We start from the raw sequence: 89,983 nt of genomic DNA on the forward strand, positions 1-89,983 counted from the left end.
CCACCGCGAGCGCGCCGCCCACCAGGCCACCATCCGGGCGCTCGTGCAGGCCGTCGACATCAAGGACCGGTACACCCGCGGACACAGTGAGCGGGTGGGGCACGCCTCCGTGCTGATCGCCCATGAGCTGGGCATGGAGCAGGAGCGGATCGAAGTACTCCGGTTCGCCGGGATCCTGCACGATGTCGGCAAACTCGGCGTCCCGACCCGGGTGCTGCGCAAGGACGGCCCGCTGACACCCGAGGAGCGCAGGGTGATCGAACTGCACCCCGAGTACGGGCACGAGATGGTGCGCGGCATCGGATTCCTGGGCGAGGCGCGGTCCGCGATCCTGCACCACCACGAACGGCTCGACGGCACGGGCTATCCGTACGGTCTCGCCGGGACGCGCATCCCCGAGTTCGCCCGGGTCGTGGCCGTGGCCGATGCCTTCGACGCGATGACCTCCACCCGTTCCTACCGGCGGGGGCGGCCGGTGCCCACCGCGCTGGCGGAGCTGGAGCGGTGCGCGGGGACGCAGTTCGATCCGCGGATGGTGCGGGCGCTGGCACGGGCGCTGGACCGGCACGGCTGGCAGACGACGGTCACGGCGGACGAGGTCCCGCCCCCTGTCCCCACCGCCCTTCCGGTCCCTGCCGTCGCCGGGCGCGGAAACGTCCCTCCTGCCCGGACCAGCGGTGTTGGCCGGACGCCCGCCGCCGGCCCGCCTGCCGGTCCCCCCGGCGGCCGTACCACCAGCACCGGCCGTACCACCAGCACCGGCCGGAGCGGTGGGACCGGCCGGAGCGGCGGGAGTGGCGGGAGATGACCTCGGCCGCGGTCGGGGCGCCGGCCGCCGGACGCCGCCCCGTCTCCCGCACCGTCGTCGTGGTGTACGGCGCGGCGGCGCTGCTGACCGCCGCCGGGCTCGGCTCCACGCTCTGGCACGGCCTCGCCGACCCCCGCATCGCGCTGGCCTTCGGCGTGCTCATCGCCGTCGGTGAGCTGGCGCGCTGGGGCGCGCTGCCCGGTGAGCGGGAGCCCGCGCCGATCGCCGCCGCCGGGGCCCTCGCGTACGCACTGCTCGGCGAGAACGCCGGACAGCCGGTCGGCCACGGTGTGCTCCAGACCGTCACCGTCGTCCTCATCGCCGCGCTCGCCGGGGCCGTACCGCATGTCGCCCGGGGGCGCGGGCCCGCGCTCGACCACATCGTGAGACGCGTTCTCACCGTCGGCTTCGCCGCCTTCTGCTTCCAGCCGCTCTACGACTCGGCCGAACTGCGGGAACGCCTCGGCGTCGGCCCCGGCTACGCCCTGCTCCTGCTCCTGCTGCTGGGGCTCACCGCGCTCTGCGACGCCGTACTGGCCGCGCTCGTCCTGTGGGCCCGCACCCGCCACCCCTTCGGGCCCCTGCTCCGCGACGAGTTGCGCGCGCTGCTGCACATCGGCTCCGCCGTCTGTGCCACCGGAGCGGTGATCGCGCTCGGGGTCGCCGTCGCCGGGCTGTGGGCGCTGCCCGTGTTCTGTGTGCCGCTGCTGCTGACCCAGCTGTCCATGCGGCGGTACGCGGCCGTGCGCACGACCTACCGGCAGACGATCGCCTCCCTCGCCCGCGCCACCGAGATCGCCGGGTACACCCCCCAGGGCCATGCCCGCAGGGTCGCGGAACTGAGCCTGGCCGTCGGCCGCGAGCTGGGGCTCTCCGGCCCCGAACTGACCGTCCTGGAGTACGCCGCCCTGATGCACGACATCGGCCAGCTGTCCCTCGTCGATCCGGTGCCCGACGGTGCCACCGCCCTGCTGCCCGTCGCGGAACAGCGGCGGATCGCCCTGCTCGGCGGCGCGGTCGTCCGCCAGACCGGGGTGCCCGCCGCCGTCGCGGTGGTGGTGGAACGGCAGGCGGACCCGTACCGGGAACAGCCGATGTCCGCCCGGATCGTCCGGGCCGTCAATGCGTACGACGATCTGGCCGGGGAATGTGCCACTGCGAGCGGACCGCTCGGCGCGCTGGAGCGGCTCCGGCTCGGGACGGCGCACGACTACCAGCCCGAGGTGGTGGAATCCCTGGCACGCGTGCTCTCCCGGGGGCGGCCGGGACCCTGGTCGAATGGGGTAACCCATGGGTAATGAGCGGGCGTCCGACCGAGCATGGTTGGATGCGAAGAAGAGCAAGTTGTGGTGTCCGGGGGCACTGACCCGAACGACCGGCAGGCGGGAATCGTGAGGATCTTCGGGAAGGTACGGCATCGGCCCTCCGCCTCGTGGCGGCAGGCCACCGACCGCGCGTTCACGCTGATCGGTGACGGCCGGTACGAGGACGCGGGAGCGCTGCTGACGCGCGCGGCGGATCTGGAACCCTGGCTCTCCGAGTCCTGGTTCAATCTGGCGCTGCTGCACAAGTTCCGGCACGACTGGGAGCAGGCGCGCGCCGCCGGGCTGCGCGCCGTGGCCCTGCTGGACAAGGAGACCGGCGCGCCGGACTGGTGGAACGTCGGGATCGCCGCCACCGCGCTCCAGGACTGGCCGCTGGCCCGCCGCGCCTGGCAGGCGTACGGACTGCGGGTGCCGGGCAATCCGCACACCGTCGAGGCGAACGGCGAGCCCGAGGGCATGGAGCTGGGCAGCGCGGCCGTCAGGCTCTCGCCGGAGGGCGAGGCCGAGGTCGTCTGGGGCCGCCGTCTCGATCCGGCCAGAATAGAAGTGCTCTCGATCCCGCTGCCGTCGTCGGGCAGGCGCTGGGGCGAGGTCGTCCTGCACGACGGTGTACCGAACGGTGAGCGCACGACCGCGTCGAGCCCGGACGGCACCACCCGTGCCTATCCGGTCTTCGACGAGATCGAGCTGTGGGCCCCTTCTCCCGTGCCCACGTGGGTGGTGCTGCTGGAAGCGGCGACCGAGGAGGACAGGGACGCCCTGGAGCGGCTGGCCGCCGACGCCGGATTCGCCGCCGAGGACTGGTCGTCGTCCGTACGGCTCCTCTGCCGGGCCTGCTCGGAGTCCACGATGCCGAGCGCCGAGGGCGACGGCGAACATCTCGACCCGCACGACCACAGCGAGCCGGGCCATCCGGGGCCGCTGGGCCACCGCACGGCCGGCGAGCTGTGGGCCCCCGAGCGCGAGTGCGGGATCGCCGCCCCGGCCGCGCTGGTACGGGGCCTGCTGGACGGCTGGGTCGCCGACAGCCCGGACACCCGCGAGTGGCGCGATCTCGAAGAGGTCTGCTGAGGGCCACGAGGTCCGCCGGTGCCGAGAACATGCTGAGACTCCCCGAGAGCTGCCCTTAGGCTGTATGGGCACATCGCACGGATCGTGCAGGCAGCATCGGGTACCGAGGAAGGCGTACTGCGGACATGGCGCAGCAGGAGACGGACCAGCGGATCGACAGTGGGACCTCGGTGGCGGAGCCGGGGGACGGGTTCGTCGTGGACACGGAGGACGCCGAGGCGCGCGAGCTGGCGCACCGCGAGCGCGGCACGTCCCGCCCGATCACCGTCGTCGGGAATCCGGTGCTCCACAAGGAGTGCCGGGACGTCACGGAGTTCGGTGACGAGCTCGCCGCGCTGATCGACGACATGTTCGCCAGCCAGCACACCGCCGAGGGCGTGGGCCTGGCCGCCAACCAGATCGGTGTGGACCTGAAGGTCTTCGTCTACGACTGCCCGGACGACGACGGCGTACGGCACGTCGGCGCCATCTGCAACCCGGTGCTGGAGGAGCTGCCGCCCGCCGAGCGCCATCTCGACGACTCCAACGAGGGCTGCCTCTCCGTACCGACGGCGTACGCGGCGCTCGCGCGCCCCGACTACGCGGTGGTGCGCGGCCAGGACGCTCAGGGCAACCCCGTCAAGGTGCGCGGCACGGGCTACTTCGCCCGCTGCCTCCAGCACGAGACGGACCACCTCTACGGGTATCTGTACATCGACCGTCTGTCGAAGCGCGACCGCAAGGACGCGCTCCGGCAGATGGCGGAGAACACCCCGCGCTACGAGACCGTCCCCAACCCCTGAGGGGACGTCGGCTCCGAGGGCGGCGACTTCGAGAGCGCCGACTCCGAGAGCGACGGCGGGGGTACCACCGCGTGGTGGTACTCGCTCCAGATCAGCGGCGGGAACGCGCTGCCCCGCTCGGAGTCGGGGCCGCCCACGCCCTGCATGGGAAGCAGGTTCGGGACATCCGGCTTCGTACGGAACATCGTGACCGAGGTGCTCAGTTCCTGGGTGGCACCGATGAACCAGGCTGATTTCATGCGGTCGTTGGGACCGGTCTTGCCGGCCAGGACCGGAAGATAGATCTTCCGGTCCTTCGGCGAACCGAGGGCGTTCCAGCCCACCTGCTGGAGCGCCGAGCCGACGGTGGCGGCCACGTGCTGCTCCATCGCGCGCCGTGCCACGGGCTTCTCGAAGCCGTCGACCGCGACGCCGTTCCGCTCGATCCTGGTCACCGAGTACGGCTCGGTCGCCCGGCCCCCGTTGAGGAAGGTCGTATAGGCGCTGGCCAGCCGGACGGCGCTGGGGGTCGAGGTGCCGATCGAGAACGTCGGCTCCAGCTTCGCCATGCTCTCCTCGCGCAGCCCCGACGCGACCGCCAGCTCCTTGACCTTCTTCAGTCCGATGGCCTTGCCGGTCTGCACGAACGGGGTGTTGTCCGAGTCCACCAGCGGCAGGGTGAGGTCCATCGACGGCATCGGCGCCGACGTCTCCATGGGTACGGGCCGCCTCTTCTCGCGGTCGGCGGCCCGCGCGGCCTGCCGCTTCCGGGAGAAGGAGTCCTCCAGCGCGGCGGCGTACACGAAGGGCTTGAACGCCGAGCCCGCGGGCACGCCCGAGGTGTCCGCGTTGTTGCTGAAGTGCTCGATGGCGTCGGAGCCGCCGTACACCGCGACGATCGCCCCGTCCTTGGGCCGTACGGAGGCCGCGCCGACCTGCACATGCCGGTCGGCCACGCGCTTCTTCGGGTCCAGCCGGTCCGCGCGCACCTTCTCGACGGCCTCGGCCAGCGCGCGCACCTTGTCCTTCTCGAAGGTGGTGTGGACGCGGTAGCCGCCACCGGCGAGGTCCTTGTCCGTGATCCCCGAGCGGCTCTTGATGTACTTGTTGGTGATGTCGACGAGATAGCCGATCTGCCCCGCCTGGCTGGTCGGCTTGACGGGCGGCTTCGGCTCGGGGAAGGACGTGTACTTCGCGCGTTCCGCGGCGCTCATCGAGCCGGTCTCGACCTGACGGTCCAGGATCCAGCTCCACCGGTCCACGGCCCGCTCGTGGTTCGCGCGGCTGAGGGCCGGGTCGAAACTGTCCGCGCCCTTGAGCAGCGTGGCGAGCAGCGCGGCCTGACCGGGGTTCAGATCCTTGGCGGGGACGCCGTAATACGCGTACGAGGCGGCCTGGACGCCGTACGAGTCGCGGCCGAACCACGAGGTGTTCAGATAGCCCTGGAGGATCTCGGACTTGGGCTTCCGGTTGCTGACCTTGAGGGAGAGGAAGAGTTCCTTGACCTTGCGCGTGAGGGTCTGGTCCTGGCTCAGGTAGGTGTTCTTCACATACTGCTGGGTGATCGTGGAACCGCCCTGGGTCTCCCCGCCCGTGACGATGTTCACGGCGGCGCGGGCGATGCCCGTCACCGAGACGCCCGAGTCGCTGTAGAAGTCCGCGTTCTCCGCCGCGATGACGGCGTTCCGGACGGACTCGGGCACCTGCGCGAGCGTGATGTCCTGCCGGTTCACATCGCCCACACTCACCATCCGGCTGCCGTCCGCCCAGTAGTAGACGGTGGCCTGCCGACGCGCGGAGTCGTGCTCGTCCGGGATCTCGACGTTCAGGTAGACGGCGACGAACAGTCCGGTGAGCGCGCCGGCGGGGAGCAGGAACAGACAGGAGACGAGCTTCCAGGAGGGCACCCAGCGCCGCCACCCGCGCCGGCCGCTCCGGGGGAAGTCGACGAGCCGACGGCGCCGTTTCCGGTGGCCGGCCGGGGTGTCGTCGCCGTCGGGCGGGGGTTCCGTGCGGTTCGCGCGACGTATGCGGGGCAGCCTCATGGGGGGTGCGGACCTCCTCGATCATGAGCCGCCAGCAGGGGGGATACGGCGAGCTCGACACGTACACCCGCTGGGCCGTGATCCCGGTTGGTTCGTTCGCGGAATCTCTACATCCGGATCGGGGTTCTTCCAGTTCTGTTCCGCCTTGTGGGGGACCGGTTGACGCGCGTCGACCCGTACGCCAATCTCTGCGTACAACTCGGCCCCGGCACAAGGAGATCCGATGCTCAGACGCACCGCCCGACTGTTCCTCAGTCTTGTCATGGCCATGTCCTTCGCCTGGGCGGGAGCGCTCGCCACGGCCGGTACGGCACACGCCGACGGCTGCTACACGTGGTCCCGCACCCTCTCCCAGGGCGCCTCGGGCGCCGATGTCACCCAGCTCCAGATCCGGGTGGCCGGCTATCCGGGGACCGGCGCCGTACTCGCCATCGACGGCGCGTACGGACCGGCCACCACCGCCGCGGTGAAGCGCTTCCAGTCCGCGTACGGGCTGGCGGCCGACGGGGTCGCGGGCCCCGCGACCTTCAGCAAGCTCTACGCGCTCCAGGACGACGACTGCACCCCGGTCCACTTCAGCTACGCCGAGCTGAACACCTGCAACAGCACGTGGGCGGGCGGCGCGGTGGACGCGGCCACCGCCAAGTCCAACGCCCTGCGCACGATGTGGAAGCTGGAGGCGCTGCGCCACGCGCTGGGCGACCAGCCCCTCCGGGTCACCAGCGGCTTCCGCTCACAGGCGTGCAACGCCGCGGTCGGCGGCGCGGCGGGCAGCCGCCATCTCTACGGGGACTCCGCCGACCTCGGCTCGGGACCGCACTCGCTCTGCACGCTGGCGCAGACGGCCCGTAACCACGGCTTCAACGGGATCCTCGGCCCCGGCTACCCGGACCACAACGACCACACCCATGTCGACCACCGGCCGAGCCGCTTCTGGTCGGCACCGAGCTGCGGCATCTGAGGTCGTACGGCGTCGGTACGTCGTCCGAAGACGTCCGTACGTACGGTACGGCGGTACGTACGGCACGGACCGGGGCCTCACGCGGCGTGCGAGGGGCCCCGGAACGTACGGCGGTACGTGTTCGGGGTCGTCCCCAGCGTCCGCAGGAAGTGATGGCGCAGCCCGGCCGCGGTCCCGAACCCGGCCCGGCCGGCGACGCTGTCCACCGTCTCGTCCGTCGCCTCTAGCAACTCCTGCGCCAGCAGCACCCGTTGGCGCAGCAGCCAGCGGTACGGGGTGGTCCCCGTCTCCTGCTGGAAGCGGCGGGCGAACGTGCGCGGCGACATATGGGCACGTTCGGCCAGCTGCTCGACGGTCATCTCGCGGTCCAGATGCCGCTCCATCCAGCCGAGGACGTCACCGACCGTGTCACAGCGGCTGCGGGGCAGCGGGCGCTCGATGAACTGGGCCTGGCCGCCGTCGCGGTGCGGCGGTACGACCATGCGGCGCGCGATCGCGTTGGCGATCTCGGGGCCGTGCTCCTTCCGTACGAGATGCAGGCAGGCGTCGATCCCGGCGGCGGTGCCGGCCGAGGTGATCACCGGCCCCTCGTCCACGTACAGCACATCCGGCTCGACGACGGCGCGCGGATAGGTGCGGGCCAGCTCCGCCGCGTGCCGCCAGTGCCCGGCGCACCGGCGCCCGTCCAGCAGTCCGGCGGCGCCGAGCACGAAGACCCCGGAACACACGCTCAGCACCCGCGAGCCCCGGTCCACGGCGCGGCGCAGCGCGGCGAGCAGCTCGGGCGGGTACGCGCGGCCGATGTACGAGTCACCGGCCGGTACGGCGATCAGATCGGCCTCTTCGAGCCGGTCCAGTCCGTGCAGCGAGCCGATCGTGAACCCCGCGTGGGTCCGCAGTTCGGGCCCCTCGGCCGACACCACCGCGAAATCGTGCACGGGGAGGCCCTCGTCGCTCCGGTCGAGGCCGAACACCTCGCAGAGGACGCCCAGCTCGAAGGGATGTACTCCGTCCAGCAGGACGGCGGCCACATTGTTCAGCATGGATCCAGTGTGGCAGTAATTCGATGGTTGATGACAGTCCTGCCACTGCTTTCCGTGCCGGGAACCGACGACAGTGGGGGCATGGACACTTTCCTGACAGTTCTCGCCCTTATCGCCCTGTTTGTTCTGCTGGGTCTGCCGCCGCTGATCTGGCACCTCAAGGACCGGGCGATCGACCGCCAGCTGCGCCGCGCCGAACACCCGGAACGCCCCCTGCGCCCGGAACGCCCCGCGGGGATCCCGGGCCGCGCCGCCACCGTGTCACCCCCGCGTGCCCGAGCCCCGCGACCACTGCACCGACCGCGTACCACAGCAGGTCAGGGGCGTTGAAGGTCGAACCGAGCACGAGCCGCGCGAGCACACTCCGCGCGGCCAGCTCGGCCGGGAGACCGGTGAGCTGAAGCAGCTCGACCGCCCAGCTGAACCCGAGCGCGGCACCCCCGGCGACGAGGGGCCGCACCCGGGGAGCGACCAGCACGACCAGCGTGTACACGAGCACGGTGTAGAGCGCGTCCCCGCCGTACTTGACGACGTCACCGCCCCCGACACCCCGGATCCCGAGCCCGGCCCCCACGGTCAGCAGCGCCGCACCACCCGCGACCAGGCGCGTACGCACGAGAGTTCCCATGAGGAGAGACCCTATGCGCTCGCACGCGCCCGATCAGGCGCGGTTCCCGAGGCGGGTGTCGTCGTCACACGCGTCGCACATCAAGCGCCGTTCGCGTGGAGTACGACCTTGGTCCAACCGTCCTCACGCGCGTCGAACTTCTCGTACGCGGTGGACGCCTCGCTGAGGTCGAGTTCGTGGGAGACCAGGAAGCTCGGCTCGGCCTTCCCTCCGGCGATGAGGTCGCGCAGGGCGCGGTTGTAACGCTTGACCGGCGCCTGCCCGGTCCCCATCTTCTGGCCCTTGAACCACATCAGTCCGTAGTCGAGGGCGACCTTGCCCTGCGCTTCGAGTTCTCCCTGGGCTTCGGCGCCGCCGGGGTCCTCGGGCAGGAACACACCGACCACTCCCAGCGATCCGGTGAACCGCACAGTGTCGATCAGGCCGTTGAGGGTGAGGGCCGCGTCCTCCTTGCCCCGGGGATCGTGCGCCTGGTAGCCGACGCACTCGCAGCCGTTGTCGGCACCCAGCCCGAGTGTCGCTTCCTTGACGACCTCGGCCGGATCCTCCCGGCTCGTGTCGATCGGGATGGCCCCGATCTCCTCGGCGATACGCAGCCGGTCGGGCTGGTAGTCGGCGACCCACACGCGCCCCGCGCCCTTGAGGAGCGCCGAGTAGGCGGCCATCAAGCCGACCGGTCCGGCCCCGTAGACGATGGTCTGGTCCCCGGGTTTGACGTCCGCCATCTCGGTGGCGTGATAGCCGGTGGGGAAGATATCGGCGAGCATCACGTAGTCCACCTGGCGCTCAGCCGCGTCCTCGCCCAGCCGCAGGGCATTGAAGTCGCCGTACGGGACGCGCAGCAGCTCGGCCTGACCGCCTTGATAGGGGCCCATCTCCGCGAACCCGTACGCGGCCCCCGCCAGGGCGGGCTCCGGCTGCATGGTCAGGCAGTAGTTCGTCAGCCCCTTCTCGCACTGCTTGCAGAAACCGCAGGCGATGTTGAACGGGAGGACGACATACTCGCCGACCTTGATCTTGCTGACCCCCGGCCCCACCTCCACGACCTGCCCCAGATTCTCGTGTCCCAGCGTGCGCCCTGTCTCGAAAGAGGTCCGCCCCTCATACATGTGCAGGTCGGAACCACAGATGTTGGTGCTGGTGATCTTCACGACAATGTCGCAGGGGTGCTCGATCTTCGGGTCCGGCACGTCCTTCACCGTGACCGTACGCGGTCCTTCGTACACTGCTGCCCGCATGTCGAGACCGTCCTTTCTCGTCTTCTGCTCACGGGCCCGCGCAGAAACCGCGACCTTCTGAAGCTCACTCGCGGCGCGCCCCCGGCGCCGGCCTGTTGACAACGCACGGCCCAGGACGCTCCGCGGGGGAGGCCGCGGAACCACACGTCTCTTCAACCCTCCCACTGCGGGTGGCGCTGTCAAATCCACTGCATATGCGATGAGTGACGCCGTATCGCTACGACTCGATCTGGTCGGCAATAGCTGATGTGCGCGTGAGCCGGCGCATCAGGCAGCTGGTAAATCACCGCACCAGAATGATGGCGGCTTCGATGTCGCAGGCCGCGTGTTGGCTTCAATGGGTCATACCGCGTGTGGTTATATCGCGACACCGAAGGTGATGACGATGGCAGCCAGCCCGCATCACGAGCAGAAATCGGGTGACGTTCCTCAACGACGGCGCCCTCACTGGTCTTCACCTTCTCTTTCAACCCCTGCCTCAATCGCGGTCATTCGCGCAGGCCAGCCCTTCGACGTCGAGTGATGGCGGACATCCACTCCACAGTGAAGGAATACGTTTCCATGACAGATGGCAACGAAAACGATCGTGCGGGACGGCCACGCGGGAACGTGAACAGGCGACGCCTTCTCCAAGGGACGGCGGGCACTCTCGGTGCCGCTCTGGCGTCAGCCGGCATCTACAAGGCGATCGACACCATGGTCGAACCACCGGACCGGCCCGCTGTCGCCGACAGTCGGCCCATCGAGGAGCAGTACATCCTCCAGAACGAGCAGGTGGTCATGGTCGATGGCTCGGGTGTGCAGAGCAGCAAGGGCAAGATCGCGGTCCGGGTGCCGGCCCTGCACGATCACGTCATTACCGCGAGGCTGAATGTTCCGGCGAATGCCAAGGCGTTGCAGGAGGCGCGGCATCACCTGGAGTCCGCACTCGTGGAGGTGGAACGCCGATTTCCGTCCACTCCCACAGGAGTGGGCACCACGGTGGCCTGGGGTCTTCCCTACTTCCACCACTACATCCCGACGCTGGGCAAGACGTCGGGCTACTTCAAAGCGGGAACACGCTACCCGGAGTATCTGCCGGTTGACGCGAAGACCTCCAAGAAGGAGGGGCAGACCGTATACGCGTTGCAGGAGGCCAGGACGTTTCCCAGCGACGAGCCCCCGCCTGGCTTCGGGCCGGTCCGCTTGGAACAGAATGATGTGGCCGTGCTACTCCGCAGTGACTCGCTCGCCAATATCGCGGCAGCCATGGACGTCCTCTTCGGGCACGGAGGCAACCGGGCGGGCGGCCTGTTCAAGGTGACGAGTATCCGCCGGGGCTTTTCCGGGGGCGGTTTCTACGGCCAACAGGGTCTGCCGAGCAAGCTGGCACTGGCAGCCGATATCCCCGGTGCGCAGTCGATTCCCCGACAGGCGCAGGGCTTCCTCGGCTTCGCCACCACCCTGGATTCGAATATGGGGCCCGGCGTCATCGCCAATCTGGAAACCCTGCCCGGCCTCACCGATCAGTGGCCCAATGGTTACTTCAAACAGGGGACCACCATGCATCTCTCGCACCTGTTTCAAGATCTGGTGACCTGGTACGAACGGAACTTCCCCCAGTACGAGGACCGCGTCGGGGCGATGCTCCACCCCGGCCTCTCGCCCGCGCCCGCGCCGGGCACGCTTGCCCTCCAACCGCCAGGCCAGAGCGAGGCCGAAGTGGCGCAAGGGGTCCGGCGGTACCACTCCTACGGCCACACGGGAAGCATGTCGGAGGTGGACAGCACCACAGCGCCGACGACCAGTCATTACGGGAAGGCATACCCCACGGGGACGACCATCCCCGTGCGCGGCGATTTCGACACGCTGGACAATCCCTTCCACTACACATCCGATCCGACGGCGGACCACTACAGCAAGACACCGGCGGCCGGGTTGCACTTCATTCAGTTCCAGCCGACGATTGCGATCTTCAATCTCGTTCGGCTCTCGATGGACGGCCACTACCCCGACAGGACACTGCCCGTCGCACCGCGCAGCCCCCACGCCGGCATCAACTCGGTCCTCCAGACGACCCACCGGCAGAACTACCTTGTTCCGCCGCGTCGCCATCGCTCCTTCCCGCTCGCCGAGTTCCTCGTCTGACTCAGGCGGGTACGGGGGGCTCGGTGGTCGCGAAGGAGAGGAAGGCGGTCCAGGGGGCGGCGGGGATGTGGAGTATGGGGCCCTGGGTGTTCTTCGAGTCGCGGATGTGGACGGTGGTGGGGGCGACGGCTACCTCTACGCAGTCCCCGCCGTCCGAACCGCTGTAGCTGCTCTTGAACCAGGCCACTTCTACGCAGTCCCCGCCAGCTGATCCGCTGTAGCTGCTCTTGAACCACGTCAGTTGGGTTGGTGAGGGCGCAACCTGCTCAGTACTCATGATCCTCCTGCCATGCGTTCGATCAGATGCGCAGACTCTTCTACGTTCAGGGCCTGCGTGCGCAGCTTGCCATGGCGCAGGCCGAAAGCGCTGACAGTTGTGGGGTTGGTGATCACCAACCCGACTTCCTGGGATTCGATGTAGCCGACCCGGCGATGCTCCAGGGTCTCCATAACGACCATAGATCCGTCCAGCCCTGGGTGGAAGCCACGGTCCAGAGGCATGATCTGGATCTCGACATTGCGCATCGTTCCCTGATGCAGCAGGTGTTGAAGCTGCGCCTGCATCACCTCTGCGTCGCCCACCATGCTCGTCAGGGCCAATTCGCCGATGACGAAGCACGTATCCACCATGGGGGTGCGTGTCAGGAGCTTCTGTCGACTGAGCCTGGCCTCGACACGCTGCTCAATGACCTCCTCGCTGAGCGGCGGGCTGTGCGCGGAGACCAACGCCCTTGCGTAATCCTCGGTCTGGAGCAGTCCGGGGATCAGCATGGGATCACAGGAGAACCGACTGACCGCCTCCGTCTCGATCAGCGCGAAGTCCTGGAAGAACGCCGGAAGTTTCGCCAGATCCACGTCGTCCTGCAACACCGCCAGCGTTCCGCCCGCCTTCAGGACCACCTCCGCCGCGTCCGTGAACGCGGACTTCGCCGGCCTCCGGCCCTGCTCGATCGAGGCGAGCTGGTCGCATGAGTAACCCACAGCCTCCGCGAGTTCCTGCTGTGTCAGGCCGGACTTGTTACGCCAGAGCTTGACCAGCTTTCCGTACGCCACCCAGACGCCCGGCCGGTCGTCGTCCTGTGCCCGCTGCTTCTTCTGACGGCTGGTTCCCATGCCTCACACCCCAATGCGCCGATGTGCGAATGTGGTTCACGTGTAAACACGCGCGGCGGGGCACCGGTCACTGCCCGTGACCCGTACAGAAACGCACCCTGGTCGTACATGCCGTACCGGTACGCCCGTCCGCCCTGGTCACGCTAGCCGCGTGACGGGACGGTTACCCTATGAAGTCGGAAATTGCCTCCCTTGTCGCCCCGACGGAGCCGACCGCCCCCGCCCAACTCGCCGCCCCTCCGCCGCTTTCGCCCCTGTATCCGCCGTCTCGGATCAGGCTCAGTTCCAGCCATCGCGGCGCGCGGCTCGCGCGGTTGCTCGCCGCGCAGCAGTTGGAGGAGTGGGGGATTCCGCGAGCGACGGTCACTGGCGCCGTGGTCGTCGCCGTCGTCGCGGAGCTGGCCGCGAACGCCGTCACCCATGGCCGTACCCCCGGGCGGGACTTCGAGGTGCGGCTGGCGCTCTCGGCGGTCGTCGTGCGGGTCGAGGTCCTCGATACCCGGCCCGACCGGCTTCCCCGGGTTCCGGGGCTGACGCCGCCGCCCCCACCGGACGTGACCAACGGGCGCGGGCTGCTGCTCGTCGCCGCGTACGCCGACCGGTGGGGGTGGAGCGTGCGTGATGCGTACACCACCAAGACCGTCTGGGCCGAGGTGGACTACCGCAGGATCTAGCCGACCAGGACTAGAAGTCGTCGTCGAAGCCGACCGTGCCCTCGACCGCGACCTGGTACGCCGACGGGCGGCGCTCGAAGAAGTTCGTCAGTTCCTGGACGCCCTGGAGCTCCATGAAGGAGAACGGATTCCGCGAGCCGTAGACCGTCGGGAAGCCCAGGCGCTGGAGGCGCTGGTCCGCGACGCACTCCAGGTACTCGCGCATCGACTCGGTGTTCATGCCCGGCAGACCGTCGCCGCACAGGTCCCGGCCGAATTGCAGCTCCGCGTCGACCGCCTCCTTCAGCATGTCCGTGACCTGCCGCTCCAGCGCGTCGTCGAAGAGGTCGGGCTCCTCCTTGCGGACCGTGTCCACGACCTCGAACGCGAAGTTCATGTGCATCGTCTCGTCACGGAACACCCAGTTGGTGCCGGTGGCCAGGCCGTGCAGCAGGCCGCGCGAGCGGAACCAGTAGACGTACGCGAACGCGCCGTAGAAGAACAGCCCCTCGATACAGGCCGCGAAGCAGATCAGGTTCAGCAGGAAGCGTCGGCGGTCCGCCTTCGACTCCAGGCGGTCGATCGTCTCGACCGAGTCCATCCACTTGAAGCAGAACCGCGCCTTCTCGCGGATCGACGGGATCTCCTCCACCGCGTCGAAGGCCGCCGCGCGGTCCGCCGGATCGGGCAGATACGTGTCCAGCAGCGTCAGATAGAACTGGACGTGCACGGCCTCCTCGAAGAGCTGGCGGGAGAGATAGAGCCGCGCCTCGGGGGAGTTGATGTGCTTGTAGAGCGTCAGCACCAGGTTGTTCGACACGATCGAGTCGCCCGTCGCGAAGAACGCGACCAGCCGCCCGATCATGTGCTGCTCGCCGGGGGAGAGTTTGGCGAGGTCGGCGACGTCGGAGTGCAGGTCGACCTCCTCCACCGTCCAGGTGTTCTTGATCGCGTCGCGGTAGCGCTCGTAGAAGTCCGGGTAGCGCATGGGCCGGAGCGTCAGCTCGAAGCCCGGGTCCAGGAGGTTCTTGTCCGAAGTGGTCATTACTGGCAGGCCTCGCAGGACTCGGGGTTTTCCAGGGAACAGGCGATGGCGTCCTGGTCGGGCGTCATCTGCGCGGGTACGGGTACGGGTACGGGCGCCGGCCGGGCCGCCGACGCCCCCCCTGCCGCCCGCGCGATACGCGTCGCCGGGCGCGAGCGCAGGTAGTACGTGGTCTTCAGGCCCTTCTTCCAGGCGTACGCGTACATCGAGCTGAGCTTCCCGATGGTCGGCGTCTCCAGGAACAGGTTCAGCGACTGGCTCTGGTCGAGGAACGGCGTACGGGCCGCCGCCATGTCGATCAGGCCGCGCTGCGGGATCTCCCAGGCCGTGCGGAACAGCTCGCGCACCTCCGCCGGGATCCAGGTGAAACCCGCCACCGAGCCGCTCGACTCGCGCAGCGCCTCGCGCGTCTGCGCGTCCCAGACGCCGAGCCGTTTCAGTTCGTCCACCAGGTACGAGTTGACCTGGAGGAACTCCCCGGAGAGCGTCTCGCGCTTGAAGAGGTTGGAGACCTGCGGCTCGATGCACTCGTACACGCCCGCGATCGAGGCGATCGTCGCCGTCGGGGCGATGGCGAGGAGCAGCGAGTTCCGCATGCCGGTCGTGGCGATCCGGGCGCGCAGCGCGTCCCAGCGCTCCGGCCAGTTCAGCTCCACGTCGTAGTGGTCGGGGTGCAGCACCCCGCGCGCCGTGCGCGTCTCGGACCAGGCGGGGAGCGGGCCGTTGCGCTCGGCGAGCGCGCAGGACGCCTCGTACGCGGCGAGCATGATCCGTTCGGCGATCTTCGTGGAGAGGGCGGCGGCCTCGGCGGAGTCGAAGGGCAGCCGCTTCTTGAAGAAGACGTCCTGGAGGCCCATCGCGCCCAGGCCCACCGGGCGCCACTTCGCGTTGGAGTTGCCGGCCTGCTCGGTCGGGTAGAAGTTGATGTCCACGACCCGGTCGAGGAAGGTCACGGCCGTACGGACGGTCTCGTCCAGCCGCTCCCAGTCGATGTCCCCCGACGCCAGCACGAACGCACCGAGGTTGATGGAGCCGAGGTTGCAGACGGCGGTCTCGCCGTCGTCCGTCACCTCCAGGATCTCCGTGCAGAGATTGGACGAGTGGACGACGCGGCCGGGCTCGGCGGTCTGGTTGGCCGTACGGTTCGAGGCGTCCTTGAAGGTCATCCAGCCGTTGCCGGTCTGGGCGAGGGTGCGCATCATCCGGCCGTACAGCTCCCGGGCCGGGATGGTCCTGCGCGCCAGTCCCGCGGCCTCCGCCTCGCGGTAGCGCGTGTCGAACGCGTCGCCCCACAGGTCGACCAGTTCCGGCACGTCGGCGGGGGAGAAGAGGGACCAGTCGCCGTCGGACTCGACCCGGCGCATGAACTCGTCCGGGATCCAGTGCGCGAGGTTCAGGTTGTGTGTACGGCGGGCGTCCTCGCCGGTGTTGTCGCGCAGCTCCAGGAACTCCTCCAGGTCCGCGTGCCAGGTCTCCAGGTAGACGCAGGCGGCGCCCTTGCGCCGGCCGCCCTGGTTGACGGCCGCGACCGAGGAGTCGAGGGTGCGCAGGAACGGGACGATGCCGTTGGAGTGCCCGTTGGTGCCCCGGATCAGCGAACCGCGCGAGCGGATACGGGAGTACGAGAGCCCGATGCCGCCCGCGTGCTTCGAAAGCCGCGCCACCTGGTGGTACCGGTCGTAGATCGAGTCCAGCTCGTCCAGCGGGGAGTCCAGCAGGTAGCAGGAGGACATCTGCGGGTGGCGCGTACCGGAGTTGAAGAGGGTGGGGGAGGAGGGGAGGTAGTCCAGCCGGCTCATCAGCCGGTAGAGCGCGGCGACCTCGTCGAGCGCGCGGGCGTTCTCGTCCTCGGCCAGTCCTGCGGCCACGCGCAGCATGAAGTGCTGCGGGGTCTCGATGACCTGGCGGGTGATCGGGTGGCGGAGCAGATAGCGGCTGTAGAGGGTCCGCAGCCCGAAGTAGCCGAAGCGGTCGTCGGCATCCTGGTCGATGAGCGCGTCGAGGACGTCGGCGTGGAGCGTGACGAAGGCGGCCGTACGGTCCGCGATCAGGCCCTCGCGGTGGCCGACGGCGACGGACGCGGAGAACGCCACGGCGCCCTGGTCCGCGGCCTCGTCGGCGATGGTGCGGGTCAGCAGCCTCGCCGCGAGCCGGGAGTAGGCGGGGTCCTCCGAGATGAGCCCCGCGGCGGCCTCGGTGGCGAGCGCGCGCAGCTCGGCCTCGTCCGACCGGGCGTTGCGGCCGCGCAGCGCGGCGGCGGCGACTCTTCCGGGGTCGGTGTCGGGCAGATCGGCGGTCAGGTCCGTCAGGGTCCGCAGCAGTGCGGTCCCGGGTCCGTCGGCCGCCCGCGCGGCGGCCTCGGAGATGCCTGAAGCCGGATCGGCTGGCGCGATGGTCACGTGGTGCTCTCCCTCGCTCGGCTCTGGGCCGTCGGGAAGGGGAGCGGGCTTGTTCTCGCGGTACGGAGCGCACGGCCCGGATGCGGGCAGCACGGCGTACGGCGCCCACCGGCCCATCCACGAGGCCCGGACGTCTCGGCGTCCGATTCGGTCGAATCGGACGCACTGTCGGCAGGTGTTCGGACTCGTGGGTACGGCAAAGCACACCACATCACACCGTTGCGGGACAGTTCCGGATTCGCACCGGATTCCCCTGCGTGACAGCGAGGTCGAGCATACATGTGGGGGCTGGCTCGGGTGCCACCCCCCAGATGTTGTGTCGTGCGTCATTCCGTTCGGGCCCGCGCGGACAAGCGAAAGGCCGCCGGATCCCCCTCGTAGCAAGGGATCCGGCGGCCCGTCGAGCCGTACGACAACCCGTCAGTGGCCTCCGGGGCCGCCCGCGGTCGCGGCCGGCAGTTCGGCCTTCACGCCCGGATCGCCCGCGTCCGCGGTGTAGTCGGCGGGGCTCGTCTCGTCCGTGCCCTCCGGCGCCTTGGCCGCGCGCAGGGCGAAGGTGAGCACCACCGTCACCACCAGGTTGAGGACGAACGCGGTGAGGCCGATGTAGCCGATCTCGCCCAGGCCGGGGATCTCCTTGGAGGAGCCGCCGAAGTGCGCCTGGGTCGGGCTGGCCACGCCGTACGCCGCCGCCGTGCCGTAGATCATGCCGACCGCCCAGCCCGCGAGCAGCGCCCAGCGGTGGAACCAGCGGGTGAACAGGCCGCCGACCAGCGCCGGCATCGTCTGGAGGATCCAGATCCCGCCCAGCAGCTGGAAGTTGATCGCGACCGTCTTGTCCATGGTCAGGACGAAGGCCAGCGCGCCCACCTTCACCAGCAGGGAGACCAGCTTCGAGACCTTGGTCTCCTGCTCGGGCGTGGCGTCCGGCTTGAGGAAGTCCTTGTAGATGTTGCGGGTGAAGAGGTTCGCCGCGGCGATCGACATGATGGCGGCAGGCACCAGCGCGCCGATGCCGATGGCCGCGAAGGCCACCCCCGCGAACCAGTCGGGGAACATCGTCTCGAAGAGCTGCGGGATCGCCAGCTGTCCGTTGTCCACCTTGATCCCGGCGGCGATCGCCATGAAGCCGAGCAGCGCCAGCAGACCCAGCATCAGGGAGTACAGCGGCAGGATCGTGGTGTTGCGCCGGATCACCTCACGGCTGCGGCTGGAGAGCGTCGCCGTGATGGAGTGCGGATACATGAAGAGCGCGAGCGCGGAACCGAGCGCCAGCGTGGCGTAGCCCCACTGCCCGGCCTCGCCCGGCGCGAGCGAGCCGCGTGGCTGGCCGGTCGCCGGGTTGGTCTGCGCGAAGGCGTCGCCCGCCTTGGCGAAGATGTCGTCGAACCCGCCCAGTTTGATGGGGATGTAGATGATCGCCACGACGATCACGATGTAGATCAGCGTGTCCTTGACGAAGGCGATCAGCGCGGGCGCCCGCAGCCCCGACGAGTAGGTGTACGCGGCGAGCACACCGAAGGCGATCAGCAGCGGCAGGTCCTTGATGAACCAGTGGGTGTTCTCGCCGCCGCCGACGCCCATCACGTCCAGTACCGCCTGGATGCCGACGAGCTGGAGCGCGATGTACGGCATCGTGGCGAGGATGCCGGTGAGGGCGACCGCCAGCGACAGGCCCTTCGAGCCGAACCGGCCCCGTACGAAGTCCGAGGTGGTGACGTAGCCGTGCTTGTGCGACACCGACCAGAGCCGGGGCAGGAAGGTGAAGATCAGCGGGTAGACCAGGATCGTGTACGGCACGGCGAAGAAGCCGGCCGCGCCCGCCGCGTAGATCGCCGCCGGTACGGCCACGAAGGTGTACGCCGTGTAGAGGTCGCCGCCGAGCAGGAACCAGGTGACCCAGGTGCCGAATGACCGGCCGCCCAGGCCCCATTCGTCGAGGCTGTTCTCGTTGGCGGCCTTGCGCCAGCGGGCCGCCAGGAACCCCATGACCGTGACGGCCACGAAGAAGAAGATGAAAACGGCGAGTGCCACGCCGTTCACGCCGTCCTTCATGCCGACGCACCTCCCTTGCGGGAGCGCTGGTCACGCTTCCACAGCTGGTAGGCGGTCATCGTGAGCACCGCCGAGACCGGGACCCAGAGCATCTGGTACCAGTAGAAGAAGGGGATGCCGATGAAGGTCGGCTCGATCTTCGCGTAGGACCCGACCCACAGCATCGCCACGAAGGGCGCCAGGAGACAGAGGGCGATGATCACCCGCGCAGGGGTGACCGTGGGGGGTCGTTTCTCCTCCGGAACTTCTGACACCGTGGCTCCGTTCCCTCGATGATCGCCTGTGGTAATGAGCAGGAAATCTAAGCGAAGGCGCTGGTCAGCGTCACCCCTTGACCGCATCTCGTTACGGCAACGGTATGCGGGCAGGGGTGTGTGCCGGGGGCCGCGCCGCCTTGGCGCGCCGGGGCGGCGCGCGCTGTCAGTGGGCCGGGCGCTTCAGCCTGGCCACGAACTTGTAGCGGTCGCCCCGGTAGACGGACCGCACCCACTCCACCGGCTCGCCGGCCGCGTCCAGGGAGTGCCGCGAGAGCATCAGCATCGGCAGCCCGACATCCGTACCGAGCAGCCCGGCCTCGCGGGGGGTGGCCAGCGAGGTCTCGATGGTCTCCTCGGCCTCGGCCAGATGGACGTCGTACACCTCCGCCAACGCCGTATAGAGGGAGGTGTACTTGACGAGCGAGCGGCGCAGCGCGGGGAAGCGCTTGGCCGAAAGGTGGGTGGTCTCGATGGCCATCGGCTCGCCGCTGGCCAGCCGCAGCCGCTCGATCCGCAGCACGCGCCCGCCGGTGGTGATGTCCAACAGCCCGGCCAGGGTGTCGTCGGCGGTGACATAGCCGATGTCCAGCAACTGCGAGGTCGGCTCCAGGCCCTGGGCCCGCATGTCCTCGGTGTACGAGGTGAGCTGGAGCGCCTGCGAGACCTTGGGCTTGGCGACGAACGTGCCCTTGCCCTGGATGCGTTCGAGCCGGCCTTCGACCACCAGCTCCTGGAGCGCCTGGCGCACGGTGGTGCGCGAGGTGTCGAACTCGGCGGCGAGCGTACGCTCCGGAGGCACCGGCGTACCCGGCGGCAGCGTCTCCGTCATGTCGAGCAAGTGCCGCTTCAACCGGTAGTACTTGGGCACGCGTGCCGTGCGGGTGGCGGGTCCGCCCTCGGTCTCCGTACCGCCCCCGTCCGTGGCCATGGCCTGCCTTCCCGACTCCTGTGCTGCTGCCGTCACCGGCTCCTCCGTCTGTCGCGGCTCACATGGTGGCACGGTCCGGCCACGGGTAGTCGCCCTGCCTCAGGTGTCGGTCCGATAACGGACACGACTGCCCTTCTTATACACCCTTGACACCCCTAAAGGTCTAGGCCAAGCTCCCCGTACTGGTCTAAACCATTAAAGACCAGGTCCCAGCCCCAGCAGTACTCGTCGTAAGTCTTCGCGGTCTTCGCGGTGGGCAGGGGTTGCAGCATCCCTGAGGAGGGTGGCGTGAAGCGCAAGCTCATCGCGGCGGTCGGCGTCGCGGGCATGATGGTCGGACTTGCCGCGTGTGGTTCGGATGAGGGCACGGCGTCCAAGGATCCCAAGGACCGTAAGGAGACGCTGACCGTCTGGCTCATGTCGGACGCGCAGAGCACCTGGCCGGAGCTGGTCAAGGATGTCAACGCGCAGTTCAAGGCGAAGTATCCGAATGTGACGGTCAAGGTCCAGTACCAGCAGTGGGCGGACAAGGCCAAGAAGCTCGACGCGGCGCTGGCCGGTGACAAGTACCCCGACGTCGTCGAGCTCGGCAACACCGAAACCATGACGTACATCCTCAACGGTGCGCTCGGCGAGATCGACCCGAAGAAGTACGAGAACTCGGACACCTGGATCAAGGGTCTGAAGGACACCTGCGCCTTCGAGGGCAAGCAGTACTGCGTGCCCTACTACGCCGGTGCGCGCGTGGCCATTTACAACAAGGACATGTTCAAGGCCGGCACCGGCTCGGACCAGCTGCCCACCACCGAGGCCGAGCTGGCCACGGCGCTCGACAAGGTCGGCGCCAAGTACGGCAAGGACAAGGCGTTCTCGCCGCTCTACCTGCCGGGCCGTTACTGGTACGCCGCCATGTCCTACGTCGCGGCGTACGGCGGCCGGATAGCCGAGTACGACGAGGGCGCGAAGGAGTGGAAGGCCACCCTCTCCACCCCGGAGGCCCAGAAGGGCATCCAGCACTTCGTCGACCTGGTGAAGAAGTACAACCACGGCGACAAGACCAAGGACGAGCAGGACCACGCCAACGTCATGGCCAACGAGAAGACCGCGCTTCTCTACGGCAACGGCTGGGAGGCGGGCAGCGTCGTCGACTCCGCCACCAACGGCAACCCGAAGCTGAAGGACAAGATCGGCACGGCCGGTATGCCCGGCCCCGACGGCAAGGCCCTGCCGTCCTTCATCGGCGGCTCCGACCTCGCCACCATCTCCAAGTCCAAGGTCCAGGACCTCGGCGAGGAGTGGATCGCGGCCTTCACCAGCGGCAAGTCGCAGGAGGTCCTCGCCTCCAAGAACATCCTGCCGAACAACACCAAGCAGCTGGAGCCGCTGAAGGCGAAGCCGGAGACCGCGCCGATCGCCAACGCCGTCCCCGACGCCTGGTTCACGCCGATCGCCCCGGGCTGGACGGCCATCGAGAAGAAGGAAACCCTTGAGGTGATGCTGCTCGACATCATCAAGGGCAAGTCGGTGGCCGACGCCACGAAGGCGGCCGACGCGGAGATCAACCAGCTGATCAACGAAGAGTCCTGAGTCCGACGAGGCTCTGAGTCCCCGACTCCTTTGTCTCCGACTCTGTTGATCGCCTACGGGGGGTGGCAGGCCCGCGAGGGCTCCGCCGCCCCCCGTCCTCCGGTACCAGGTCCGAACGGAAGGCCAGCACAGTGAGTGCCGCCGACATGAAAGCAGCCGACCCTCCGGTAGCCGTCGCACGCGTCGCCGAGAGATCCGGCTCCCAGCCGCCCGCGGGCGGGCAGCGCAAGCGGCGCAAGGCCGGCGCGCTGCTGCCGTATCTCCTGATAGCTCCCGCGTTCGTCGCGATCGCCGCCGTCTTCGTCTGGCCGCTCATCAAGACGATCCTCATGTCCTTCCAGGACGTCGGCCGCCGTGAGCTGTGGACCGGGGAGGCCGCCCCCTGGGTGGGCTTCGAGCAGTTCACCAACATCCTCGGGGACGGCGAGTTCTGGGCCGTCGTCTGGCGGACCATCATCTTCATGGTCGCCTGTGTGGTGGCCACGATGGGTATCGGGCTCGGCATCTCCATGCTGATGCAGCGCATGGACACCTGGGTGCGACTGCTGCTCACCGCGGCGCTGGTGGCCGCCTGGTCGATGCCGCTGCTGGTGGCGACCTCCATCTTCCGCTGGTTCGCCGACTCCGACTACGGCGTCCTGAACATGGTGCTGACCAAGTACCTCGGGATCGACGCCCAGGGCCACAACTGGTTCCTCGACCCCAAGCAGGGCTTCCTCATCATCGGAGCTGTCGTCGTCTGGGGCGCCATCCCCTTCGTCGCCGTCACGCTCTACGCGGCGCTCACCCAGGTCCCCCGGGAGCTGGAGGAGGCCGCGGCCCTCGACGGCGCGGGCGTGGCCGGGGTCTTCCGCTATGTCACCTGGCCGGTCATCAAACCGGTGTTCCAGATGGTGGCCACGCTGTCCGTCCTCTGGGACTTCAATATCTTCGGCCAGATCTTCCTGATCCGCGGCAACAAGCCGGAGCCGGAGTACTCGGTCCTCGGGATCTACTCGTTCGAGAAGGCCTTCGAGTCCAACTCGTTCAGCCAGGGTGCGGCCATCTCCCTCATCACGGTCCTGCTGCTCTCCGGTGTCGCCGTGTACTACCTGCGTCAGCTGCTCAAGATCGGAGAGGTCGAATGAGCGCCTCCACCTCCCAGGCCCTCCGCCCGGACACCGAGCGGGGCACCGCGCCGGACGCCCGGCAGGTCCTGCGCCAGGACCGCAAGAAGAACCGGCTCGTCTACAACATCCTGGGCCTGGCCGTGTTCGTCCTCATGGCCTTCCCGGTGTACTGGCTGATCATCAGCGCCCTGCGGCCGAACCACGAGATCCGCAGCTACGACCAGACCCTCTGGCCCTCGTCGCTCACCCTCGACAACTTCCAGCGGGCCATCGACCAGCCGAACTTCGGCACGGCCATCCAGTCCAGCCTGATCGTCTGCGGCGTCGCGGTCATCGGCGGCATGCTGCTCGCCACCATCGCCGCCTTCGCCATCGGCCGCTTCCACTTCCGCGGCCGCAAGTTCTTCATGATCGTGCTGCTCGTCGTGCAGCTGCTGCCGCCGACCGCGATGCTGATCCCCATCTACATCCAGCTCAACGACCTGGGCGGGCTGAACGAGTACTGGGGCGTCATCGTCATCTACCTGGTCTCGACGCTGCCCTTCGCGACCTGGATGATCCGCGGCTTCATCGTCAACATCCCGCCGGAGCTGGAGGAGTCCGCGATGGTGGACGGGTGCAGCCGGATGGGCGCCTTCTGGCGGGTGACCTTCCCGCTGCTCGCCCCCGGTCTCGCCGCGGCGGCGATCTTCTCCCTGATCACGGCGTGGAACGAGTACCTCCTCGCCTATGTCGTCCTCCAGGACAACGACAAGTACACGCTGAACGTGTGGCTGATGAACTTCACCACCTCGCGCGGAATCGACTACGGAGCCCTGATGGCCGCCTCGACCCTGATCGCCATCCCGGTCGTGGCCTTCTTCCTCCTGGTGCAGAAGTACATGGCAACCGGTCTCACCTCCGGCGCAGTGAAGGGCTAGAACCGCCGATGACCACACTTGTGAGCAGTACGGACACCCTCACCCGCGACGCGCTCGCCGTGCTCCAGCCCGGCTTCCTCGGCACCACCGCCCCCGACTGGCTGCTGCGCCGTCTCGGCGAGGGCCTCTCCTCCGTCGGGCTCTTCGGCCGCAACATCGCCTCGCCCGAGCAGCTCGCCGCGCTCACCGAGCGGCTGCGGGCCGAGCGGGACGACGTCCTCGTCGCGATCGACGAGGAAGGCGGCGACGTCACCCGTCTGGAGGTCGGGCAGGGTTCCTCCTTCCCCGGCAACTACGCCCTGGGCACCGTCGACGACGTGGATCTCACCCGGGCCGTCGCCCGCGAGCTGGGCCGGCGCCTCGCCGCGTGCGGGGTCAACCTCAACTGGGCCCCCTCGGCCGATGTGAACTCCAACCAGGACAACCCCGTCATCGGCGTACGGTCCTTCGGCGCCGACACGCCGCTGGTGGCCCGGCACACCGCCGCGTACGTGGAGGGGCTCCAGAGCGCCGGGGTCGCCGCCTGCACCAAGCACTTCCCCGGACACGGCGACACCTCCGTCGACTCGCACCACGCGATGCCCCGGATCGACGTGGACCTCGACACGGTGAACGCCCGCGACCTGCTGCCTTTCCGCGCGGCCATCGCGGCGGGTTCCAAATCGGTCATGAGTGCGCATATCCTGCTTCCCGCGCTCGACCCGGACCGCCCGGCGACCCTCAGCCGACGGATCCTCACCGGTCTGCTCCGCGAGGAGCTGGGCTTCCAGGGCCCGATCATCACCGACGGCATGGAGATGCAGGCCATCGCCTCGGCGTACGGGATCGAGCGCGGCTCCGTCCTCGCGATCGCCGCGGGCGCCGACGCCATCTGCGTCGGCGGCGGCCTGGCGGACGAGGAGACCGTGCTGCGGCTGCGCGACGCGCTGGTGGCGGCGGTACGGAACGGCGAACTGCCCGAGGAGCGACTGGCCGACGCGGCCGCGCGGGTGCGCGGCCTCGCCGACTGGACGCGTCGGGTCAGGGGGGCTTCGGAGCCGGGCGCGGATTCGCAGGAGGGGACCGCGCCCGGCACCGCGTCCGCCCTCGCGACGGACACCGGGATCGGCCTCGTCGCGGCCCGCCGCGCCGTACGGGTGACGGGCGGCGCGGAGCCGCTCACGGAAGCGCCGTACGTCGCCGCGTTCACCCCCGTCGCGAACATCGCCGTCGGCGAGGAGACCCCGTGGGGCGTCGCGGCGGAGCTGGGGCGGCTGCTCCCCGGTACGGAGACGGGCTCGTACAGCGGCGCGGGAGCGGCCGGCGAGGACCCGGCCGCGCTGGCCGGCGAGGTGCTCGCCGCCGCCGGTGACCGTACGATCGTCGCCGTCGTCCGCGACGCGCACCGCCACCGCTGGATGTCCGACGCGCTGGACGCCGTGCTGGCCGCCCGCCCGGGGACGATCGTGGTCGAGATGGGCGTGAACGAGGCGGAGCCCAGGGGCGCGCTGCACATTGCGACCCATGGCGCCGCGCGGGTCTGCGGACAGGCCGCCGCGGAGGTCATCACGGGCCGCCGGGAGTGACCGTACGCGACCGGTCCCGCTGCTGAGACGACGGTGCCGGGCCGCCCCTTCGCGGGGTGGCCCGGCACCGTCATATGCCGAGAGGTCCCGGCGGTCTCGGAAGCCCCGGGGTCTCAGATGCCCTGCCAGTCCGGCTTGGACGCGAACGTGGCGCGGAAGTAGTCGGCGAGCTTCAGCCGGGACGCCGCCGCCTCGTCCACGACGACCGTGGCGTGCGGGTGGAGCTGGAGCGCGGAGGCCGGTACGAGCGCGGCGACCGGGCCCTCGACGGCCTGCGCGACCGCCTCCGCCTTGCCCTCGCCGGTGGCGAGCAGCACCAGATGGCGGGCCTCCAGGATGGTGCCGATGCCCTGCGTGATCACATGGTGCGGCACCTCCTCGGGGCTGTCGAAGAAGCGCGCGTTGTCCTCACGGGTCTGCCGCGTCAGCGTCTTGATGCGGGTACGCGAGGCGAGCGAGGAGCAGGGCTCGTTGAAGCCGATGTGCCCGTCCGTACCGATGCCGAGCAGCTGGAGATCCACACCGCCGGCCTCGCTCAGCGCGCGGTCGTACGCCTCGCACGCGGCCTGGACGTCCTCGGCGGCGCCGTCCGGGCCGAGGAAGGAACTCTCGCTCAGTCCCAGCGGCTCGACGACCTGGCGCAGGACCACGGAGCGGTACGACTCGGGGTGGCCCGCGGGCAGCCCCACGTACTCGTCCAGCTGGGCTATCCGCGCACGCGAGGCGTCCACCTCACCGGCGCGCACCTTGGCCGTCAGTGCCTGGTAGATGGGCAGGGGCGTCGAGCCGGTGGCCACGCCGAGCAGAGCGCCGGGCTTGCGGCGCAGCAGGCCGGCGATGCTGTCCGCGATCAGCTCGCCACCTGCCGCGGCGTTCGGGACGATGACAACTTCCACGCTGGACCCTGCCAATCTGGAATGAGACGTTTGTGGTATAGACCAATTCTAGCAGAGGGCGCCTGCCGCCGACCGGGTGCCGACCGGGTTGTCCGGCACGCTCGCCCAGGTGCTCCTATCGTGGATGAGCGGCCTGGTGGTCAAGGGCGCTGAAGGCGGGCACAGCATGACGGACGCGGTGATCGACTACGCGGCGGTGTTCCAGGCGCTGCCCGGCATGGTCGCGCTGCTGACGCCCGAGCTGGTCTACGCGGACGCGAACGAGGCGTACCTGCTCTCCGCCGGGCGCACCCGCGAGCAGGTGATGGGCCGGTATCTGTTCGACGTGTTCCCCGACAACCCGGACGACCCCGCCGCCAGCGGCGTGCGCAACCTGGGCGCCTCGCTGCGGCGCGTGGTGGCCACCGGCGAGCGCGACGCCATGGCCCTGCAACGCTACGACGTCCACTGCGAGGAGCGGCCCGGCGAGTGGGAAGAGCGCTACTGGAGCCCGGTCAACGTCCCGCTGTTCGGACCCGACGGCCGCGTCGTCCTGGTGGTGCACCGGGTCGAGGAGGTCACCCAGCTCATCAAGGCCCGCGACGCCTCCGACTCCTCGACCACCCGCGTGCTCGAAGCCGAGCTGTACACCCGCGCCCGCGAACTCCAGGAGGTCAACGAACGCCTGCGCCTGGCGCACGCCCGCGAACGCGAGGTCGCCCTCGCCCTCCAGAAGGCGATGCTGCCCGACCCCGCGGACGTGGGCCACCACCGGGCCGCCGTACGGTACCGGCCCGCCGTCGGCACCCTGAACGTCTGCGGCGACTGGTACGACCTCATCGACCTGCCCGGGGACCGCATGGGCGTCGCCGTGGGCGATGTCGTCGGCCACGGCCTGCACGCCGCCGGCGTCATGGGTCTGCTGCGCAGCGCGCTCAGTGCCGCCTCCCGTGTCGCCGACGGCCCGGCCGAGGCCCTGGACGTCCTCGGCCTGTACGCCCGCTCCGTCGACGGCGCCGAGTCCACCACCGCCGTGGAGATCTCCATCGACTGGGACAGCCACACCCTCGCCTACAGCAGCGCCGGCCACCCGCCGCCGGCCCTGCTGCACACCGACGGCGGCGTCGAGTTCCTGGACCGGGCCACCGACCCGCCGCTCGGTGCCCGCCCCGACCATGCCTCCCGCCCCCAGGCCGCCACCGCCTTCGACGAGGGCGACACCCTCGTCCTCTACACCGACGGACTGATCGAACGGCGCGACGAGGACATCGACACCGGCCTGGCCCGCCTCGCCGGCTCCCTCGCCCGCCACCGGGGCGCCGGCCCCGAAGACCTCGCCGATGTGCTCCTGCTCGACCTCCTCCCTCCCCGCGGGGCCACCGACGACACGGCCCTGGTCATCGTCCGGCTCTGAGCTGCTCCGAGCTGCTCCGAGCCGGCGAAGGGCCCAGGGGCGGGCGGACGACGGGCGCGCGCGCGGCCCGGTGGCGGGGGTCAGGCGGCCCATGGTCGACTGGGAGGACCGGGCACGACCGGCGGGGGCATGACCGCACTTGGAGGCGACCCAGCATGTCTGCCGACCTGTCGGGCGCGTCGTGCGAGGCGGCCGGCGGCCTCATGTCCGCCGAGATCGCGGAGCAGCCGGCCGTGCTGCGGCGGACCCTCAGGGACGGCGCTCCCGGCGTCCGCGAGGTGGCGGCGGCCATCGCGGCGCGCGCGCCGCGCTTCGTCCTGCTCACCGCACGCGGCACGTCCGACCACGCCGCGCTCTACGCGAAGTATCTGCTGGAGATCCGGTGCGGACTGCCCTGCGGACTCGCCTCCATGTCCACGACGACGGCGTACGGCGCGAAGCCGGACCTCGCCGGCGTCCTGGTCATCGGCGTCAGCCAGTGGGGCGGCTCGCCCGATCTGGTCGCGTCCACCTGGGCCGCGCGCGAGGCCGGCGCGATCACGCTCGCGGTGACCAACAACCCCGACTCGGCGCTGACCGCCGTCGCGGAGTTCCATATCGACGTCCTGGCGGGCCCGGAGAAGGCGCTGCCCGCCACCAAGTCGTACACCGCCTCGCTGCTCGCGCTGTACCTCTTCGCCGAGGCGCTCGGCGGCCGTGACGGCGCGGCGGCGGGCGCTCTGCCGGATCTCGCGGAACAGGTGCTGGCGCGCGCGGGGGAGGTACGGACGCTCGCCTCGCGCTACCGCTTCGCCGAGCGGGCGGTCGTCATCTCCCGGGGGTACGGCTATCCGACGGCGAAGGAAGCGGCGCTCAAGCTCATGGAGACCTGCTACATCCCCGCGCTCGCCTTCTCCGGCGCGGATCTGCTGCACGGCCCGCTCGCGATGGTCGACAACGTCTCGCCGGTGATCGCGGTCGTCCCCGAGGGCCGGGGCGGCGAAGCCCTTCAGCCGGTGCTCGCGCGGCTGCGGGCCCGGGGCGCCGACCTGTGCGCGGTGGGGTCCCGGAGGGAGACCGATGCCGCGTCGGCGGGGTTCGTCCTGCCGGCGGACGGGGTTCCCGAGGAGCTTCAGACGATCCTCCAGATCCTGCCGCTCCAGCTGCTGGCCCATGAGATCGCCCTCGCCAGGGGCCAGGATCCGGACGCGCCGCGCACGATGGCGAAGACCCCGGAGACCGACTGACCGCGCTCGGGGGAGGGGCGGGTTCCGTACCCGCGGACGTACTCCGCGATCCGCGGACGCGCTGCGTACCCGCGGGCCGCGGCGCCGCGACGGGACCCTCAACCCGTCCGGCACCGCAGCCCGGAGTTGCTACGGCCGGCGGGTGTGCGGTCCCGCACGGCCGTTGGGAGAGGTCCCGTCGCAGTCAGGGCAGAGAGCGCCGGCACCTCGGTCCACCCTCCTGTGCGGGGAGGGCGGAGGCTCTTACAGCATTGTGGACTAGACCATTCTGGCCTGTCCATGCGTGTACCGAGCCTATTTCCCTTCATACCCTCCAGTACAGACCACGGCCCGTGCGGGTTCCCGCCGCGGGTACGCTCGCCTGTGTGCCCTCCATGAACGACCTCGTACGCCAGCACTCGGCCCTCAGTGAGTCGGACCTCGAGTGGCTCCATCTGCTGGTCTCGGAGTGGCAGCTGCTCTCCGACCTCTCCTTCGCGGATCTCGTGCTCTGGGTCCCCACCCGCGACGGCACGCGCTATGTGTCCGTCGCCCAGATGCGCCCCAACACCGGACCCACCTCCTACCAGGACGACATGGTCGGCCATCTCGTCCCGCGAGGCCGCCGGCCGCTGCTCGACGCGGCGCTCGACGAGGGGCGGATCGTCCGGGAGGGCGACCCCGAGTGGCGTGAGGAGGTGCCCGTACGGGTCGAGTCCATCCCCGTACGGCGTGACGGCCGGGTCCTCGGGGTCATCGCGCGCAACACCAATCTGCTCACGGTCCGCACACCCAGCCGGCTGGAGCTGACCTACCTCCAGTCCGCCTCCGACCTGGCCCAGATGATCGCCGCCGGGTCCTTCCCCTTCCCCGGCCAGCAGGTCGACATGGACGCCTCCCCGCGCGTCGGTGACGGGCTGATCCGGCTGGACGCGGACGGAGTCGTCCAGTACGCGAGCCCCAACGCCCTGTCCGCGTATCACCGATTGGGACTCGCGTCCGACCTGGTGGGACACCACCTCGGCCGCACCACCGACGAACTGGCCCCCGCGCGCGGCCCGGTGGACGAGGCCATGGTCAAACTGGCCAGCGGCTACGCGCCCCGCGAGACCGAGGTGGAGGGCAGCGGCGGGGTCATCCAGCTGCGCGCCATCCCCCTCAAGCCCAAGGGCGTCCGGATCGGCTCGCTGGTGCTGCTCCGCGACGTGACGGAACTGCGGCGCCGCGAACGCGAGTTGATCACCAAGGACGCCACCATCCGGGAGATCCACCACCGGGTGAAGAACAACCTCCAGACGGTCGCCGCGCTCCTCAGGCTCCAGTCCAGGCGGATGGACTCCGCGCAGGGCAGGGAGGCGCTCAACGAGGCCGTACGGCGTGTCGGTTCGATCGCCATCGTGCACGAGACGCTGTCTCAGAATCTGGATGAGCGAGTCGAGTTCGACGAGATCGCCGACCGGGTGCTGGCGATGGTCGCCGAGATCTCACCCGGCAAGATCGTCTGCCGCCGTACCGGGAAGTTCGGCGTGCTCGACGCCGAAGTGGCCACGCCCCTCTCGATGGTGCTCACCGAAATTCTCCAGAACGCGCTGGAGCACGCCTTCGCGCCGGGGGAGGAGGGCCGGGTCGACGTCTCGGCCGTCCGCAGCGGAGAGACGCCCGGGTCCAAGCGCCGCGAGGGGGCCCGCTCGGACGCCCGGCTCATGATCACCGTGCAGGACGACGGGCGCGGGCTGCCCGAGGGGTTCGATCCGCGGCGGGCCGGAAACCTGGGGCTCCAGATCGTACGGACCCTGGTGGAAGGGGAGTTGGGCGGCGGCTTCGACATGGTGCCGGCGCCGGTGCGCGGTACGCGCGTGCTGCTGGACATTCCGGTGGAGCCCCAGAAGTAGCGTTCGCGGGGAGCCCGGAAGCGGGTTCCGTGGCGCCCGGCGAGGCGGCGTGCCCCGCACAGCAGCGAGCCCCGGACCGTGGTGACGGTCCGGGGCTCGGCTCGAAGCTCACTTTGCGATGCGCATCGGGGGGTACTGCGCGCTGCGTTTCGGGGGCGGGTCTATGCGTACACGCTGTACGCTCCGCCGGCCAGGGCTCGTGGCGGGGTGCTTCAGGCGGTCGCGTTACGCGCCCGGTTACGAGCGGCGCGACGCTTCATGGCGCGGCGCTCGTCCTCGCTGAGGCCACCCCAGACACCCGAGTCCTGACCGGACTCGAGCGCCCACTGCAGGCACTGCTCCATGACGGGGCAGCGACGGCAGACGGCCTTGGCTTCCTCGATCTGCAGCAGCGCAGGACCGGTGTTGCCGATGGGGAAGAACAGCTCGGGGTCTTCCTCGCGGCAAACGGCGTTGTGACGCCAGTCCATGGCTGCTACCTCTCTTGGTATTACATGCAGATTGCTTGTGAATGTGAACGCTTTCACGAATCCCCCGACAAGGGAAGGGCCGACCGCCAGCGGAAACTGGTGGGGTCCTTGGTTTGAGGAGGGGTTCTGGCTCTCAGGGAGGCCGATGTTGCGGGCCGTCCCGAGCGCCATGTAGAGATTCGCAAACCTCGGCGGCGGATACAACCCCTTCTGGAAAGTTTTTTTTGATTCCTCGGTGTCGACTAGGTCACAGCCGTACTTCCATGGGGTGGATGCCAGCCTAAACGTTCGAGTGAAAGGACTTTGGCCCCTTCCACTCACACAATCACACGCAGTGCACGGCGTACGCCTGTGAACGTCACGCTCGTGCGCAGTCCAAGGTGGTCGCCGTCCATCTGGAAGGGGAGGGGCGCCTTGGAATGCAAGGTGAAGTCGGTGAGGTCGTGAAGGGACACCGCATGGCGTCCGCGAGGGCCCCGATCGGGGGTCGAAGTGAGCAATTGGGCCGCATATCTGGCGACCGCGGGAGTCGACATTCTGCTCAGTCCGAGAACGTCGAGGGCCAGATCGAAAGAGGCCGAGGGCGACGCGTACACCGGACGATTGCCCAGGTAGGTCCAGGGAGCGGTGTTGCAGATTATGGAGAGGACAAGATCTTTCACCGGATCCTCACCGGGGCGTTCCAGTGTGATCAGCCCGCCCCGCCGGTGCGGCTCCTCGAAGAACTGGCGTACCACCTGGCGCACATAGAGCGCGTGCGTCGACCGTTTCCCGCGCTCCCGCTGCTGTTCGACCCGCCCGATCACCCCGGCGTCGAAACCGAACCCGGCGCAGAAGGTGAACCAGCGGGACGGCACGGACTCGTCCTCGGTGCCCGGCGTCCCGGCCGCCAGTCCCAGACCGACCGTACGTTCGCTCCGCAGGGCGAGCGCGTCCAGGATCGCGCCGGTCGCCTCGACCGCGTCGTTCGGCAGCCCGAGCGCGCGGGCGAAGACATTGGTCGAACCGCCGGGCACCACCGCGAGGCGCGGCAGCCGGTCGGGATCGGGGCCGTTGTGCAGCAGTCCGTTGACGACCTCGTTGACGGTGCCGTCACCGCCGAGGGCGACGACCAGCTCGATGTCATCCGAGTCGGCGGCCCGTCTGCCCAGGTCACGGGCGTGTCCGCGGTACTCCGTGGTCACCGCTTCCAGCTTCATCTCGCTGGCGAGCGCGTGGATCAGTACGTCACGTGTGCGGGCACTGGTGGTGGTTGCTGCCGGATTGACCACGAGAAGTGCGCGCATGCCGAGCAGATTACCGGCCGGGCACCGGAGGGTCGTCCCCGGGAGTCCGGGACGCCGGATTTGCCGGACCGGGAACGCCGGGCCCGCCGGGGGGCCCGCCGGGCGGGGGCACCGAGGCCCGGCGGACCGGAACGCCGGGGTCCGGCGGGGTCTGCCGAGCGGTGCGCGGCGGCCCTGTGGTTACCCTGCTGGGGTGAGCAGCAGCAGTGAGCAGACGGCCCCCGCATCCTCCCCGCGCCCCCCGCGCCTGACCGCGGCGGCCGGCGCCTGTGGGCTCGAAGCCCTGGCACTGGTCGCCGGCGGTGTGTATCTGCTGGTGATGGGGCTGCTCGGGAAGCCCGACAGCCCGCAGCAGGCGGAGACGGGCGGGATCACCCTGATCGTGCTCGGTGCCATCCCGCTGATCGCCGCGCGCGGGCTGCTGCTGCGGCGCGCCTGGAGCCGGGGGCCCGCGCTGATCACCCAGATCCTGGCGCTGCCCGTCGCCTATACGCTGCTCACCTCCACGGGCGGCATGATCCCGGCCGGGATCGCGCTCGCGGTGGTCGCGGTGACGGGGCTGGTCCTGCTGGTCAACCCGACCACCACGGAAGCCCTCGGCATCCGGGGCCCGGCCGACGAGTCCCGGAGCTAGCCCCGACGAGCCCCAGCGCCAACGCCGACGAGTCCCGGAGCTGACGCCGACGAGTCCCAGAGCTGACGCCGCGACGGGGCACGCTCCCGGGAGGGGCACCGGGTCCAGCGGCGGCTTCGGCGGCACGGCCCCCGGCGCCGGACTCCTACTCCTCCACCAGCAGCCGTTCGCGCAGCTGCGCGAGCGTGCGGGCCAGCAGCCGCGAGACATGCATCTGCGAGATGCCGACCTCCTGCGCGATCTGCGACTGCGTCATGTTGCCGAAGAACCGCAGCAGAAGAATCCGCTTCTCCCGCGGCGGCAGATCCTCCAGCAGCGGCTTGAGCGACTCGCGGTACTCGACGCCTTCCAGCGCCTCGTCCTCCGCGCCCAGTGTGTCCGCGACGGCGGGCGACTCGTCGTCCGTGTCCGGGACGTCCAGCGACAGTGTGGAGTACGCGTTGGCGGACTCCAGCCCCTCCAGGACCTCTTCCTCCGAGATGCCGAGCCGCTCCGCCAGCTCATGGACCGTGGGCGAACGGCCGTGCTGCTGGGAGAGTTCGGCGGTGGCCGTCGTCAGGGCGAGCCGCAGTTCCTGAAGGCGGCGCGGCACCCGGACCGCCCAGCCCTTGTCCCGGAAATGCCGCTTGATCTCCCCGACGACCGTCGGCGTCGCATAGGTCGAGAACTCGACACCACGCTCCGGATCGAAGCGGTCCACGGACTTGATCAGACCGATGGTGGCGACCTGCGTCAGATCGTCGAGCGGCTCGCCGCGGTTGCGGAACCGTCTCGCCAGATGCTCGACCAGCGGCAGATGCATCCGCACCAGCTGATTGCGGAGGTCCGCCTTCTCGGGCGAGCCGTCCGGCAGCTTGCGCAGCTCGATGAACATCGCCCGCGCCCCGCTGCGGTCGTGTGGATCGTGGTGTTTGTCGTTGTGCTGCTCGCTCATAGTGGCCGCCCGCTCTGCCTGCGCCTGCTCCGCCGCGGCCGTCTGGCCGTCAAGTCCGTCCTCCGGGTGGGGACGGGCCTGCTGCTCCGGGATGCCCGCGGGGGCGGGCGCCGGCTCCGACGGAGCTTCGTGCCCTTCCCGCGGCTCCCGTGGGATGCGCCCCTCGTCACGCACCGGACCGTCCCCGTTCCTCACGCCGGCCCGGGTCCCGCGCCGCGCTGTTTGTAGAGGCTGATGGTGACCGTACGGTCCTCCGCGACCGTCGAGTCGACCTTGCCGGCCAGCGCGGAGAGCACTGTCCAGGCGAAGGTGTCGCGCTCCGGCGCGCGCCCGTCGGTGGTGGGCGCCGACACGGTCACTTCGAGCGCGTCCTCGATGAGCCGGAAGACGCAGCTGAGTACGGAGCCCGGTACGGCCTGCTGGAGCAGGATCGCGCAGGCCTCGTCCACCGCGATGCGGAGGTCCTCGATCTCGTCGAGGGTGAAGTCCAAGCGCGCCGCGAGGCCGGCCGTGGCCGTACGCAGCACGGACAGGTAGGCACCCGCAGCGGGCAGCCGGACTTCCACGAAGTCCTGGGTCCCGGGCTCGCCTGCGATCTGGGACACCCTCACCTCCAAGGTGGCACAAGCTCTTCTGGGCTCAGGGACAGGGGATGTCCAGGAGCCTTGCGGTACGTAGTCGGTACGTAGCCGGTCTGGAGTGGCGACGCTATCGCGATCCATGGTGCTGTGTCGCCGGGACCCCCACCCAGCGACTGTCACTCATGGTAAGCATATGAACACAGAAAGTGGCTAGGGGTCTGTGGCGTCCAATTACGAAGAACCGGCGGAGGGTTGACGTACCCAGTCGTCAGACGATCGAACCGTCGACATAGCACCACCGCCAGCTCTCCCCGGGCTCGAAACTCCGCATCACGGCATGTCCCGTGTCCTTGAAGTGTTGTGTCGCGTGTTGGTACGGCGAGGAGTCACAGCAGCCGATCTCCCCGCAGACCAGACACATCCGCAGCTGCACGGGGTTGCTGCCGGACGTGAGGCACTCGCGGCAGGTGTCACTGTGCGGCGCGGGCTCGGGGCGCGGCAGTTCCACGATGTGGGGGCACTCACTCATGATGACCAGGTTACGACGGGTGCAGAGGACGTGGAATGGACGTATTGCCGCTGATCGCGCTGGTGGCGGGGAGCGCGGCTATCGCCGGCGCGGCCCGCAGGACGCCGGTGGCCGCGCCGTTGCTGCTGGTCGCCGTGGGGCTGGGCGCCTCATACGTGCCGGGGGTACCGGACTACACACTGGATCCGCACATCGTGCTGCCGCTGGTGCTGCCGCCGCTGTTGTACACGGCCGCGGCGGACAGTTCGTATCTCGATCTGCGCGCGAACTTCAGACCGGTCGCGCTGCTGTCGGTGGGCTATGTCCTCTTCGCGACGGTCGCGGTCGGCTGGCTGGTGTATCTGCTGGTGCCCGATCTGCCGCTGACCGCGGCGCTGGTGCTGGGCGCGGTGGTCGCACCCCCGGACGCCGTCGCGGCCACGGCCATCGCGCGGAAACTGGGGCTGCCGAACCGGATCACCACCATCCTCCAGGGCGAGTCCCTGGTGAACGACGCGACCGCGATCACCGCGTTCAAGGTGGCGCTGGCCGCGGCGGTCGGCGCGGGCGCGAGCTGGGCCGGCGGGATCGGGGAGTTCGCGCTCGCCTCGCTCGGCGGCATCGGGGTGGGGCTCGTACTGATGGTGCCGCTGCACTGGCTCCGTACCCATCTGACCGAGGCGCTCCTCCAGAACACCCTCTCGCTGCTCATCCCGTTCCTCGCCTACGCGCTGGCCGAACACGTGGGCGCGTCCGGGGTGCTGGCCGTCGTCGTGGTCGCGCTCTACCTCGGACACCGTTCCTGGCAGGTCGACTTCGAGACCCGGCTCCAGGAAGCGGCGGTGTGGAAGATGATCGCGTTCATCCTGGAGTCGGCGGTGTTCGCGCTGATCGGACTCCAACTGCCCCATGTGCTCAAGGGACTCGGGGAGTACGGGGTCGGGGAGGCCCTGCTGTACGCGGTGGGTGTCTTCGTGGTGGTCGTGGCGGTCAGATTCGTCTGGGTCTATCCGGCGACCTTCCTGCCCCGCGCGGTGTCCGCGCGGATCAGGGAGCGCGAACCGGACACCAACTGGACCGCGCCGCTGATCGTCGGCTGGGCCGGGATGCGCGGGGTGGTGTCGCTGGCGATCGCGTTCTCCATCCCGCTGGCACTGGCGGACGGCCGTCCGTTCCCGGGGCGCAATCTCGTGCTGTTCCTGACCTTCACGACCGTGATCGGCACGCTGGTGGTGCAGGGCCTCACGCTGCCTCCGCTGATCCGGCTGCTGAAGATCCCGGGCCGCGACCGGCAGGCCGAGACCCTCGCCGAGGCGCAGGCGCAGAGCGAGGCGTCGGGGGCGGCGGAACGGCGGCTGGACGCCCTGCTGGCCGATGAACGCAACGCGCTGCCGCCGCCGCTGGCCGAACGGCTCCGGCACGTCCTGGCGCGCCGCCGCAACGCGGTCTGGGAGCGGCTCGGGGCGGTCAACGAGGTGACGGGGGAGTCGGCGGACGAGACCTACCGGCGGCTGTCGCGGGAGATGATCGAGGCGGAGCGCAAGGTGTTCGTGGAACTGCGGGACCGGCGGCGGATCGACGACGAGATGATGCGGACGCTGCTGCGCAGACTGGACCTGGAGGAGGCGGCGGCCTACCGGGAGGAGACCTGAGACGGCTCCGGCAGCGGCGGGCCGGGCCCGGACGGCGGCGGGCGGGGCCCGGACGGCGGCGGGCCGGGCTCGGACGGGCGGGCCGGGCTCGGACGGCGGCGGGCGGGGCCCGGACGGCCCCCGCTCGGAGTCACCCGGTGGGAGACGGCCCCGGCTCGGACGGCTGCGGCTCGGACGGTTCCGGCCCGGACGGTTCCGGGCCGCCCGTGATGACGGCGGTGACGGTCGTGCCCGGCGGGAAGGCGCCCTCCTCGGCCAGCGTGGTCAGCCCGTACAGCATTTTGGCGACATAGAGACGTTCCACCCGCAGCCCGTGCCGCTCCCCGAACTCCTCGGCGAACGCGTCGAGCGCGGGGGTGGTGCGGGCGAAGCCGCCGAAGTGGAAGCGTCCGTCGAGCCGCCAGTCGCCCACCGGGCCGCCGAACGCCGCCTGTTGGAGCCGCCGTATCTCCCGCTCCAGGAAGTCGCCCTTGAGCACCGGGAATCCCACGGCCCGCCGGCCGCTCCCGAGCCCCGCGGCGAGCCCCGCGAGCGTCCCGCCGGTGCCGCAGGCCACGGCGACGGTCCCGGCCGTGCCGCGCGGGTCCCGGCGCAGCTCCCGGCCCAGCTCGGCGCATCCCCGGGCCGCGAGCGCGTTGCTGCCGCCTTCCGGTACGACGTACACGGCGTCGGGGTCCAGCCCCGCCCGGCCGAGGAACGCGGCCACCGCCCCGGCCTCCGACTTGCGCCGGTAGGCCGCGCGGTCCATGAAACACAGCCGCATCCCGTCGGCCGCGCACCGCGCGAGTGACGGATTGAGCGGCCGGTCCGCCAGCTCCTCGCCCCGTACGACACCGACGGTGGCGAAGCCGAGGAGCCGCCCGGCGGCGGCGGTCGCCCGCAGATGGTTGGAGTACGCGCCGCCGAAGGTCAGCAGCGTCCGCCGGCCGCTCGCGGCGGCGGCCCGCAGATTCGGGGCCAGTTTGCGCCACTTGTTGCCTGGCAGTTCGGGGTGGATCAGATCGTCGCGTTTGAGCAGCAGCCGTACGCCGTGGCGCGCGAAGCGCTCGTCGTCGGCGGGCTCCAGCGGCGAGGGCAGCCGGGGCCGCAGGGCGGCGAGGTCGGGCGTCTCGGGGCGGTGCACCCCTTCATTGTGGCGTCCCGTCCGGGGTGGTGTCCGGCGCGGGCGGCGCCGCCGGTCCCGGCGCGGAGGGGTCGTCGGCGGGGCGGGAGCCCCGTCACTTCAGACGGTCGTGGACACGGTCCCGCAGGGAGTCCATCGTGAAGCCGCGGGGATCGACCTTGCCCGGCTGCCACTCCAGATGCCCGAGCACCGACAGGGCGCCCCAGCCGTGGTGCCGGCAGACCGCCGCCGCCGCCTTCTCGATGGCGGCCAACTGGGCCTCGGGCCATGGGTCCTCACCGTCTCCCAGGTTCTCGCACTCGAAGCCGTAGAAGTGCCGGTTCCCGTCGGTGTCCGCCTCGTTGTCCCGCGGCGGGCGCTTCTCGGCGATCACGGCCTTCAGGACATCGCCGTCGCCCGCCCCGGCGTGATTGGCGCGCCCGTAGCCGACCAGATGGACCGTGCCGTCCTTCGCGATCACGCCGTGGCACAGCGGCCCCGGCAGCGCGTCGTGACCGTCCCGGCAGAGCCGCACCGTGGCGTCCGTGCCGCGGGTGACGGTGTGATGGATCAGTACGCCGTGAACGGGCCCCCAGGGGCCCTGCCGGTCGCGATTGTGGGTGCGCCAGTCGCCGACCTCGACGACGGTCAGCCCTTCACTCCTCAGGGCGTTGAGGAACTGGGCGGCGGACATGGGTGGGGCCATGGTCGACTCCTCGCGGTTCGGTCTGCGCGGCGATTCGGTGTGCGCGGCGGTTCGATGTGCGCGCGGCGGTTCGGTGTGTGGGCTCAGGAGTTCGATGTCCGGTGTCCGGGGTTCGGTGTCCGGACATGACGAGCTTGCGCGTGTAATTCCCCGTTCCGGGTGAACCAGTCCCACTCATATGTGTAATGGCGAATGCACGCCACGTGATGGAACCATTCTTCACGCAGGTCAGCACATGATCGAAGGGGAGACTTCATGTCGGTTGGTAACGAGGTTCTCGCAGGGCAGCAGCCGACCCAGCAGAGTCTGGGAACGGCAGCCGCCCGGAACCTGGCGACCACCACCAAATCGGTACCGCAGATGCAGGAGATCAGCTCGCGCTGGCTGCTGCGGATGCTGCCCTGGGTGCAGGTCCAGGGCGGTACGTACCGGGTGAACCGCAGGCTCAGCTACGCGGTCGGCGACGGACGCGTGACGTTCGTACAGACGGGGGACCGGGTGGCGGTCGTCCCCGGCGAGCTCGGCGAGCTGCCGGCGCTGCGCGCGTACGGCGACGAGGGCGTGCTCTCCGAGCTGGCGCGCCGCTGCGAGCAGCGGGAGTTCGCGGCGGGCCAGGTGATGGTGGCCTACGGCGACGCGGCGGACGAGGTCTTTCTGCTGGCGCACGGCCGGGTCGAGAAGGTGGGCTCGGGACCCTACGGGGACGACGCGGTGCTCGAAGTACTGGCGGACGGGGCGTACTTCGGCGAACAGGCCCTGGTGGACGGGGAGGCCACCTGGGAGTACACCGCACGCGCGGCGACCGCCTGCACCGTACTGGTGCTGAGCCGGCGGGACGTACGCAACCTCGCGGAGCGGGAGGAGTCGCTGCGCGCCCATCTGGCGGCCGTGGTGTCCGTACCGCACCAGCGCACCAACAAGTACGGTGAGGCCGCGATCGATCTCTCCGCCGGCCATGTCGGCGAGAGCGTCGTGCCCCATACGTTCGTGGACTACGACGCGGCGCCGCGCGAGTACGAACTGAGCGTCGCGCAGACCGTGCTGAAGGTGCACAGCCGGGTCGCCGACCTCTACAACCAGCCCATGAACCAGACCGAGCAGCAGTTGCGGCTGACGGTCGAGGCGCTGCGCGAGCGCCAGGAGCACGAGCTGATCAACAACCGCGAGTTCGGCCTCCTCACCAACTGCGACTACGGGCAGCGGCTCCAGCCGCACGACGGCGGACCGAGCCCGGACGACATGGACGAGCTGCTCTCCCGCCGCCGCGGCTCGAAGATGTTCCTCGCGCACCCGCGGGCCATCGCCGCGTTCGGGCGCGAGTGCAACAAGCGGGGGCTCGTTCCGGCCAGTGTGGAGGTGGCGGGTCATCATGTGCCCGCCTGGCGCGGGGTGCCGATCTTCCCGTCCAACAAGATCCCGATCTCGGACGCCCGGACGACCTCGATCATCTGTATGCGTACGGGCGAGGCCGAGCAGGGTGTCATCGGCCTTCAGCAGAGCGGGATCCCGGACGAGATCGAGCCGAGCCTGTCGGTCCGCTTCATGGGCATCGACGAGCAGGCGATCATCTCGTACCTGGTCACGGCCTACTACTCGGCCGCCATCCTGGTGCCGGACGCCGTCGGTGTGCTGGAGAACGTGGAAGTGGGCCGCTGGGGATGAGGTGACCGCCCCGGGCGGGCCCGGCCGTGCCGTCGCGTACGCACGGCCTGGCCCGCCCGGGGCACCCGGGGCATTCGGGCGCCGGCGCGCGACACCGGCGCGCGGTGTCCCGGCCCAGGTTCCCACCGCATCCCGCAGAGGAAGTGACCGTGACCATGACCAGCACGGATGCCGCCACCGAAGGCCACGAGGCCATGGCACTCCTGGAGCGCACCCGCACCGCTGTCCATCCCGAACTCCGCTCCACCGTCGAGTCGTTGCCCGCCTCCCTGCGCCGGGTCGCGATGTACCACTTCGGCTGGGAACACGCCGACGGCACCCCGGCCTCGGGCCGGGAGGGCAAGGCGATCAGACCCGCGCTCGTCCTCGCCGCGGCACGGTCGCTCGGCGGGGATCCGCACCACGCCGTACGGGCCGCCGTCGCCGTCGAGCTGGCCCACAACTTCACGCTGCTCCACGACGATGTGATCGACGAGGACCCGACCCGGCGGCATCGCGCCACCGCCTGGACGGTCTTCGGCACCGCCGACGCCATCATCGCGGGCGACGCCATGATGGCCCTCGCGCTGCGGCTGCTCGCCGAGGACCCGCATCCGGCGTCGGCCGCCGCCTCGGCCAGGCTCGCGGCCTGCGTCATCGAACTGTGCGCGGGCCAGCAGGCGGACTGCGCCTTCGAGCAGCGCGATCCGCACGAGGTCTCGCTGGACGAGTGCGTGGCCATGGCGACGGCCAAGACCGGTGCCCTGCTGGGTACGTCCTGTGCGCTCGGCGCGCTGTACGCGGGCGCGGGCGAGGAGCAGGTCGCCGCGCTCGACGCCTTCGGCAGGGAGGCGGGGCTCGCCTTCCAGCTGATCGACGACCTGATCGGGATCTGGGGCGACCCCGACCGTACGGGCAAACCGGCCGGAGCCGATCTGGCCGCCCACAAGAAGTCCCTGCCGGTGGTCGCGGCCCTGGCCTCGGGCACCCCGGCGGCCGGGGAACTGGCCGAGCTGTACCGGGGGCCGATGGACGCCGGAGCCGTGGCGCGCGCCGCCGCCGCCGTCGAACGGGCGGGCGGGCGCGACTGGGCGCAGTTCCAGGCGGCCGAGCGGATGTCCCGTGCCGTGCACGAACTGTCCCGGGCGGTCCCCGACCTCTCGGCCGCGGACGATCTGCTCGCCTTGGCGGAGTTCGTGACGCGCCGTACCCGCTGAGGCGGGCGGGGCGTACGGCCCGGATCGGCCCGACTCTAGGATCGCCTCGTCGTATGGACGTGACGGTCGGGTCGAGGAGGTCCAGAGGATGGGTGCGGGGATACGACGGGCGGGGGAGAGCGACCGGGCGACGCTGGTACGGCTCCTCGAAGAGGCCTTCGACGACGACCCGGTGAGCTGCTGGGTCTTCCCGGAGAAGGACCACCGCCGACGGGTGCACGGTCTTTTCCTCGGAGTGTTCGCCGATGTCGCGCTCGCCGAGGGGTGGGTGGACATCCTGGAGGACGGGACGGGGATGGCGCTGTGGCTCCCGGTGCCGGCGGGTCCGCCGGAGGGGGAGGACGACACCCCGGCCCGGATGCGGGCGACCGCCGACCCGGACAACGAGCGTACGGAACTGGTCGGCCGGCTGACGGGCGCGATCCATCCGCACGACCGCGCGCACGCGTATCTGCTGATGATCGCGGTGTCCCCGGTCCACCAGGGCCGGGGACTGGGCCGCGCGCTGATCGAACCCGTGCTGGCGCGCTGCGACCGCGAGGGTCTGCCGGCCTATCTGGAGGCGAGCAGCGAGCGGAGCCGGCGGCTCTACGAACGGCTCGGGTTCACCTTCACGGGCACCACGGTCGATCTGCCGGACGGGCCGCCCATGTGGCCCATGTGGCGGGAACCGCGCGGCGTCTGAGGAGGCGATGGGGAATTCCGCTTGCGTAACCACTGCATTCAAATCACTATGGGTGCAGTGGTCAAGCGGTCCTTCGGGACGCCGGCCCTTTCCTGTCGTCGAGTGATCCGGAGGATCCGGCTTGCGCAAGCTCACGTACTACATCGCGGTATCGATCGACGGCTTCATCGGTGACCCCTCGGGTGACGCGACGGCCTTCCTGCCCTTCGTGGACGAGGAGCTCTTCGCGTTCCTGAAGGCGGAGTACCCGGAGACCATGTCCACCCAGGGGCGCCGGCCCCTCGGTATCGACGATCTGGAGAACCGGCACTTCGACACCATCATCCAGGGGAGGGGCAGCTACGACGTCGCCCTGAAGTCCGGTGATACGAGCCCGTACGCGCACCTGCGCCAGTACGTGGTGTCGCGCAGCATCAAGGAGAGCCCGGACCCGGCGGTCGAGATCGTCTCCGGGGACGTCGTCGCGAAGGTCCGGGAACTGAAGGCGGAGGACGGCGAGTTCGGGATCTACCTCTGTGGCGGCGCCCATCTCGCCGGGCAGTTGGTCGGTGAGATCGACGAACTGGTCATCAAGACGTATCCGCTGGTCCTCGGCTCGGGGATGCCGATGTTCGCGGCGGATTTCGCCCTCGACGAGTTCACCCTGGAGTCGGTGAGGACGTTCGGGAACGGTGTGCTCGTGAGGAAGTATGACCGGAAGCCGTGACCCGTGCTGCGACGGAAGATCCGGTACCGCTACAGTCCGCGCCATGACAGCGGAGTCGACGGATTCATGGGCGGGTTGGTACCGGGACCGCCTGGGCGCGGAAGCGATCACCCTGAGCGCGGGTGGACAGCATGTACGTACTCACATCAGGGGAGTTGAGTACGAAGGGGCGGATTTCGCCGTCCTGGAAGCGGTGGGGGCGGGCGGGCTGCTGTCGTCCTGCGTCATGGAATGGGACATACCGATGCCCGTCAGCTCGGCCGGCACAGTCCAGCAGGCCACGCTCAGCTGTCTGCTGACGCTCGGTGAGCGAGCGGCCGAGGGCCCGGTCGGCCGGGCCGAGCTGAGCCTGACGCTGCACTGCGGCGGGGCGGCCTACGCGTCGGGGATCGCCGGGGGCGGTTTCGAGGAGGCGCTCGGCAGGATCCGGCGCCAGCTGCCGAGCGGTACGGAGCTGGGCGGCCGGCCGCTGGTGGGAGCGTCCTGACGGGCTGACGTGTCCGGACAGTGTCTAGTCCGGGGCGGGGGCGTCGTCGTGGAGGACGAACTCCTCGGTGAGGTCGGCCGGTTGGAATCCGGCCACCCTCAGACCGTCGAGCAGCGCGTCCAGCCGGGCGCGCGCCGTCGGTCTGCCGACCCCGCGGGCGCGCTGTGTCAGTAAGCGCTCCTGGACCCCGCGGGACAGCACCCGGCGCGCGGCGCGCGAGACATGCGCGCTGTGCCGTTCGGCGACCGCGGCCAGGCGCTGGGTGTCGTACGGGATCGGCAGCCGCAGCGTGACGTGGTGCTCGAAGTGGCAGTACGGGGGCAGCGTCGCGGCCTCGGCATCGGTCTGCGGCACGCCCTCGTTCCAGGGCGCCGCCACCAGCTTCGTCCGTACGACGGGGAACCCGGCCTCCGCGAGGCGCTCCGCGCACCGCTCGGCGGCCCGGTGCTGCTCGTCGAGTGTGCCCGTGCCGGGCAGGGTGAGCGTCGGCCGGGACGGGGTACGGCCGCGGTCCAGGACGACGAGGCTGACCGCGAGGCCATGGGCGGCGGCCCAGTCATGGAGACACGCGACCCGGTCCGGGCGGTCGGCCCGTACGGTCAGGAGTGTCTCGAAGTCGCCCTTGAGGGTCCGGCCGAGAGCGCGTACGGGATCGCGCTGAGGCTCTCGGTGGGGCGACGCACCGGTCTCCGTACTGAAGTCCACCGAGAGACGTTACCAAGGGGGACACGGGAAGGGGCGCCCCTTGGTGCTCGGGTTCGGGGCGCCCCTGTCATGCGAGGGAGGTCAGGTGTGGGTCTCCGTGGGGGAGGTCAGGAGACCTTGGCCAGCGCGGCGGCGAGGCCGTTCGCCCACAGGGCGTTGACCCGGGAGCGCTCGGCCGCGTTCGGCTGGGCGTTCTGGCAGGAAGTGCCGGGGCCGCCACCGGACATCAGCTCGCTGCACGGGCCGGAGTAGTGGTCGGGGAGGCCGAGGACGTGCCCGGTCTCGTGCGCGGTGACGCGGGTGGAGTTGTACTGCTGGTTCTGCCGGTAGTCCAGGAAGATGTAGCCGGAGCCGTGACCGTCGGTGCTCGCGTACGAGCCGCGCGAGTCGTTGCCCTCGTAGTACGTGAAGTCCGCGTTGCTGCCCGCCTGGAGCTTCACATTGGAGACGGCGCTGTTCCAGATCGAGGTGGAGCTGGCTATCTGGCTCGCGAAGGAGGGCGCGTTCGAGGCGTTGTAGACCACCGTGACGGCCTGGGCGCCGGGGTTCGCGGCCCGCTTCTCGGCGACCGACTTCAGGACGGCGTCGAAGAAGGCCTTGTTGCCCGCGGCCTCCGCCTTCGAGCCCTCGTAGGCGGCGTACGAGGAGGTGGCGGCGTCGGCGGCGGGGGCCGGGGCGGCGGTGGCGGTGGGGGCGACACCGAGCGTTGCGAAGGCCAGGCCGATACCGGCGATGGCGGAGATGGCAGTCTTGGGGTGTCTCATGTGGGGGGCTCCTACTGGTCCGTTGAACGAGTTGGGTACCGCAGAGTCTCGGGGAGTCCGCCCTTGTGCGGATGATGTCAAAGTCCGATAACACGAGCGCATCACCCTGGCCGCATATCTTCGAATGCGCGTCCAATTACAGGCATTTGGACATCTGGTGTGGTGCGGGAGGCCGCTCTACTCTCTGGGCATGGAGCTGGAGGTGAGACATCTGCGTGCCCTGTGTGCCATTGCCGATGCCGGCAGTCTGCACAAGGCGGCGCGACAGCTGGGGATGAGCCAGCCCTCCCTGACCACGCAATTGCGGCGTATCGAGAACGCGTTGGGCGCGGAGCTGTTCTCCCGGGAACGCACCGGCTGCCGGCCCACCCCGCTGGGCCGCTCGGTACTGAGCAGGGCCCGCCCGCTCGTCTCCGGGATGGCCTCGCTGGTCGCCGAGGCACGGGTGGCGGCCGGGCTGGCCGACGGACCGAGGCTCCGGATCGGCTCCACCGCGAGCCGCGCGCTGGTGGGATGGCTGCGCCGGCTCAGAAACCGGCTGCCCGGTACGGACATCTCGCTCCACATGGACGTCTCCGCCAACGCGTTGCTGCGGATGCTCGCCGCGGGCCAGCTCGACGTGGCCTTCGTCCATGAGGTGGAGGGCTGCCCGCTGCTCGTTCCCGAGGGGCTGGAGCGGCGCGTACTGGTCGAACGGGAACCGCAGTTCATCTCCATGGCCAGGGACCATCCGGCGGCGGGCAGCCCGGTGGTGGAACTGGCCGATCTCGCCGAGGACCGCTGGATGGTCGACCCGACGGTGGACGGTGAATGGGACGGGCTGCGCCGGGTATTGGGCGCGGCCGGGCTCAACCCGCCGGTGCTGCACGGGGATTACCTCACGGCGGCCTCACTGATCGCGGTCGGCGAGGCGGTCGCGCCCTGCCAGCCCACGTCGGGCCCGCGCGACGACATGGCGATCCGGCCGCTGCGGGACGATCCGCTGGCGGTGCGGCTGCTGCTGTTCTCGCGGCCGGGCGCGGAGGAGGCGGGTACGGAGGCGCCGGGCACGGAAGGCGCGGGTGCGGAAGGCGCGGGCGCGGATGGCGCGGGCGCGGCGGGGTTGGGCGTGGCGGGGGCGGGTGGCCGCGACGAGGTGTTCGCGGACCTGGAGGCGTCGTACCGGGAGGCGGCGCTGCGCGCGGTCGACTACCGCAGATGGCTGACCGCCCACAAGAGCCCGCTGCTGCACGCGCCGGCGGCCTGAGAGCCGGAGCGCCGCGCGGACGTCAGGTCAGCAGGGCGCGCGCCTGTTCCCGGGCCTCGCCGAGCGCGTCGGGGAAGATGCGGAGGCCGTGGGCGACGAGGGCGCCTTCGTGGAGCAGCATGAGCGTACGGCCGAGCTGCTCGGCCTTCCCGGTCCCGCCTTCGTCCTCGGCCTTGTCCTCGGCTTGGGCCTTGGCCTCGTCCTCGGCTTGGGCCTCGGTTTGGGCCTCGGCCTCGGTTTGGGCTTCGGCCTCGCGGGCGAGGCGGGTGAACAACTCCAGCATCCAGGTCTTCTGACCGGCGATGACGGAGTACGCGGGATGGCCCCGGTCGTCGATCTCGGCGTGGGCGTTGACCATGCTGCACCCCCGGGGGCTGTTCGCCTCCATCCAGGCCCGTGAGGCGTCGAACACCGCGAGCACGCGCTCGACCCCGGGAGGCCGCACGTCGTCCGGTCCCGGCGACACCGCTTCGAGGCGTTCGGCGAGGAAGGCGCGCCAGCGTTCGTCGCGGGCGGCGAGGTACTCCACGACGAGTTGGTCCTTGGAGCCGAACCGGTCGTAGAGCGTCTTCTTCGTCACCCCCGCCTCGGCGGCGATCAGATCCACCCCGACCGCGTGGATCCCGCGCTCGTAGAACAACCGTGAGGCGGCCTCCAGGGCGCGGCGGGCGCCGGGGGTCAGGGTGATCCGGCGGGGTTCACGCGTTGGGCTCATGAGGGCGAGTATACCGATCTGTATAGTGGGCCTGATGAGTAAACCGATCTGTATACCCAGCTGGCCCCTCCTCCCTCCGGGCGGTGCCCCGGGATGAACCTCCTCCTCTCGGCCGCGTTCGTGCTCTGTTGGAGCTCCGGCTTCATCGGGGCGAAGCTCGGGGCGGGCAGTGCCGACGCGGTGACGATCCTGATGTGGCGGTTCCTGCCGCTCGCCGCCGTCCTGGGGCTGGTCGCGGTCACCCTCACCCGTAACGCCTGGCGCGGACTGACCGCGCGCGCCGTGCTGCGGCAGGCGGCGATCGGCGCGCTGTCGCAGAGCGGCTATCTCCTCACCGTGTACTACGCGATCCAGCTCGGTGTCTCCAGCGGTACGACCGCGCTGATCGACGGCACCCAGCCCCTGGTCGCCGGGGCCCTGGCCGGCCCGTTGCTGGGCCAGTACGTCTCGCGACGGCAGTGGCTCGGACTCGGCCTCGGGGTGGCGGGCGTCGCCCTCGTCACCGTGGCCGATGCGACGGCCGCGGCCACCGGGACCGTGGAGTCCTGGGCGTACGCGGTGCCGTTCCTCGGGATGTTCTCACTGGTCGCGGCGACCTTTCTGGAGGGCCGCTCACCGACCCGTACCGCCCCCTCGGTCGCCATGACGATCCACTGCGCCACCAGCGCCGTCGTCTTCACCGTGCTCGCCGCGGCCTCCGGAGCGGCGGCCCCGCCCGCCGAGGCGTCCTTCTGGACGGCCATCGCGTGGCTGGTCGTCCTGGCGACCTTCGGCGGCTACGGCCTGTACTGGCTGGTCCTGCGGCGCTCCGGGGTGACCGAGGTCAACACGCTCATGTTCCTCATGGCGCCGGTCACGGCGGTGTGGGGCGCGGCGATGTTCGACGAACCCTTCGGCGTACAGACAGCCGCCGGCCTCGCGGCCGGCCTGGTCGCGGTGACGGTCGTACGGCGCGGGACGAGGGGCGCGGGGCGGCCGGAGGACAGGGTGGCGGAACCGGCCCCGGCTGAGCGGGCAGGAACCCGTGCCGGTGTCCCGCGGGCGGCTCCCGAGGAGTGACGACGGCTCACCGCGCGGCCGTGCCCGGCCTGTTCCCGCCGCAGGGCCACGCGCACACGGCGATCGCACGGGACAACCGGCGGAGAGCACGGCCGTGGCCGAGCCCCCCGACGCTCCACTTCCGCGCGGAGCGAACGCACCGTCATCCGGCGTCGGCCGGCGCGACAGTGAGGGCATGCCACCGACAGCCCCGCCCGGCCGCGTAGCCGTCCTCTCCGACATCCACGGGGTCCTTCCGGCACTGGAAGCGGTGCTCGCCGAACCGGAGGTCGCCGCCGCCGAACGCGTCGTGATCACCGGCGACATCGCCGCCGGCCCGCAGCCGGCCGAGGTACTGGACCTGCTGACGGGCCTGGGCGACCGGGCCGTACTGATCGGCGGCAACGCCGACCGCGAACTGGTCGAACTGCGTGGCGGAAAGCGCCCGGTGACCACCGACGCCATCACCGCGTGGGCGGCCGGCCGGCTGCGCGACGACCACCTCGCGCTGCTGGCAGGTCTGCCGCGTACCCGATGCCTGCCCGTGGCCGGCCTGGGCGATGTCCTGTTCTGCCACGCCACCCCGCGCGACGACGAAGAGGTCGTCCTCGTCGACTCCCGGCTCGCCCGCTGGACGGACGTCTTCGAAGGACTCGGCGAGCACATCCGTACGGTCGTGTGCGGCCACACCCACATGCCCTTCGTACGCCTCGCCCACGGCCGCCAGGTCATCAACCCGGGCAGTATCGGCATGCCCTACGGACGCCCCGGCGCGCATTGGGCCCTGCTCGGACCGGGCGTCGAACTACGCGTCACCCCCTTCGACATCGCCGCCGCGATCGCCCGGCTGACGGCGGAATCCGGCTACCCGGACATCGAGGAATGGGCGGACTACTACCTCCACGCCCGCGCGAGCGACGCCGACGCACTCACCGTCTTCGGCCCCCGCGACGGCCGTACGGCGGCCGATGTCAGTGCCCCCTGAGATGCTGCCCCCATCGGCGCGCGGAGACGCACGGAGACAGGAGGAGCCGATGGGCTTCACGGACGAGATCTGGCACGTCGTCTCACGCCACGACGAACAGCCGGTGGGCGACATCGCCATCGGGGAAGCGGACTTCCCCTGGCTCAGCGGCCACTTCACCCCGGGCCCCGCGTTCCCCGCCCTGAAGCCCCTGTTCGACCGCGAACTGGCCCTCCTGGACAGCGTGAACGAAGAGCCCGACGCCTGGGAGGCGGCGTACGACGACGTGGTACGCGCGGTCGCCCTGGTGTCCCCGGACGGCCCGGTGCCGGAGTTCCTCCTCCACATCCGGAACGACCAAGCCTGGTTCCGCTGGAGCGACACCCCGTTCCCCGACGCCTGAACGCGGTGCTCTTCCCGTCTCACGGTGCCCGAAAAAGCGACCGCACCCGGTCCGGCAGGGGCTCCGGTATGGAGTCCTGCGGGCCGGGTGCGGCCGGAAAGCGCTGCGTGTGGTGTAACCGCAGGTCAAGCGGCATGATCGGCGATCAGGCCTTCTTCGTCTCCCAGAAGATCTTGTCGATCTGGGCGATGTAGTCCAGGGCCTTCTGGCCCGTGGCCGGGTCCTTCGAGCCCTTCGCGGTCGACAGCGCCTTGAGGGTGTCGTTGACCAGCTGGTGCAGCTCCGGGTACTTCTCGAAGTGCGGGGGCTTGAAGTAGTCGCTCCAGAGCACCGAGACGTGGTGCTTCGCGAGCTCGGCGCGCTGCTCCTTGATGACCGTCGCGCGCGCCTGGAAGTGGGCGTCGTCGTTGCCCTGCATCTTCTCCTGGACGGCCTTGACCGACTCGGCCTCGATGCGGGCCTGGGCCGGGTCGTACACGCCGCAGGGGAGGTCGCAGTGGGCGCTGACCTTCACCTTGGGGGCAAACAGGCGGGAAAGCATGGAGCTGTCCTTCCTCGTGATCGTCTTCTCAGGTGGGACATTACTCCGTGAGAAGCGTGTTTTCGCGGGTGCCCCCTGGGGCTTAGGACAAAAGTCCGGGGTCAGGATGGGACCGGTGGCGGAACGTACCGTGGGACCGGGAGGTGCCGAATGGCGGAGCACGGGCGGGAGCCGAAGGTGTCGTTGGGGATCGCCGAGGTGATGGGGCCGTCCATGTATCCGACGCTCAGACACGGCGATCAGCTCCTCGTGCAGTATCGCGCCCCCCTCAAGCCGGGCGATGTGGCGGTGCTCAAACATCCGCTGCAACAGGACCTGCTCATCGTGAAGCGGCTGGTCGAGCGCCGCGACGGCGGCTGGTGGGTGCTCGGGGACAATCCGGGGGCCGAGGGGGACAGCCGGGTGTTCGGCGCGGTGCCCGAGGAGCTGCTGCTGGGGCGGGTCCGGGCGCGGTACCGGCCGCTGGGGGATCAGCGGTCGGCGCGCGCGGTGGTGTCCTGGCTGGTGTCGGCGCTGCGGCCGGTGCTGGCCGAGCGCTCGGTCTCCAGGCGTTTGCGGGCCCGGTAGGCGGCGACGTTGGCGCGGGTCGCGCAGCGGTCCGAGCAGTAGCGGCGCGACCGGTTGGTGGACGTGTCCAGATAGGCGTTGCGGCAGGGCGCCGCCTGGCACAGGCCGAGCCGGTCGACGCCGTATTCCGTCAGATGGAACGCGAGCCCCATCGCCGCCGTCGCCGCGAATCCGGCCGTCGCGTTGGAGGGGTGGTCCGCGAGGTGCATGTGCCAGCGCGGATGGCCCTCGTCGTCGAGGAAGTCATGGCCGGAGATCTGCGGGCTGACCGGGAATTCGAGCAGCAGTGAGTTGAGCAGGTCCACCGCCTGGGTGGCCTCGCCCGCGTCGGCGGCGGTGAAGACCGCGCGCAGCCGGGCCCGTACCGACCGGAAGCGGGTGACGTCCGCGTCGGTGGCGCGGCGGGCCGCCTGCGAGCTGGGGCCGAAGAGGGCGCGGACGGCCTCGACCGAGGTCAGGGTGTCCGTACCGCGGGCCGGTTCCTCGGTGTTGACCAGTCGTACGGCGGAGTCCGAGTAAGAGGCCAGTTCCACTTGTAGTCCTTACGGAAGCGGTCTAGGGTCTGGAGGAAAAGCGGTGTAATGGCTGGTTGTGCTTCTAGGGTATTACGGAGGAGGGTTTCCATGACGGAGACGGGAACCGCGAGTGCGGGAACCACGGCTGCGGGGACCACGGCTGCGGGGGCCGACTGGCGCGGCTGGCAGGAGAGCTGGGACCGCCAGCAGGAGTGGTACATGCCCGACCGCGAGGAGCGCTTCCGGGTCATGCTGGACATGGTCGAGGCCGCGGTGGGCCCCGAGCCGAGAGTGCTCGATCTCGCCTGCGGCACGGGAAGTATCACGGACAGGCTGCTCCGCCGGTTCCCCGGAGCGACCAGCACCGGCGTCGACCTCGACCCCGCGCTCCTCGCCATCGCCCGCGGCTACTTCGCCGGGGACGAGCGCGTGAGCTTCGTGACCGCCGACCTCAAGGACCCGGGCTGGACGGCGCTCCTGCCGGGCGGCACGTACGACGCCGTACTCACCGCGACCGCCCTCCACTGGCTGCGCGCCGAGCCGCTCGCGGTGCTGTACGGGCAGCTCGCGGGCCTGGTCAGGGACGGCGGCGTGGTCATGAACGCCGACCATATGACGGACGGCTCCACCCCCAGGATCAACGCGATCGAGCGCGCCCACCGGCATGCCGGAATGGACCGAGCCAAGGCCGCGGGCGCCCTCGACTGGGCGGACTGGTGGGAGCTGGCCGGCCGGGACCCGGTCCTCGCGGGACCGACCGCCGAGCGTTTCAGGATCTACGGCGAACACGCGGAAGGCGATACTCCATCCGTGGACTGGCACGCGCGGACGCTGCGCGACGCGGGCTTCGACGAGGTACGGACGGTCTGGTCCTCACCGTCCGACTCCCTCCTCCTCGCGCTCAAGTAGGCGGCGGACCGGGCGGGGCGGAGCTGAGCCGGACCGGGGCCGGTACACGCGTGAGGGGCGGTACGGACGGGTCCGTGCCGCCCCTCACGCGTGCCGCACCACCTTCTACAGCACCTTCGACAGGAACGACTTCGTCCGGTCGTGCTGAGGGTTCGTCAGCACCTCGCGCGGATGGCCCGATTCGACGACCACACCGTCGTCCATGAAGACCAGCGCGTCACCGACCTCCCGCGCGAAGCCCATCTCATGGGTGACCACGATCATCGTCATGCCGTCCTGCGCCAGATCGCGCATCACATCGAGCACATCGCCCACCAGCTCCGGGTCGAGCGCCGACGTGGGCTCGTCGAAGAGCATCAGCTTGGGCTCCATCGCCAGCGCGCGGGCGATCGCCACCCGCTGCTGCTGGCCGCCGGAGAGCTGCGACGGATAGCTGCCGGCCTTGTCGGAGAGCCCGACCCGGTCCAGCAGCCGCTCGGCACGGGCGCGGGCCACGGCCTTCGCCTCGCCGCGCACCTGGACCGGCGCCTCCATGATGTTCTCGACCGCCGTCATATGCGGAAAGAGATTGAAGCGCTGGAAGACCATGCCGATGTCCCGGCGCTTCCTGGCGACCTCGCTGTCCTTCAGCTCGTACAGCTTGTCGCCCTTCTGCCGGTAGCCGACCAGCTCGCCGTCGACCGACAGCCGGCCCGCGTTGATCTTCTCCAGGTGGTTGATGCACCGCAGGAAGGTCGACTTGCCGGAGCCGGACGGGCCGATCAGACAGAAGACCTCGCGCGGGGCGACCTCCAGATCGATGCCCTTGAGGATGTGGGCGGCGCCGAAGGACTTGTGTACGCCCTCGGCCTTCACCATCTGGGTCATGCCATGCCTCCCTTGGGCCGGCCGAGGGACAGCAGGTTGACGCGGACGCGCTGGAACGGGGTCATCGACAGGCTGCGGCTCGACCCGCGCGCGTAGTGCCGCTCCAGGTAGTACTGGCCGATGCTGAGCACCGACGTCAGGATCATGTACCAGGCCGCCGCCAGGAACAGCATCTCCACCGTGGCGCCCGAGGTCTGCGCCACGTTCTGGGTCGAGCGCAGCAGCTCGGTGTACTGCACCGCCACCGCCAGCGACGAGGTCTTCAGCATGTTGATGACCTCGTTGCCCGTGGGCGGCACGATCACGCGCATCGCCTGGGGCACGACGACCCGGCGCAGCGTCTTGGCGTGGCTCATGCCCAGCGCGTGCGCCGCCTCGGTCTGGCCCTCGTCGACCGCCTGGAGGCCGGCCCGGCAGATCTCCGCCATGTACGCCGCCTCATTGAGCCCGAGGCCCAGCAGCGCGCACAGGAACGGGGTCATGAACGAGGACCACTCGTCCTTGTAGACGGGCCCGAGGTTGATGTACTCGAAGACGATGCCCAGGTTGAACCAGACCAGCAGCTGGACGTAGACCGGCGTGCCGCGGAAGAACCAGATGTAGAACCAGGCGATGGCGGACGTCACCGGGTTCTTGGAGAGCCGCATCACCGCCAGCACGATGCCGAGCACCACCCCGAGGAGCATCGCGAGCACCGTGATGATCACGGTGTTCTTGACGCCGGTCAGGATCTGGCCGTCGAAGAAGTAGTCGGGGATGGCGCCCCAGTTCACATCCGCCTGGGCGAACGCGTACACGAGCGCGACCAGCACGCCGAGCGCGACGACCGCGGACACGTACCGCCCGTAGTGCCGCACCGGAATCGCCTTGATGGATTCCGGTGCGGTGGACGACACGTCCCGCGGGCCTTCCTTGGGGTCGTCCGACTTGTCGATGTCAACCGTCACGGATGTTGCCTCTGCCTTTCAGAGCCTTCGAGTGGGCGCGGAATCAGGAACCGCCGTTGAGCTTGGCTTCCTTGACCGCGCCGTCCGCGACGCCCCACTTGGCGATGACCTTGTCGTACTCGCCGTTCTTGATGATCGCGTCCAGCGCCGACTGGAGGGCCTTCGTCAGCGGGTTGTTCTTGGCGACGGCGATACCGTACGGAGCCGCCTCGACCTGCTCACCGACCAGCTGGAAGTCATTGCCGCCGCCCGAGGTCTTCACCGCGTACGCCGCGACCGGGAAGTCACTGGAACCGGCGTCCGCGCCGCCGCCGCGCAGCCGGGTCTGCGCCTCCAGGTCGTTGTCGAAGGCCTCCAGCGTGATCTTGCCCTTGCCGGCCTGCGTGCACTTCCCGCTCTCGGCCTTGGCCAGATCGTGGGAGACGGTGCCGCGCTGGACGACCATCTTCTTGCCGCAGAGGTCGGACCAGGTGGTGATGCCCTTGTCGTCGCCCTTCTTGGTGTAGATCGAGACACCGGCCGTGAAGTAGTCCACGAAGTCGACGCCCTCGCCGACCTTCTTGCCGGTGTCGCCGTCCACACCGTTCTGCCGGTCCTTCGTGTCCGTCATGGCCGACATGGCGATGTCGTACCGCTTGGACCGCAGACCGGTCAGCAGGGTGTCGAAGGTGCCGTTCTCGAACTCGAACTTCACGCCGAGCTGCTTGCCGAGCGCATCGGCGAGATCCGGGTCGATGCCGACGGTCTTGCCGGACTTGTCCTTGAATTCCACCGGCGGGTACGCGATGTCCGAGCCGACCTTGACGACGCCCTTGTCCTGGATCGCCTTCGGCAGCTGGTCGAAGAGCGGGGCCTTGGCCCCGGCGGAGGCACCGCTGTCCTTCTTCTTGGCGCCTTCGGTCTGGTCGCCGCAAGCGGTCAGCAGCAGGGTGCCCGCGACCGCGAGCGCGCCGACCGCGGCGATCCTGGACTTCGCGGCGGTCGTCCGGCGAGTGGTGCGTGCGGTCATGATCAGGATCCTCCGGCGGATGAGGGAGCTGCCAAATGGCCGAGCACGCGTCTTCGAGTGTCGCGACCGAGTGTGATTAGGGCATCTTGCCATTCGGACTGGCCCATTCAGGGGACCGGGCATGTCAAAATCGGGTAACGGGAGACCCCCTGCCCCCGGCGTGGCGGTACATCAAGACCGGACCATCTGCTGGAATACCTTCTTCCGGCCGGATAATCTCCGGCCCGTCTCTTTTCTGGGGCGTGGTTCATGCCGCTTATCGGAAGTGTCCGAATATTCGGCTATGAGTCATCTCACCGGGGAGATGCCGGGGAGATACGGACTCGTGGACGACGCGGTCCGTCCGGTAAGAAGGATGATTACACCCCTCATCCGGGGCTCAGGGCGCGTGTGCGGCGCGCCCGCGCGTAGTTGTCACCTTTCAGCGCCGAGCGGACCAACCCGGCGCGGATCGCGCACGCGGTGCCCACCCACCCCTCCTCAACCAGGAGCGGCAACCCTCAACTGATGAAGACTTAAGGGGTCATCCACATGGCAGCGGAGATTGTCAATCCTCGCAGCGACAGCGCCACCGACAACCAGGGCGGTACGGGGAGTGCTCCGGACGAGCCCTTCGATCCGGCCTTCGCGCTGCACCGCGGCGGCAAGATGGCCATCCAGGCCACCGTGCCGGTGCGTGACAAGGACGATCTGTCCCTCGCGTACACCCCCGGCGTCGCGAAGGTGTGCAGCGCGATCGCCGAGCGGCCCGAGCTGGTGCACGACTACACCTGGAAGTCGCAGGTCGTCGCCGTCGTGACGGACGGTACGGCGGTGCTCGGACTCGGCGACATCGGGCCGGAGGCCTCGCTCCCCGTGATGGAGGGCAAGGCGATCCTGTTCAAGCAGTTCGGCGGGGTCGACGCGGTGCCGCTGGCGCTCGCGACCACCGACACGGACGAGATCATCGACACCGTCGTGCGGCTCGCGCCGTCCTTCGGCGGCGTCAACCTCGAAGACATCTCGGCGCCGCGCTGCTTCGAGATCGAGCGCAGGCTCCAGGAACGGCTGGACATCCCCGTCTTCCACGACGACCAGCACGGCACGGCCGTCGTGACGCTCGCGGCCCTGCGCAACGCCGCGAAACTGACGAAGCGCGAGCTCGGCGAGTTGCGCGCCGTGATCTCGGGCGCGGGGGCGGCCGGGGTCGCCATCGCCAAGTTCCTGCTGGAGGCGGGCATCGGCGATGTCGCGGTCGCCGACCGCAGGGGCGTCGTCAGCCGCGACCGCGACGACCTCACCGACGTCAAGCGCGAACTGGCCGAGATCACCAACCGCGCCGGGCTCTCCGGCTCGCTGGAATCCGCGCTCTCCGGCGCGGACGTCTTCATCGGCGTCTCCGGCGGCACGGTCCCGGAGCCGGCGGTCGCGTCGATGGCGCCGGGCGCGTTCGTCTTCGCGATGGCCAACCCGAACCCGGAGGTCCACCCGGACATCGCGCACCAGTACGCGTCCGTCGTGGCCACCGGGCGTTCGGACTACCCGAACCAGATCAACAACGTGCTCGCCTTCCCGGGGATCTTCGCGGGCGCGCTCCAGGTCCGGGCGTCCCGGATCACGGAGGGCATGAAGATCGCGGCGGCGAACGCGTTGGCCGACGTGGTCGGCGAGGAGCTGGCGGCGGACTACGTCATTCCGTCGCCGTTCGACGAGCGGGTGGCCCCGGCGGTGACGGCGGCGGTGGCGGCGGCGGCGCGAGCGGAGGGCGTGGCGCGGCGGTAGCCGTCCGGCGGCGCGCCGTCCGGCGGGGGCCGGTTGTGGTCCGGGGCGCGTTTCGGCTGGGGCCGGTTTCCGCGTGCGGGCTGCTCGGTGTGGGTTGTGGTCCGGGGTGCGGTCGTCTTTGGCCGGGGCCGGTGGTGCGGTGCGGGTTGCCGCCGGGGTGCGCTCCGGGGCTCGCGTCCGGGACTGCATGCTGTGCTTTTCCGGGGGACACCCCCGGACCCCCGTACGGCGCGCAGCTGCCCTGACGATGGTTCGGGCGTTCGCGCGCCACACATCACGCTCTACGTCCCGGACACGACCCCTGCGCGCCCCCCTTCACCGCCCGCACAAGCGGCCCGGCCGTGCGCGAGGGCGGGCGGGGGAGGCGGCGGCACCAGGCCCGACACGGCCGTGCGCGGGGGCGAGTGGGCCTGTCGGCATCACGACGGACCCCCACCCGCCCCCGCCGGAGGCGCACTGCGCGCGCAACCCATACGCCGCCCCTGGTTCATGACCGCCTGTTGTGATGCCCTGTGACGACTGTCGACTCAGGAGGCGCTTGTGAACCTGCTCGTCAATGGTGACGCCGAGCGTGGGCCCGGAGGGAGCGCCGAGCCCGTGTCCGCCGTTCACGGATGGGTCGTACGGGAAGGCGCGCCCGCGCTCGTCGGGTACGACGTCGGGAACGGCTATCCCACCCTCGCCGACCCCGGCCCCGCACACCGTGGCAGCCGGTTCTTCTCCGGCGGGAACAGCCCGCGCACCGCGCTCGTCCAGGACGTCCCGCTGCCCGTCGGCGGGCCGGTCGGCCGCGCCGCCGTGGACGCCGGGCGGGTGCGGTACGCCGTTTCCGGGTGGCTCGGCGGGTACGCCACGCAGGAGGACGGCGCCAGGCTGTCGGTCGAGTTCCGCGACGGCAGGGGCACACCCGTCGCCCTGTCCGTGCTCGGCCCGGTCACCGCGGCCGAACGCGGCGGCCGCACCGCGCTGGTCGAGCGGAGCGCGCAGGCCGCCGTGCCGCCCGGCGCCCGGTCCGCGCGGGTGCTGCTCGTCTTCACCCGGTCCGGCTCCGGGGTCTCCAACGACGGTTACGCCGACGCGATAGCGCTGACTCTGACGGCCTCGGGGGGACGGGCATGAAACTGAACCGACGCGATCTGCTCAAGGCGGCCGGAGCCGCCGGAGCGCTCAATGTGGTCTGGCCGCTGAGCGCCGGGCTCTCGCCCGCGCGGGCCCGCGAGGCCGCCGAGGCGCTCGGCTCGACGTACGACGCCGCTCCTTTCACGCTCGGCGTCGCCTCGGGCGATCCGCAGCCCACGAGCGTGGTGCTGTGGACGCGCCTCGCGCCCGAGCCGTTCGCCGAGCCCGGTGAACAGCCGCTGCCGGAGGTCGTCGAGGTGCGCTGGGTCGTGGCCGAGGACCGGGCGCTGCGCCGGGTCGTCGCCCAGGGCACGGCCCCCGCGTCCGCGACGCTCGGGCACAGCGTGCACGTACCGGTCCACGGCCTGCGTCCGGGCCGCGCGTACTGGTACGCGTTCACCGCGCTGGGCCGTACCAGCAGGCTCGGCAGGACCAGGACCGCGCCCTCGGGACGCGTGGGGAGCGTCCGCTTCGCCACGGCCAACTGCCAGAACTACCCGCAGGGTTACTACGCGGCGCTGCGCGGGATCGCGCGTGAGCGGCTGGACTTCGTCGTCCATCTCGGCGACTACATCTACGAGTACGGGCCCGAGGGCGGCGATGTCGTCCGCGACAACAACGGCCCGATGATCTACACGCTCGCCGACTACCGCAAGCGCCACGCGCTCTACAAGGGCGATCCGTCGCTGCGCGAGGCGCACGCGGCCCATCCCTGGTTCCTGACCTGGGACGACCACGAAGTCGCCAACGACTACAGCGGCACGGGCGGCGGGGCGCCGTTCCTCCAGCGCAGGGCCGCCGCCTACCAGGCGTGGTACGAGCATCTGCCGCACCGCGACGCCGGTGACTCCGCCCTGCCCGACCCGGACATCCACCGGGTACGCCGCTGGGGCGATCTGCTGGAGCTGGCCGTGCTGGATCTGCGGCAGTACCGCTCCGCGCAGAACCTCCCCGACGGCACGATCCTCGGCGCCGACCAGAAGGCGTGGCTCAAGCGGACCGTCGACCGCGCCCCCGACTCCTGGCACATCTGGGCCAACTCGATCATGCTCAGCCAGCTGCGCGGCTCGCCCGGCGGCTCGTACATGTTCACCGACCAGTGGGACGGCTTCCTCGCCGAGCGCAAGGAGGTGCTCGGCCATGTCCGTACGAGCGGTCTGGAGGACCTCGTCGTCCTCACGGGGGACTGGCACTCGGCGTTCGTCGATGACATCAGGCCGGACTACGACGACACGGAATCGCCCGTCATCGGTACGGAGTTCACGGCGCACTCGGTGACGTCCAGCGCGTACGACCCGGAGTGGAACGCGACCAACGGCCCGCTCATGGGCCGGGCCAATCCGCACCTCCAGTACTTCGAGGGAAACCGCTACGGCTACGACGTGTACGAGGTGACACCGGAGCGCTTCACCACCCATATGCGGGTGATCGAGGACCGCCGGGATCCGGCCTCGCCCGTGTCCACGCTGACCACCTTCCACGTGGACCGGGGAACGGCGGGCGCGTACGAGGACCCGGCGACGAGGAACTCGCCCGCGCAGTACCGCAGGGACTGATCCGGGGCGCGGGACGCGTGTCACACCGCGCGTACGGTTCCACCGCGTCCCGCGTCCGCTCTATCGTCAAGGTCATGTTCGCCGCCTACGCAGCCCGTATTGACCGCGACCACCCCCTCAACGGCCTTGAGCTGGGCGAACGCCCCGCGCCCGAGGTACGCCCCGGCTGGACCACCGTCACGGTGAAGGCCGCCTCGCTCAACCACCACGATCTGTGGTCGCTGCGCGGGGTCGGCCTGCCCGAGGGCAAGCTGCCGATGATCCTCGGCTGTGACGCCGCCGGTCTCGACCCGGACGGCAACGAGGTCGTCGTGCACTCGGTGATCGGCGGAGGTGACCACGGCGCCGAGCCCCGTTCGATCCTCACCGAGCACTACCAGGGCACGTTCGCCGAGCAGGTCACCGTGCCCGCCGGGAACGTGCTGCCCAAGCCACCGGAGCTCACCTTCGAACAGGCCGCCTGTCTGCCGACCGCCTGGCTGACCGCGTACCGGATGCTGTTCACCAACGCCGGTGTGCGGCCCGGGGATTCGGTCCTCGTCCAGGGCGCCGGCGGCGGGGTCGCCACGGCGGCCATCGTCCTCGGCAGCGCCGCGGGGCTACGGGTGTACGCGACCAGCCGCGACGAGGCCAAACGGGCGCGCGCGGTCGAACTGGGCGCGCTGGAGGCGTACGAGCCGGGCGCGCGGCTGCCGCACCGGGTGGACGCCGTCATCGAGACGGTCGGCGCCGCGACGTGGTCACACTCCATCAAGTGCCTCCGGCGCGGCGGCACGCTGGTGATCTCGGGCGCCACGAGCGGTGACCGTCCGGCGCACGCCGAGCTGACCCGGATCTTCTTCCTGGAGCTGAGGGTCGTCGGCTCGACGATGGGGTCGAGGGACGAGCTGGAGGACCTGCTCGCCTTCTGCGCGGTGAAGGGCGTACGCCCGGTGATCGACGAGGTGCTGCCGCTGGAGCGGGCGCGGGAGGGCTTCGAGCGGATGGCGGCGGGCGATCTGTTCGGCAAGGTCGTACTGACCCCCTGAGATGTCAACGTGTGTTGACAACGCCTCCCTGTCAACGTACGTTGACGTCATGACCGAAGCAACGGATCTCGCCGAGCGGGCGGGTGACCGCGACCCCCGGGTCGGGCTGAGAGCGGTCGCCGCGCTGCGGCGGCTGCTGGAGCAGCTCGAAGCCGTACAGGTACGCAGCGCCCGCAACCAGGGCTGGTCGTGGCAGGAGATCGCGGACGAGCTGGGCGTCAGCCGGCAGGCCGCGCACAAGAAGCACGGGAGGCAGTGATGTTCGAACGGTTCACCGAGGGCGCCCGCGGTGTGGTCACCGGGGCTGTCGGACACGCCGAGCGCACGGGAGCGGACACCGTCACCGATGAACACCTCCTGCTGGCGCTGCTCGACCAGCGGGGCACCCGCGCGTCCTTCGCGCTGGCCGCGCTCGGCATCACCGACCGGCGTGACTCCCTGGAGGACGCGTTCGCCCAGGCGCGCAGGCGGGGCGGGCTGACGCAGGCGGACGCGGACGCGCTGGCCGGGATCGGGATCGACGTGGGGGAGATCGTCGCGAAGGTCGAGGAGGCCCACGGCGAGGGCGCGATGCGGGTCGGCAGGAAGCCGAGACGATGGTGGTCGGGGCACGGGGGGTTCACCCCGGCGGCGAAGGCCACGCTGGAGAAGTCACTCCGGATCGCGCTGGGCCGCGGCGACCGCCACATCGGCGACGAACACCTCCTGCTCGCGCTGACGGCGCGGCCGGGGGTGGTGTCGGAGGTCCTGGCGGACCACGGGGCGACGTACGCGGCGGTGGAACGCGCGATGTTCGGCGGCCTGTCGAAGGCGAGCTGAGTCCGGGCCGGGCCCGGAACGCCCGCCACGGCATCGACCGGGCGGGACCTGGTCGGTGGCGGGCGGTGAAGGGGGGCGCGCAGGGGTCGCGTCCGGGACGTAGAGCGTGATTTGTGGCGCGCGAACGCCCGAACCATCGTCGGGGCTGCTACGCGCCGTAAATCATGCAGTCCCGGACGCGAGCCCCGGAGCGCACCCCGGCGACAACCCGCACACAACCACCGGCCCCCGCCGAAACGCCCCCGCCGAAACGCACCGCGGACAACGCCCCCGCCGAAACGCCCCCGCCCCCCGTCACCCGTTGCGCATGCGCAACACCGCATCGATGCGCGTCGCCGCCGCCGACAAGTGCCCCCTCGCCTCCGTCAGTTGCGCCTCCGTCACCCCGTTGTCCCGCGCCGCGTCCCGGATGTCGTCGCGGAAGCGGTCCAGCAGCCGGTCCAGGTCGCGTGCCGGGTCGCCCGTCCGCGGGGTGTCCGCCGCCCAGCCCGGGTCGGGCTCCGCCTGCTGGGCGGGCTGCGGTTTACGGGTGGACCAGGCCGTGCCGGCCAGGCCGCTCAGCTGGTCGGCCAGTTCCGACATGCCCTCGCGTACGGCGCTCGGCCAGTCGCCCCGCACGAAGTGGTCCTGGACCTGGTCCTGGACCTGCTTCGCGATGCGCTCCACCGTCTCGCGGGTCTGCTGCGCGTCCTCGCGGGCCCGGCGGGACTCGTCCTTCGCGCGGCGGGCCTGCTCCTTCCACTCCTGCTTCGCGCGCTTGAGTTCCTCCTTGGCCGCGCGCCAGGAGTCGTTGTCCCCGAAGGCCGACTCCCAGTCCGTCCGCGTACCGCCCTTGCGGGTCTCGGAGGCCGCCGCGCGCATCTCGCTGCGCAGCTGGCCCGCCGCGCCCCGTACGTCGTCACGGATCTCCGCGGCCAGCTCGGCCACGGACTCGCGGATCTCCAGCTCCAGGTCGGCCAGCTCGCCCCCGCGGCCCGCCAGTTCGGCGCGGCCCGCGTCGGTGATCGAGTAGACCTTGCGGCCGCCTTCGGTGGCGTGCGTGACGAGGCCCTCGGCCTCCAGCTTGGCCAGCCGGGGGTAGACCGTGCCGGCGGACGGTGCGTACAGGCCCTGGAAGCGTTCCTCCAGGAGGCGGATCACCTCGTAGCCGTGGCGCGGCGCCTCGTCGAGGAGCTTGAGCAGGTAGAGGCGGAGTCGGCCGTGGGCGAAGACCGGAGGCATGGTCAGAGCTCCTTCGTGTCGGACGGCGCGGTGCCGGCCCGGGAGGGGGCGGGAGAGTCGTACGGGCCGTCCTCCGCCGGTGGCCTTCTCAGCAGCGCGATCGAGCCGGACACCGTGGTCGCCTTGAGCGTGCCGGTGCCCGCCCCCAGTGTGCCGGTGATCTTGTGCGCGCCCCACTGGCCGCTGACCCGCAGATCCTCGAACGCGTTGGAGACGGCGCCGCTCGCCGTGTTCACCTCGACCCGCGCGTCCGTGGGGTGCGGCAGCCGGATCGCGATCCCGCCCGAGACCGTCGTCAGCTTGATGTCGGTGGGCTCGCCCGTCGGGTCGACGTCCACGACCATGTCGCCGCTGACCGAGTCGGCCCGTACGGACGATCCCGCGCCCTCGACGACCGTCAGATCGCCCGAGACGGAGTGGAAGCGCAGCTCGCCGGTGACCGCCTGGGCCTCCACGTTGCCGGAGACCGTGTCGGCGCGCACCGCGCCGGACAGCCCCACGAGCGTGGTGTCGCCGCTGACGCCCCGGACGTCCGTACGCCCCCGTACCCCCGAGACCACGGCCCCCGCGCCGACCACCCCGACCTCGACCTCCGTGCCCGCGGGGACCGCGACGGAGACGACCGCGCTGCGGTGCCTGCCCTTGCGGTCCAGCCAGTTGAGGAAGCCCTTCCAGGGCAGGTCCTCGTAGGCGACCGTGAGCGTGGAACCGTCTCTGGTCACGATCAGCGGCGGGCCCTCGACCTGGGAGATCTCCAGATGGGCGCCGCCCTGTTCGTTCAGTACGGCCTCGTCCGTGCCGACGACGTTCACGGTCCCGTTGACCACCCGCACGTTGAGCGAGGTCACCGGGTCGTCGAAGGTGAGCTTTCTCGGCTCGGCGACTTCCCACGTCGACTCTGCCATGGTGCTGACCTCCTGAGGCCCGGCGGAACGCAACATATCGCGTCTCTTGGTGAACACGATATATCGCGGTTATCGGAAGTCAAGGCCGGGTGGCCGAACCCGTGGGGCGCGACGACGGCCGCCCGGCGGTCACAACGCCCATATCCCGGCAAAGTGCCCTAGCGTAAAGCTATGAACGCGACTTCCGTGGGGGCTCTCCTGCTCTGCCGGGCCGAGCCGGCGGTGGTACGGCCCGCCGCCCATCTGCTCCGCGAACGGCTGCTGCTCGCCCCGGCGGGCGAGGGCTGGACCGTGCTGGTGCCCGAGGGCAAGCCCTGGCTGCACGGCGGCGATCCGGTCGACCGGGTGGTCGTGAGCTGGGCCACCGCGCTCGCCGTCGGCTCCAACTGGCCGGTTCTCGCGCTGTGGTGGGACGCGGGCCGGGCCGGCTACACCCTGGCGGCCGGCTTCCGGCGCACCGTCGGCTATGTCTGGCTCGCGGACGGCACGCCCGCCGGGGAGGACGAGGCGATGCGTACGTTCGCGGCCCGCCTCGGCCTCGATCCCGTCCTGGATCTCCAGGCGCTGGAGCCGCTGACCCGTCAGGACCCGGCGGCGGACTCCCGGGCCAGGCTGCGCGCGCTGGCCGCGTTCCTCACCCGTACCGGCCTCATGCTTCCGGCGGGTCTCACCCCGGGCGAACCGGCCGACCGGCTGCGTGAGGTCGCACGGATCCAGCCGGACGCCGAGCCTCTCGAATGGGCCGGCTGGCGCGACACCGTACGGGCCGAGCTGGACGTGGTGGAGGACGGGCCGCTGGGCCCCTGGCTCCGCGGCCCCAAGGCGCGGCTGCTCGCCGCCGCCCAGCTCGCGACGGGCGTACCGCTGGTCCTCTGGGCGGCCCGCCGCCGGAGCGCCGGATGGGCCTTCGCGGGCGCACTGCTCGTCACGCACGGCGTGCTGGGACTCGCGTACGACCGGTTCCGCGCCCAGGAATGAGCGACGGGACGGCATACCGACGGCGTACCGGACGGCCGACCGGACGGCCGACCGGATGAGCGGCTATTCGTCCTCGTCCTCGTCGTCCAGCCGCGCCAGCCAGGTCGCGAGACGTTCGACCGGGACCTCGAAATCGGGATTGAGGTCGACGAACGTACGCAGCTGTTCGGCCAGCCACTCGAAAGTGACCTCCTCCTCGCCGCGCCGTTTCTCCAGTTCCTCGATCCCACGGTCGGTGAAGTACATGGAATCAGCCTAATGCCTGGTGAGCGGGGTGCGAGGACAGGGAACGAGGTCCCCGCCGCCGCGCAGAACCGTTCGGGTGCCCGCCGCCGTCCTTTCCCATGACCCTCGCGCCGGCCCTCTACTGCCGTTAATCTGCGGGGAATTGGGGGAAACGGGGGAAGTCATGGGTGATGACGAGGCCAATGTCACGCGTATCGAAATGCCGGACGGCACGCCCGTATGGGCCCGGATCTCGGGGGCCGCGGAACTGCGCCGACCTTCCGGGGGCCTGAGCTACGCGGACACCGGGTTCGCCGACCAGGTGCAGGCCCGGGTCGAGAGTCTGCAATCCGTCGTGACCAGCGTCGCGCGGTCTCTGGCCGGGCCTCTACGCGCGGTGCGTCCCGACGAGGTGAGTGTCGAGTTCGGCATCGAACTCACCGCCAAGTCCGGCAAGATCGTCGGACTGCTCGCGGACGGTGAGGCCAAGGGGGGCATCAAAGTCACCCTGACGTGGAACGACGGCGGTCCGCCCGCCGATCTCGCCGGGCCACGGCCGCTGGTGCCGTCCCAGACCGCGCCACCGCCACCGCCCGCCGCGCCACCGGCGGTGCCGTCGACGCCGCCGGCCGTCCCGCCCGCTGTCCCGTCCGCCGCGCCACCGGCCGTCCCGCCCGTCGCGCCGACCGCCGGTGGCACGCCCGGCGCACAACCCGGCGCACCGGCGCATCCCGACGGGCCCACGCCCCCGGCCGGGAGCGGAGCATGATCGACGGGCTCGGCCGGGGTGTGCCCGGGGCCTTCGGCGACGGCGGACTCGCCCTCCGCGACCTCGTCATGGCCGCCACCGTGCGCATCCATGGCCCGGACGGCGGGTATGACCCTGATGGGCCAAGCGGAAGCTTCCTGGGGAGCGGCTTCTTCATCGCCCCGAGCTGGGTTCTCACATGTGCGCATGTGGCGTTGCAGGGGGAGGGGCGGGACGTGACCGTGGTCTTCGAAACCGGTCCCCGAAGCGGCGAGACGGCGGTCGCGGGGGCCGTCGTGGCGGCGCTTCCCGAGGCGTCCCCCGGAGGTGCCGGTCCCGGCGCGGGCTGGCCGGCGCCCGATCTCGCGCTCGTCCGGCTCAGCAGGCCCGTCGACCACGCCTGTGTGTACGTGAGCGAGCGTCCCGCGAAGTTCTTCGGCGGCGAGCAGGTGCTCTACTCGGGCTGGACCGAGGTGGGCGGCCGGCTGAAGCGGCTCAGCGGGCAGTGCGCCGTCCAGGGCACGGTCGGCGGCTGGGCCGACTCCGACGAGCAGATGCGGCTCGGCGGGGATGTGCTGCCGCCGGGGGTCTCCGGCGGGCCCGCCGTCGATCTGCACCGCGGCGAAGTGGTCGGGGTGCTGAAGTCACAGCTCCTCGGCGCCATGGGCGGGACCTCCATCGCCATCGACCGGCTGCGTTCGCTGCCGGTCCCCGCCGCCATGGCCGGGGCGGAGTCGGACGACGACTACCAGGCGGTGTTCCACGCCCATGACCGCTACCACGCCGACCGGCACATCAGCCGGGTGGGCACCGACCGTACGTGGACCGATGTACAGAGCGCCCTCACCACCGGCGCCGACCGCGCGCTGACCCCGCAGCAGCGCGTCATGCTGCTCGGCAGGCTCGCCGAGCTGCCGCCGCCGGTCTCCACCCACAGCCTGCTCGATCTGCTCTTCCGGCTGCCCAATGTGCACTCCGTGGACCGCTATCCGGCGCCGCGCAGCTGGCGGGACGGGCTCGGGGCGCTCTACGAGACCCGCGGCGGGGAGGCCGCGCTCGAACTCGTCCTGCGCTACTGCATGAGCGTCATCTCCGCCGAGCGCCCCTATGTCACACACACCACCACGGCGGCCGAGGAGGCGCTGTGGGGCTGGGTGAAGCTGATCGCCGACGAGCGGCTCTCGCGGGAGTTCCGCAACGAGATCACCCGGCTGTGGTCGGCCGGACGCCACCGTACGGACCGCGAGCAGCGGCGGGCGGCCCCGGCCTACGGGGAGCGGCCACGGGAAGGGGAGCGCCCCTTCGTCCTGCTGGAGCTGGAGCCGCGCGGCTGGGAGCGGGACAGCTACGACTGGCGGGTGGGCGTCGCCCGGCACAGCGGAGAGGTGGTGCCGGTCGCCGAGGACAGCCGCGGCACCCCCGGCCACTCGCTGCGCACGCGTCTCACCGCCGCGCTGACCGAGGCGTTCCGCCGCTGCGACGAGCCGGACAGCCCCGCCATGCTCCAGGTGGCCGTCGTCCAGGCGCTGCTCGGTCTTGAGGTGGACGGCTGGCAGCTGTCGCCCGACGAGCCACCGCTCGGGGTCACGCGTCCGGTGGTCGTGCGCTGTTCGGACCAGGAGCCACCGCTCTCGGAGGACGAGGCGCGGGAGCGCAGGGCGCGCTGGAGCCGTACGTGGAGTGCGGCGATGCAGGCCGAGGTCATCGACTGCGAGGACGGATTGCGGGTACCCGTTCCTACGGAGGAGGGCCTGCGCTCTCTGGCGTACGAGACCGTGCCCGTGCTCTGCCGCTACGGCGACCGGCCCGACGGGGAGACCTCCGCCGGTCTGGCGCGGGTGGTACGCGGCGGCTTCCATGTCGCCCTGCTGCGACGCGGCATGGACCGTCCCGACGTGGTCTGCGCGGACTTCCACCGGGGCGCGGTGGCCACCGTCGCGGAGGCGGGCACCGCCGATCAGCTGCCGTGGAAGATCCAGGAACTGAGACAGGGAGTGCGCGCGGGCCGTACGGAGATGTTCTGGTCGGACGGAGTCGCGCTCTTCTACGACGATCCGCACCACCCGCTTCCCGGTTCCGGCCAGTTGCTGGAAGCGCCGTGAACCGCCCCGGCCATCGGCCTCTTACGGGGTCGGCGGCGGATCGCTACCGTGTGGCACGTTCGGCGGTTGCTGCCCCTGGCGGACGAGTGATGACGAGGAACACGCAATGAGTGAACCCAGCGAGTGGCTCATCTACCGAGGGGCCGGCGAGCCGCACGGAGGCATCACGCAGCTGCCTCCGCCGCCTCCCTGGCGGGACTTCGCGGGCCGCGGCGACAACTCCCCGCACGGCGAGGGCGGTACGGACGACGGCAGGGACGGCGGCGACGGCTCCGCCGACCGGCGGCTCGGCGGCTACCGGCACGAGGCGGAGCTGCACCGGCCGGGCGCCGAGGAGCTCGAAATGATCAACGCGGCCCTCTACTTGAGGCGCCCGCTGCTGGTCACCGGAAGCCCCGGCGCGGGCAAGAGCACGCTGGCCCACTCCGTCGCGCACGAACTGGGGCTCGGCAGAGTGCTGCGCTGGCCCATCGTCAGCAGGTCGGCCCTCCAGGACGGGCTGTACCACTACGACGCGATCGCCCGGCTCCAGGACGTGCAACTGGCCGCGCACAGCGCCGCGGGCACGAACGGCGCGGACGGTGCGGGCACGGACCGCCATGACCCGTCGGCGGACATCGGCAGCTATATCCGGCTCGGCCCGCTGGGCACCGCGCTGCTGCCCTCGGAGCAGCCCCGCGTGCTGCTCATCGACGAGCTGGACAAGAGCGACATCGATCTGCCGAACGACCTCCTCAATGTGCTGGAGGAAGGGGAGTTCGGCATTCCGGAGCTGGAGCGGATCGCCGACCGGCTGCCCGGCGGCGAGGCGGAGGTCCTCACCGACGACGGCAAGAAGGTGAAGATCAAGGGCGGCCGGGTGCAGTGCCGTGCCTTCCCGTTCGTCGTCCTCACCAGCAACGGCGAGCGCGACTTCCCGGCGCCCCTGATGCGCCGCTGTATCCACCTGGAGCTGGGCCGCCCCGACCACCAGCGGCTCGCCACGTTCGTACGGGCCCACCTCGGCGACGAGGCCGCGCGCGCCGGCGACGATCTGATCATCCACTTCCTGGAGCGCTCGCGCAGCGAACTGATCTCCACCGACCAGCTGCTGAACGCCATCTATCTCACCGACGCCGCCGCCCCGGCGGGTCGCGACCGTCTCGCCGACCTGCTCATCCAGCGACTCGACCGGCCGAGGTGATGCGCTGATGGCGGGCGGTGCGGCGGACCGTACGACGGACGACGGCCCGGCGGGCGGGCGGGCGCCGTACGGCGGCGCTCTGCTGACCGCGCTCGTCGCCCGGCTGCGCGAGGCCGGTCTCGACCCCGACGCCGAACAGATCTGCGACGCCCTCTGGCTGGCCGAGCAGACCGGACGCGGCCGGACGGGGCAGGGCCCCGGCGCGGACGGTACGGACGGTACGGACAGCGCCGAGTGGGCGCCCCCGGCCGGCGCGACGGCCGTGGCACCGGCGATCCTCACCGACCCCGCCCAGGCGGCCGAGCCGGAGGACGAGCCCGCGCCGGGGCCGGACCCCGGCGAGGAGGACGACCGCCGGATCTCGCTCTACCCCGTGCCGAGCCACGGCGTGCGGCGCACGCGGTACGGGCGCGGCGCCACCGCGCTCACCCTCGGGGTGCCCGCCGCCCCCGCGCTGCCCGCCCCCCTCGAACTCCAGCGCGCGTTACGGCCACTTCAGCGCTACCGGCCCGCCGCGCCGCCGTTGCGCCGTACCCTTGACGAGGTGGCGACAGTGGAACTCAGCGCTCGGGCCGGCGGGCTGATCATCCCGGTATTCCGCGGGGTGTCGCGGGCGGACGCGCTGCTCCAGTTCGTCATGGACGCCTCGTCGTCGATGCGCGTCTGGGAGCGCCTCTTCGCGGAACTCCAGCAGATATTCGGCCAGTTGGGCGCCTTCCGCGATGTACAGGTGCGCTATCTGCACCAAGGGCCCGACGGCGCGCCCGCCGTCAGCAGAAGCCCCGACCCGGCCGCCGCGCCGCTCAGCTCCGCCGACCGGCTCAGCGACCCGACCGGCCGCCGCGTCACCGTCGTCGTCAGCGACTGCGCGGGCCCGCTCTGGCACAGCGGACGCGCCCAGCGGCTGCTGCACCAGCTCGGCCGCCAGGCGCCCACCGCCGTACTGCAACCGCTGCCGCAGCGCATGTGGAACCGCACCCGGCTGCCCGTCTCCTACGGCGTGCTGTCCCGGGGCGAGGGGCCGGGCGGCGCGGCCGTGCTGAAGGTCGGCGGCGACGCCGCCACGGCGCCCGCCGCGCGGCCGGGCGCCCTCGCGATCCCCGTACTGCCCCCGGTCGCCGGCGCGCTCGACGCCTGGGCGCGACTGCTGTCGGGCACCGGCGCGGGCCAGATCTCCGGCGCGGTCGCCTGGGTGCGCGCCGACCAGCCCGCGGCGCCCGTGCCGCGCCGCGGCGACCGGATGTCCTCGCTCCAGCTGGTCAGCCGGTTCCGCTCGGCCGCCTCGCCGGCCGCCGGGCAGCTGGCCGTCTATCTCGCCGCCGCCCCGCTCTATCTGCCCGTGATGCAGCTGGTGCAGCGCACGATGCTGCCCGACTCGGGCCCGTCGGAACTGGCCGAGGTGCTGCTCAGCGGGCTGCTCTCGCGCAGCAAGGGCGACGGCGCGGACGACGGCCAGTGGTACGAGTTCGCGCCGGGCGTCCAGGACGCGCTGCTCGGACCGCTGGGACGGGACGAGGCGCTGCTCGTGCTCAAGCACTGCTCGGAGTACATCGAGCAGAGATTCGGCAGGGGCGGTCCCAACTTCCCGGCCCTGGCCCTGGCCCAGCTGGGCGACGGCGGTCGCGGCCCGTACCTCCCGCGCGGCGGTCCCGACGACGACGGCGCGTTTCGCGGCGAGGGCGAGACGGACATCGAGCCGGACGGCGAGAACGGCGACGCCGCGGAGAACGGCGGGCCGGAGGGCGGCGCGCGGCGCGCCCCCGACCCCTTCGCCGAGGTCGCGGCCCGGGTGCTCGAACGGTTCATGCCGCTGCCCCCGCCGTTCGCGCCGTACGGCGGCCAGGTCCTCGCCCCGCCCACCAACGACGCGGTGGAGAGCGCCCGCGGGCTGCTGCGCCAGTTCGACTCGGACAGCATGGTGCAGTATCTGATCGACGCCGTACAACTGCTGCGCGGCGCCACCGAGCGCGAGGAACCGGCGTCCGGCTCCGACCCCGAGCTGTGGGCTGAGTTCGCCCGCTGTCTGCTGCGGCTGTGGGAGGTCCAGGGCGGCGGCGGACTGCTGCGCGAGGCCGAACGCGCCGCCCAGAAGGCCGCCGCGCACCCCCGGGCCGTACGGGAACGGGCCGTGCTCGCCAAGGTGCTGCACGCCGCGGCCGACGACCGGCGGCGGCGCGGCGACCGGCGCGCCGCGCTGGAGCTGCTGCGCCGCGCCGACCGTGAGTACACCGTCGCCTGCGCGGCGCCGGGCCTGGAGCCCGGCGAGGCGCTGCGGCTGACCCTGGAGCGGGTGCGCGCCCTGGAGGAGCAGTGGCGGCTGGGCGGCGACAGCGCGCTGCTGCACGGCGCGATCGGCATGCTGGAGGCGTTCGCCGACGTCTGGCCCGACCAGGAGAACCGGCCGCCCGGCCTGCCGCTGGCCCATGGACGTACGCTGCTGCGGCTGTCCGGCGCGACCGGCGACCCCGAGCAGTCCCAGGTGTACGCGGGCCAGGCGGCGCGCTCGCTGCGCAGGGCGCTCGCCCCCGGCGGCCACACCGTCGGCACACAGGCCCGGATCCTGCTCGATCTGGTGGACGCGCTGCTGCGGTCGGGCGACGGGCTGGACGAGGCGGGGACGCTCGTCGAGCAGTCGCTGGTGACCGTACGGGACGAACGGCTGCTCGCCTCGCTCAGGACGAGGGCGGGCCGGGTGCGGGTCGCCCGGTACGAACGCTCCGGCGATCCGGGCGATCTGGAGGAGGCCGCCGAGTACTTCGCCCGTGCCTCGCGCGGAGTGCCCCGTGACTCCCGGGCCCACGCGGATCTGCTCGCCGAGTGGGGCAGCACCCTGCTGAGGCGCGCGGAACGGCCGGACGGCAGCCGGTACATCGGCGCGGCGGTACGGGTGCTGCGCGACTGCCGTACGGAAACGGTGCCCGGCGCCCGGCAGGCCGACCGGCTGCTGATGCTGGGGAAGGCCCTCATGCTGCGCCACCGGCTGGGCGGCGACCGGGTGGATCTGCGGGAGGCCGAGCATCTCTTCGGACTCGCGGCCCAGGAGGCGCGCGATCCGCTGACCGCCGCCCGTTGCTGGCTGGAACTGGGCCGCTCCCACTTCGACGCGCACCGGATCCTGCACCGGCCGACCCGGCTCGACGAGGCGGCCGAGGCGTTCAGGGACGCGGCGGACTCGGCCAGGACCGCGGAGACGGAGCAGGACAGTCCGCGACGGCGGCTGGAGGCCGTGGGGCTGCGCGCCGAGGCCAACCACTGGCGGGGCATGACCTACGAGGAGGCCGGAAGGCCCCGGGCCGCGCGCGAGGCGTACCGCGCGGCGCGTACGGAGTGGGGCAAGCTGCCGGACGGCGGCGGCGAGCGGGGGCGTTCGACGATGGAACGGCTGGCCGAGCTGGAGCGGTGAGGACCGGGCGCGTACGGGGTACGGAAGGGGTACGACCGGTACGACGGCACGGGCACGGCAACGGGGAGGCGTGATGGACGAGTTGGCACGGACGGCGCACACGACGGACGCCGCGCACACGGCGCACACGACGGACGCCCACGCGGACGCCGGCATGGCGGACGCGACGCGTACGACGGGCGTGGGCGCACCGGACGGCCCCGGCGGGCTGCCGGATCTGCTGGCGCTGGACCTGGAGGCACTGCGCACCCTCGACCACCCGGTCCTCGCCGAGGTGGTGGCGGATCTGCGGGACCGGGCCGAACAGCCCCGCGAGATGCTGTGGGGTTTCACCAACGCGTTCTGACCGGACGGATCCCGGCTCCGTCCGCGCCCCCCTTTCCCGTTCCCGCCCCCGTTTCCCGTTCCCGTCCCCGGGCCCGGACGCGCGGGTGTTTTCGGCCCGGGCCCCTTTTGAACAGGACAACCTGTCGCGCCACGCGTTTGCCCGCCCCGTCGTCCAGGGAACCAGGCCCGGTGTCCCTGGGACCTGTCCGGGCGATCCCCGGGCGTCCCGGACGCCGTTCAGCATCGGGGGTGTGGAGTGTCTCGACAGGCGATGCCGCGCGGGCCGACACCCGTGGCGGCACCGGTGGTCCGAGGGGCGTCCGCCGCCGCCCCCGTACGCGCCGCCGCCCCCGTTCCAGCCCCCGTATCCGCCCCCGTATCCGCCCCCGTATCCGCCCCCGTTCCGGCCCCCGTCCCCCCTCAACCGCCCGTTCCCTTCGGGCAGTTCATCGTCAAGGTGCACGGCCGCTGCAACCTCGCCTGCCGCTACTGCTATCTGTACGAGGGCCCCGACCGCACCTGGCGCGAGCGCCCCGCCGCCGCGACGCCCGCCGTCCTGGACCGCGCGGCGTCCCGGATCGCCGAGCACGCCGCCACCCACGCGCTACGGGACCTCTCGCTCGTCCTGCACGGCGGTGAGCCGCTGCTCGCGGGCGCGGACCGGCTGGGCGCCTTCGCCGCACTCGTACGGGAACGGGTACCACCCGGCTGCACCGTCCACGCCACCGTGCAGACCAACGCCACCCTGCTCACCGAGGACCGGATCGCCACCCTCGCCCGGCACGGGATACGCGTCGGCATCAGCCTCGACGGCGGTCGGGCCGCCCACAACACCCTGCGTGTCGACCACGCGGGCCGCCCCTCCTGGCCCGCGGCCTCGCGCGGCGCCCGGCTGCTCGCCGCGCACCACCCCGGGGCGTACGCGGGCATCCTCACCGTCGTCGACCCGCGCACCGACCCCGCCGAGGTGTACGCGTCACTGCTCGCGCTGCGCCCGCCCGCGCTCGATCTCCTGCTCCCGCACGGCAACTGGTCCGCACCGCCGCCGGGCCTGCCCGCCGCCGGACCCGGCGACCGCGACCACCCCGGCGACCGTGACCGCCCCGGTGGCCCTGACGGTCCCGGCGGCCCTGACGGCCCCGGCGGCCCTGACCGTCCCGGTGGTCCCGGCCGTCCCACCCCGTACGGCGACTGGCTGAGCGCGGTCTTCGACCGCTGGTGGTCGGCCGGGCGCAGGGAGACCCGGATCCGGCTCTTCGAGGAGTGTCTCGCCCTGCTGCTCGGCCTGCCCGGCGCCACCGAGTCCCTGGGACTCGACCCCGTCAACGCGATCGTGATCGAGACGGACGGCGCCATCGAGCAGGTCGACTCCCTGAAGTCCGCCTACGACACGGCCGCCGCCACCGGCCTCGACATCTTCCGGCACACCCTCGACGACGCCACCCGCCATCCCGCCGTCGCCGCCCGCCAGGCGGGCGCCGCGTCGCTCGCGGCCGGCTGCCGCGCCTGTCCGCTGCTCACCGTCTGCGGCGGCGGCCACTACGCCCACCGCTACCGCGCGGGGCACGGCTTCACCAACCCCTCCGTCTACTGCGCGGACCTCCAGCGGCTGATCCGCCATGTGGCCGCCGCGCTCACCGAAGCGACGGCACCGCTCCCCGGCCACGGAGGCCCCGGGTGAGCCCCGTCGTACCGGAGCCGCTGCTGCGGGAACTCGGCCGGACCGAGGGCGGATCCGAGGCGCTCGGGCTGCTCGTGCGCGACCAGCACACGCGCCGCCTCGTGCTGCTGCGGGCCCTGCTCGACGCGGCGTCCGCCGCCCCCGCCGCCGTCTGCCCGCCCGGCCGGCTCGACCGGCTGCGCCAGGACTGGGCGCTGCTGGAGGCCGCCGAGCGCGCGGACAGGGCCGCCGCGCGCTCCGTCCTCCTCCATCCGCTCGCGGGACCCTGGGCGCAGCGCTGTCTGCGCGGCCTCACCGCCGTCGCGCCGACCCCCGAACTCGCCGCCGATCTCGCCCACTTCAGCGCACTCGCCGCGGCGGCGGCGATCCGCGCGGGGCTGCCCTTCGAGACACGCCTCACCGCCCCCGACGGGCTGCTCGTCCTGCCCACGCTGGGCGCGCTGCGCACCGGCGGCCCGGGACCGTCCACGGTCCATGTCGCCCAGTCCGACGGAGAGGTGACGTTGCGTCAGGAACACACGAGAGTGACCATACGGCCGACGGAGAGCGGTGTGACCTCCGGCGACCCGCGCTGGCTGCCCGTGCTCACCCTCCCCGCCGTCCTGCCGGGCGCCGCGCCCGTACCGCTGGACGACCTCGACCCGTACCGCACCGCGGGCAGCGGTCTCCAGCGGTTCGGGCTCTCCTCCGTCGCGGGCCTCGACGGGAGCGAACGCGCGGCCTGGCGGGAGCTGTGGGCCGGGGTGGCGCCCATGCTCCGGACCGGCGGCGCCCACCGCACCGCCGAGACGGCCGCCCTGCTGCGCTGTCTGGTCCCGCTCTCCCCGCCGCCCGGCTCCACCTCCGCGGGCGCCGCCACCGGCCCGTCGTCCATCCGCGAGGGCGCCGCGCAGTGCAGCGGGACCCGGCGCGAGGCGTTCGGCGCGATCCTCAGCAGCAGGCCCGCCACCGCCGCCCACTTCGCCTCGACCCTCGTCCACGAACTCCAGCACACCAAGCTCGCCGCGCTCGCGGCCCTCACCCCGCTGCACCACGAGGACGCGACACCCAGGCACTTCGCGCCCTGGCGCCCCGACGCCAGGCCCTTCGACGGCCTCCTCCAGGGCGCCTACTCGCACATCGCGCTCGCCGACTACTGGCAGCGCTGCGCGCTCGGTACGGACCGGCCCTCCGCCCGCGATGTGGCCTGGGCCGAACACGCCCGCTGCCAGGAGCAGGTCGGCGCGGTCCTGCCGGTGCTGGCGGCCTCCGGCGCGCTGACGCCGGAGGGCCGCGTTCTCGTCAACGAGATGATCTCCATGTACCACCGGCTCGCCGACACACCGCCGCCGCCCGGACATCTCGCCCGAGCGGTGGCGTACGTACGCACCGCGCGCATGATCTGGCGCCAAAGGAACGCACGTTGATACGGCGCGCACCCGGATGGATTCCCGGGCGCCGGGGGTATGTTAAAAGGGCGTATGACGAAGCAGGGAGACGGTCGAATGCCCGGAGCGCGTAAGCCAGTTGGAGCAACCGGGACGCAGGCTGTCACCATCAGTTTCGCCGGTTTCAACCGGGCCTGGGCGGCCTGGATCGGGGACCGGCTCCAGCGTCGCGGGCTCTCGGTCGTCTATCAGCGGTGGGACCCGCCGGTGGAGACGTCGCTTGAGGAGGGGCTGGAGGATCTGCTGCTGGCGCCGGGCCCCATTCTCGTGGTCCTCAGCGACTGGTACTTCCAGCTCGGCCCGCGCAGCCACGACGAGTGGAACCGCGCCCTGCGCCAGGTGGTCGCGGCCCAGCCCGACCGGTTCGCCGCCGTCACGGTCACCACCTCGGCGCTGCCCGGCGCCACCGCCGTCTTCGCCGCCGCCGATCTGACCACCGTCGGTGCGTCGGAGGCCGAGCGGCGCGTCCTCGCCCGCCTCGGACTGCCCACCGACCCGCTGCCCGATCTCGGCGAGGCGCTGTCCGGCCCGCGCTATCCCGCCGACACCCCCGACGTGTGGGGCGGGGTGCCCCGCCGCAACACCCGCTTCACCGGCCGCGAGACGCTGCTCAACAACGCGTACCAGGCGCTCCAGGAGGCCGACGGCGGCGCCGGTGTGGTGACCCTGCACGGCATGTCCGGCGTCGGCAAGACCCAGCTGGCCGCCGAGTACGTGTACCGCTTCGGCGCCGAGTACGACGTGGTGTGGTGGGTCGCCGCGGACAAGCGGGTCACCTGCCGGCAGCGGCTCGCCGAACTCGCCCCGGCGCTCGGCCTGTCCACCGGTGTGGAGTACGGCGAGCGGCTGCGCGCCGCCCGGGACGCGCTGCGCCGCGGCGATCCGTACCGCCGCTGGCTGCTGGTCCTGGACGGGGCCGACGAACCCGACCAGATCTGGGACCTGGTGCCCACCGGCCCCGGCCATGTGCTGATCACGGCGCGCAACCCGGAGTGGGACGAGCACAACAGCGCCCTGATGGAGGTGCCCGTCTACGAGCGCGACGAGTCGGTCGCGTTCATCCGCCGCCGCGCCCCGCGCCTCACCCCCGTGGAGGCCGGGCAGCTCGCGGAGGTCCTCGAGGACCTGCCGCTGCTGCTCGACCAGACCGCCGGCTGGCTCAACGACTCGGACATGTCGGTCGACGAGTACATCGAGCTGCTGGAGGACGGCATCGACCAGGATGTCGTCCGGGTCTCCGCCGACTTCCCGCTCGCCTTCCAGACCGGCTGGTCGATACTGCTCAACAAACTCCGCGAGACGGTCCCCGAATCCGTCGACCTGCTCCGGCTGTGCACCTTCTTCGCGCCGGGCGCCATCCCCGTACGGCTGGTGCGCGACCTGCCCGTGGACACACTCCCGGAGAAGCTGCGCGGACTGGTCGACGATCCGGTGCGCTGGGCGCGGGCGATCAACAAGCTGCGGCAGTACGCCGTCGTACGGGCCGCCGGGGTTGGCGAGCGCGAGGTCCACGACTCCGTGCACGACGCCGGTCTCTCCGGCGTGGCGGGCGACACCCTCTACATGCACCGTATGGTCCACCAGATCGTCCACCAGGACATGCCCGAGCAGGACCACAAGGACTTCATCGAGGTGGTGCGCCGGGCGCTGGTGGCCGCCGACCCGGGCAGGCCGACCGACACCCGGCTGTGGCCCCGCTACGCGGAGATCACCCCGCATCTCAAGTGGGCCGATGTCCTGAAGAGCACCGACCCGGCGATGCACACCCTGGTCCTCAACTGCCTGCGCTACATGTATCTCTCCGGGGAGTACCGCGCGGGCATCAACCTCGGCCGGCGCGCGCTGGCGGCCTGGCGGCGGCTCCTCGGCGAGACGCACCCGAGGATCTGGGACGTCAGCTACCACTACGCCAACCTGATGCGCGCGATCGGCGACTACGCGGGCACCGAAGCCATCGAGCGCGCCGCCGTCGACCATCTGCGCGCCGAGCGCGGCCCGAAGGACCTGGAGCATCTGCGCGCCTCCGGAGGGCTCGCCGCCGATCTGCGCGGCCTCGGCCGGTACGAGGAGGCCCTGGAGGTCTCCTCCTGGATCCTGGTCTGCTACCGCGAGCTGCTCGGCGAACAGGACTCCCGCACCCTCAACGCCCAGAACAACCTGGCCGTCTCGCTACGGCTGCTCGGCCGGTACGAGGAGTCCCTCGACCTCAACCGGCGCACGCTGGAGGCCCGACGCCAGACACTGCGCCTGCGGCACAACTGGACGCTCTTCTCCGAGATCAACTACGCCACCGACCTGCGGCTGCTCGGCCGGTACAACGAGGCCGAATCGCTCCAGTCGCAGAGCGTGCGCGTCCACCGGATGGTGCTGGGCCGGGACAACCCCCAGACGCTGCGCGCCGAGCACAACCTCGCGCTGTGTCTGTACCGCTCGGGCGAACGCGGCAAGGCGGCCGTGCTGTTCACCCAGGTCCTGGAGAACTGCGAGCGGGTCCTCGGCGAACACGACCCGCTCACCATGATGTTCGCCGCCGGCCAGAGCTGCTTCGCCCGCGAGCACGGCGACATCGACCAGGCCATGGGCATAAGCGACAAGGTCGTCCACGGCTATCTGGCGATGCTCGGGGAAGGCCATCCGTTCGTCGCGGGCGCCCGCGCCAACCACGCGCTGGTCCTGCGCGGTGTGGGGGAGCGGGAGCAGGCGCACGCGATGATCGAGGACTCCCTCGCCGATATGACCCGGGCCGTCGGAGAGCGGCATCCCTGGACGCTGGGGTCCGCCATCAACGCCTCGGCGCTGCGCAATCTCGTGGGCGACCAGGAGGGCGCGGCCACGCTGACCGCCGACACCATCACCCGCGCCACCGAGACGCTCGGCAGGACCCATCCGCTGACGCTCTCGGCCCGGATCGCGCACGCCGCGGACCTGCGGGCCCTGCGCGAGGGGCGGCGCGCGGAGAAGGTCGAGGGGGAGGCGCTGGACGACCTGGCGGCGACACTGGGCGCGCAGCATGTCCACACCGTCGCGGCCCGGTCCCGTAACCGCCCCTACTGGGACTTCGAGCCGCCGATCGTCTGACGCCCGGAATCCGGCGCCCGGAACCCGGCGCCAGGAATCCGGCGCCAGGAACCCGGCGTCCGGAACCCGGCGTCCGGAAGGGCCGGGAAAGCCGGAGGGCCCGGCCCCGCGGAGATCGCGGGGCCGGGCCCTCCGTACGTACGGCGGGTCCGTCAGGCGTCGAAGACCTCGTTGACCAGCTGCTGCTGCTCGGCCTGGTGGCGCTTGGCCGAGCCGACCGCCGGGGACGAGGAGTGCGGACGCGAGATACGGCGCAGCCGCTCGCCGTGCGGCACATCCGCGCCGACCGCCAGGTCGAGGTGGTCGATCAGGTTGAGCGCGATGAACGGCCAGGCACCCTGGTTCGCCGGCTCCTCCTGGGCCCACAGGTACTTCTCGGCGTTCGGGAACTTGGCGATCTCGGCTTGCAGTTCCGCACCCGGCAGCGGGTACAGGCGCTCCAGGCGCAGGATCGCGGTGTCCGTCACGCCGCGCTTCTGCCGCTCGGCGTCGAGGTCGTAGTAGACCTTGCCCGCGGTGAAGACGACCTTGCGCACGGCGTTCGGGTCCACGCTCGCGTCGCCGATCACCGGGCGGAAGCCGCCGGTGGTGAACTCCTCCGCCTTGGACGCCGCGGCCTTCAGACGCAGCATCGACTTCGGGGTGAAGACGACGAGCGGCTTGTGGTGCGGGTTGTGGACCTGCCAGCGCAGCAGGTGGAAGTAGTTCGACGGCAGGGTCGGCATGGCGACCGTCATGTTGTTCTGCGCGCACATCTGGAGGAAGCGCTCCGGGCGCGCGGACGAGTGGTCCGGGCCCTGGCCCTCGTAGCCGTGCGGCAGCAGCAGCGTGACGCCGGAGGTCTGGCCCCACTTCTGCTCGGCCGACGAGATGAACTCGTCCACGACCGTCTGCGCGCCGTTGACGAAGTCACCGAACTGGGCCTCCCACATGACCAGCGCGTCCGGCCTGGCCAGGGAGTAGCCGTACTCGAAGCCCATCGCCGCGTACTCGCTGAGCAGCGAGTCGTAGACGTTGTAGCGGGCCTGCTCGTCGGTGAGGTACTGGAGCGGGGTGTAGTCCTCGCCCGTGCCCTGGTCGACCAGGACCGCGTGGCGCTGGCCGAACGTACCGCGGCGGGTGTCCTGGCCGGAGAGCCGCACCGGCGTGCCCTCCATCAGCAGCGAGCCGATGGCGAGGGTCTCGCCCATGCCCCAGTCGATCGTGCCGTCCTCCACCGAGGCCGCCCGGCGCTGCATCTGCGGCATCAGGCGCGGGTGGACGGTGACCGTGTCGGGGATGTTGACCTGCGACTCGGCGATCCGCTTGACGACCTCCTGGGAGACCGCGGTAGTGACGGCCACCGGGAACTCCGCCTGGGCGTCCGGCACCTGGGCCGTGCCCGGGTGCGAGGTGGCCTCGCGGACCTCCGCGAAGACCTTCTCCAGCTGGCCCTGGAAGTCCTGGAGCGCCTGCTCCGCCTCTTCCAGCGTGATGTCGCCGCGGCCGATCAGCGACTCGGTGTAGAGCTTGCGCACCGAGCGCTTCTTGTCGATCAGCCGGACCATCTGCGGGTTGGTGAACTGCGGGTTGTCGCCCTCGTTGTGACCGCGGCGGCGGTAGCAGATGAGGTCGATCACGACGTCCTTGTTGAACGTCTGGCGGAACTCGAAGGCGAGCCGTCCGACGCGGACCACGGCCTCCGGGTCGTCACCGTTCACATGGATGATCGGCGCCTCGATCATGCGGGCCACGTCGGTGGCGTACATGGAGGAGCGCGACGCCTCGGGGGCGGCGGTGAAGCCGACCTGGTTGTTGATCACGATGTGGACCGTGCCGCCGGTGCGGTAGCCGCGCAGCTGCGACATGTTGAGCGTCTCGGCGACCACACCCTGGCCCGCGAAGGCCGCGTCGCCGTGCAGCGCGAGCGGCAGGACCGTGAAGTCCGTACCGCCCTTGTTGATGATGTCCTGCTTGGCGCGGACGACGCCCTCCAGGACCGGGTCCACCGCCTCCAGGTGCGAGGGGTTGGCGGTCAGCGAGACCTTGATCTGCTCGCCGTCCAGACCGGTGAAGGTGCCCTCGGCGCCCAGGTGGTACTTCACATCGCCGGAGCCGTGCATCGACTTCGGGTCGAGGTTGCCCTCGAACTCCCGGAAGATCTGCGCGTACGACTTGCCCACGATGTTGGCGAGGACGTTCAGCCGGCCGCGGTGGGCCATGCCGATGACGACCTCGTCCAGCCGCGACTCGGCGGCGGAGTCGATGACCGCGTCGAGCAGCGGGATGACGGACTCGCCGCCCTCCAGCGAGAAGCGCTTCTGGCCGACGTACTTCGTCTGGAGGAAGGTCTCGAACGCCTCGGCCGCGTTGAGCCTGCGCAGGATCCGCAGCTGCTCCTCGCGCTCGGGCTTGGCGCGCGGGCGCTCCACCCGGTCCTGGAGCCACTTGCGCTGCTTCGGGTCCTGGATGTGCATGAACTCGATGCCGGTGGTGCGGCAGTACGACTCGCGCAGCACGCCCAGGATGTCGCGCAGCTTCATCATGGACTTGCCGGCGAAGCCGCCGACCGCGAACTCCCGCTCCAGGTCCCACAGCGTGAGCCCGTGCTCGGTGATGTCCAGGTCGGGGTGCTTGCGCTGGAGGTAGTCCAACGGGTCGGTGTCGGCCATGACATGGCCGCGGACCCGGTAGGAGTGGATCAGCTCGAAGACCCGGGCGGGCTTGGTGACGTCCTCGTCGTGCGAGGCGTCGATGTCCTTGAGCCAGCGCACCGGCTCGTACGGGATGCGCAGCGCCTGGAAGATCTCGTCGTAGAACTCGTTCTCGCCGAGCAGCAGTTGGCTGACGATCCGCAGGAACTCGCCGGACGCGGCGCCCTGGATGACGCGGTGGTCGTATGTCGAGGTCAGCGTCATGACCTTGGAGATGCCCAGCTTGTTCAGGGTGTCCTGCGACGTGCCCTGGAACTCGGCCGGGTAGTCCATGGATCCGACGCCCATGATGACCGACTGACCGGGCATCAGCCGCGGTACGGAGTGGACCGTGCCGAGGCCGCCGGGGTTGGTCAGCGAGACGGTGACGCCCGTGAAGTCGTCCATCGTCAGCTTGTTGTTGCGGGCGCGGCGGACGATGTCCTCGTACGCCTGCCAGAACTCGAAGAAGTTGAGCGTCTCGGCCTTCTTGATGCCGGCGACGACCAGCTGGCGGTCGCCGTTCGGCTTCACCAGGTCGATGGCCAGACCGAAGTTGATGTGCTCCGGCTTGACCAGGGTCGGCTTGCCGTCGCGCTCCGCGAAGGAGTAGTTCATCGACGGCATGGCCTTGATGGCCTGCACCATCGCGTACCCGATGAGGTGCGTGAAGGAGATCTTGCCGCCACGCGCGCGCTTCAGGTGGTTGTTGATGACGATGCGGTTGTCGAAGAGGAGCTTCACCGGGACCGCGCGCACGGACGTGGCCGTGGGCAGCTCCAGCGAGGCGTTCATGTTCTTCGCGACGGCGGCGGACGGGCCACGCAGCGTCACGTACTCCGGGCCCTCGGGAGCCGCGGTGGCCTCGCCGCCGGTCGCGGCGGGCTTGGCCTTCACCGGGGCGGCGGCCGGGGGCTGCGCGGGAGCCGCGGGCTTCGTGGGCGCCGGGGCGGTGGCGGCGGGCTTCGCCGGCGCCGCGGGAGCCGGGGCCGGGGCCGGGGCCGCCGGCTGCGCCGGAGCCTGTGTCTGCGCCGGAGCCGCGGGCCGCGCCGGGGCGGCGGGCGCCGGGGTCACTGGGGCGGTCGCCTGGGTCGTGGGCACCGCAGCCCCCGCGGCTGCGGTCGCCGCGGCCTCATCGGACCTGTCCGCCGTACCGGGAGTGCCCGGCTTGTAGTCGGCGAAGAAGTCCCACCAGGCACGGTCAACCGAATTCGGATCCTGGAGGTACTGCTGGTAGATCTCGTCGACAAGCCACTCATTGGCACCGAAGGCCGCGGCGGGGTTCTTGCCCGGCCCGTCTTCGTCGGTCGAGATGCTCGCGTTACTGGGGGACTGAGACGACACGGCGTGAACCGCCCTCTTCCGCTTCACAAGGTGATGGACAGCGGGAATCAAGGCTACGCCTACCAGGCCAGGAGGTGCAGGCCGGGCGTGCCATCGTCGTGCAAGTCACATCGGACGGCGAGTTTCAGCGTAATAAATGGCGGGAAACAAGCCAGGTTCCGTTGTACCAGGAACGCGTGACGCTCCGGGAACGGCCGGTTCACGGCCTGTTGCTCGCCCGTCCCCGACTCCGTGCCCGGAGATCGTGCGCTTTCGCTTCGAACTCTACGTCAATGGCGGGGTTGCGGTGCTCCCGGCAGAGTGACCCGTATCAGGCAGCCGCGGGCCGATTCGGCCACTCCTATGCGCCCGCCGTGCAGATCCACGGCCCAGCGGGCGATCGCCAGGCCCAGGCCCGTGCCGCCGTCGCTGCCGGGCCCGTGCGGGTACTGCGCGGTGCCCCGGTTGAACCGCTCGAAGACGCGGTGCCGCTCCTGCTCCGGGATCCCGGGCCCCTCGTCCTGCACCTCCAGGTCCAGCGACTCGGGGCCGGTGCCGCGCCGGGCCCGTACGGTGACCCGGCCGTGCGGCGGGCTGTGCTTGACCGCGTTGTCGATGAGGTTGGCGACGACCTGGTGCAGCCGCTCCGCGTCCGCGTGCGCGGTCAGCTCGGGCGGCGAGACGTCCAGGTGGAGATGTACGTCCGTACGGGTGTGATGGCCGGAGCCGGAGATCGGCCCGCGCTGCGAGGACGCCAGATTGGCCTCCTTCAACACCCCGGAGAGGTACGGCCAGACCTCGAAGCGCCGTGACCGAAGCGGTACGACCCCGTTGTCCAACCGGGACAGATCGAGCAGCGTCTCCGTCAGCCGGCCCAGCCGCTCGGTCTGCCGCAGGGCCGTGAGCATCGTCTCGGGATCGGCGGGCGAGACCCCGTCCACGACGTTCTCCAGCACGGCGCGCAGGGCCGCGATGGGCGTGCGCAGCTCGTGCGAGACATTGGCGATCAGCTCCTTGCGGTGCCGGTCCTCGGCCTCCAGATCGTCGGCCATGCGATTGATCGTGGAGGCGAGATCGCCCAGTTCGTCGCGGCGGTCCGCGCCGCTGACACGGCGGGTGTAGTCGCCGTGCGAGATGCCCTTCGCGACCGTGTTCATCTCGTCGAGGGGCGCGGTCAGGCCGTGCGCCACGAACTGGGTGATCAGCAGCGTGGCGATCATCGAGAAGACGGTGATGAAGCGCAGCTCCGTCTCGGTGCGCAGGGCCACCATCAGCAGCCCGGTGGTGATGAAGACGGAGATGACGACGAGGGCGCCGAGCTTGGCCTTGATGGAGAAGGGCCGCAGGCCGCCGGAGTCGAGGCCGCGGGGTCCGGGGCGGAATTCCAGGGCCGGGGGGCGTCGGCCGCCGCGGCTGTCGCCGCGTTTGGCGGTCCTGGCGCCGGTCCTGCCGCTGGTCCGGGCGTTGGCGGCGGCACCGGGGCCGCCGCTGGTCCTGCTGGTGGTCCTGCTGGTGGTCCACCCGTTGTTCCCGGCGGGGCGGGGGCCGCGGGAGCGGGGCTTCCGGGCGGACCCGGGTTTCCGGGCGGACCCGGGCCTCCACGGGAAGCCGGACCTCCAGGCGGATCCGGACCTCCAGGCGGATCCGGACCTCCAGGGGGAGCCGGACCTCCAGGGGGAGCCAGGCTTCCGGGGGGAGCCGGAGGCGGCGGAGGACGGCGGAACGCCCCGTCCGTCGGCCCCGGTTCCGGCTCTGTCTCCGTCGGCGCCGCCGCCGTCACCCGGGCCGGTCACGGCGCCGGTGTCTCCAGCGCGTAGCCGACACCATGGACGGTACGGATACGCTCGGCGCCGATCTTCCGGCGCAGCGCCTTGATATGGCTGTCGACCGTACGGGTCCCCGAGGCGTCCGCCCAGTCCCACACCTCGGCGAGCAGCTGCTCCCGGGAGAGCACCGCGCGCGGTGTGTTCGCCAGGCAGACCAGCAGATCGAACTCGGTGGGCGTCAGATGGACGTCGTCACCGCGCACCCGGACCCGGCGCTGCGCGTGGTCGATCTCCAGCTCGCCGAGCCGCAGGATGCCGCTTCGCGGGGTCACCGCGGCGAGCGCGGCCCGCTCCACCCGGCGCAGCAGCACATGCACCCGCGCGGCCAGCTCCCGCATCGAGAACGGCTTGGTCATGTAGTCGTCGGCACCGACCCCGAGGCCGACCAGCATGTCGGTCTCGTCGTCGCGCGCCGTCAGCATCAGCACCGGCACCGGGCGCTGCGCCTGGACACGACGGCAGACCTCCAGGCCGTCGAAGCCCGGCAGCATGACGTCGAGGACCATCAGGTCCGGCTGCCAGGCCTCGGCCGCGTCCACGGCCGCCGGTCCGTCCAGCGCCGTCTGCACCAGAAAACCCTCGGCCCGCAGCCGTGCGGCGATGGCGTCGACGATCGTGGCATCGTCCTCGACCACCAGGACCCGGCGCTGGGCGCCGGGCGTCGCCGCGACTCCGTTGTGGCTGGTGTGTGTCTGCTCCATCGCCCCGCCCCTGGTACGCGTTCCGCGATCCTTGTTCCGCGATCTGCATGAAGTATGCAGATCCGTGTGTGTGGAGCAGCGTAGAGGCAGCGGGAGCCTTCCGGCTACGCAGTGCGAACAGCGAGATGGACCACGTCGGGTACGCCTCGGGCAACTTGGATCTCTTCCGCCCGTACCCCGCTGAATCCGGCATTCCCCAACGCTTCGGCAAAGGCGGGAGAGGGATTCGCCGACCATACGGCGAGGACACCGCCCGGATTCAGCCGCGCCCGGCAGGCGGCCAGTCCGTCGGGCGAGTACAGGTTCCCGTTGTCCTCGGTGACGGTCCACTCGGGCCCGTTGTCGATGTCCAGGCAGAGGGCGTCGTAACGGTCCGTGGTTGTCCGCAGATACGCCACCAGGTCGGTGTGCAGGATCACAACGCGCGGATCGGCGAGCGCCTCCCCGGAGATCCGCCGGAGCGGCCCGTCCCGATGCCAGTCGATGACGGCCCGCTCGCGCTCGACCACCATGATCCGGCCCCAGCGGGGATCGGCGGCGGCGTGCGCGAGCGAGAACCCGACCCCGAGACCACCGATGAGAACGTCCGGCCGACGCCGCTCCCCGGGCCGCTCCTCGGACCACTCCCGGGGCAGCGCCGCCAGGGCCGCGTCAATGAGCAGCCGCTCGGAGCGGCCGTCCGACGTGTCCATCAGGAAGCAGCCGTTGGCGATGATTTCCAGCCGTTCACCGCGCCGGCGCAGCACGATCTCGCCGTAGGGCCCGTCGCGGCGGTCGAGGGTGACGGGATCGGGATGAGACGCGGGCGCGGCGCCGGGTGCGGATACGGACATGCTGGACCTTTTCGTCAGGGCGGCTGGTACCGCCTGACATCCTGCTCGCAGGGGCTGGAGCTGGACAATCCGTTTCCTCCGGACCGGGCGTGGTCGTGGACCGGGGCGCGGACCGGGCCGGGCCCGGCCCGGAGCTGTGATCGCCGCCCCTCGGGTGGTACCAGACGTACGTGGGGTGAGTAGCGGGATTGAGCCACTCGACGGGGTGCGGTGTGGTGTCCCCTTGTCCCTATAGATACGTACCGCCCGGCCGCACATGGCAGGACCTTTCCGCCGTCATCCCCGCCGTTTCGCTCCGGTAGGTGTGGCCGCGTTCCGGGCCGAGGCCGAAGTAGTGGCGGAAGTTGTAGATGAGGGGACTCCACACGGCGGGATCGATGTGATCGGTGCCCGGCACGACGATGTCCGGGGTCGCGTGGACCTTCCGTACCACCGCCTCGACGATCAGGAAGTGTCCCGAGACGTCGGGCCGTACCCGGTCGGCGTACGCCTCCAGCTGGAGGGGGCACTCGGCGACGCGCGGCGGCCCGACCAGGTGGGAGGGCGCGGGGGTGAAGCCGGACGCGCCGAATTTGTCCGGTTCGAAGCGGCACGCGGGTGGCTTGCTCGCCGGGACGGGGTCGCGTCCGGTGAGCGGGGCCAGCCGTTCCACGGCGGGCCACTGATCCGGAGCGGGCAGGCTGATCACCAGCTCGCGGCGGGGTCCGGGCCCGGCGCCGAGATTGTGCGCGGTCTGCCCGTCGGCACCGAGCCCCAGCACCACCACCTGCCCGAGCGCCCAGGCCGATGAGATCGGGGCGAGATTGGCCGAGCCGTCGTCGTTCGAGGTGGTGAGCAGGACGACGGGGGTCCCGAAGTAGAGAATGCTCGGTTCGATGACCACATGCCGGGTCTCGGCCGCCGTCCGTGGCTCCGTCACGGAGCCAGGCGGGGAATCCGTCCCGGAAGCCATCGGGGAATTCGTCAGGGTGTCCGTCGAGTTGTTCATACGGCCGACGCTAGGACGCGGACGCTTCGGCGCCGGCCGAAGGATCAGCGCTGGTCATGCGCCACGCGGCGGTCCCACGGCCGGTACCTGGGACTCTTGCCCGTCGTGTCGAGCGCGCCGGATGTGCACCGTGCCGGCGTCCAGGTCCACCCCAAAGAGAGGAGCTCCCGCCGGCACACGTTCCTGTCTCATGGCGCGCTTGATCGCCTGGGTCCCGCCGACAGCACCAGCAGCACCCTGGCCATCGTCAGCGACCGAGCCTCAGGCGACCCGCCCAACGGCCGAGCCTCCGTCGCGAGCGGCGGGGACGCGGCTGAGGAGAGCGTCGGTTCTCCGCGCCCGACCGGCCGGCTCCGCCGGGGGTTCGTTGCCAGTGATCGTCCGGTGACAGGATCGGCGCCTTGCGTTCCGCTTGAGCCCGGACCTCTACGTACGATTCGTGCGCCGTGATACGGAACGCCTCCTCGTAGGAGGCCAAGGCCGCACTCATGGCCCCGCCGGCGAGGCCCCGGCGCCGGATACGCGAGGCCAGCCACGTGAAGAAGCCCAGGACCGCGACGAGGGCGGCAGCCGAGATCAGGAACGGTAAGAACGCACCCATGGCCATGAGCCTACTTCGCTGATCGCGGGAGGCCGAGGTGCTGTCGCCAGGACGATCGCCCGGTGATCGCTCAGAGCGAACGGGGCCCGGGGAACATCCGGAGACTCACAAGCATTGAGCCGGTATAGCTCAACTTGACTGCCGAAGGGGAGATCATGGCTGACACCTCTGCACCGCTCACGCTTCCCGTGCTGCCGCTCGACGACGAGGTCGTCCTGCCCGGCATGGTGGTGCCTCTGGATCTGTCCGACGCCGAAGTCCGCGCCGCGGTGGAGGCCGCGCAGGCGGCTGCCCGTGACGGGGGCGACGGCGGCGGGAAGCCCAAGGTGCTGCTCGTGCCGCGCATCGACGGGACGTATGCCGGGACGGGTGTGCTGGGAACCGTCGAGCAGGTCGGCCGGCTCTCCGACGGGGATCCGGGCGCGCTGATCCGCGGCCGGGGCCGCGTGCGCATCGGTGCCGGTACGACCGGGCCCGGCGCGGCCCTCTGGATCGAGGGCACCGCCGTCGACGAGACGGCGCCCGACCCGGTCCCCGGGTCCGTGACCGAGCTGATCAAGGAATACAAGGCGCTCGCCACCGACTGGCTCAAGAAGCGCGGCGCCTGGCAGGTGGTGGACCGCGTCCAGCAGATCGACGACGTGTCCACGCTCGCCGACAATTCCGGTTACTCGCCGTTCCTGACCACCGCCCAGAAGGTGGCGCTGCTGGAGACCACCGACCCGGTGGCCCGCCTCAAGCTCGCCACCGAACAGCTGCGCGAACACCTCGCCGAACAGGATGTCGCCGAGTCCATCGCGAAGGACGTCCAGGAGGGCGTCGACAAGCAGCAGCGCGAGTTCCTGCTCCGGCGCCAGCTCGACGCCGTACGCAAGGAGCTGCGCGAGATCAACGGCGAGGGTGACGACGACGAGTCCGCCGACTACCGGACCCGCGTCGAGAACGCCGACCTCCCCGAGAAGGTGCGGGAAGCCGCGCTGAAGGAGGTCGACAAGCTGGAGCGTTCGTCCGACCAGAGCCCCGAGGGCTCCTGGATCCGCACCTGGCTGGACACCGTCCTCGAACTGCCCTGGAACGAGCGCACGGAGGACGCGTACGACATCAGAGGCGCCCAGGCCGTGCTCGACGCGGAGCACTCCGGCCTGGAGGACGTGAAGGAGCGCATCACCGAGTACCTGGCCGTGCGCAAGCGGCGCGCGGACCGCGGTCTCGGTGTGGTCGGCGGCCGTCGCGGCGGCGCCGTGCTGGCCCTGGTGGGCCCTCCCGGCGTCGGGAAGACCTCACTCGGCGAAAGCGTCGCGCACGCCATGGGCCGTAAGTTCGTCCGGGTCGCGCTGGGCGGCGTACGGGACGAGGCGGAGATCCGCGGCCACCGGCGTACGTACGTCGGCGCCCTGCCGGGCCGTATCGTCCGGGCCATCAAGGAGGCCGGTTCGATGAACCCGGTCGTCCTGCTCGACGAGATCGACAAGGTCGGCTCCGACTTCCGGGGCGATCCGGCGGCGGCGCTGCTCGAAGTCCTGGACCCGGCGCAGAACCACACCTTCCGCGATCACTACCTGGAGGTCGAACTCGACCTCTCCGACGTGGTGTTCCTCGCCACGGCGAACGTCCTGGAAGCGATCCCGGAGGCGCTGCTCGACCGCATGGAGCTGGTCAGGCTCGACGGCTACACGGAGGACGAGAAGGTCGTCATCGCCAGGGACCACCTGCTGCCCAGGCAGCTGGAGCGCGCGGGCCTGGAGCCCGGCGAGGTCACGCTGGAGGACGACGCGCTGCGCAAGCTGGCCGGCGAGTACACCCGCGAGGCGGGCGTACGAAACCTGGAACGCGCCATCGCGCGGCTGCTCCGCAAGGTCGCGGCCGAGCACGAACTGGGCGAGCGGGAGCTGCCGTTCACCCTCGGCGCCGAGCACCTGCGCAAGCTGATCGGCCGGCCGCACCACGTGCCCGAGTCCGCCCAGGACCCGGCCGAGCGCCGCACGGCGGTGCCGGGCGTGGCCACGGGCCTCGCGGTCACGGGCGCGGGCGGTGACGTCCTCTACGTCGAGGCGTCGCTGGCCGACCCGGAGACGGGCGGCTCCGGCCTGACCCTGACCGGACAGCTCGGCGATGTGATGAAGGAGTCGGCACAGATCGCGCTCTCCTTCCTCCGCTCGCGCGGCGCCGAGGTGGAACTGCCGGTGGCGGATCTGAAGGACCGGGGCGTGCACATCCACTTCCCGGCGGGCGCGGTGCCGAAGGACGGCCCGAGCGCGGGCATCACGATGACGACTGCCCTGGCCTCCCTGCTCAGCGGCCGGCTGGTCCGCACGGACGTCGCCATGACCGGCGAGGTCTCGCTGACCGGACGGGTCCTGCCCATCGGCGGCCTCAAGCAGAAGCTGCTGGCCGCGCACCGGGCGGGCATCACGACCGTCGTGATCCCGAAGCGCAACGAACCGGATCTGGACGACGTCCCGGCCGAGATCCTGGACAAGCTGGAGGTCCACCCGGTGACGGATGTCCGCCAGGTCCTGGACATCGCGCTGGCACCGGCGGAGGTCCTGGTCGCGTCGGCGGCCTGACGCACAGGCCCGGCAGCCGACGCGACGGAAGTGGGGGGGGCCCCCCCCCCCCGCGCCGCCCCGGCCCCCCCCCCCCGGCGGCGGGGGC

Annotated in this window: 78 protein-coding genes and 1 riboswitch (1 of these 79 running past the window's edge); of the genes, 43 read left to right on the top strand and 35 right to left on the bottom strand. The window is 71.0% G+C overall.

Annotated features, from left to right (window positions below):
* The 4 genes from ACIOGX_RS35965 to def all read left to right on the top strand — a co-directional run.
* On the top strand, positions 1-808 hold the 3' portion of the coding sequence (locus ACIOGX_RS35965) for an HD-GYP domain-containing protein (RefSeq protein ID WP_401918927.1). It extends 707 nt beyond the left edge of the window; the window shows 808 of its 1,515 coding nt (coding positions 708-1,515); its start codon lies off the left edge, out of view; the stop codon is at positions 806-808.
* Positions 805-2,106: a metal-dependent phosphohydrolase gene (locus tag ACIOGX_RS35970; RefSeq protein ID WP_356512328.1), complete on the top strand. Its 1,302-nt coding sequence runs from the start codon at positions 805-807 to the stop codon at positions 2,104-2,106. The genes ACIOGX_RS35965 and ACIOGX_RS35970 overlap by 4 nt, the downstream gene beginning before the upstream one ends.
* A 93-nt stretch (positions 2,107-2,199) precedes the next feature.
* Complete coding sequence (locus tag ACIOGX_RS35975) at positions 2,200-3,204, top strand: hypothetical protein (protein WP_356512423.1); 1,005 nt, start codon at positions 2,200-2,202, stop codon at positions 3,202-3,204.
* A gap of 125 nt (positions 3,205-3,329) precedes the next feature.
* A complete protein-coding gene (gene def, locus ACIOGX_RS35980) occupies positions 3,330-3,986 on the top strand; it encodes a peptide deformylase (protein WP_356512326.1) in 657 nt (218 codons plus the stop codon).
* Here the strand turns inward: def and ACIOGX_RS35985 are convergent.
* The gene (locus ACIOGX_RS35985; RefSeq protein ID WP_401918930.1) at positions 3,962-6,010 is read right to left on the bottom strand and encodes a transglycosylase domain-containing protein; all 2,049 of its coding nucleotides are present in this window, start codon (positions 6,008-6,010) and stop codon (positions 3,962-3,964) included. The two genes, def and ACIOGX_RS35985, sit on opposite strands and share 25 nt — an antisense overlap.
* A gap of 223 nt (positions 6,011-6,233) precedes the next feature.
* On the opposite strand from ACIOGX_RS35985, the gene ACIOGX_RS35990 reads away from it, so the two are divergent.
* Positions 6,234-6,971 carry a D-Ala-D-Ala carboxypeptidase family metallohydrolase gene (locus ACIOGX_RS35990; protein ID WP_356512322.1) on the top strand — a complete coding sequence of 246 codons (738 nt, stop codon included), beginning with the start codon at positions 6,234-6,236 and terminating at the stop codon, positions 6,969-6,971.
* A 77-nt stretch (positions 6,972-7,048) separates the two neighbouring features.
* Here ACIOGX_RS35990 and ACIOGX_RS35995 read toward each other — a convergent pair whose 3' ends face one another.
* From ACIOGX_RS35995 to ACIOGX_RS36005, 3 genes are all read right to left on the bottom strand, one after another.
* Positions 7,049-8,014: a helix-turn-helix domain-containing protein gene (locus ACIOGX_RS35995; protein ID WP_356512320.1), complete on the bottom strand. Its 966-nt coding sequence runs from the start codon at positions 8,012-8,014 to the stop codon at positions 7,049-7,051.
* Positions 8,015-8,171: 157 nt separating this feature from the next.
* A complete protein-coding gene (locus tag ACIOGX_RS36000) occupies positions 8,172-8,642 on the bottom strand; it encodes a DUF2809 domain-containing protein (RefSeq protein ID WP_401918932.1) in 471 nt (156 codons plus the stop codon).
* 80 nt (positions 8,643-8,722) lie between these two features.
* Complete coding sequence (locus ACIOGX_RS36005) at positions 8,723-9,880, bottom strand: glutathione-independent formaldehyde dehydrogenase (RefSeq protein ID WP_356512318.1); 1,158 nt, start codon at positions 9,878-9,880, stop codon at positions 8,723-8,725.
* 561 nt (positions 9,881-10,441) lie between these two features.
* On the opposite strand from ACIOGX_RS36005, the gene ACIOGX_RS36010 reads away from it, so the two are divergent.
* Positions 10,442-12,007: a hypothetical protein gene (locus ACIOGX_RS36010; protein WP_401760938.1), complete on the top strand. Its 1,566-nt coding sequence runs from the start codon at positions 10,442-10,444 to the stop codon at positions 12,005-12,007.
* A 1-nt stretch (position 12,008) separates the two neighbouring features.
* Here the strand turns inward: ACIOGX_RS36010 and ACIOGX_RS36015 are convergent, their stop codons facing one another.
* Together ACIOGX_RS36015 and ACIOGX_RS36020 are read right to left on the bottom strand one after the other, a co-directional pair.
* Positions 12,009-12,284 (bottom strand): DUF397 domain-containing protein, encoded by a 276-nt coding sequence (locus ACIOGX_RS36015; protein ID WP_401918935.1) that lies wholly within the window; start codon positions 12,282-12,284, stop codon positions 12,009-12,011.
* On the bottom strand, positions 12,281-13,120 hold the full coding sequence (locus ACIOGX_RS36020) for a helix-turn-helix domain-containing protein (RefSeq protein WP_401918937.1): 840 nt from the start codon (positions 13,118-13,120) through the stop codon (positions 12,281-12,283). Before ACIOGX_RS36020 ends, ACIOGX_RS36015 begins: the two co-directional genes overlap by 4 nt.
* A gap of 170 nt (positions 13,121-13,290) precedes the next feature.
* On the opposite strand from ACIOGX_RS36020, the gene ACIOGX_RS36025 reads away from it, so the two are divergent.
* Complete coding sequence (locus ACIOGX_RS36025) at positions 13,291-13,794, top strand: ATP-binding protein (RefSeq protein ID WP_401918939.1); 504 nt, start codon at positions 13,291-13,293, stop codon at positions 13,792-13,794.
* A 10-nt stretch (positions 13,795-13,804) separates the two neighbouring features.
* On the opposite strand, the gene ACIOGX_RS36030 is transcribed toward ACIOGX_RS36025, so the two are convergent.
* From ACIOGX_RS36030 to ACIOGX_RS36050, 5 genes are all read right to left on the bottom strand, one after another.
* Positions 13,805-14,818 (bottom strand): ribonucleotide-diphosphate reductase subunit beta, encoded by a 1,014-nt coding sequence (locus ACIOGX_RS36030; RefSeq protein ID WP_356512308.1) that lies wholly within the window; start codon positions 14,816-14,818, stop codon positions 13,805-13,807.
* Complete coding sequence (locus tag ACIOGX_RS36035) at positions 14,818-17,217, bottom strand: ribonucleoside-diphosphate reductase subunit alpha (RefSeq protein ID WP_401918941.1); 2,400 nt, start codon at positions 17,215-17,217, stop codon at positions 14,818-14,820. Before ACIOGX_RS36035 ends, ACIOGX_RS36030 begins: the two co-directional genes overlap by 1 nt.
* 152 nt (positions 17,218-17,369) lie before the next feature.
* A riboswitch (cobalamin riboswitch) is annotated at positions 17,370-17,511 on the bottom strand.
* Positions 17,512-17,637: 126 nt separating this feature from the next.
* Positions 17,638-19,272 (bottom strand): monocarboxylate uptake permease MctP, encoded by a 1,635-nt coding sequence (gene mctP, locus ACIOGX_RS36040; RefSeq protein WP_383972527.1) that lies wholly within the window; start codon positions 19,270-19,272, stop codon positions 17,638-17,640.
* Positions 19,269-19,526, bottom strand: a complete 258-nt coding sequence (locus ACIOGX_RS36045; RefSeq protein ID WP_193564034.1) for a DUF3311 domain-containing protein — start codon at positions 19,524-19,526, stop codon at positions 19,269-19,271. The genes mctP and ACIOGX_RS36045 overlap by 4 nt, the downstream gene beginning before the upstream one ends.
* Before the next feature lie 166 nt (positions 19,527-19,692).
* On the bottom strand, positions 19,693-20,457 hold the full coding sequence (locus tag ACIOGX_RS36050; protein WP_129770889.1) for a GntR family transcriptional regulator: 765 nt from the start codon (positions 20,455-20,457) through the stop codon (positions 19,693-19,695).
* Between the two features lie 288 nt (positions 20,458-20,745).
* Here ACIOGX_RS36050 and ACIOGX_RS36055 point away from each other — a divergent pair, with 288 nt between their 5' ends.
* The 4 genes from ACIOGX_RS36055 (at position 20,746) to ACIOGX_RS36070 (ending at position 25,638) form a co-directional block, all read left to right on the top strand.
* Entirely contained in the window at positions 20,746-22,044 is a 1,299-nt protein-coding gene (locus ACIOGX_RS36055; RefSeq protein WP_356512302.1) for a sugar ABC transporter substrate-binding protein, read from the top strand.
* 131 nt (positions 22,045-22,175) lie between these two features.
* Positions 22,176-23,171, top strand: coding sequence for a sugar ABC transporter permease (locus ACIOGX_RS36060; protein ID WP_356512300.1), 996 nt, complete (start codon positions 22,176-22,178; stop codon positions 23,169-23,171).
* A complete protein-coding gene (locus ACIOGX_RS36065; protein WP_356512298.1) occupies positions 23,168-24,073 on the top strand; it encodes a carbohydrate ABC transporter permease in 906 nt (301 codons plus the stop codon). The genes ACIOGX_RS36060 and ACIOGX_RS36065 overlap by 4 nt, the downstream gene beginning before the upstream one ends.
* A gap of 8 nt (positions 24,074-24,081) precedes the next feature.
* Positions 24,082-25,638 (top strand): glycoside hydrolase family 3 protein, encoded by a 1,557-nt coding sequence (locus ACIOGX_RS36070; protein ID WP_401918944.1) that lies wholly within the window; start codon positions 24,082-24,084, stop codon positions 25,636-25,638.
* Positions 25,639-25,751: 113 nt separating this feature from the next.
* Here ACIOGX_RS36070 and nagB read toward each other — a convergent pair whose 3' ends face one another.
* Positions 25,752-26,534, bottom strand: a complete 783-nt coding sequence (nagB, locus tag ACIOGX_RS36075; protein ID WP_356512294.1) for a glucosamine-6-phosphate deaminase — start codon at positions 26,532-26,534, stop codon at positions 25,752-25,754.
* A 166-nt stretch (positions 26,535-26,700) separates the two neighbouring features.
* Here nagB and ACIOGX_RS36080 point away from each other — a divergent pair, with 166 nt between their 5' ends.
* From ACIOGX_RS36080 to ACIOGX_RS36090, 3 genes are all read left to right on the top strand, one after another.
* On the top strand, positions 26,701-27,927 hold the full coding sequence (locus ACIOGX_RS36080) for a PP2C family protein-serine/threonine phosphatase (protein ID WP_401918979.1): 1,227 nt from the start codon (positions 26,701-26,703) through the stop codon (positions 27,925-27,927).
* Positions 27,928-28,082: 155 nt separating this feature from the next.
* Positions 28,083-29,153: an SIS domain-containing protein gene (locus ACIOGX_RS36085; protein WP_401918946.1), complete on the top strand. Its 1,071-nt coding sequence runs from the start codon at positions 28,083-28,085 to the stop codon at positions 29,151-29,153.
* A gap of 374 nt (positions 29,154-29,527) precedes the next feature.
* Positions 29,528-31,024, top strand: coding sequence for a PAS domain-containing sensor histidine kinase (locus ACIOGX_RS36090; RefSeq protein WP_356512419.1), 1,497 nt, complete (start codon positions 29,528-29,530; stop codon positions 31,022-31,024).
* Between the two features lie 212 nt (positions 31,025-31,236).
* Here the strand turns inward: ACIOGX_RS36090 and ACIOGX_RS36095 are convergent, their stop codons facing one another.
* Together ACIOGX_RS36095 and ACIOGX_RS36100 are read right to left on the bottom strand one after the other, a co-directional pair.
* A complete protein-coding gene (locus ACIOGX_RS36095; protein WP_004937597.1) occupies positions 31,237-31,494 on the bottom strand; it encodes a WhiB family transcriptional regulator in 258 nt (85 codons plus the stop codon).
* 317 nt (positions 31,495-31,811) lie between these two features.
* Entirely contained in the window at positions 31,812-32,780 is a 969-nt protein-coding gene (locus ACIOGX_RS36100) for a diacylglycerol kinase family protein (protein WP_356512290.1), read from the bottom strand.
* A 193-nt stretch (positions 32,781-32,973) separates the two neighbouring features.
* Here ACIOGX_RS36100 and ACIOGX_RS36105 point away from each other — a divergent pair, with 193 nt between their 5' ends.
* Positions 32,974-33,414, top strand: a complete 441-nt coding sequence (locus tag ACIOGX_RS36105) for a hypothetical protein (protein ID WP_356512288.1) — start codon at positions 32,974-32,976, stop codon at positions 33,412-33,414.
* Positions 33,415-33,559: 145 nt separating this feature from the next.
* Here the strand turns inward: ACIOGX_RS36105 and ACIOGX_RS36110 are convergent, their stop codons facing one another.
* The 3 genes from ACIOGX_RS36110 to ACIOGX_RS36120 form a co-directional block, all read right to left on the bottom strand.
* On the bottom strand, positions 33,560-34,543 hold the full coding sequence (locus ACIOGX_RS36110) for an RNA polymerase sigma factor SigF (protein WP_030352799.1): 984 nt from the start codon (positions 34,541-34,543) through the stop codon (positions 33,560-33,562).
* A complete protein-coding gene (locus ACIOGX_RS36115) occupies positions 34,540-34,953 on the bottom strand; it encodes an anti-sigma regulatory factor (RefSeq protein WP_030352798.1) in 414 nt (137 codons plus the stop codon). Before ACIOGX_RS36115 ends, ACIOGX_RS36110 begins: the two co-directional genes overlap by 4 nt.
* Positions 34,954-35,197: 244 nt before the next feature.
* On the bottom strand, positions 35,198-35,458 hold the full coding sequence (locus tag ACIOGX_RS36120) for a UBP-type zinc finger domain-containing protein (RefSeq protein WP_356512286.1): 261 nt from the start codon (positions 35,456-35,458) through the stop codon (positions 35,198-35,200).
* Positions 35,459-35,493: 35 nt separating this feature from the next.
* Here ACIOGX_RS36120 and ACIOGX_RS36125 point away from each other — a divergent pair, with 35 nt between their 5' ends.
* Positions 35,494-37,089, top strand: a complete 1,596-nt coding sequence (locus ACIOGX_RS36125) for a Na+/H+ antiporter (RefSeq protein WP_356512284.1) — start codon at positions 35,494-35,496, stop codon at positions 37,087-37,089.
* 130 nt (positions 37,090-37,219) lie between these two features.
* Here ACIOGX_RS36125 and ACIOGX_RS36130 read toward each other — a convergent pair whose 3' ends face one another.
* Entirely contained in the window at positions 37,220-38,212 is a 993-nt protein-coding gene (locus tag ACIOGX_RS36130; protein WP_401918950.1) for a 1-aminocyclopropane-1-carboxylate deaminase/D-cysteine desulfhydrase, read from the bottom strand.
* A gap of 94 nt (positions 38,213-38,306) precedes the next feature.
* Complete coding sequence (locus ACIOGX_RS36135; RefSeq protein ID WP_383972508.1) at positions 38,307-38,897, bottom strand: N-acetylmuramoyl-L-alanine amidase; 591 nt, start codon at positions 38,895-38,897, stop codon at positions 38,307-38,309.
* 255 nt (positions 38,898-39,152) lie between these two features.
* Here ACIOGX_RS36135 and ACIOGX_RS36140 point away from each other — a divergent pair, with 255 nt between their 5' ends.
* From ACIOGX_RS36140 to ACIOGX_RS36160, 5 genes are all read left to right on the top strand, one after another.
* Entirely contained in the window at positions 39,153-40,559 is a 1,407-nt protein-coding gene (locus tag ACIOGX_RS36140) for a family 2B encapsulin nanocompartment shell protein (protein WP_401918952.1), read from the top strand.
* 155 nt (positions 40,560-40,714) lie between these two features.
* Positions 40,715-41,755 (top strand): family 2 encapsulin nanocompartment cargo protein polyprenyl transferase, encoded by a 1,041-nt coding sequence (locus ACIOGX_RS36145; protein WP_401918954.1) that lies wholly within the window; start codon positions 40,715-40,717, stop codon positions 41,753-41,755.
* An 88-nt stretch (positions 41,756-41,843) separates the two neighbouring features.
* On the top strand, positions 41,844-42,440 hold the full coding sequence (locus ACIOGX_RS36150) for a GNAT family N-acetyltransferase (RefSeq protein ID WP_383972504.1): 597 nt from the start codon (positions 41,844-41,846) through the stop codon (positions 42,438-42,440).
* 121 nt (positions 42,441-42,561) lie between these two features.
* Positions 42,562-43,146, top strand: coding sequence for a dihydrofolate reductase family protein (locus ACIOGX_RS36155; RefSeq protein WP_356512272.1), 585 nt, complete (start codon positions 42,562-42,564; stop codon positions 43,144-43,146).
* Positions 43,147-43,189: 43 nt separating this feature from the next.
* Entirely contained in the window at positions 43,190-43,633 is a 444-nt protein-coding gene (locus ACIOGX_RS36160; RefSeq protein ID WP_129770392.1) for a DUF6304 family protein, read from the top strand.
* Positions 43,634-43,657: 24 nt separating this feature from the next.
* Here ACIOGX_RS36160 and ACIOGX_RS36165 read toward each other — a convergent pair whose 3' ends face one another.
* Positions 43,658-44,338 (bottom strand): hypothetical protein, encoded by a 681-nt coding sequence (locus ACIOGX_RS36165; protein WP_356512270.1) that lies wholly within the window; start codon positions 44,336-44,338, stop codon positions 43,658-43,660.
* A gap of 107 nt (positions 44,339-44,445) precedes the next feature.
* Positions 44,446-45,102 carry a snapalysin gene (snpA, locus tag ACIOGX_RS36170; RefSeq protein ID WP_401760967.1) on the bottom strand — a complete coding sequence of 219 codons (657 nt, stop codon included), beginning with the start codon at positions 45,100-45,102 and terminating at the stop codon, positions 44,446-44,448.
* A 190-nt stretch (positions 45,103-45,292) separates the two neighbouring features.
* Here snpA and ACIOGX_RS36175 point away from each other — a divergent pair, with 190 nt between their 5' ends.
* The gene (locus ACIOGX_RS36175) at positions 45,293-46,348 is read left to right on the top strand and encodes a LysR family transcriptional regulator (protein ID WP_401918957.1); all 1,056 of its coding nucleotides are present in this window, start codon (positions 45,293-45,295) and stop codon (positions 46,346-46,348) included.
* A 22-nt stretch (positions 46,349-46,370) separates the two neighbouring features.
* Here the strand turns inward: ACIOGX_RS36175 and ACIOGX_RS36180 are convergent, their stop codons facing one another.
* A complete protein-coding gene (locus ACIOGX_RS36180) occupies positions 46,371-47,063 on the bottom strand; it encodes a TetR/AcrR family transcriptional regulator (protein WP_401918959.1) in 693 nt (230 codons plus the stop codon).
* Positions 47,064-47,156: 93 nt separating this feature from the next.
* Between ACIOGX_RS36180 and ACIOGX_RS36185 the strand changes: the two genes are divergently transcribed.
* From ACIOGX_RS36185 to ACIOGX_RS36195, 3 genes are all read left to right on the top strand, one after another.
* Positions 47,157-48,122: a DMT family transporter gene (locus ACIOGX_RS36185; RefSeq protein WP_401760973.1), complete on the top strand. Its 966-nt coding sequence runs from the start codon at positions 47,157-47,159 to the stop codon at positions 48,120-48,122.
* A gap of 175 nt (positions 48,123-48,297) precedes the next feature.
* Complete coding sequence (locus ACIOGX_RS36190; RefSeq protein WP_356512260.1) at positions 48,298-49,086, top strand: metallophosphoesterase family protein; 789 nt, start codon at positions 48,298-48,300, stop codon at positions 49,084-49,086.
* 49 nt (positions 49,087-49,135) lie between these two features.
* Complete coding sequence (locus ACIOGX_RS36195) at positions 49,136-49,468, top strand: hypothetical protein (RefSeq protein ID WP_356512258.1); 333 nt, start codon at positions 49,136-49,138, stop codon at positions 49,466-49,468.
* Between the two features lie 145 nt (positions 49,469-49,613).
* Here the strand turns inward: ACIOGX_RS36195 and sodN are convergent, their stop codons facing one another.
* Positions 49,614-50,009, bottom strand: coding sequence for a superoxide dismutase, Ni (sodN, locus tag ACIOGX_RS36200; protein WP_030352782.1), 396 nt, complete (start codon positions 50,007-50,009; stop codon positions 49,614-49,616).
* Positions 50,010-50,159: 150 nt separating this feature from the next.
* Between sodN and sodX the strand changes: the two genes are divergently transcribed.
* The gene (gene sodX, locus ACIOGX_RS36205) at positions 50,160-50,576 is read left to right on the top strand and encodes a nickel-type superoxide dismutase maturation protease (RefSeq protein ID WP_356512248.1); all 417 of its coding nucleotides are present in this window, start codon (positions 50,160-50,162) and stop codon (positions 50,574-50,576) included.
* Here the strand turns inward: sodX and ACIOGX_RS36210 are convergent.
* Entirely contained in the window at positions 50,480-51,109 is a 630-nt protein-coding gene (locus ACIOGX_RS36210; RefSeq protein WP_356512246.1) for a CGNR zinc finger domain-containing protein, read from the bottom strand. The two genes, sodX and ACIOGX_RS36210, sit on opposite strands and share 97 nt — an antisense overlap.
* A gap of 90 nt (positions 51,110-51,199) precedes the next feature.
* Here ACIOGX_RS36210 and ACIOGX_RS36215 point away from each other — a divergent pair, with 90 nt between their 5' ends.
* Positions 51,200-52,000, top strand: coding sequence for a class I SAM-dependent methyltransferase (locus ACIOGX_RS36215; protein WP_356512244.1), 801 nt, complete (start codon positions 51,200-51,202; stop codon positions 51,998-52,000).
* Between the two features lie 105 nt (positions 52,001-52,105).
* On the opposite strand, the gene ACIOGX_RS36220 is transcribed toward ACIOGX_RS36215, so the two are convergent.
* The 3 genes from ACIOGX_RS36220 to ACIOGX_RS36230 are packed head-to-tail and all read right to left on the bottom strand — an operon-like array spanning position 52,106 to position 54,823.
* A complete protein-coding gene (locus ACIOGX_RS36220) occupies positions 52,106-52,858 on the bottom strand; it encodes an amino acid ABC transporter ATP-binding protein (protein WP_129770882.1) in 753 nt (250 codons plus the stop codon).
* 5 nt (positions 52,859-52,863) lie between these two features.
* Entirely contained in the window at positions 52,864-53,814 is a 951-nt protein-coding gene (locus tag ACIOGX_RS36225) for an amino acid ABC transporter permease (RefSeq protein WP_129770378.1), read from the bottom strand.
* 43 nt (positions 53,815-53,857) lie between these two features.
* A complete protein-coding gene (locus ACIOGX_RS36230; protein WP_356512242.1) occupies positions 53,858-54,823 on the bottom strand; it encodes an ABC transporter substrate-binding protein in 966 nt (321 codons plus the stop codon).
* Between the two features lie 531 nt (positions 54,824-55,354).
* Here ACIOGX_RS36230 and ACIOGX_RS36235 point away from each other — a divergent pair.
* The 6 genes from ACIOGX_RS36235 (at position 55,355) to ACIOGX_RS36260 (ending at position 61,106) form a co-directional block, all read left to right on the top strand.
* Positions 55,355-56,584: an NADP-dependent malic enzyme gene (locus tag ACIOGX_RS36235; protein WP_356512240.1), complete on the top strand. Its 1,230-nt coding sequence runs from the start codon at positions 55,355-55,357 to the stop codon at positions 56,582-56,584.
* Between the two features lie 597 nt (positions 56,585-57,181).
* Positions 57,182-57,703 carry a phosphoesterase gene (locus tag ACIOGX_RS36240; protein ID WP_356512238.1) on the top strand — a complete coding sequence of 174 codons (522 nt, stop codon included), beginning with the start codon at positions 57,182-57,184 and terminating at the stop codon, positions 57,701-57,703.
* Positions 57,700-59,259, top strand: a complete 1,560-nt coding sequence (locus ACIOGX_RS36245) for an alkaline phosphatase D family protein (RefSeq protein ID WP_356512236.1) — start codon at positions 57,700-57,702, stop codon at positions 59,257-59,259. The genes ACIOGX_RS36240 and ACIOGX_RS36245 overlap by 4 nt, the downstream gene beginning before the upstream one ends.
* Before the next feature lie 74 nt (positions 59,260-59,333).
* Positions 59,334-60,287, top strand: coding sequence for a zinc-binding dehydrogenase (locus ACIOGX_RS36250; RefSeq protein WP_356512234.1), 954 nt, complete (start codon positions 59,334-59,336; stop codon positions 60,285-60,287).
* A gap of 49 nt (positions 60,288-60,336) precedes the next feature.
* Positions 60,337-60,546: an HTH domain-containing protein gene (locus tag ACIOGX_RS36255; protein ID WP_030355647.1), complete on the top strand. Its 210-nt coding sequence runs from the start codon at positions 60,337-60,339 to the stop codon at positions 60,544-60,546.
* A complete protein-coding gene (locus ACIOGX_RS36260; RefSeq protein ID WP_356512231.1) occupies positions 60,546-61,106 on the top strand; it encodes a Clp protease N-terminal domain-containing protein in 561 nt (186 codons plus the stop codon). The genes ACIOGX_RS36255 and ACIOGX_RS36260 overlap by 1 nt, the downstream gene beginning before the upstream one ends.
* A 294-nt stretch (positions 61,107-61,400) precedes the next feature.
* Here the strand turns inward: ACIOGX_RS36260 and ACIOGX_RS36265 are convergent, their stop codons facing one another.
* Complete coding sequence (locus tag ACIOGX_RS36265; RefSeq protein WP_356512229.1) at positions 61,401-62,327, bottom strand: helix-turn-helix transcriptional regulator; 927 nt, start codon at positions 62,325-62,327, stop codon at positions 61,401-61,403.
* A 2-nt stretch (positions 62,328-62,329) separates the two neighbouring features.
* Entirely contained in the window at positions 62,330-63,232 is a 903-nt protein-coding gene (locus tag ACIOGX_RS36270; protein ID WP_401760982.1) for a DUF4097 family beta strand repeat-containing protein, read from the bottom strand.
* A gap of 171 nt (positions 63,233-63,403) precedes the next feature.
* On the opposite strand from ACIOGX_RS36270, the gene ACIOGX_RS36275 reads away from it, so the two are divergent.
* Positions 63,404-64,210, top strand: coding sequence for a hypothetical protein (locus tag ACIOGX_RS36275; protein ID WP_383975006.1), 807 nt, complete (start codon positions 63,404-63,406; stop codon positions 64,208-64,210).
* Between the two features lie 63 nt (positions 64,211-64,273).
* Here ACIOGX_RS36275 and ACIOGX_RS36280 read toward each other — a convergent pair whose 3' ends face one another.
* Complete coding sequence (locus ACIOGX_RS36280; RefSeq protein ID WP_003961784.1) at positions 64,274-64,456, bottom strand: DUF6104 family protein; 183 nt, start codon at positions 64,454-64,456, stop codon at positions 64,274-64,276.
* Between the two features lie 163 nt (positions 64,457-64,619).
* Here ACIOGX_RS36280 and ACIOGX_RS36285 point away from each other — a divergent pair, with 163 nt between their 5' ends.
* The 8 genes from ACIOGX_RS36285 to fxsT all read left to right on the top strand — a co-directional run bounded on the left by ACIOGX_RS36285 (position 64,620) and on the right by fxsT (position 78,384).
* The gene (locus tag ACIOGX_RS36285; protein WP_356512223.1) at positions 64,620-65,204 is read left to right on the top strand and encodes a CU044_2847 family protein; all 585 of its coding nucleotides are present in this window, start codon (positions 64,620-64,622) and stop codon (positions 65,202-65,204) included.
* Entirely contained in the window at positions 65,201-67,285 is a 2,085-nt protein-coding gene (locus ACIOGX_RS36290; RefSeq protein WP_356512221.1) for a trypsin-like peptidase domain-containing protein, read from the top strand. The genes ACIOGX_RS36285 and ACIOGX_RS36290 overlap by 4 nt, the downstream gene beginning before the upstream one ends.
* Positions 67,286-67,391: 106 nt before the next feature.
* Positions 67,392-68,468, top strand: coding sequence for an AAA family ATPase (locus tag ACIOGX_RS36295; RefSeq protein ID WP_401918965.1), 1,077 nt, complete (start codon positions 67,392-67,394; stop codon positions 68,466-68,468).
* A 7-nt stretch (positions 68,469-68,475) separates the two neighbouring features.
* Positions 68,476-71,871 (top strand): SAV_2336 N-terminal domain-related protein, encoded by a 3,396-nt coding sequence (locus ACIOGX_RS36300; RefSeq protein ID WP_401918967.1) that lies wholly within the window; start codon positions 68,476-68,478, stop codon positions 71,869-71,871.
* Positions 71,872-71,944: 73 nt separating this feature from the next.
* Positions 71,945-72,217, top strand: coding sequence for an FxSxx-COOH cyclophane-containing RiPP peptide (fxsA, locus tag ACIOGX_RS36305; RefSeq protein WP_401918969.1), 273 nt, complete (start codon positions 71,945-71,947; stop codon positions 72,215-72,217).
* Positions 72,218-72,646: 429 nt separating this feature from the next.
* Positions 72,647-73,879 (top strand): radical SAM protein, encoded by a 1,233-nt coding sequence (locus ACIOGX_RS36310; RefSeq protein ID WP_401918982.1) that lies wholly within the window; start codon positions 72,647-72,649, stop codon positions 73,877-73,879.
* On the top strand, positions 73,876-75,285 hold the full coding sequence (locus tag ACIOGX_RS36315) for an aKG-HExxH-type peptide beta-hydroxylase (RefSeq protein ID WP_401918971.1): 1,410 nt from the start codon (positions 73,876-73,878) through the stop codon (positions 75,283-75,285). The genes ACIOGX_RS36310 and ACIOGX_RS36315 overlap by 4 nt, the downstream gene beginning before the upstream one ends.
* Before the next feature lie 78 nt (positions 75,286-75,363).
* A complete protein-coding gene (gene fxsT / locus ACIOGX_RS36320) occupies positions 75,364-78,384 on the top strand; it encodes an FxSxx-COOH system tetratricopeptide repeat protein (protein WP_401918973.1) in 3,021 nt (1,006 codons plus the stop codon).
* Positions 78,385-78,536: 152 nt separating this feature from the next.
* Here fxsT and ACIOGX_RS36325 read toward each other — a convergent pair whose 3' ends face one another.
* The 5 genes from ACIOGX_RS36325 to ACIOGX_RS36345 all read right to left on the bottom strand — a co-directional run bounded on the left by ACIOGX_RS36325 (position 78,537) and on the right by ACIOGX_RS36345 (position 86,691).
* Positions 78,537-82,400: a multifunctional oxoglutarate decarboxylase/oxoglutarate dehydrogenase thiamine pyrophosphate-binding subunit/dihydrolipoyllysine-residue succinyltransferase subunit gene (locus tag ACIOGX_RS36325; protein ID WP_356512211.1), complete on the bottom strand. Its 3,864-nt coding sequence runs from the start codon at positions 82,398-82,400 to the stop codon at positions 78,537-78,539.
* Between the two features lie 269 nt (positions 82,401-82,669).
* Positions 82,670-83,725: a HAMP domain-containing sensor histidine kinase gene (locus ACIOGX_RS36330; protein WP_356512412.1), complete on the bottom strand. Its 1,056-nt coding sequence runs from the start codon at positions 83,723-83,725 to the stop codon at positions 82,670-82,672.
* A gap of 443 nt (positions 83,726-84,168) precedes the next feature.
* A complete protein-coding gene (locus ACIOGX_RS36335) occupies positions 84,169-84,906 on the bottom strand; it encodes a response regulator transcription factor (RefSeq protein WP_030355662.1) in 738 nt (245 codons plus the stop codon).
* Between the two features lie 104 nt (positions 84,907-85,010).
* The gene (locus tag ACIOGX_RS36340) at positions 85,011-85,739 is read right to left on the bottom strand and encodes a spermidine synthase (RefSeq protein WP_401918976.1); all 729 of its coding nucleotides are present in this window, start codon (positions 85,737-85,739) and stop codon (positions 85,011-85,013) included.
* A gap of 229 nt (positions 85,740-85,968) precedes the next feature.
* Complete coding sequence (locus ACIOGX_RS36345; protein WP_401918984.1) at positions 85,969-86,691, bottom strand: flavin reductase family protein; 723 nt, start codon at positions 86,689-86,691, stop codon at positions 85,969-85,971.
* A 792-nt stretch (positions 86,692-87,483) separates the two neighbouring features.
* On the opposite strand from ACIOGX_RS36345, the gene lon reads away from it, so the two are divergent.
* Entirely contained in the window at positions 87,484-89,895 is a 2,412-nt protein-coding gene (lon, locus tag ACIOGX_RS36350) for an endopeptidase La (RefSeq protein WP_401761012.1), read from the top strand.
* Positions 89,896-89,983 lie beyond the last annotated feature (88 nt).

The organism is Streptomyces sp. NPDC088147 (assembly GCF_044741565.1).
Lineage (GTDB): Bacteria > Actinomycetota > Actinomycetes > Streptomycetales > Streptomycetaceae > Streptomyces.

What these genes read in the sequence shown, in the direction of transcription:
- ACIOGX_RS35970 (WP_356512328.1), top strand. Translation starts at nt 805, where the DNA reads ATGACCTCGGCCGCGGTCGGGGCGCCGGCCGCCGGACGCCGCCCCGTC.
- def (WP_356512326.1), top strand. Translation starts at nt 3,330, where the DNA reads ATGGCGCAGCAGGAGACGGACCAGCGGATCGACAGTGGGACCTCGGTG.
- ACIOGX_RS35985 (WP_401918930.1), bottom strand. Translation starts at nt 6,010, where the DNA reads ATGAGGCTGCCCCGCATACGTCGCGCGAACCGCACGGAACCCCCGCCC.
- ACIOGX_RS35990 (WP_356512322.1), top strand. Translation starts at nt 6,234, where the DNA reads ATGCTCAGACGCACCGCCCGACTGTTCCTCAGTCTTGTCATGGCCATG.
- ACIOGX_RS35995 (WP_356512320.1), bottom strand. Translation starts at nt 8,014, where the DNA reads ATGCTGAACAATGTGGCCGCCGTCCTGCTGGACGGAGTACATCCCTTC.
- ACIOGX_RS36000 (WP_401918932.1), bottom strand. Translation starts at nt 8,642, where the DNA reads ATGGGAACTCTCGTGCGTACGCGCCTGGTCGCGGGTGGTGCGGCGCTG.
- ACIOGX_RS36005 (WP_356512318.1), bottom strand. Translation starts at nt 9,880, where the DNA reads ATGCGGGCAGCAGTGTACGAAGGACCGCGTACGGTCACGGTGAAGGAC.
- ACIOGX_RS36010 (WP_401760938.1), top strand. Translation starts at nt 10,442, where the DNA reads ATGACAGATGGCAACGAAAACGATCGTGCGGGACGGCCACGCGGGAAC.
- ACIOGX_RS36015 (WP_401918935.1), bottom strand. Translation starts at nt 12,284, where the DNA reads ATGAGTACTGAGCAGGTTGCGCCCTCACCAACCCAACTGACGTGGTTC.
- ACIOGX_RS36020 (WP_401918937.1), bottom strand. Translation starts at nt 13,120, where the DNA reads ATGGGAACCAGCCGTCAGAAGAAGCAGCGGGCACAGGACGACGACCGG.
- ACIOGX_RS36025 (WP_401918939.1), top strand. Translation starts at nt 13,291, where the DNA reads ATGAAGTCGGAAATTGCCTCCCTTGTCGCCCCGACGGAGCCGACCGCC.
- ACIOGX_RS36030 (WP_356512308.1), bottom strand. Translation starts at nt 14,818, where the DNA reads ATGACCACTTCGGACAAGAACCTCCTGGACCCGGGCTTCGAGCTGACG.
- mctP (WP_383972527.1), bottom strand. Translation starts at nt 19,272, where the DNA reads ATGAAGGACGGCGTGAACGGCGTGGCACTCGCCGTTTTCATCTTCTTC.
- ACIOGX_RS36050 (WP_129770889.1), bottom strand. Translation starts at nt 20,457, where the DNA reads ATGGCCACGGACGGGGGCGGTACGGAGACCGAGGGCGGACCCGCCACC.
- ACIOGX_RS36065 (WP_356512298.1), top strand. Translation starts at nt 23,168, where the DNA reads ATGAGCGCCTCCACCTCCCAGGCCCTCCGCCCGGACACCGAGCGGGGC.
- ACIOGX_RS36070 (WP_401918944.1), top strand. Translation starts at nt 24,082, where the DNA reads ATGACCACACTTGTGAGCAGTACGGACACCCTCACCCGCGACGCGCTC.
- ACIOGX_RS36080 (WP_401918979.1), top strand. Translation starts at nt 26,701, where the DNA reads ATGACGGACGCGGTGATCGACTACGCGGCGGTGTTCCAGGCGCTGCCC.
- ACIOGX_RS36085 (WP_401918946.1), top strand. Translation starts at nt 28,083, where the DNA reads ATGTCTGCCGACCTGTCGGGCGCGTCGTGCGAGGCGGCCGGCGGCCTC.
- ACIOGX_RS36090 (WP_356512419.1), top strand. Translation starts at nt 29,528, where the DNA reads ATGAACGACCTCGTACGCCAGCACTCGGCCCTCAGTGAGTCGGACCTC.
- ACIOGX_RS36095 (WP_004937597.1), bottom strand. Translation starts at nt 31,494, where the DNA reads ATGGACTGGCGTCACAACGCCGTTTGCCGCGAGGAAGACCCCGAGCTG.
- ACIOGX_RS36100 (WP_356512290.1), bottom strand. Translation starts at nt 32,780, where the DNA reads ATGCGCGCACTTCTCGTGGTCAATCCGGCAGCAACCACCACCAGTGCC.
- ACIOGX_RS36120 (WP_356512286.1), bottom strand. Translation starts at nt 35,458, where the DNA reads ATGAGTGAGTGCCCCCACATCGTGGAACTGCCGCGCCCCGAGCCCGCG.
- ACIOGX_RS36125 (WP_356512284.1), top strand. Translation starts at nt 35,494, where the DNA reads ATGGACGTATTGCCGCTGATCGCGCTGGTGGCGGGGAGCGCGGCTATC.
- ACIOGX_RS36135 (WP_383972508.1), bottom strand. Translation starts at nt 38,897, where the DNA reads ATGGCCCCACCCATGTCCGCCGCCCAGTTCCTCAACGCCCTGAGGAGT.
- ACIOGX_RS36140 (WP_401918952.1), top strand. Translation starts at nt 39,153, where the DNA reads ATGTCGGTTGGTAACGAGGTTCTCGCAGGGCAGCAGCCGACCCAGCAG.
- ACIOGX_RS36145 (WP_401918954.1), top strand. Translation starts at nt 40,715, where the DNA reads ATGACCAGCACGGATGCCGCCACCGAAGGCCACGAGGCCATGGCACTC.
- ACIOGX_RS36150 (WP_383972504.1), top strand. Translation starts at nt 41,844, where the DNA reads ATGGGTGCGGGGATACGACGGGCGGGGGAGAGCGACCGGGCGACGCTG.
- ACIOGX_RS36160 (WP_129770392.1), top strand. Translation starts at nt 43,190, where the DNA reads ATGACAGCGGAGTCGACGGATTCATGGGCGGGTTGGTACCGGGACCGC.
- snpA (WP_401760967.1), bottom strand. Translation starts at nt 45,102, where the DNA reads ATGAGACACCCCAAGACTGCCATCTCCGCCATCGCCGGTATCGGCCTG.
- ACIOGX_RS36175 (WP_401918957.1), top strand. Translation starts at nt 45,293, where the DNA reads ATGGAGCTGGAGGTGAGACATCTGCGTGCCCTGTGTGCCATTGCCGAT.
- ACIOGX_RS36180 (WP_401918959.1), bottom strand. Translation starts at nt 47,063, where the DNA reads ATGAGCCCAACGCGTGAACCCCGCCGGATCACCCTGACCCCCGGCGCC.
- ACIOGX_RS36185 (WP_401760973.1), top strand. Translation starts at nt 47,157, where the DNA reads ATGAACCTCCTCCTCTCGGCCGCGTTCGTGCTCTGTTGGAGCTCCGGC.
- ACIOGX_RS36190 (WP_356512260.1), top strand. Translation starts at nt 48,298, where the DNA reads ATGCCACCGACAGCCCCGCCCGGCCGCGTAGCCGTCCTCTCCGACATC.
- ACIOGX_RS36195 (WP_356512258.1), top strand. Translation starts at nt 49,136, where the DNA reads ATGGGCTTCACGGACGAGATCTGGCACGTCGTCTCACGCCACGACGAA.
- sodN (WP_030352782.1), bottom strand. Translation starts at nt 50,009, where the DNA reads ATGCTTTCCCGCCTGTTTGCCCCCAAGGTGAAGGTCAGCGCCCACTGC.
- sodX (WP_356512248.1), top strand. Translation starts at nt 50,160, where the DNA reads ATGGCGGAGCACGGGCGGGAGCCGAAGGTGTCGTTGGGGATCGCCGAG.
- ACIOGX_RS36215 (WP_356512244.1), top strand. Translation starts at nt 51,200, where the DNA reads ATGACGGAGACGGGAACCGCGAGTGCGGGAACCACGGCTGCGGGGACC.
- ACIOGX_RS36220 (WP_129770882.1), bottom strand. Translation starts at nt 52,858, where the DNA reads ATGGTGAAGGCCGAGGGCGTACACAAGTCCTTCGGCGCCGCCCACATC.
- ACIOGX_RS36230 (WP_356512242.1), bottom strand. Translation starts at nt 54,823, where the DNA reads ATGACCGCACGCACCACTCGCCGGACGACCGCCGCGAAGTCCAGGATC.
- ACIOGX_RS36235 (WP_356512240.1), top strand. Translation starts at nt 55,355, where the DNA reads ATGGCAGCGGAGATTGTCAATCCTCGCAGCGACAGCGCCACCGACAAC.
- ACIOGX_RS36245 (WP_356512236.1), top strand. Translation starts at nt 57,700, where the DNA reads ATGAAACTGAACCGACGCGATCTGCTCAAGGCGGCCGGAGCCGCCGGA.
- ACIOGX_RS36250 (WP_356512234.1), top strand. Translation starts at nt 59,334, where the DNA reads ATGTTCGCCGCCTACGCAGCCCGTATTGACCGCGACCACCCCCTCAAC.
- ACIOGX_RS36255 (WP_030355647.1), top strand. Translation starts at nt 60,337, where the DNA reads ATGACCGAAGCAACGGATCTCGCCGAGCGGGCGGGTGACCGCGACCCC.
- ACIOGX_RS36260 (WP_356512231.1), top strand. Translation starts at nt 60,546, where the DNA reads ATGTTCGAACGGTTCACCGAGGGCGCCCGCGGTGTGGTCACCGGGGCT.
- ACIOGX_RS36265 (WP_356512229.1), bottom strand. Translation starts at nt 62,327, where the DNA reads ATGCCTCCGGTCTTCGCCCACGGCCGACTCCGCCTCTACCTGCTCAAG.
- ACIOGX_RS36270 (WP_401760982.1), bottom strand. Translation starts at nt 63,232, where the DNA reads ATGGCAGAGTCGACGTGGGAAGTCGCCGAGCCGAGAAAGCTCACCTTC.
- ACIOGX_RS36275 (WP_383975006.1), top strand. Translation starts at nt 63,404, where the DNA reads ATGAACGCGACTTCCGTGGGGGCTCTCCTGCTCTGCCGGGCCGAGCCG.
- ACIOGX_RS36280 (WP_003961784.1), bottom strand. Translation starts at nt 64,456, where the DNA reads ATGTACTTCACCGACCGTGGGATCGAGGAACTGGAGAAACGGCGCGGC.
- ACIOGX_RS36285 (WP_356512223.1), top strand. Translation starts at nt 64,620, where the DNA reads ATGGGTGATGACGAGGCCAATGTCACGCGTATCGAAATGCCGGACGGC.
- ACIOGX_RS36290 (WP_356512221.1), top strand. Translation starts at nt 65,201, where the DNA reads ATGATCGACGGGCTCGGCCGGGGTGTGCCCGGGGCCTTCGGCGACGGC.
- ACIOGX_RS36295 (WP_401918965.1), top strand. Translation starts at nt 67,392, where the DNA reads ATGAGTGAACCCAGCGAGTGGCTCATCTACCGAGGGGCCGGCGAGCCG.
- ACIOGX_RS36300 (WP_401918967.1), top strand. Translation starts at nt 68,476, where the DNA reads ATGGCGGGCGGTGCGGCGGACCGTACGACGGACGACGGCCCGGCGGGC.
- fxsA (WP_401918969.1), top strand. Translation starts at nt 71,945, where the DNA reads ATGGACGAGTTGGCACGGACGGCGCACACGACGGACGCCGCGCACACG.
- fxsT (WP_401918973.1), top strand. Translation starts at nt 75,364, where the DNA reads ATGCCCGGAGCGCGTAAGCCAGTTGGAGCAACCGGGACGCAGGCTGTC.
- ACIOGX_RS36335 (WP_030355662.1), bottom strand. Translation starts at nt 84,906, where the DNA reads ATGGAGCAGACACACACCAGCCACAACGGAGTCGCGGCGACGCCCGGC.
- ACIOGX_RS36340 (WP_401918976.1), bottom strand. Translation starts at nt 85,739, where the DNA reads ATGTCCGTATCCGCACCCGGCGCCGCGCCCGCGTCTCATCCCGATCCC.
- ACIOGX_RS36345 (WP_401918984.1), bottom strand. Translation starts at nt 86,691, where the DNA reads ATGGCTTCCGGGACGGATTCCCCGCCTGGCTCCGTGACGGAGCCACGG.
- lon (WP_401761012.1), top strand. Translation starts at nt 87,484, where the DNA reads ATGGCTGACACCTCTGCACCGCTCACGCTTCCCGTGCTGCCGCTCGAC.